The sequence below is a fragment of the Actinomyces mediterranea genome (assembly GCF_900155595.1).
GTDB lineage: Bacteria > Actinomycetota > Actinomycetes > Actinomycetales > Actinomycetaceae > Pauljensenia > Pauljensenia mediterranea.
Map to the genome: position 1 here is coordinate 230,686 of NZ_FTPB01000003.1, position 115,343 is coordinate 346,028.

97 protein-coding genes, 1 tRNA gene and 5 pseudogenes (2 of these 103 only partly in view) are annotated in these 115,343 nt (G+C 64.5%); 42 read left to right on the forward strand and 61 right to left on the reverse strand.

What is annotated here, in order from left to right:
• A pseudogene (locus BQ7471_RS11590) lies at positions 1–456 on the forward strand (metal ABC transporter ATP-binding protein); its annotated part reaches 309 nt to the left of the window's first position; the annotation flags it as partial.
• Between the two features lie 84 nt (positions 457–540).
• Positions 541–1,302, forward strand: a pseudogene (locus BQ7471_RS11595) (sugar-binding transcriptional regulator); the annotation flags it as partial.
• Between the two features lie 23 nt (positions 1,303–1,325).
• Here the strand turns inward: BQ7471_RS11595 and aroD are convergent.
• The 3 genes from aroD to BQ7471_RS02175 are packed head-to-tail and all read right to left on the reverse strand — an operon-like array spanning position 1,326 to position 4,764.
• Positions 1,326–2,111, reverse strand: a complete 786-nt coding sequence (gene aroD / locus BQ7471_RS02165) for a type I 3-dehydroquinate dehydratase (RefSeq protein WP_076464384.1) — start codon at positions 2,109–2,111, stop codon at positions 1,326–1,328.
• Position 2,112: 1 nt separating this feature from the next.
• Positions 2,113–3,327 (reverse strand): tRNA dihydrouridine synthase DusB, encoded by a 1,215-nt coding sequence (dusB, locus tag BQ7471_RS02170; RefSeq protein ID WP_076464383.1) that lies wholly within the window; start codon positions 3,325–3,327, stop codon positions 2,113–2,115.
• Positions 3,328–3,372: 45 nt separating this feature from the next.
• On the reverse strand, positions 3,373–4,764 hold the full coding sequence (locus tag BQ7471_RS02175; RefSeq protein WP_076463872.1) for a glycine--tRNA ligase: 1,392 nt from the start codon (positions 4,762–4,764) through the stop codon (positions 3,373–3,375).
• Positions 4,765–5,884: 1,120 nt separating this feature from the next.
• On the opposite strand from BQ7471_RS02175, the gene BQ7471_RS02180 reads away from it, so the two are divergent.
• Positions 5,885–8,410: a DUF6531 domain-containing protein gene (locus BQ7471_RS02180; RefSeq protein WP_268874454.1), complete on the forward strand. Its 2,526-nt coding sequence runs from the start codon at positions 5,885–5,887 to the stop codon at positions 8,408–8,410.
• 27 nt (positions 8,411–8,437) lie between these two features.
• Here the strand turns inward: BQ7471_RS02180 and BQ7471_RS02185 are convergent.
• From BQ7471_RS02185 to BQ7471_RS02205, 4 genes are all read right to left on the reverse strand, one after another.
• Positions 8,438–9,666, reverse strand: a protein-coding gene (locus tag BQ7471_RS02185; RefSeq protein WP_129583316.1) for an IS3 family transposase whose coding sequence is annotated in 2 segments (ribosomal slippage) — positions 8,438–9,375 and positions 9,375–9,666 — 1,230 coding nt in all. Because the reading frame shifts where the segments join, the coding sequence is not laid out codon by codon here.
• 612 nt (positions 9,667–10,278) lie between these two features.
• Positions 10,279–11,172 carry a sugar ABC transporter permease gene (locus BQ7471_RS02195; RefSeq protein ID WP_076463879.1) on the reverse strand — a complete coding sequence of 298 codons (894 nt, stop codon included), beginning with the start codon at positions 11,170–11,172 and terminating at the stop codon, positions 10,279–10,281.
• A complete protein-coding gene (locus BQ7471_RS02200; protein ID WP_076463881.1) occupies positions 11,172–12,767 on the reverse strand; it encodes an ABC transporter permease subunit in 1,596 nt (531 codons plus the stop codon). Before BQ7471_RS02200 ends, BQ7471_RS02195 begins: the two co-directional genes overlap by 1 nt.
• Before the next feature lie 130 nt (positions 12,768–12,897).
• A complete protein-coding gene (locus tag BQ7471_RS02205; RefSeq protein ID WP_076463883.1) occupies positions 12,898–14,139 on the reverse strand; it encodes a sugar ABC transporter substrate-binding protein in 1,242 nt (413 codons plus the stop codon).
• 174 nt (positions 14,140–14,313) lie between these two features.
• Here BQ7471_RS02205 and BQ7471_RS02210 point away from each other — a divergent pair, with 174 nt between their 5' ends.
• From BQ7471_RS02210 to BQ7471_RS02235, 6 genes are all read left to right on the forward strand, one after another.
• Positions 14,314–15,336: a LacI family DNA-binding transcriptional regulator gene (locus BQ7471_RS02210; protein WP_076463885.1), complete on the forward strand. Its 1,023-nt coding sequence runs from the start codon at positions 14,314–14,316 to the stop codon at positions 15,334–15,336.
• A 42-nt stretch (positions 15,337–15,378) separates the two neighbouring features.
• The gene (locus BQ7471_RS02215; RefSeq protein WP_076463887.1) at positions 15,379–16,425 is read left to right on the forward strand and encodes a metal ABC transporter solute-binding protein, Zn/Mn family; all 1,047 of its coding nucleotides are present in this window, start codon (positions 15,379–15,381) and stop codon (positions 16,423–16,425) included.
• Between the two features lie 59 nt (positions 16,426–16,484).
• Complete coding sequence (locus BQ7471_RS02220) at positions 16,485–17,252, forward strand: metal ABC transporter ATP-binding protein (RefSeq protein ID WP_129583317.1); 768 nt, start codon at positions 16,485–16,487, stop codon at positions 17,250–17,252.
• On the forward strand, positions 17,249–18,172 hold the full coding sequence (locus BQ7471_RS02225) for a metal ABC transporter permease (protein WP_205408234.1): 924 nt from the start codon (positions 17,249–17,251) through the stop codon (positions 18,170–18,172). The genes BQ7471_RS02220 and BQ7471_RS02225 overlap by 4 nt, the downstream gene beginning before the upstream one ends.
• Before the next feature lie 62 nt (positions 18,173–18,234).
• Positions 18,235–18,627, forward strand: coding sequence for a Fur family transcriptional regulator (locus tag BQ7471_RS02230; RefSeq protein WP_076463888.1), 393 nt, complete (start codon positions 18,235–18,237; stop codon positions 18,625–18,627).
• Positions 18,624–19,136 carry a DedA family protein gene (locus BQ7471_RS02235; protein WP_076463890.1) on the forward strand — a complete coding sequence of 171 codons (513 nt, stop codon included), beginning with the start codon at positions 18,624–18,626 and terminating at the stop codon, positions 19,134–19,136. Before BQ7471_RS02230 ends, BQ7471_RS02235 begins: the two co-directional genes overlap by 4 nt.
• Before the next feature lie 11 nt (positions 19,137–19,147).
• On the opposite strand, the gene BQ7471_RS02240 is transcribed toward BQ7471_RS02235, so the two are convergent.
• The 7 genes and pseudogenes from BQ7471_RS02240 to BQ7471_RS02265 form a co-directional block, all read right to left on the reverse strand.
• A complete protein-coding gene (locus tag BQ7471_RS02240) occupies positions 19,148–19,966 on the reverse strand; it encodes an isoprenyl transferase (RefSeq protein ID WP_076463892.1) in 819 nt (272 codons plus the stop codon).
• Positions 19,963–20,700: a DNA repair protein RecO gene (recO, locus tag BQ7471_RS02245; protein WP_076464389.1), complete on the reverse strand. Its 738-nt coding sequence runs from the start codon at positions 20,698–20,700 to the stop codon at positions 19,963–19,965. Before recO ends, BQ7471_RS02240 begins: the two co-directional genes overlap by 4 nt.
• 216 nt (positions 20,701–20,916) lie before the next feature.
• Positions 20,917–21,129, reverse strand: a pseudogene (locus tag BQ7471_RS11825) (hypothetical protein); the annotation flags it as partial.
• Positions 21,038–21,433, reverse strand: coding sequence for a hypothetical protein (locus BQ7471_RS02250; RefSeq protein ID WP_129583318.1), 396 nt, complete (start codon positions 21,431–21,433; stop codon positions 21,038–21,040). The pseudogene BQ7471_RS11825 and the gene BQ7471_RS02250, both read right to left, overlap by 92 nt.
• 13 nt (positions 21,434–21,446) lie before the next feature.
• A complete protein-coding gene (locus tag BQ7471_RS02255) occupies positions 21,447–22,607 on the reverse strand; it encodes a hypothetical protein (protein ID WP_076463895.1) in 1,161 nt (386 codons plus the stop codon).
• Positions 22,608–22,664: 57 nt separating this feature from the next.
• Positions 22,665–24,419, reverse strand: a complete 1,755-nt coding sequence (gene leuA, locus BQ7471_RS02260) for a 2-isopropylmalate synthase (protein ID WP_076463896.1) — start codon at positions 24,417–24,419, stop codon at positions 22,665–22,667.
• A gap of 183 nt (positions 24,420–24,602) precedes the next feature.
• Positions 24,603–25,013, reverse strand: a complete 411-nt coding sequence (locus tag BQ7471_RS02265; protein WP_076463898.1) for a DUF1304 domain-containing protein — start codon at positions 25,011–25,013, stop codon at positions 24,603–24,605.
• 290 nt (positions 25,014–25,303) lie between these two features.
• On the opposite strand from BQ7471_RS02265, the gene BQ7471_RS02270 reads away from it, so the two are divergent.
• The 3 genes from BQ7471_RS02270 to BQ7471_RS02280 are packed head-to-tail and all read left to right on the forward strand — an operon-like array spanning position 25,304 to position 28,373.
• Positions 25,304–26,107 carry a (Fe-S)-binding protein gene (locus tag BQ7471_RS02270; protein ID WP_076463899.1) on the forward strand — a complete coding sequence of 268 codons (804 nt, stop codon included), beginning with the start codon at positions 25,304–25,306 and terminating at the stop codon, positions 26,105–26,107.
• On the forward strand, positions 26,104–27,717 hold the full coding sequence (locus tag BQ7471_RS02275; protein WP_076463901.1) for a LutB/LldF family L-lactate oxidation iron-sulfur protein: 1,614 nt from the start codon (positions 26,104–26,106) through the stop codon (positions 27,715–27,717). Before BQ7471_RS02270 ends, BQ7471_RS02275 begins: the two co-directional genes overlap by 4 nt.
• Positions 27,714–28,373 carry a LutC/YkgG family protein gene (locus BQ7471_RS02280; protein ID WP_076463902.1) on the forward strand — a complete coding sequence of 220 codons (660 nt, stop codon included), beginning with the start codon at positions 27,714–27,716 and terminating at the stop codon, positions 28,371–28,373. The genes BQ7471_RS02275 and BQ7471_RS02280 overlap by 4 nt, the downstream gene beginning before the upstream one ends.
• 25 nt (positions 28,374–28,398) lie before the next feature.
• Here the strand turns inward: BQ7471_RS02280 and BQ7471_RS02285 are convergent.
• Positions 28,399–28,491: pseudogene (locus BQ7471_RS02285) on the reverse strand (DapH/DapD/GlmU-related protein); the annotation flags it as partial.
• A 167-nt stretch (positions 28,492–28,658) separates the two neighbouring features.
• Here BQ7471_RS02285 and BQ7471_RS02290 point away from each other — a divergent pair.
• Positions 28,659–29,741 (forward strand): annotated as a pseudogene (locus BQ7471_RS02290) (mannitol dehydrogenase family protein); the annotation flags it as partial.
• On the opposite strand, the gene BQ7471_RS02295 reads toward BQ7471_RS02290, so the two are convergent.
• From BQ7471_RS02295 to BQ7471_RS02325, 6 genes are all read right to left on the reverse strand, one after another.
• The gene (locus BQ7471_RS02295; RefSeq protein WP_076463904.1) at positions 29,738–32,239 is read right to left on the reverse strand and encodes an excinuclease ABC subunit UvrA; all 2,502 of its coding nucleotides are present in this window, start codon (positions 32,237–32,239) and stop codon (positions 29,738–29,740) included. The pseudogene BQ7471_RS02290 and the gene BQ7471_RS02295 overlap by 4 nt on opposite strands.
• 423 nt (positions 32,240–32,662) lie before the next feature.
• Positions 32,663–32,968 carry an alpha-amylase family glycosyl hydrolase gene (locus BQ7471_RS02305; RefSeq protein ID WP_076463905.1) on the reverse strand — a complete coding sequence of 102 codons (306 nt, stop codon included), beginning with the start codon at positions 32,966–32,968 and terminating at the stop codon, positions 32,663–32,665.
• A gap of 122 nt (positions 32,969–33,090) precedes the next feature.
• Positions 33,091–34,233 carry a GTPase Era gene (gene era / locus BQ7471_RS02310; RefSeq protein ID WP_076463907.1) on the reverse strand — a complete coding sequence of 381 codons (1,143 nt, stop codon included), beginning with the start codon at positions 34,231–34,233 and terminating at the stop codon, positions 33,091–33,093.
• A gap of 5 nt (positions 34,234–34,238) precedes the next feature.
• Positions 34,239–35,549, reverse strand: coding sequence for a hemolysin family protein (locus BQ7471_RS02315; protein ID WP_076463908.1), 1,311 nt, complete (start codon positions 35,547–35,549; stop codon positions 34,239–34,241).
• Positions 35,546–35,995, reverse strand: coding sequence for an rRNA maturation RNase YbeY (gene ybeY, locus BQ7471_RS02320; protein WP_076463910.1), 450 nt, complete (start codon positions 35,993–35,995; stop codon positions 35,546–35,548). The genes BQ7471_RS02315 and ybeY overlap by 4 nt, the downstream gene beginning before the upstream one ends.
• Positions 35,992–37,068, reverse strand: coding sequence for a PhoH family protein (locus tag BQ7471_RS02325; RefSeq protein ID WP_076464390.1), 1,077 nt, complete (start codon positions 37,066–37,068; stop codon positions 35,992–35,994). Before BQ7471_RS02325 ends, ybeY begins: the two co-directional genes overlap by 4 nt.
• 135 nt (positions 37,069–37,203) lie before the next feature.
• On the opposite strand from BQ7471_RS02325, the gene BQ7471_RS02330 reads away from it, so the two are divergent.
• Entirely contained in the window at positions 37,204–38,655 is a 1,452-nt protein-coding gene (locus BQ7471_RS02330) for a L,D-transpeptidase family protein (RefSeq protein ID WP_083663198.1), read from the forward strand.
• Here the strand turns inward: BQ7471_RS02330 and BQ7471_RS02335 are convergent.
• Together BQ7471_RS02335 and BQ7471_RS11465 are read right to left on the reverse strand one after the other, a co-directional pair.
• Complete coding sequence (locus BQ7471_RS02335) at positions 38,579–39,010, reverse strand: ABC transporter permease (protein ID WP_076463911.1); 432 nt, start codon at positions 39,008–39,010, stop codon at positions 38,579–38,581. The two genes, BQ7471_RS02330 and BQ7471_RS02335, sit on opposite strands and share 77 nt — an antisense overlap.
• A complete protein-coding gene (locus tag BQ7471_RS11465; RefSeq protein ID WP_205408245.1) occupies positions 38,956–39,228 on the reverse strand; it encodes a hypothetical protein in 273 nt (90 codons plus the stop codon). Before BQ7471_RS11465 ends, BQ7471_RS02335 begins: the two co-directional genes overlap by 55 nt.
• A gap of 103 nt (positions 39,229–39,331) precedes the next feature.
• Here BQ7471_RS11465 and hrpB point away from each other — a divergent pair, with 103 nt between their 5' ends.
• Positions 39,332–41,875 (forward strand): ATP-dependent helicase HrpB, encoded by a 2,544-nt coding sequence (hrpB, locus tag BQ7471_RS02340; RefSeq protein ID WP_076463913.1) that lies wholly within the window; start codon positions 39,332–39,334, stop codon positions 41,873–41,875.
• Positions 41,876–42,002: 127 nt separating this feature from the next.
• A complete protein-coding gene (locus BQ7471_RS02345; RefSeq protein WP_076463914.1) occupies positions 42,003–42,692 on the forward strand; it encodes an endonuclease III domain-containing protein in 690 nt (229 codons plus the stop codon).
• A 70-nt stretch (positions 42,693–42,762) separates the two neighbouring features.
• On the opposite strand, the gene BQ7471_RS02350 is transcribed toward BQ7471_RS02345, so the two are convergent.
• The 4 genes from BQ7471_RS02350 to argS all read right to left on the reverse strand — a co-directional run bounded on the left by BQ7471_RS02350 (position 42,763) and on the right by argS (position 48,644).
• Entirely contained in the window at positions 42,763–43,752 is a 990-nt protein-coding gene (locus BQ7471_RS02350) for a cation diffusion facilitator family transporter (RefSeq protein WP_083663199.1), read from the reverse strand.
• 93 nt (positions 43,753–43,845) lie between these two features.
• Positions 43,846–45,522, reverse strand: coding sequence for a hypothetical protein (locus BQ7471_RS02355; RefSeq protein WP_129583319.1), 1,677 nt, complete (start codon positions 45,520–45,522; stop codon positions 43,846–43,848).
• Complete coding sequence (gene lysA, locus BQ7471_RS02360; RefSeq protein WP_076463917.1) at positions 45,522–46,961, reverse strand: diaminopimelate decarboxylase; 1,440 nt, start codon at positions 46,959–46,961, stop codon at positions 45,522–45,524. The genes BQ7471_RS02355 and lysA overlap by 1 nt, the downstream gene beginning before the upstream one ends.
• 3 nt (positions 46,962–46,964) lie before the next feature.
• Positions 46,965–48,644, reverse strand: a complete 1,680-nt coding sequence (gene argS / locus BQ7471_RS02365; protein WP_076463919.1) for an arginine--tRNA ligase — start codon at positions 48,642–48,644, stop codon at positions 46,965–46,967.
• A gap of 365 nt (positions 48,645–49,009) precedes the next feature.
• On the opposite strand from argS, the gene BQ7471_RS02370 reads away from it, so the two are divergent.
• The 5 genes from BQ7471_RS02370 (at position 49,010) to BQ7471_RS02390 (ending at position 53,974) form a co-directional block, all read left to right on the forward strand.
• The gene (locus BQ7471_RS02370; protein ID WP_205408235.1) at positions 49,010–50,341 is read left to right on the forward strand and encodes an ABC transporter substrate-binding protein; all 1,332 of its coding nucleotides are present in this window, start codon (positions 49,010–49,012) and stop codon (positions 50,339–50,341) included.
• 87 nt (positions 50,342–50,428) lie between these two features.
• Complete coding sequence (locus tag BQ7471_RS02375) at positions 50,429–51,274, forward strand: carbohydrate ABC transporter permease (protein ID WP_076463920.1); 846 nt, start codon at positions 50,429–50,431, stop codon at positions 51,272–51,274.
• Positions 51,271–52,152: a carbohydrate ABC transporter permease gene (locus BQ7471_RS02380; protein WP_076463922.1), complete on the forward strand. Its 882-nt coding sequence runs from the start codon at positions 51,271–51,273 to the stop codon at positions 52,150–52,152. Before BQ7471_RS02375 ends, BQ7471_RS02380 begins: the two co-directional genes overlap by 4 nt.
• Before the next feature lie 47 nt (positions 52,153–52,199).
• Positions 52,200–53,249, forward strand: a complete 1,050-nt coding sequence (locus tag BQ7471_RS02385; RefSeq protein ID WP_076464397.1) for a LacI family DNA-binding transcriptional regulator — start codon at positions 52,200–52,202, stop codon at positions 53,247–53,249.
• Between the two features lie 47 nt (positions 53,250–53,296).
• Positions 53,297–53,974 (forward strand): YesL family protein, encoded by a 678-nt coding sequence (locus tag BQ7471_RS02390; protein WP_076463923.1) that lies wholly within the window; start codon positions 53,297–53,299, stop codon positions 53,972–53,974.
• Between the two features lie 197 nt (positions 53,975–54,171).
• Here BQ7471_RS02390 and BQ7471_RS02400 read toward each other — a convergent pair whose 3' ends face one another.
• Positions 54,172–54,627 (reverse strand): ribose-5-phosphate isomerase, encoded by a 456-nt coding sequence (locus BQ7471_RS02400; protein WP_076463926.1) that lies wholly within the window; start codon positions 54,625–54,627, stop codon positions 54,172–54,174.
• Between the two features lie 144 nt (positions 54,628–54,771).
• On the opposite strand from BQ7471_RS02400, the gene BQ7471_RS02405 reads away from it, so the two are divergent.
• Positions 54,772–54,847: transfer RNA gene (locus BQ7471_RS02405), tRNA-Arg, on the forward strand.
• A 180-nt stretch (positions 54,848–55,027) separates the two neighbouring features.
• Positions 55,028–56,431, forward strand: a complete 1,404-nt coding sequence (locus tag BQ7471_RS02410) for a sodium:proton antiporter (protein ID WP_076463928.1) — start codon at positions 55,028–55,030, stop codon at positions 56,429–56,431.
• Positions 56,432–56,445: 14 nt separating this feature from the next.
• Here the strand turns inward: BQ7471_RS02410 and BQ7471_RS02415 are convergent, their stop codons facing one another.
• The 4 genes from BQ7471_RS02415 to BQ7471_RS02430 all read right to left on the reverse strand — a co-directional run bounded on the left by BQ7471_RS02415 (position 56,446) and on the right by BQ7471_RS02430 (position 60,655).
• The gene (locus BQ7471_RS02415) at positions 56,446–57,267 is read right to left on the reverse strand and encodes a glycerophosphodiester phosphodiesterase family protein (protein WP_076463929.1); all 822 of its coding nucleotides are present in this window, start codon (positions 57,265–57,267) and stop codon (positions 56,446–56,448) included.
• Complete coding sequence (locus BQ7471_RS02420) at positions 57,264–58,118, reverse strand: M23 family metallopeptidase (RefSeq protein WP_205408236.1); 855 nt, start codon at positions 58,116–58,118, stop codon at positions 57,264–57,266. The genes BQ7471_RS02415 and BQ7471_RS02420 overlap by 4 nt, the downstream gene beginning before the upstream one ends.
• 129 nt (positions 58,119–58,247) lie before the next feature.
• On the reverse strand, positions 58,248–59,327 hold the full coding sequence (locus BQ7471_RS02425) for a hemolysin family protein (protein ID WP_076463931.1): 1,080 nt from the start codon (positions 59,325–59,327) through the stop codon (positions 58,248–58,250).
• Complete coding sequence (locus tag BQ7471_RS02430) at positions 59,324–60,655, reverse strand: hemolysin family protein (RefSeq protein WP_076463933.1); 1,332 nt, start codon at positions 60,653–60,655, stop codon at positions 59,324–59,326. The genes BQ7471_RS02425 and BQ7471_RS02430 overlap by 4 nt, the downstream gene beginning before the upstream one ends.
• 49 nt (positions 60,656–60,704) lie before the next feature.
• Here BQ7471_RS02430 and BQ7471_RS11775 point away from each other — a divergent pair, with 49 nt between their 5' ends.
• Positions 60,705–60,827, forward strand: a complete 123-nt coding sequence (locus tag BQ7471_RS11775; protein WP_268874455.1) for a hypothetical protein — start codon at positions 60,705–60,707, stop codon at positions 60,825–60,827.
• A gap of 47 nt (positions 60,828–60,874) precedes the next feature.
• Positions 60,875–61,474, forward strand: a complete 600-nt coding sequence (locus tag BQ7471_RS02435; protein WP_076463935.1) for a GDSL-type esterase/lipase family protein — start codon at positions 60,875–60,877, stop codon at positions 61,472–61,474.
• A 38-nt stretch (positions 61,475–61,512) separates the two neighbouring features.
• On the opposite strand, the gene rsgA is transcribed toward BQ7471_RS02435, so the two are convergent.
• From rsgA to BQ7471_RS02450, 3 genes are read right to left on the reverse strand one after another with little or no spacing between them, the layout of a single operon-like run.
• Positions 61,513–62,571: a ribosome small subunit-dependent GTPase A gene (gene rsgA / locus BQ7471_RS02440; RefSeq protein WP_076463937.1), complete on the reverse strand. Its 1,059-nt coding sequence runs from the start codon at positions 62,569–62,571 to the stop codon at positions 61,513–61,515.
• Entirely contained in the window at positions 62,568–63,878 is a 1,311-nt protein-coding gene (gene aroA, locus BQ7471_RS02445; RefSeq protein WP_076463939.1) for a 3-phosphoshikimate 1-carboxyvinyltransferase, read from the reverse strand. Before aroA ends, rsgA begins: the two co-directional genes overlap by 4 nt.
• Positions 63,875–64,390 (reverse strand): DoxX family membrane protein, encoded by a 516-nt coding sequence (locus BQ7471_RS02450; protein WP_076463941.1) that lies wholly within the window; start codon positions 64,388–64,390, stop codon positions 63,875–63,877. The genes aroA and BQ7471_RS02450 overlap by 4 nt, the downstream gene beginning before the upstream one ends.
• Positions 64,391–64,591: 201 nt before the next feature.
• Here BQ7471_RS02450 and BQ7471_RS02455 point away from each other — a divergent pair, with 201 nt between their 5' ends.
• The 6 genes from BQ7471_RS02455 (at position 64,592) to BQ7471_RS02475 (ending at position 70,934) form a co-directional block, all read left to right on the forward strand.
• On the forward strand, positions 64,592–65,209 hold the full coding sequence (locus BQ7471_RS02455; RefSeq protein ID WP_076463942.1) for a sigma-70 family RNA polymerase sigma factor: 618 nt from the start codon (positions 64,592–64,594) through the stop codon (positions 65,207–65,209).
• The gene (locus BQ7471_RS02460; protein WP_076463944.1) at positions 65,199–65,501 is read left to right on the forward strand and encodes an anti-sigma factor; all 303 of its coding nucleotides are present in this window, start codon (positions 65,199–65,201) and stop codon (positions 65,499–65,501) included. Before BQ7471_RS02455 ends, BQ7471_RS02460 begins: the two co-directional genes overlap by 11 nt.
• Before the next feature lie 72 nt (positions 65,502–65,573).
• A complete protein-coding gene (locus tag BQ7471_RS11875; protein ID WP_129583347.1) occupies positions 65,574–65,648 on the forward strand; it encodes a 50S ribosomal protein bL37 in 75 nt (24 codons plus the stop codon).
• Positions 65,649–65,760: 112 nt separating this feature from the next.
• Complete coding sequence (gene hisN, locus BQ7471_RS02465) at positions 65,761–66,576, forward strand: histidinol-phosphatase (protein WP_076463945.1); 816 nt, start codon at positions 65,761–65,763, stop codon at positions 66,574–66,576.
• A 72-nt stretch (positions 66,577–66,648) separates the two neighbouring features.
• Positions 66,649–67,860, forward strand: coding sequence for an exonuclease SbcCD subunit D (locus BQ7471_RS02470; protein WP_076463947.1), 1,212 nt, complete (start codon positions 66,649–66,651; stop codon positions 67,858–67,860).
• A complete protein-coding gene (locus tag BQ7471_RS02475; protein WP_076463948.1) occupies positions 67,857–70,934 on the forward strand; it encodes an AAA family ATPase in 3,078 nt (1,025 codons plus the stop codon). Before BQ7471_RS02470 ends, BQ7471_RS02475 begins: the two co-directional genes overlap by 4 nt.
• A 26-nt stretch (positions 70,935–70,960) precedes the next feature.
• Here BQ7471_RS02475 and BQ7471_RS02480 read toward each other — a convergent pair whose 3' ends face one another.
• The 5 genes from BQ7471_RS02480 to BQ7471_RS02495 form a co-directional block, all read right to left on the reverse strand.
• A complete protein-coding gene (locus BQ7471_RS02480) occupies positions 70,961–72,112 on the reverse strand; it encodes a hypothetical protein (protein ID WP_076463950.1) in 1,152 nt (383 codons plus the stop codon).
• Between the two features lie 174 nt (positions 72,113–72,286).
• Positions 72,287–72,739 (reverse strand): hypothetical protein, encoded by a 453-nt coding sequence (locus BQ7471_RS11025; protein ID WP_129583320.1) that lies wholly within the window; start codon positions 72,737–72,739, stop codon positions 72,287–72,289.
• A gap of 461 nt (positions 72,740–73,200) precedes the next feature.
• Positions 73,201–73,698 carry a DUF6912 family protein gene (locus BQ7471_RS02485; protein ID WP_076463952.1) on the reverse strand — a complete coding sequence of 166 codons (498 nt, stop codon included), beginning with the start codon at positions 73,696–73,698 and terminating at the stop codon, positions 73,201–73,203.
• 4 nt (positions 73,699–73,702) lie between these two features.
• The gene (locus BQ7471_RS02490; RefSeq protein WP_076463953.1) at positions 73,703–75,016 is read right to left on the reverse strand and encodes a CpaE/TadZ family protein; all 1,314 of its coding nucleotides are present in this window, start codon (positions 75,014–75,016) and stop codon (positions 73,703–73,705) included.
• Positions 75,013–75,642 (reverse strand): hypothetical protein, encoded by a 630-nt coding sequence (locus BQ7471_RS02495; RefSeq protein ID WP_076463955.1) that lies wholly within the window; start codon positions 75,640–75,642, stop codon positions 75,013–75,015. Before BQ7471_RS02495 ends, BQ7471_RS02490 begins: the two co-directional genes overlap by 4 nt.
• 139 nt (positions 75,643–75,781) lie before the next feature.
• Between BQ7471_RS02495 and BQ7471_RS02500 the strand changes: the two genes are divergently transcribed.
• Positions 75,782–76,003 (forward strand): helix-turn-helix domain-containing protein, encoded by a 222-nt coding sequence (locus tag BQ7471_RS02500; protein WP_076463956.1) that lies wholly within the window; start codon positions 75,782–75,784, stop codon positions 76,001–76,003.
• On the opposite strand, the gene BQ7471_RS02505 is transcribed toward BQ7471_RS02500, so the two are convergent.
• The gene (locus BQ7471_RS02505; RefSeq protein ID WP_076463958.1) at positions 76,004–76,558 is read right to left on the reverse strand and encodes a hypothetical protein; all 555 of its coding nucleotides are present in this window, start codon (positions 76,556–76,558) and stop codon (positions 76,004–76,006) included.
• A gap of 111 nt (positions 76,559–76,669) precedes the next feature.
• On the opposite strand from BQ7471_RS02505, the gene BQ7471_RS02510 reads away from it, so the two are divergent.
• Positions 76,670–77,446, forward strand: coding sequence for a LysM peptidoglycan-binding domain-containing protein (locus tag BQ7471_RS02510; protein WP_129583321.1), 777 nt, complete (start codon positions 76,670–76,672; stop codon positions 77,444–77,446).
• A complete protein-coding gene (locus BQ7471_RS02515) occupies positions 77,443–77,901 on the forward strand; it encodes an Rv3235 family protein (protein ID WP_076463961.1) in 459 nt (152 codons plus the stop codon). The genes BQ7471_RS02510 and BQ7471_RS02515 overlap by 4 nt, the downstream gene beginning before the upstream one ends.
• A 6-nt stretch (positions 77,902–77,907) precedes the next feature.
• On the opposite strand, the gene secA is transcribed toward BQ7471_RS02515, so the two are convergent.
• The 6 genes from secA to mtrA all read right to left on the reverse strand — a co-directional run bounded on the left by secA (position 77,908) and on the right by mtrA (position 86,756).
• The gene (gene secA, locus BQ7471_RS02520) at positions 77,908–80,763 is read right to left on the reverse strand and encodes a preprotein translocase subunit SecA (RefSeq protein WP_076463962.1); all 2,856 of its coding nucleotides are present in this window, start codon (positions 80,761–80,763) and stop codon (positions 77,908–77,910) included.
• A 200-nt stretch (positions 80,764–80,963) separates the two neighbouring features.
• Positions 80,964–81,602, reverse strand: coding sequence for a ribosome hibernation-promoting factor, HPF/YfiA family (gene hpf / locus BQ7471_RS02525; RefSeq protein WP_076463964.1), 639 nt, complete (start codon positions 81,600–81,602; stop codon positions 80,964–80,966).
• A gap of 192 nt (positions 81,603–81,794) precedes the next feature.
• The gene (locus BQ7471_RS02530) at positions 81,795–82,511 is read right to left on the reverse strand and encodes a ComF family protein (protein WP_076463965.1); all 717 of its coding nucleotides are present in this window, start codon (positions 82,509–82,511) and stop codon (positions 81,795–81,797) included.
• A 123-nt stretch (positions 82,512–82,634) separates the two neighbouring features.
• Positions 82,635–84,347 carry an LpqB family beta-propeller domain-containing protein gene (locus BQ7471_RS02535; protein ID WP_076463967.1) on the reverse strand — a complete coding sequence of 571 codons (1,713 nt, stop codon included), beginning with the start codon at positions 84,345–84,347 and terminating at the stop codon, positions 82,635–82,637.
• Positions 84,347–85,933, reverse strand: a complete 1,587-nt coding sequence (gene mtrB / locus BQ7471_RS02540; protein WP_407922676.1) for an MtrAB system histidine kinase MtrB — start codon at positions 85,931–85,933, stop codon at positions 84,347–84,349. The genes BQ7471_RS02535 and mtrB overlap by 1 nt, the downstream gene beginning before the upstream one ends.
• Before the next feature lie 142 nt (positions 85,934–86,075).
• Positions 86,076–86,756: an MtrAB system response regulator MtrA gene (gene mtrA / locus BQ7471_RS02545; RefSeq protein WP_076463968.1), complete on the reverse strand. Its 681-nt coding sequence runs from the start codon at positions 86,754–86,756 to the stop codon at positions 86,076–86,078.
• A gap of 343 nt (positions 86,757–87,099) precedes the next feature.
• Between mtrA and BQ7471_RS02550 the strand changes: the two genes are divergently transcribed.
• Positions 87,100–88,218: a glycerophosphoryl diester phosphodiesterase membrane domain-containing protein gene (locus tag BQ7471_RS02550; RefSeq protein ID WP_076463970.1), complete on the forward strand. Its 1,119-nt coding sequence runs from the start codon at positions 87,100–87,102 to the stop codon at positions 88,216–88,218.
• A 49-nt stretch (positions 88,219–88,267) separates the two neighbouring features.
• On the opposite strand, the gene BQ7471_RS02555 is transcribed toward BQ7471_RS02550, so the two are convergent.
• On the reverse strand, positions 88,268–88,732 hold the full coding sequence (locus BQ7471_RS02555; RefSeq protein WP_076463972.1) for a DUF3499 domain-containing protein: 465 nt from the start codon (positions 88,730–88,732) through the stop codon (positions 88,268–88,270).
• Positions 88,733–88,803: 71 nt separating this feature from the next.
• Here BQ7471_RS02555 and BQ7471_RS02560 point away from each other — a divergent pair, with 71 nt between their 5' ends.
• The gene (locus BQ7471_RS02560; RefSeq protein WP_083663202.1) at positions 88,804–89,253 is read left to right on the forward strand and encodes a metallopeptidase family protein; all 450 of its coding nucleotides are present in this window, start codon (positions 88,804–88,806) and stop codon (positions 89,251–89,253) included.
• An 11-nt stretch (positions 89,254–89,264) separates the two neighbouring features.
• Here BQ7471_RS02560 and BQ7471_RS02565 read toward each other — a convergent pair whose 3' ends face one another.
• The 3 genes from BQ7471_RS02565 to BQ7471_RS02575 are packed head-to-tail and all read right to left on the reverse strand — an operon-like array spanning position 89,265 to position 94,185.
• On the reverse strand, positions 89,265–90,779 hold the full coding sequence (locus BQ7471_RS02565; protein WP_076463973.1) for a DUF5719 family protein: 1,515 nt from the start codon (positions 90,777–90,779) through the stop codon (positions 89,265–89,267).
• Positions 90,776–93,922, reverse strand: coding sequence for a glycosyltransferase (locus tag BQ7471_RS02570; RefSeq protein WP_076463975.1), 3,147 nt, complete (start codon positions 93,920–93,922; stop codon positions 90,776–90,778). Before BQ7471_RS02570 ends, BQ7471_RS02565 begins: the two co-directional genes overlap by 4 nt.
• Positions 93,919–94,185 (reverse strand): WhiB family transcriptional regulator, encoded by a 267-nt coding sequence (locus BQ7471_RS02575; RefSeq protein ID WP_407922677.1) that lies wholly within the window; start codon positions 94,183–94,185, stop codon positions 93,919–93,921. Before BQ7471_RS02575 ends, BQ7471_RS02570 begins: the two co-directional genes overlap by 4 nt.
• Before the next feature lie 224 nt (positions 94,186–94,409).
• On the opposite strand from BQ7471_RS02575, the gene BQ7471_RS02580 reads away from it, so the two are divergent.
• Positions 94,410–95,099, forward strand: a complete 690-nt coding sequence (locus BQ7471_RS02580) for a hypothetical protein (RefSeq protein ID WP_076463979.1) — start codon at positions 94,410–94,412, stop codon at positions 95,097–95,099.
• Positions 95,100–95,109: 10 nt separating this feature from the next.
• On the opposite strand, the gene BQ7471_RS02585 is transcribed toward BQ7471_RS02580, so the two are convergent.
• Both BQ7471_RS02585 and rfbB read right to left on the reverse strand, forming a co-directional pair.
• A complete protein-coding gene (locus BQ7471_RS02585) occupies positions 95,110–96,054 on the reverse strand; it encodes a glycosyltransferase (RefSeq protein WP_076463980.1) in 945 nt (314 codons plus the stop codon).
• A 3-nt stretch (positions 96,055–96,057) separates the two neighbouring features.
• Positions 96,058–97,065, reverse strand: a complete 1,008-nt coding sequence (rfbB, locus tag BQ7471_RS02590; RefSeq protein WP_076463982.1) for a dTDP-glucose 4,6-dehydratase — start codon at positions 97,063–97,065, stop codon at positions 96,058–96,060.
• A 213-nt stretch (positions 97,066–97,278) separates the two neighbouring features.
• Between rfbB and BQ7471_RS02595 the strand changes: the two genes are divergently transcribed.
• Positions 97,279–100,437, forward strand: a complete 3,159-nt coding sequence (locus BQ7471_RS02595; RefSeq protein WP_076463984.1) for an N-acetylmuramoyl-L-alanine amidase — start codon at positions 97,279–97,281, stop codon at positions 100,435–100,437.
• A gap of 28 nt (positions 100,438–100,465) precedes the next feature.
• Here BQ7471_RS02595 and BQ7471_RS02600 read toward each other — a convergent pair whose 3' ends face one another.
• The 4 genes from BQ7471_RS02600 to BQ7471_RS02615 form a co-directional block, all read right to left on the reverse strand.
• Entirely contained in the window at positions 100,466–101,323 is an 858-nt protein-coding gene (locus tag BQ7471_RS02600) for a LicD family protein (RefSeq protein WP_076463986.1), read from the reverse strand.
• A gap of 20 nt (positions 101,324–101,343) precedes the next feature.
• Positions 101,344–102,276, reverse strand: coding sequence for a DMT family transporter (locus BQ7471_RS02605; protein WP_076463988.1), 933 nt, complete (start codon positions 102,274–102,276; stop codon positions 101,344–101,346).
• Between the two features lie 12 nt (positions 102,277–102,288).
• On the reverse strand, positions 102,289–104,085 hold the full coding sequence (locus BQ7471_RS02610; RefSeq protein ID WP_407922673.1) for a phosphotransferase: 1,797 nt from the start codon (positions 104,083–104,085) through the stop codon (positions 102,289–102,291).
• 111 nt (positions 104,086–104,196) lie between these two features.
• Positions 104,197–105,489 carry a nucleotide sugar dehydrogenase gene (locus BQ7471_RS02615; protein ID WP_076463992.1) on the reverse strand — a complete coding sequence of 431 codons (1,293 nt, stop codon included), beginning with the start codon at positions 105,487–105,489 and terminating at the stop codon, positions 104,197–104,199.
• Positions 105,490–105,559: 70 nt separating this feature from the next.
• On the opposite strand from BQ7471_RS02615, the gene BQ7471_RS02620 reads away from it, so the two are divergent.
• Positions 105,560–106,702, forward strand: a complete 1,143-nt coding sequence (locus tag BQ7471_RS02620) for a glycosyltransferase family protein (protein ID WP_076464403.1) — start codon at positions 105,560–105,562, stop codon at positions 106,700–106,702.
• Here the strand turns inward: BQ7471_RS02620 and BQ7471_RS02625 are convergent.
• The 4 genes from BQ7471_RS02625 to BQ7471_RS02640 form a co-directional block, all read right to left on the reverse strand.
• Positions 106,691–107,512: an NTP transferase domain-containing protein gene (locus BQ7471_RS02625; RefSeq protein ID WP_083663204.1), complete on the reverse strand. Its 822-nt coding sequence runs from the start codon at positions 107,510–107,512 to the stop codon at positions 106,691–106,693. The two genes, BQ7471_RS02620 and BQ7471_RS02625, sit on opposite strands and share 12 nt — an antisense overlap.
• A 45-nt stretch (positions 107,513–107,557) precedes the next feature.
• A complete protein-coding gene (eat, locus tag BQ7471_RS02630; protein WP_076463994.1) occupies positions 107,558–108,979 on the reverse strand; it encodes an ethanolamine permease in 1,422 nt (473 codons plus the stop codon).
• A gap of 94 nt (positions 108,980–109,073) precedes the next feature.
• The gene (locus BQ7471_RS02635) at positions 109,074–110,840 is read right to left on the reverse strand and encodes a phosphotransferase (RefSeq protein ID WP_076463996.1); all 1,767 of its coding nucleotides are present in this window, start codon (positions 110,838–110,840) and stop codon (positions 109,074–109,076) included.
• 155 nt (positions 110,841–110,995) lie between these two features.
• Entirely contained in the window at positions 110,996–112,237 is a 1,242-nt protein-coding gene (locus BQ7471_RS02640; protein WP_076463998.1) for a glycosyltransferase, read from the reverse strand.
• Between the two features lie 179 nt (positions 112,238–112,416).
• Here BQ7471_RS02640 and BQ7471_RS02645 point away from each other — a divergent pair, with 179 nt between their 5' ends.
• The 3 genes from BQ7471_RS02645 to BQ7471_RS02655 form a co-directional block, all read left to right on the forward strand.
• Complete coding sequence (locus BQ7471_RS02645; protein ID WP_076464000.1) at positions 112,417–113,715, forward strand: lipopolysaccharide biosynthesis protein; 1,299 nt, start codon at positions 112,417–112,419, stop codon at positions 113,713–113,715.
• An 8-nt stretch (positions 113,716–113,723) separates the two neighbouring features.
• Positions 113,724–114,890 carry a glycosyltransferase family 4 protein gene (locus tag BQ7471_RS02650; protein WP_235821210.1) on the forward strand — a complete coding sequence of 389 codons (1,167 nt, stop codon included), beginning with the start codon at positions 113,724–113,726 and terminating at the stop codon, positions 114,888–114,890.
• Between the two features lie 192 nt (positions 114,891–115,082).
• Positions 115,083–115,343, forward strand: partial view of a LicD family protein gene (locus tag BQ7471_RS02655; RefSeq protein ID WP_076464004.1) — the 5' portion only. The gene runs 573 nt beyond the window's last position; the window shows 261 of its 834 coding nt (coding positions 1–261); it begins with the start codon at positions 115,083–115,085; its stop codon lies off the right edge, out of view.

Consider the following 115,343-nt stretch of genomic DNA (forward strand, 5'->3'; position numbering starts at 1 on the left):
CGCATCAGCCTCGGAGGCCCCATTTCGGCCAGCTCCCTCGAAGTCGTCATGTCCGGACTGCTCGGCCGCCGCAAATGGTGGAACTCTCCTGGAGACAAGGACAAAGCGATGGCCGCACTCAAAAGGGTCGGCCTCGCGCACCGAGCGAAGGACCCACTTGCGATCCTCTCAGGAGGCCAAGCTCAGCGAGTCCTCATCGCCCGGGCTCTCGTACGAGATCCAGAGCTTCTCATCATGGACGAGCCGATGGCCGGAATCGACCAGGCCTCCAGGGAAAGACTCGCCCAGATCGTCTCAGAATCGAAAAACGCCACAACCACGATCCTCGTCGTCCTCCACGAGCTCGGCGAACTCGGCCCCCTCCTGGACCGAGAGCTCCACATCGGATCGGGACACATCAGCTACGACGGCGCACCCCACGTCCTCGACGATCATGAGCAGCACGCAGACGAAGGCGTCATCACCTTCACCGTCGGCCACCCCCTCGAAAGGGCGATTGAGCTCGAAAACACTCTCGTATCCGCATTCGGATTGACCAGTGCCCGCGTATCCCTCTCCGACCCGACCGTCTCCATCCGCGAAGTCACCCGTCTGGGCGCAGATCTACTCGAAGAACTCCTCGACGACGACTCCGTCCTCGCCGTCACCAATGGCCGTACCGTTGCCGAAGTCGCCCAATCGCTGCCGCGCAGGCGGCGTCCGAATATGACCGTCGTCCAAGCACTCGGGGTCATCGCACACGACAACCACCTCATCGACTCGCACGAGATCTGCCAACAATTCGCCTCCTCCCTCGGAGCGCCCTACCACACCCTCCCCGCGCCGCTGGTCGTCTCAAGTCAGCAGATGGCCCAGGCACTGCACCGCGAGGGGAGGGTCGCCACTTCCTTGGCAATGGCGTCGCACGCCGATGTCCTCATCACGGGAATCGGAGCGACGACTGCCACCACAGACGGTGCGATCTTCAACAACTACGTCAGCGCCGACGAGCACAATGAACTCCTCCGCTCGGGCGCCGTCGGTCATATCGGCGCCCACCACATCAATGCGAGGGGCCAACACATCGATCTCGGTTTCTGTCAACGACTCATCGCCGTCCCCTTCGACAGGCTGCGCGAAATAAACAATGTTGTCGCCATCGCGTGGGGCGCAGAAAAGGTCCCGGCGATCCGCGCGGCTCTCCTGTCAGGGGTGGTCGATCACTTCGTCACCGACGCTGCCACTGCTGATCTTCTCTTCGAGCCCTCACTCACGTCCAACGCTCCTGTGCCGCGACGACGCGGCGCGGTGTCGTCAGGCTGATCGCCGAAGAAGGCTGTCCCCTTTCAGTCGCCCCTCAGTCCCCGCTCAACGAGGTCGAGGATCGTCCTCGTCTCCTCGACGGTGAACTGCCCGGGTGCCGAGGATGCGCCGATGGTTGCGAAAGTGGCGGCTGAGAAGAGAACGGACCCGCCGATGCGGGTGAGCGTCCCTGCGTCGCCCATGCCGATGCCGATGACGGGGCGGTGGTGGGCGCGGTGCGCGGCGATCTGCGCGCTAAGGACTTGCACCGCCTCCTCCGCGGTGGTGACGCGGCATGCGACTTTGAGAACATCGGCTCCCGCGTCGGCCATATCCGTGTAGAGGGCGCCGAGCGCATCATCGGGCGGAGTCTCGTTGAAATCGTGGAAGGAAGCGACCACTGCGGCCCCGGCCTCGTGGGCACGAAGGATGAGGGCGCGGGCACCCGTCCTCGCGATCTCCACGTCGACGGCGTCCGCGAAGCGCGCGAGGAGGGCGACGAGGCGGACGTAGTCGCCGTCCTCCACATCAGCGTTTCCGCCCTCGGCACTGGTGCGGATCGTCGCGAGGACGGGAACCGGCGACTGTGACACGGCCTGTTCCCACGCCGATTCAATGGCGGTGGCAGCTGTGGCGAGATCCTCCAGGGCACCGAGGAGTGGGTCGATGCGCCATTCGACGAGGTCGAGCGGGTGCGCGTCGAGCGCGGCGATCTCATCTGCGAGCGCCTGCGGCGTTCGACCCATGATGGGCGCGATGATGCGCGTCGGCCCGTCCAGAGTGCACTCCCCGCGCCGGTCGCTCCGGCCGATTCGAACGATTCGATTCATCTCATCCTCCATTCGCTCCGTTTTCGGCGAGGCGGAGCAGGTCCCGCTCGGCATCGGTGAGGACATCCGAGCAGAGCCAGCCGTCGGGCAGATGCGGGGTCTTCTCCCCGCCTGCGCGGCCGCGTTTGCCGGTGGCCGCCTGCGGGTAGGGCTGATCGAGGTCGAGACCCGCGAGCATGTCGGACAGCTCGGCGAGGCTCGACACCATGGACAGGGCGTGGCGGGTGGGCCCGCCGACAGCGAACCCTCGCAGATACCAGCCGATGTGTTTGCGCATCTCACGCATCGCACGAGCCTCATCCCCCTGGTCTACGACAACCCACCTCGCGTGCTTCTCGATGATGGCGACGATGTCGCGAAGCGGCGGGTCGGCGAAATCCGGGCCTCCCATCAGGGTCGACACGAGGTCGGTGAAAAGCCAGGGGCGCCCCTGGCAGCCCCGTCCGACGACGACGGCGTCACAGCCGGTCTGGTTCATCATGGCGGCTCCATCCGCGCCGCTGAACACGTCCCCATTGCCCAGGACCGGTACCGTCGCCTCCTCTTTGAGGCGGGCGATGGCCTCCCACCGGGCGGTCCCCGAGTAGTGCTGGGTCTGTGTGCGCGCGTGCAGCGCGATCGCGGCGACGCCGCGTCGCTCGGCCGTCCGGGCGGCGTCGAGGTAGGTGACATGGTCGTCGTCGATGCCGATGCGCATCTTGATGGTGACGGGGACATCGCGCCCGACCGTCCTGCCCGCGTGATCGGCGGCGGAGACGACCGCGTGGATGAGGTCGTCGAAGAGGTCCTTCTTCCACGGCAGTGCCGCTCCCCCGCCCTTGCGGGTCACTTTGGGGACCGGGCAACCGAAGTTGAGGTCGATGTGGTCGGCGAGCCCGCGGTCGATGAGGATACTCGTCGCCCTCGCCATCGTCTGAGGGTCGACGCCGTAGAGCTGAACGGAGCGGACTCTCTCGGCGGGGTCGGGGCGCACCATGTCGAGGGTCCGCGCATTGCCCTCCACGAGGGCGCGCGATGTCACCATCTCCATGACGTAGAGCCCGGCGAGGGCGTCGATACCCGCGACCGGTTCGACCCGGCAGTCGGGGTCGCCGGGGCGCAGCCATGACGGCAGTCCCTTTTCGCCGAGTTCACGGCACAATCTGCGGAAGGGCGCGTCGGTGACTCCCGCCATCGGCGCGAGGACGACGGGAGACCAGACGCGCAGCGGCCCGATCTCCAACGGGGAAACCGGGCCGTGCGCGAGTGACTCGGACACCACTTAGCAGGCTCCGAGATGCTCGATCAGCCAGGTCTTGACCTCAGCGAGCGGGATGCGCTCCTGAGTCATCGTGTCGCGATCGCGCACTGTGACGGCCTGATCTTCAACGGAATCGAAATCGTAGGTGACGCAGTAGGGGGTGCCGATCTCATCCTGACGGCGGTAGCGCCGTCCGACTGCTCCGGCGTCGTCGTATTCGACGTTCCAGATGCCGCGCAGCTCTTGAGCGAGCTCCTTCGCCGGTCCCGTCAGCTGCTCCTTGCGCGACAGCGGGAATACGGCAACCTTGACCGGGGACAGGCGCGGGTCGAGCGTGAGAACCGTGCGCTTGTCGACGCCGCCCTTCGTGTTCGGCGCCTCGTCCTCGTGGTAGGCCTCAATGAGGAACGCCATGAGCGACCGGGTCAGACCTGCGGAGGGCTCGATGACGTAGGGGGTCCAGCGCTCCCCCGTGGCCTGGTCGAAATAGTCGAGTTTGGCGCCCGAATGCTCCGAGTGGGTGGACAGGTCGAAGTCGGTGCGGTTCGCGATGCCCTCGAGTTCACCCCACTCGCCGCCCTGGAATCCGAAGCGGTACTCGATGTCCACGGTGCGCTTGGAGTAGTGGGACAGCTTTTCTTGCGGGTGCTCGTAGAAACGCAGGTTATCAGGATCGATGCCGAGCCCGACGTACCAGTCGCGGCGGTAGTCGATCCAGTACTGGTGCCATTCCTCATCCGTGCCGGGCGCGCAGAAGAACTCAAGCTCCATCTGCTCGAACTCGCGGGTCCGGAAGATGAAGTTGCCCGGCGTGATCTCGTTGCGGAAGGACTTGCCGATCTGACCGATGCCGAACGGCGGCTTCTTACGCGAAGCGGCGGCGACATTCGCGTAGTTGATGAAGATGCCCTGCGCGGTTTCGGGGCGCAGGTAGTGCAGGCCGGCCTCGTCATCGACGGGACCGAGGAATGTCTTGAGGAGGCCAGAGAAGGAGCGAGGCTCGGTCCACGCGCCGGGCTGACCGGTAACGGGATCGGGCACCTGGTCGAGGGTCACGGTATCCGGGTCGAGGCCCTTACGCTCAGCATAGGCCTCGATGAGTTCATCGGCGCGGTAGCGCTTGTGGGTGTGCAGCGATTCGACGAGGGGATCGGTGAAGGCTTTGACATGGCCGGAGGCGACCCAGGTTTCACGCGGCAGGATGACCGAGGAGTCCAAGCCGACGACGTCTTCGCGTCCTCGGACCATGTACTGCCACCACTGCTTCTTGATGTTCTCCTTGAGTTCGACGCCGAGCGGACCGTAGTCCCATGCTGAGCGGGTGCCGCCGTAAATGTCACCGCAGGGGAAAACGAAACCGCGGCGCTTCGCGAGACTGATGACGGACTCGAGGCGAGAAGGGCCCTGTGCCACTTGATGCTCCTTGCACATAATGGCCGCACCTGGCAGGGGCGGCATCGACCCCCTGATCCTATCGAAGATTGCACTCAGCCTTGCATCCCGCCTGTACCCGTGGGCTTTGGTGGGGTTCGGACTTCGTATCGATGCTCGTGCGCCTTACCGACGGGGAGGGGTGTCCTCCTTCACGGTCTCGTCGTGGTGTGGGTGGATATGATCGTGTGTGGTTATGTGTGTCTGAGTGTTGGGGGCTTTTGTGGGCGTTCACTCTTTGGATGATCTGAATGCTTCTGTGGATGTGGTGTGGGATTTTGGTGTGAGCGCGGATTTGGCGGCGAAGCTTGATGCGGCTGCTGGTGAGGTCGAGGGGCAGGTCGGGCGGAGGAGTTCGCGCAAGACCACGTATGGTGCGCATTTCGCTGGCTATTACGCCAGGTTGTGGGCGTATAACGTGGAGACCGCGAATCGGGATGCCGTGTTGCTGGCGGGATCCTTGCGCAACGTCGCCCAGGGTGTGCGTGATTTGGAGGCTGACGCACGGGCCGAACAGGCGCGTATTGACGCGGCCAGGGAGTGGAAGCGTCAGCGGGATGCGCGTTTGGGGTGGGAGAAGTTTGGGGAGACGATCGATGTCTTCCATTTGTTCCATGGTGATGCGGCGCCGCCCAGGGCGGACCCGATCCCGCAAATACACAAGATGTATGATCCTCCGGCACAGGAGGCTCGCAAGCCTTTTGAAGGCAGTAGCGGCGAAGATGTGAGTTCTGCTCTGCCTGATGATCTTCGATCTTTTACTTCGGACGAGCGCGGCGCGAACGACCTGATCCGCAACACGCCTTCCACCCTGTGGGGACTGCTTGAGGATTTCGCTTCGAAGTGCAAGTGGGGCAGCGTGGATGCGGGGGGCGTGATCACCGCTTTCGGGACGTACATCACGTCCAATGACGCTGACTGTGTTCGGTTGGATGCTGTTGCCTCAGCTTTTGAGGCGGCAGGCGGGGCCGGGGTTGTGTCGACGGTCGCAAACTCGGCGATTGCGGCGAGTGTGGCGGCTAGGGGGTGTCTGAGCAGCGTCAAGAGCTTGAGGTGCCGACGGTGCAGGCTATTGGCAGCCCGCCGACCTCGGGGTATTCCAATGATCCGGTCAACACTGCTACCGGCAATTTCGTGGAGAACGAGGAGGATCTGCGTTTTTTGGGGGGCGAGCAGTCTGCTGGGGTGGGCGCGTTCGTACTCCTCGCTCGGTGTGAAGGTGGGTGGGCACGGCCCCGGCTGGTCTTCTTTCGCTGATTCGTGTGTGCGAGTGTCGGACGAGGGCGCGACGTGGACGCAGGTGGATGGTCGTGAGGTTTTCTTCCCGCGCGTGGGTGAGGGTTTTGGTCGCGCCGAGCATGAGAACTACTGGCTGGAAAGTGGCGGCGCAGGGTTTGTGGTGGTGAACAATGCGGGTGCGCGTTGGGAGTTCACTCCCGGTGGGCAGCCGACCTCGTTCACTCTGAGTGAGGGCGCGACGATCTTTTTCGATTATGAGGGCGGCCGCTTGGCGCATATTCGTCACGTGCGTGGTCGTCGGATTAATGTCGAGTGGGATGGGGACCTGATTTGCGCGGTGTGCTCTGATGATGGGCGCCGCATTGAGTACGCGTACGAGGATGGCCGCCTCGTGGCTGCTGGTGGTCCGGCTGGGACGCGGCGCTATGAGTGGGGCGAGCAGGGGTTGATCTGCGCGGTCATTGATGCCGATGGTGTGGTCGAGGCCCGCAACACTTATGACAGTGAAGGCCGCGTGGTCACTCAGTTGTCGCCGTTTGGGCGCCTGACACGGTTCGCGTACCTGCCGGGGCGTGTGAGCGCCATCTCGGATGCGGATGGGTCGCGGTCGAACACGTGGGTGGCTGATGAGCGTGGTCGCCTCGTCGCTGTCACTGACACTGACACTGATGGGAACACGACGAGGCTGTCGTGGGACAGGTGGGGCAACCAGGTGATGGCCCTCGACGCCCAAGGGCGTCGCACCGTGCGCGAGTTCGATGAGCGTGGCCGAATGGTCACCGAGATGCTGCCCAGCGGCGCCATGACCCGCTTGTCGTATGACGAGTTGGATCGTTTGACCTCGACCGTGTCGGTGGAAAATGGTCGTGAGGTGTCGCGGACCACCGTGTCGTACGAGGCCGACCAGTGTCAGCCCAGTGAGATCGTTGATGGCGAGGGCGGGATTACCCGCATGGTGTGGGACGCTGGCTTGTTGGTGGAGGCCACTGACCCGACGGGCGTGCGAGTGTCCTTCGAGTACGACCGCCACGGTGACTTGATCGCCTCGACGGACGGGGCGGGCAATGTCACTCGCGTCGTGCGCGATGAGTATGGGCGGCCCGTGCAGACCGTGACGCCGTTGGGGGCTAGGACCTGCTTTGAGTACGACGAGGCTGACCAGGTGGTCGCGCGCGTGGATCCGGACGGAGGCAGGTGGGCGTACGAGTACTCTGCGGGCGGGCGCCTACGCGCGATTGTCAACCCGTTGGGGGCGCGCACAACTGTGGAGTTCGGCCCCCAGGGCGAACTGTCGGCGACGGTGGATCCGCTGGGCCGTAGGGTCACCCAGGAGTTCGACGACCTGGGTAACGTGTCGCGGGTGAGGCTTCCTGACGGCGCCGTGTGGGAGTTCACCCATGACGCGATGAGCCGCCTGACTCAGACGGTGGATCCCAGCGGTGGGGTGTGGACCCGCGCCTACGACCAGGTGGGCCGCTTGACGCAAATCGCGGACCCCGTTGGCCGACACACCACCTACCACCACGACTCAGCTGCTGGTGAGGTTGAGGTTGGTGACCTGCGTTCGACGAGCGTGGCGCGCATGGACCGGTGGGGCCGACACGTAGCCACCGTGTTACCGGATGGGTCGACGGTGAGCGTCGTCTACGACCGTGCGGGCAGGCCGATCGAATACGTGGATGCCGGAGGCGGGCGCACGACGGTGGAGCGTGATGCGGCGGGGCGTCCCACGCGAGTGCGCAGGCCCACAGGGGCGTCGGTGCGTTACGACTACGACGAGTGTGGGCGCCTGGCAGGTATCACCAACGCTCTGGGGTTCCGGACCGCTCTGGTCTATGACGAGGACTCGCGAGTGGTCGAACGCATCTGGCCCACCGCCGATCGCGAGTGGTTCCGGTACGACCAGTGCGGGCGCGTCACCGCCCATCACCAGCCGGGTGCGGGAACATGGCGGTGGGAGTACGACAAGGCCCGGCGCATCACTCAGACAAAGGACCCCCAGTGGGGGCTGCGTCGCTTCCGCTACGACGAGGCCGACCAGCTCACCGGCGTGACGGGCGGCACCGGCGGGGTCACCTCTTTCGGCTACGACGCCAACGGCCGCGCCACCACCGTCATCGACCCCATGGGGGGAGTGACCCGCCAAACCTTCGACGCGATGGACCGGTGCACATCCGTCACCGACCCCCTGGGCAACACCATGCGCGCCTCCTACGACGCAGCAGGCCGCCTGACACGCAATGTCGACGCCGACGAGCACACGATCGACATCACCTACGAAGGCGACGATTCGAAGACGATCAGCGTTGACGGGCGCCTCTTCTCACGCACCCGCCGCGATGCTGCGGCTCGCACGAGGACGATCGAAGACTTCTCCGACCCGGACTGAAGCGCCCCAGGTTTTGTTCCGCTTCTTTTAGTGGGTGGTCACCGGTGTTGGTGTCCGGCGTTGATTGTAGGTGTGGATGACCTCTTCGGGCGTCTGGTAGCCCAGTGCCTGATGGAGGCGAGCGGTGTTCCACCAGTGCACCCACGACAAGGTCGCAAATTCCACCTCGGCCAGGGACTCCCACTGCCCGGTGTAGATGAGCTCGGTCTTGTACAAGCCGTTGACGGTCTCGGCGAGCGCATTGTCGTAGGAATCCCCCACGGTCCCCGTCGACGCCTTGATCCCCAGGCCCGTGAGCGTGTCGTTGTAGACAATCGAGACGTACTGGGAGCCGTGGTCACTGTGATGCACGAGCCCTTCCAGGTTGCCCCGAGCCTGCGCGATCGCTTGATCGAGAGCTTCGAGCGGTAACGCTTCGGTCTTCATGGACGAGCGTGTCGACCAGCCGACGATCTTGCGGGAGAACACGTCGGTGACGAAGGCCGTGTACACGAACCCGACCTTCGTTCGAACGTAGGTCATGTCGGCGACCCACAGTTGGTTGGGCCGATCAGCCGTGAACTGGCGTTCGACCAGATCTGGGCGCGTGTCTGCCTGCCTGCCCTTGCGGGTGGTGATGGGGGTCCGGCCTCTGCGAACACCACAAATCCCCGCCGTCCGCATGAGCCGGGCGACCTGCTCGCGTCCGACACTCCAACCGGAGCGTTTGAGGGCATGCCACATCTTGCGCACCCCATACACCCTGTAGTTCGCCTCGAAAATCGTGGCGATCTCCCCGATGAGGACGGCATCATTGAGCGAGCGTACCGACGGGGGCCGAGTTTTCGCCGCCCGGTAGCCCCGCGAGGACAGGAACCCGCCGGCGCGTTCACGGTTCAACGTCTGACAGATGAACTCGACAGAAAAACGATCACGATAAGCGTCGATGAAGGCGATCATTTCCGACGTTGGGGGTCGAGTTCCGATGCGAAAAAAGCCGACGCCAACTTCAAGATCTCATTCGTGCGCCGCAGCTCCGCGTTCTCCTTGCGCAGCCGGCGAATCTCTTCACTCTCCGACGTTGACACTCCCGGGCGCGTTCCAGAATCCACTCGGGATTGGACCACCCAGCGCCGAAGAGATTCCCTCGATGTCCCCAGCTTCATCGCGGTATCAGCGATCACGCTCGTCTCAGACGCTCCAGGATCATCCCGAAGACGATCCTCCACAAGGCGCACAGCCCGATCCTGAAACTCTCTCGGATAGTTCCTTGGCATGCGAAATCCTCTCACAACAACCGCGGAACAAAACCTGGGGCGCTTCAAACGCTGTTCCCGGAACAACTCCTCGTTGGGAATACTGGCTGTCTCAGTACTCCTATCTCCGGCCGCGAACGTCAGGCGGCCTATTCAACTACGCCGTACCGAACACAGCAGCACTGCATCGATCTGCAGGCGCTGGAACAGTGGTGGGAATTGTCACGGAAACCGGCAATGACGCCCTCGCGACCCTGCTGCTCGGCGACCTGCGACTGTCTGTGCATATGCGCCCAGCGCTGGCCAGTTCGCAGAGTCTCAGAAGACCGCCCTCATAAAAGGCAACTAACTCCGTAGCGAGTGAGCAGTTGGCGCGCAACGATGTGCGGCTACACGCCGTCCGACACCACTCGCTTCAGTTCGACACCGACGCCTGCGAACGTGCACGCCGCAACGACTCGTCCGACTGCATCGTCCATAGAGATACTCGTCGAATCCGCCAGTGTTTCAAGTCTCTCCCGAATTCCTTTCAGCGGTGACGACCACCCGTGATGAAAGGCGAGTGAATATCGCGGTGGGCGGGCGCGCCATGCGCACCCGCCCACCCGATCACCACAGCCAGGTCTGTGGAGCTCAACCCTTGACGGCGCCCGCCGTCAAGCCGGACACGATGTACTTCTGCAAATACTGGAACAGGGCGATGACCGGGACCGCCGCGACGACCGCTCCTGCGGCGAATACGCCCCACGGCGCGGTTCTCGCGTCAGCGACCCAGTTGTACATGCCCACCGCGAGGGTGAATTGCTCGGGCTGCTGAAGGACCACCTTCGCGATGACGAAGTCGCCGAAGCTGGAGATGAAACTCAGCAGGGAGACGACGGCGAGGACGGGCAGCACTAGCGGCATGATGATCGTCCAGAAGGTCTGGGCGTGGGAGCATCCGTCGATCTCCGCAGCCTCGTCGAGTTCGCGGGGGATCGAGTTGAAGAAGCCGTACAGGAGGAAGGTATTCGACCCGAGGGCGCCACCCAGGTAGACGGCGACCAGGCCAAGCTTCGAGTTGAGCCCGATGATCGGGAAGACGTCCTGAATGCCCAAGAGTAGCAGATAGAGCGCCACGAAGGCGAGCATCTGCGGGAACATCTGGACAAGGAGGAGGAAGGTGAGGGTTCCCCGCCGCCCCTTGAAGCGGTAGCGGCTGAAGGCGTAGGCCGCCGCCGCTCCCATGAGGACCGTACCGATCGCGGTGATGGACGAGACGATGAGGGAGTTGACGATCCAACTCCAGTACGGGGTATCGGCGAGCGACGTGTAGTTGTCGAACGAGACAGTGCGGAACAGCTGATTCGACCCGGTGAGCGTCGCATTGGGCACGAGCGACACCGACAACACGTACGCGAGGGGGATCACGCAGTAGATGATGACGAGGACGCCGACGACATGGCGCCAACCGACCTCAGCGATCCACCGCCACCCGGTGAGGGAGGTGTGGAGCTTCGCTTTCTTATTCGTTGCAGGAGCAGACATCACAGTTCCTCCAATGCCTTGGTCTGACGGAAGCCGAGCCATGCGATGACGCCGACGACGATGAAGATGACGATCGACATGGCGGATGCGAGGCCGTAGTCGGGCCTACCCCCCGCGAACGCGATCTTGTACACCATCGAGATGAGGATGTCCGTCTCACCGACGGGCACCGACAGGCCCGGATAGTTGGGGCCTCCGCCCGTCAGCATGTAGATGAGGGAGAAGTTGTTGAAGTTGAACGCGAAGGAGGCGATGAGTAGGGGAACCGTCGATTGGAGGACCAGTGGCAGTTTCACCGACCAGACGGTGCGCAGCGGGCCCGCACCGTCGATCTTCGCCGCTTCCATACAGTCGCTCGGCAGCGACTGGAGCGCCCCCATGCACACGAGGAACATATAGGGGAAGCCGAGCCACAGATTGACTCCGAGGATTGCGATTTTCGCGAGGAATCCGTCGGTGAGCCATGGGATCTGCGCCCCGCCGAGGATCACCTGGTTGAGGAAGCCGTAGTCCTCGTTGAGCATGCCCCGCCACACGAGAGTCGCAAGGAAGGCCGGGAAGGCGTAGGGCAGGATGAGCAGGGACTGGTAGATCCTGCGGCCCTTGACGCGCGTGTCCGCGAAGACGAGAGCGAGGAAGAGGCCGAAGACGAAGGTCGTCAGAACGGAGAGCACCGCGAAGGCGAAGGACCACGCGAGTGCTTTGACGAAGGGGCCTGCGAGGTCGGCACTGGTTAAAATATTGGCGTAATTCGCCCCTCCGATGAACACGCGCCAGCCGGGGGCGAGTTCCTCACCCGCGTCGGAGACGAAGACTCCCTTGTCCTCCGCTGCGGTGTAGACGACGCCGGTCTCGGTGTTCGTCATCGTGTCGGCGGCCTCATCGTAGACGAGGATGGATTTTGCGGCGTATCCGCGTGATCCGTCAGGGGTCACGTAGAAGCCGTCATTGGGATCGTCTGAGATGTGGACCGCGAGTGCGGCCACTTCGCTCTGGCGTGCGACGAGCCCCGCGAAGTCGAGGATCGTCTCGCCGGGTATCTCGGTGATGGCGGTCGACGTCGCTTTCGCGCCCTTCACCTTTTCGAGAGGGGTGTCCCCATCGCCGACGAGGACGTCGCCGCTAGCGGGGTCGACGATGGCGAGGGCGAGTTCGTGTCCGCGGTCGAGGACGGCGACGGGAACGTCGACGGCTCCCTCCGCCCTCGTCTGGTTCTGCATGAGGATCGCCTCAATGGCGTCGGACTTCGTCGAATTGTGGCCCTGTCCGTAGTTCGTCATGGACACATATCCGGTGTATCCCATGACGAAGACTTGGTAGATGAGGAGGAAGACCATGCCGGGGACGAGGTACTTGGCGGGGATCATCCGCTTTGAGAAGTACACGTAGTTGACCGCGACGAGGAGGACGGCCAGGACGGCGACGCTCACCCAGGAGCGGACGAGGAGGGCAGTGACGATGCCATAGATGCCGAGGGCGTCGATGAGCATCATGAGCACGAGCTTGATGACGAAACCGGGTCGGGTGACGTCTCGCGCGTGTGATGGACGGTAGGTCGGTTGTTCATCCGCTTGGGCGGAGGATGTGGGACTCATACGATCACTTCAACAATCTTCGAGGAGGGTTCGTGCGGTGCTGCGGAACCGGTCCGCCTGATGACGACCCGGGTGTACAGAGTCCCGGACGCGTGTGGATGCGCCCGGGACGCCGACATGCAGGCTCAGATCACTTATTGATCGCCTTGTCGATATTGGACACCATGGTGGCCCAGCCTTCAGCGGGGGCCTCCTTACCGGTGACGATATTGCCCTCGGTGGCGCCCCAGAACTCCCACACGGAGCCCATCTCGGGGATCGCGGGCATCGGGACGCCTCTGCCGGCGACCTCAGCGATGCCCCGGATGGTCGGGTTGTCGATCGCTTCAGCGACCTTGGTCATCGCGGGGACGCGGCCGCCGAGCTCGTAGAGCTTCTGCTGGCCTTCTTCAGAGCCGACGTACTTCATGAACTCGTTGACGAGCAGCTGGTTCTGAGTCTTCGCGGAGGGGAAGAACGCCTGGACACCGACGAAGGGCTGAGCCTCCTGGCCGCCTGCGGAGGGGATCGGGAGGATTTCGACATCCATGCCCGCTTCTTCGAAGGCGGTGATATTCCAGGGGCCGGTCACCATGTAGGCTGCTTTGCCGTCGAGGAAGGTCTGCTTGGCGATATCAGCGGTGACGGACATGTCAAGGACGCCCGCATCCCCCTGAGCCTTGAGCCATTCCGCAAACTTGGTGCCGTTGTCGCCGCCGAGCGCGAGTTCCTTGGTGTAGGAGCCGTCCGCCTCCTGCTTGAAGACGGGTGCTCCGAAGGAGGTCTGGAAGGCGTACATGTGGTACGGGTCGAGCTGGCCGTTCTCGCCGGCCTGGACGATGAATGGGCGCTCAGCGCCCGATGCTTTGCCCGAGGCGATCATCTCGTCGAAGGTCGTCGGGGTGTCAGTGGTGAGGGCATTGTTGCGAATGAGCGCAACGGATTCGATGGCGTAGGGCATGCCGTAGGTCTGGCCGCCGTAGGTGATGCCCTGAACGGCGGACTCGGAGAGCAGACCCTTGGATGCACCCAGGTCGACGGTTCCGACGACGCCATTGGCGATGAGGCCGCCGAGGCGGTCGTGTGCGGTGATCATGACGTCAGGACCGTTGCCGGTCGGCACCTGGGTGATGAACTCCTCGTTCATGTCGGCTTCGGACTTCTGGACGACATTGAGGTCGATCTTGGTCGCCGCGGTAAAGTCCTTGGCGAGGTCCTGCATCTGGGAGTAGCGGGTGTCGTCCGCCCAGATTGTCAAGGTGCCGACCGCATCCGCAACGGCGGTATCGGTTGCGCTGGATTCTGTCTTGGTGGAGGCATTCTGGGTGCCGCCGCAGGCTGCAAGGGTGGCAGCGAGGGTCAGTGCGCCGAATGCTGCAATGCCACGTCGCATGTTCAACTCCTGGTTGTTGAGGGGACCCGTTCGCCGTCATCGGCGATCGGCTTGCCGTCACTGTAGACGGTTGCCGATAATTTCTGCAATGGGTTTCAGAGGATTTCAAAAAAGTGTTACCTTTGTGACCGTCAGCGAGCGTCTGATCTCCCACATGCTTCGGAGGTTGTTTCGGTGTCAACGCACAGGACACGAATGGCCGACATCGCGGCGCACGCAGGCGTCTCGACCGCGACTGTTTCACGGGTGTTCAACGGCGTCGGGCAGGTGTCGAAGGAGACGAAGCTGCGTGTGCTCACAGCGATCGACCAGCTCGGCTACGAGCGCCCTTCCCCCGAGATGCACGACGCCAAACCGGTCATCGGGATCATCCTTCCCGAGTTGACGAATCCCATTTTCGCCTCCTATGCGCACGCGTTCCACACGGAGATTTCGCATGCGGGCGGCGTCGCGCACATCGCCTCACAGACTCCGGGAACAGCCTCGGAGGACGCCCACATCGCAGCATTCATCAACCGCGGCGTCTCCGGCCTCGTCTTCATCTCGGGGCGCCATGCCGACTATCAGGCGGACCTCAGCCGCTACCACGAGTTGACCCGGCGCTCAGTCCCGTTCGTCACAATCAACGGCGCCCGCCCTGAGATCGCCGCCCCGGATTTCTCGACGGGGGACGACATCGGCATCCGCGTCGCCGTCAGCCACCTGCGCGCCCTCGGGCATACGCGCATCGCCCTCTTGGGGGGACAGACCCACCTCGTCCCGGCGCGCCGCAAGGCCGACGCCTTCCGGTCGGTCATGATGAGCGAGTATTCCACCGCCGCCCCCACTGTCGTCGAGACGTTCTACACCTACGAGGCGGCGGCATCGGCGGCGCGTGCACTCCTCGCGTCGGGGGCGACCGCGATCATCGCCGGTTCCGACATCCAAGCGCTCGGGGCGATCCAGACGATCTCCTTCACGGGGCTGACCGTACCCGGCGACGTCTCCGTCGTCGGCTTCGACGACTCGGTGCTCATGAGCCACCTCGCCCCCCCGCTCACAACGATCCACCAGCCCGTTCAGGCGATCACCGCCGCCGCGGTCCAGTCGCTGATGAGTTCCATCACGACGAAGGCACCACAGGAACATGTGGACTACGTGTACACGCCGGATCTCGTGGTTCGCGCCTCCACGGGGCCCGTCCATGATCAGAGTTGACGTTCGTCGACGGATTGACAATCGCCTCCCAACTATTTGAGAATGGTTCGCATGAAGACGTCACCCCTCCTCCCTGCGCTCATCGCCACTTCGACCCTGGCTCTCGCCGCTTGCACGCAGGGCGCCGCACCGGAGCAGTCGGTCTCCCAGACCGGCGGCGTGCTCCACGTCGCAGCCTCGTTCTACCCCCTCAAATACCTCACCGAGTCCATCGGCTCCGACCTCGTGGAAGTCACCTCTCTGACCCCTGATGGCGCTGAACCGCACGATCTCGAACTCTCCCCCTCCGCCGTGGCCTCCCTGGGAACGACCGACGCAGTCGTCTACCTCGCCGGCTTCCAAAAGGCCGTTGACGACGCCATCGCTCAGAACTCTCCGAAGACCGTCATCGATGTCTCCTCAGCGGTCCAGCTCGTTGACGCGCATGACGCCGGGAATCATCAGCACGACGCTCATGAAGACGGGGACGACCACGGCCACGAGACCCAGTCGGGCGCACACACGGATGAACACGCCGATAAGCACGACCACGCCGCCGAATCGGACGAGCGTGCCGACCACCACCACGATATGGCGACGGACCCCCACTTCTGGCTCGACCCCAAACGCATGGGACAGGCGGCGACCGTTATCGGCCAGGCCCTCGCCAAAGCCGATCCTGCCAATGCGCAGACCTACACCGCGAATGCCGCAGTGGTCGCGAAGTCGATGGATGATCTGTCGACCGAACTCGTCTCCGGTACTGCGACATGCGAACACACAACATTCGTCACCGCCCATGCTGCTTTCGGGTATCTCGCAGACCGCACCGGCCTCACACAGGTGGGGATCTCCGGCCTCGACCCCGACTCCTCTCCCTCTCCCGCGCGCCTCAAAGAAATCTCGGATCTCGTCAAGGCTAAAGGACTGACAACAATTTTCACCGAGGCTCTCATCGATCCGAAAGTCGAGAAGACCCTCGCTGACGACCTGGGGATCACCACGGCCGTCCTCGATCCGATCGAAAGCCAGGTCGATCCTGAGAAGGACTACGCTGCAGTCATGAGAGATAACATCGCAGCATTGCGAACGGCGCTGAACTGCAAGTGAGCAGCGCCCTCGAATACTCGGCAGCGGGTACCCCTGGGGTGGGGGTACCCGCTGCCGTCGTGCGTTTGAATGATCTGCACGTCGCCTGGGATACGACCCTCATCCTTCACGGCATCACCCTCGATATCCCCAGAGGGCAGACGGTCGCCCTCACGGGCGCCAACGGCTCCGGAAAATCAACCCTCCTCCACGCGGTCCTCGGCACTGCGCCGATCACTCGGGGCACGGCCAGCCTCTTCGGCGTCGACAACGCCGATCGGGCGCGGGTGCCCTGGTCGCGCATTGGCTATGTGCCCCAGCGCATCAGCGCCTCGGGAGCCGTCACTTCCAGTGCCCTCGAAGTCGTCCGCTCGGGGCTGCTCGGCCCGCACAAATGGTGGGCGTCCCGCTCGGACAGCTCCCGTGCCATGGCCGCCCTCGCCCGCGTCGGCCTCGCACACAGGGCGAAAGAGCCCATGTCGATCCTGTCGGGCGGGCAGCGCCAACGGGTCCTCATTGCGCGCGCGCTCGTGCGCACCCCCGATCTGCTCATCATGGATGAGCCCATGGCGGGGATTGACGCCGCCTCGCGCCGACGTCTCGCCGATATCCTCGCCGAGGCGAAGGATTCGGGAACGACGACCCTGCTCGTCCTCCACGAACTCGGGGAACTCGGCCCACACCTCGACCGCGAGCTCCACATCTCCTCCGGTCACCTCTCCTACGACGGCGCACCGCATATCGAGGACGATCACGAGCAGCATTCGGACGTCAGCGGGCACCACCACGCCCCTGCGACCCGCCAGGCGCCTCCCCTCGTCGACGACATCTTAAGAGGCGCACAATGACCACGATCCTCGACGGGCTCTTCTCCCTCGTCTCTTCGAACCTCATGCAGCGCTCGCTGCTTGCGGCCCTCCTCGTAGGCCTGTCCGCCCCGGTCGTGGGCACGTACCTCGTGCACCGCAGACTCGCAATGCTCGGAGACGGCATCGGCCACATCTCCTTGACCGGCGTCGCGCTCGGCTGGCTCGCCGGCACCTTCGCGAATGCGAGCCCGCACGACGCATGGGCCGTACCCGGAGCAATGATCGTCTCCCTCCTGGGCGCCGTGACCATCGAATTGATACGCCAATCGGGGCGCACCTCTGCGGACGTGGCGCTCGCCATGCTGTTCTACGGCGGCATCGCTGGCGGCGTCCTCCTCATCGGGATAGCGGGCGGCACTTCCGCGCAACTCAACAGCTATCTCTTCGGGTCGATCGCCACCGTCAGCTGGACCGACATCATCACGATCTCCGTGCTATCCGCACTCATCCTCCTCGTCGGCGTGGGCATCGCTCCCGCGCTCTTCTCGGTCACGAATGACGAGGACTTCGCCCGTTCGACGGGCCTTCCCGTCAATGCGCTGTCGATGGTCATCGCAGTCCTGTCGGCGCTCACCGTCGCGGTGGCGATGCGAGTCGTCGGGGCACTCCTCGTCTCCGCCCTCATGATCATCCCCGTCGCCATCGCGCAACTCGCTGCGAAGTCCTTCCGCTCCACGATGGCAGCGGCGATGGTCATCGGGGCAATCATCTGCATGATCGGATTGTCGGCGACCTATTTCATCGATTTGTCGCCCGGTGCGACCATCGTCGTCCTCGCGATCACGGTCTACGCAATCGGCTTTGTCATCCGGGGGATATGGGAAGGGCGCAGGCGGGCTTCGCGGATGCGGATCACCGCTGCCCGTGTCGAACATCCGGAACGGCTTACCACCGAGTAGGCCACTTGAGTATGCTCACCTCATCTGCACTTTTGTTGAAGGATGAAGGAATAGGCACCCCCATGCAACGTATGACGAAACAACGCCAGGCGGTCTTCGCCGAACTATCCCGCGTCGTCGACTTCCGCAGTGCGCAGCAGATTTATGAAGACCTCCACACGCAGGGAGAACGCGTGGGGCTGGCCACTGTGTACCGCAATCTTCAATCCCTCTCCGAAGACTCTCAGGTCGACGTGCTGCGCAATGGGGACGGCGAATCCCTCTACCGCCTGTGCAAGTCGAAGACCCACCACCACCACCTCGTATGCCGCAACTGCGGGCACGCCGAGGAGATCGCCAAAAACGACATCGAATCGTGGGTATCCGACGTCGCCTCTTCACATGGATTCACAGATGTGGAACACTCGATGGAGTTGTTCGGACTATGTAAGAAATGTGCAGGTAGCGATTCGTGATTCCCACCTGGGCGCAACAGGGCCCGCTGCTCATCATCTTCCTCTTCTTCGTCGTCTTCTTCCGTGCACAGGGGACGTACTGGTTGGGGCGCCTCACGGCGAAGGGTGCGCTGAGGGCCACTGATCGCCCGGGAATCATCGGCTCCATCGCACGTTGGTTCGATGGACCAATCCCCCGTAAAGGGGCTGCACTCCTCGATCACTGGGGACTCGTCATCATCCCCCTGTGCTTCCTCACCGTCGGCGTCCAGACGGCGGTCAATGCCGCCGCCGGAGTGGTGCGTCTCAAGTGGCGCACCTATACCCTCGCGATGCTGCCGGGATGCGTGTTGTGGGCGTTCATGTACGGCTTCGGGCTTCTTGCCGTGTGGATCGCGGCAGTGACCGCCGTCGCGGGCTCGCCGTGGGGCTGGTTCGGGATCGGTATCCTCCTGATTGTCGCGACCGGCTACCTGTGGTGGAGGCGCGCATCATCGAAGCGGACGGCACGGATCCGCACCTCGGACTGAGCCAGTCGCCGCTACCTGTGGACTGCGTCGATTGCTCCGCCGAATCGGCGTTCGCGCCCGGCGTATTGCAGCAGGCAATCCCACAGCGCCTCGCGGTCGAAAGCGGGCCACGGGGTATCGACGAACATCATCTCCGCGTAGGCGAGCTGCCACAGCAGATAGTTCGAGATGCGCTGCTCGCCGGATGTACGGATCATGAGGTCCACGTCAGGAACGTCAGGCAGATAGAGGTGGCGGGCGAAGGTCTTCTCGGTCACCCCTTCCGCTCGCAGTGAGCCTTCGGATACCCGCCGGGCGATATCCCGTGCGGCGTCGGTGATCTCGGCGCGCCCCCCGTAGTTGACGCACATGATGAGATCGAGGGTGGAGTTGTCCCGCGTCTGCTCGTCCGCCCGCTGCAATGCTGTGATGACGGACTTCCACAGGCGCGGTTGTCTCCCACTCCATCGCACGTGAACACCCCACTCCTTGAGTTGGCCGGTTCGCCGGGCGAGAACGTCCGTCGCATAGGACATGATGAAACGAACCTCTTGAGGGCTGCGCTTCCAATTCTCCGTGGAGAATGTGTAGACGGACAGGTAGCGCACGCCTGCGTCGATGGCGCCCGCGATCGTGTCCATGAGAGCGTATTCACCGGCCCTGTGGCCCTCTGTGCGCGCCAATCCCCGCGAGTTCGCCCACCTGCCATTGCCATCCATGACGAGGGCGACGTGGGCGGGGACCTCCCCCTTGGCGAACACCGGCGCGGGCTCATGCCATTGGCCGGGTCCGGCGAGCGGCGCGAAGGGGTCCGCGCCGGCGCGATCCATCGGGGTGAGTACATCACTCATCGTCTGCTCCTTTCGAGTACTCGGAGCGACTTGATGCGCCGTTCCAAGTGCCATTGAGCGTAAGCGGAAACCAGGCCTGCCGCCTCCTGCCGCGCATAGTCATCGCTGGTATCTGCTCCCGCCCAATCCCCCGAGAGCAAATCGCCCATGAGTGTCATCGTCGCCTGAGCGGGTGCGGCGGCTCCCGCACGACGACACTCATCGCAGACGACGCCGCCCTCGGAGATGGAGAAGGCCCTATGCGGGCCGGGTGCGCCGCAGACAGCGCAGTCGAAGCATGAGGGCGCCCAGCCTGCGATGGCGAGGGCGCGCAGGATGTACGACGTCACGGTGAGGGTCGGATCGTGGCGATGATTGGCGAGGGCGTGCAGCGCGCCCACGAGGAGCAGGTACTGCGAGTGGGCTCCTTCGTCGGAGTCAGATGTTAGTCTCTCGGCAGTCTCCACCATGACGCATGCGCGCGCATAGAGATCGAAGTCGGCGGCGAGCGCTTGGCCGTGTGAGGAGATGAGCGACACCTGGGTGATCGTGTCGAGGCTTCTGCCAACGTGCAGCTGGACGTCGATCACATTGAAGGGTTCGACGTGGAATCCGAACTTCGAGTTCGTGCGCCGCACTCCCTTGGCGATTGCCCGAACGATGCCGTGCTCCGCCGTGAGCAGCCAAATGATGCGGTCCGCCTCTGCGAGCTTATGGGTGCGCAGCACGACCGCTTCATCCCGGCAGGTTCTTATCACCCGCGTATTGTCGCACCACTGCGCCCGCAGCGGGCTCAGGCGCCCCTCTTGATGAAGAATGCGGGGATGGTGCAGGAGATGAGCAGAGCGGCGATGCCGTTCATGTAGTTCCACGAGCCCGACACCATGTACACACCGTCGACCATGCCCGTCCGTACCCATTGCCCCGACCTGGAAATCGCGGATACAGGCCTCGAGGATATTAATGGCAAGGATGGCGGGCACGAAGAACAGAGCCCACGTATTCACGGCACTCTTCGGGAGGTAGCGGATCGCCACGTATCCTCCACGGCTAGGTCCGCCGATCCTTGGATCTCTTCTCAACGCAGCCCGGCTAGCCTCTCGTGCGCAGCCAATACAGGCGCGCCGCGAAGTTCCACGTGACGAATGCAGGCACGGGGGCAGCGAATAGGAGCAGCCAGGCACCAATGGCGTGGGTCGGCGCGGTTGAGAGAGTCTGGTCCCCCAAAGCGACGGTCGCCAGAACTGTCAGGACAAGAACCGCCAGTGCGGGGACAACCGTCCAAGACGGGGGCTTCGGACGTCGTTGCTCAACGGGCGCATCGGTGTGCATCGGCACGAGGGCGAGGCGACGCCCGAAAAGAAAAGCCGAAAACATTACCCATGAAGGCAGGGACAATGCGACGCGTACAAAGGTCCCGCCTCTGCCCGCCTCGTATATGAGACCGAGAGGGCTGAAGACGACCGCCGTCGCAACGAGCACTGTCACGGGGAGAATCATCTCAACCACTGTGATGAGAGTGAAGAGTTCTCTCCTTGACGAGCGCGGCCTCCTCGAATACTCCGCTCCCGTGAGCGATATCGGTCCACACCGTCTCCCCTCTGGCCCGGGAGGGCACGAGCCTCCATCTCGCAATGGATGAGAGATCAGCCAAGCGTGCGCGGCTCGGCCTGCGCGCCCCTGCATCGTCCGGGGGCGCGAGTCCATCCGCCGACTCGACGTGCGGATGGACGATTCCCATCCGCGTGACAACGAATACCACGGCAGGCAGGAGCAATCCCGCTACACCGAGCGCCGGAAGGAAGCTCCGGTGGGCGGATACCAGGTAGAAGAAGGCTGAGCCGAGCACCGTGAAGGAGGCGACGATGATGAGGATCATCCCGACCATGAGCTGGCGCCGTGATCGGATAAGGGAGTCGCGCACCTGTTCGGGTTGGGCTTTGCCCCTGCGGATCGAGCGCATCCGAGGATTGAAGGCCGAGGCCATCACGAGGTACCCGGAACCGATGAGGAGCGCGAGTCCCATGGTCTTCCCGCCGTATTCGCCGCTATTCGTGAAGACGTCATCTCCCGCGACGATCATGGCGACGCCGATGAGCATGAAGAGGAGTCCAACCGCCCAGCGGAGTAGCACCCGACCCAGGACGATCGACATGACAGAAGCCGTCGACCAGGTGCCGCTCGGCGGTATCAAAAGGTCAGTCACTTCGACGAAGGACCAGGTTCCGTTGTTGCCCGCCTCGAGATACATGTCGTCGCCGAAGGGCACCAGAGTTGCGAGAGTCCGTTGGTGCTTCCCACCACCGGCCCTCGCTGTGGTGGTGCCGTGTTCGTGTTTCGAACGCTTCTTACGGGAGACCGCCTTGCGTTCTCGAGCCGGTTCTTCTGCGGACTCCGCCTGCTCGTCCGCCACGGCCCCGGCGAATCCCGGGTAGTCGCTGCTCGTCGGCAACTCGTCGAAAGCGGGTGTGAGGGTTAAGGCCTCAAGTCCCCCATTCCCGTAGGGATAGCGCCGGTCACGCAATACGGGCTCCACAGCCGATTCGACCGAAGTCGGCTCGGCGGGCGCATCGACGCTCCCGTCCTCGTTCGGCGCCCATTTGCTCGGTTCATTGCCCGTGCGCTGCGGCCCGTCTGGCCGTCGGCCCTTGCGCTGTGCCATCTTCTGCTTCTCCGGTGACCCGACGGCCCCCGCCGGGCGGCGGGGCTATCGGTGAGACTAGCGCAGTGCCCGGTTCACCGCCGAGATGACGGCTTTGTACGTGGCGCGGGTGATCGAGGAGTCGATGCCGACGCCCCACACGATCTGCCCGTCGACGGCCGCCTCGACATAGGACGCCGCTAGGGCGTCCCGGCCCTGACTCATCGCATGCTCGGAGTAGTCGAGGACGCGCACATCGAGGTCGAATTGGTGCAGAGCCGACACGAAGGCGTCGATCGGGCCAGAGCCCGTCGCTGACACTTCCACCGGGGCGCCATTGTCGCGAAGCATCGCATGCAGTTCGACGCGCTCATCGTCGGATGTCGACACTCGCGACGACCCGAGTTCGAAGCGGCCCCACGGTGTCAGGCCCTTCGCCGATGAGGTCGGCAGGTATTCGTCTGCGAAGATCGCCCACAGCTGATCCGCATCGATTTCTCCGCCGAAGGAGTCCGTGTGGCGCTGGACGATGCGAGAGAACTCGATCTGTAGGCGTCTGGGCAGTTCGAGATTGTGGGTCGTCGACATGATGTAGGCGACGCCGCCCTTGCCCGACTGAGAGTTGACGCGAACGACGGCCTCGTAGGAGCGTCCGACATCATGCGGGTCGATGGGTAAGTAGGGCAGTTCCCAGATGACGGCGTTCTCATCTCCGCCGGCCTCTTCGACCTTCTTTTTGCGCGCGGAAAAACCCTTCTTAATGGCATCTTGGTGGGAGCCGGAAAAGGAGGTGTAAACGAGGTCGCCCACGTAGGGCGCTCTGGGTGACGTCGGCATCTGCGTGCAGTACTCGATGGTCTGACGGATTGCGTCGACATTAGAGAAGTCGATGCCCGGGTCAATGCCCTGCGAGAAGAGGTTGAGCCCGAGCGTCACCAGGTCGACATTGCCGGTGCGCTCACCCTGCCCGAGAAGGCATCCCTCGATGCGGTCGGCTCCGGCGAGCATTGCAAGCTCCGCCGCCGCGATACCCGTGCCACGATCATTGTGGGGGTGGACGGAGATGGCGATGTGTTCGCGTCTGGACAGATTGCGCGACATGTACTCGATTTGGTCCGCGTAGACATTCGCTGTGGCGCGTTCAACGGTCGCCGGCAGGTTGAGGATGATCTCCCTGTCGTCCTCGGGCTGCCACACGTCCATGACCGCCTCACAGATTTCGAGTGCGAACTCCGGTTCAGTATCGACGAAGATCTCCGGAGAGTATTCGAAGCCGAAAATCGTGTCGTCGTCGAGGCGCTTCTCCGCCTGCGCGATGACCTCCCGCGTTCCCGACACGGCGAGTTCCACGGTCTGCGCCATGTCGTTGCCGAAAACGATGTCTCGAAACACGGGCGCCGTGGCGTTGTAGAGGTGGACGGTTGCGCGGGGGAAGCCGATGAGAGCCTCAAGAGTGCGCTCAATGATCTCCGGGCGAGACTGAGTGAGAACGGAGATGGTGACGTCCTCGGGTACGGCGCCGTCATCAATGAGGGAGCGGACGAAATCGAAGTCCGTTTGCGATGCGGCGGGGAAGCCGATCTCGATCTCCTTGTATCCGAGGGAGACGAGCAGGTCGAACATGCGGCGCTTGCGCACGGAGTCCATCGGTTCGATAAGCGCCTGGTTTCCGTCGCGCAGGTCGGTTGACATCCAGCGGGGCGCTTTCGTGATCCGCTTCGTCGGCCAGACGCGATCGGGCAGCGAGACAGGATTGGTGTCGAGGAAAGGCCGGTATTTGCGGATCGGCATCCCAGAGGTTGTGGGGGCGGGTACGCTGCCTGTGGTCTTCACTGGTCAATGTCCTTGGGTCATGGTCCGATGCGGGCCGGACATGACGTGAGCCGCGACGAGGATCCGGCCCCTTTCAGGCCCCGTCGCGGCGCATAAGCTCGAGTCGCACATTGCGCATAGGCCAACTGTACGAGGACGGGGCCGATGATGCGCCCCGCCGTACACAATGCGGACTGCGGGCACTCACGCAATGAGGGTCCAGATGAGCAGGATGACGCCGATGAGGGGGAGCGCACCCTGTTTCACGGCAGCCGACCGGTGCGCCGGGGAGGCGGCGAATAAAACGAGGGCTGCGCAGAGCATGGAGGCGGTAGAGAACAGAGCAAGCGTCGTACCGACGGTCCCGATCGTGCCGACTCCCCGTGACACTGCGACGAGTACCGCACCGATTGCGGCGCCGATTGCGAGGAAGAGATTGTAGAAGCCCTGGTTGAAGGCATAGAAGGCGTGCGCCCTGGCCTCTTCGGCGGTGCCGCCGAATATCTTCCGGGCAGTCGGCCCCTCCCAGGCAAATGCTTCGAGCCAGAAGATGAACAGGTGGAGCAGTGCGGCGCCGACAACGGCGATGAGCGCGATGATCGTAGGGAGCGTCATGCCATCAATTATCCGCTCCTCCCCCACTGCTCCCCACTCCGAGCACTGTGCCATTCGTCCCAGATAACCGAATGCGTCTGTTGCGTAAAGCACTCGACGGGCCTTCGAGAATCGTCCCCTTCCCTAAGGCGTTCATTCTGCGGACGCCTCTAGTTTTCCCCCGTCTTTCAACAGTTGAAGACAGTGACGCGGAGCAGGACACTCCATTCTCTTTCAGGACTTCGGGCCCAGTCGTACTCTATCCGTGTTCCCCGTTCTCGACGACGTTGTGCGACCGGAAAGGACCACTTGTGCGTATAGCCCTCTTCGCAACATGTCTTGCGGATGCCATGTTCCCGCAAGCAGCCCAGGCGACTGTGAAACTCCTGGAGAGACTCGGCCATGAAGTCGTCTTCCCTGAGGGACAGGTGTGCTGCGGCCAGATGCACGCCAATACCGGCTACTTCAAACAGGCTGCGGAAATCACCCGCAACCACGTGAAGACCTTCGAGCCGGTACTCGACGGCGAGTGGGATGCGATCGTCGTCCCCTCTGGATCGTGCACAGGCGCGGCCCGTCATGAGCAGGAGCTCGTCGCCAACCACGTGGGGGACACAGCGCTCGCCACGCGCGTCAAACAGGTCGCCGCTCACACCTACGACCTCACCGAGCTCCTGACCGATGTCCTCGGACTCGAGGACATCGGAGCGTACTTCCCGCACACCGTCACCTACCACCCCACCTGCCACTCGATGCGTATCGCACGGGTCGGTGACCGCCCCTACCGCCTCCTCAAAGCCGTCGAGGGGCTCACCCTCATCGACTTGCCCGATGCGGAGGTCTGCTGCGGTTTCGGCGGCACCTTCTCCCTGAAGAACTCCGACACGTCGACGGCAATGCTCGCCGATAAGGTAACCAACGTCATGTCGACGCGCGCAGAAGTACTGTGCACGGGCGATTACTCGTGCCTCATGCACATCGGCGGGGGTCTGTCGAGGCTGCGCTCCGGCGTGCGTATCATGCACCTCGCTGAGATTCTCGCCTCGACCAAGGAATCCCCCTTCATCGGCAATATCTCCTTCGCACCCAAGCACTCCCAGGTGGTGGCCAAATGAGTACGACATTCATCGGCATGCCCGATGTTCCCGATGCGCACACCGGTGGATGGCGCACCACGGTCGACATCCCTGAAGATACCCTGCGCTGGGGCACCACATTTCCCGAGGGGGCCAGCAAGACCCTCGCCAATACGCAGATGCGCCGCAACCTCGGGCACGCGACTCGCACAATCCGCGGCAAGCGGGCCATGCGCGTCGCCGAGATGCCCGACTGGCAGGACCTGCGTGACGCGGCTGAAGCGGTGAAGTTCGAGGTCGCTTCGCGGATGCCCGAACTCCTCGAGCAATTCGAGGCGAATGTCACCGCCCGGGGCGGCATCGTCCACTGGGCGCGTGATGCCCACGAAGCGAACCGCATCATCGCCGACATCATCAAGTCGAAGGGCGTTGACGACGTCGTGAAGATCAAGTCGATGGCCACCCAGGAGACGAACCTCAACGAGTTCCTCAAAGAAGAGGGCATCTACGCCCACGAAACGGACCTCGCTGAAATGATCGTCCAACTCGCAGACGATATGCCCAGCCACATCGTCGTCCCCGCGATCCACCGAAACCGCTCCGAAGTGCGCGGCATCTTCCTCGACCGCATGGACGACGCCCCCGATGACCTCTCTGATAATCCCCAGGAGCTCACCGCAGCGGCCCGCGCCCACCTGCGGCGCAAGTTCCTCCACGCGAAGGTCGCCGTGTCGGGGACGAATATGGGCATCGCAGAAACCGGAACCGTCTCGATCTTCGAATCCGAGGGCAATGGCCGCATGTGCCTCACCCTCCCCGACACTCTCATCACCCTCATGGGCATTGAGAAGCTCGTCCCCCGCTTCCAGGACGTCGAAATCTTCTCCCAGCTCCTGCCCCGCTCGGCGACGGGCGAACGCATGAACCCCTACACGTCCATGTGGACCGGTGTCACGCCCGGCGACGGGCCCCAGGAGTTCCACCTCGTTCTCATGGACAATGGGCGCACGAAGACGCTGTGCGATCCGATCGGGCGTCAGGCCCTCGCCTGCATCCGCTGCGGCTCGTGCATGAATATCTGCCCGGTGTACCAGCACACCTCGGGTCACGCCTACGGCTCGGTCTACCCCGGTCCGATCGGCGCGATCCTCACGCCCCAGCTCACACAGGGACTCGGCGAGCACGACCCCGTTCACACGCTCCCCTACGCGTCCTCCCTGTGCGGTGCGTGCGCCGATGTGTGTCCGGTGAAAATCGACATCCCGACGATTCTCATCCACCTGCGCGCACGCAGCATCGATGTGAAGAAGAACCTCATCCCGGACGTGTGGGACCTGGCGATGAATGCCTCCGCCCCGGTGATGTCGAAGCCGACGCTGTGGAAGGCAACGACTCAGGCAGCGAAGACGACGCGCCTGTTGGGCGGCAAGAAGGGACGCATCGACGCACTGCCCTTCCCCGCCTCCTTGTGGACGAGTGCCCGCGACATCCCCGTCACCCCGAAGGAGACATTCCGACAGTGGTGGAAGCGGACGCACCCCGACTCTAACGCCTCCGCCCCGAGAACGGATGCCCCCGCACGTGGCATTCCCCTGGCGAGCGGCTCCGGCATGACGACACGCACGAATGATGAGGAGCAGCAGCGATGACGATCGACGCGAAGAGCGCGATTCTCGCCCGGGCACGTGACGCTATCTCTCGTTCACAAGAGGGGCGTCCCGTGCGCGACATCCCCCGCGCCTACATCCGCAAGGGTGAACATGCCCCCGGCTCCCCCGAAGTCATCGCCGATATGGTGGAAAAGCTCGAGGACTACTCGGCGAAGGTCGTCGAGGCCGCAGATGAGGCCGCGATCTGCGACGGAATCGACGCGATGCTCGAAGGCGCAAGCAGCGTCGTCGTCCCCGTAGGCCTGCCCGAAGCCTATAAGGAGGCCGCCGCCAGGAATGGGCGAGTCGTCTACGAGGATTCGCGTGAGAACGCGATCGCCACACTCGACCTCGACACGATCGACGCGGTTGTCACCTGTTCACGCGTCGCAGTGTCCCTGTCTGGCACGATCATCCTCGACGGCGAGCCCGACCAGGGCAGACGGGCCATCACCCTGGTCCCCGACACGCACGTCGTCGTCGTCGAACGCGACGCGGTGATGCCGACCGTCGCCCAGGCGGTCGATGTCCTCGGGAAGAATCCGACCCGCCCGATGACGTGGATCGCAGGGCCCTCTGCGACCTCCGATATCGAGCTCGTGCGAGTCAACGGGGTGCATGGGCCGCGCAACCTGCGAGTCGTTATCGCGCATTGATCCCCGGGCGCGGCACGCCGTACCCGGCCCCCGCCCCGACCACGGTCTCCGCGCCAATCGTGACGCCCGGGGACACGATGACGCCGACCCCGAGCCACACGTTGTCGCCGATGAAGATGTCGGTGTCGTCGACTAGGACGGCATTGAAATTGATGAACCGCTGGCGCCGATGTGGACGTGGGCGCCGCCCGCGCGGGGACCGCCTGGGCCTGACCCGGCCTCGTCCTCCGCGTCGTCCGAGGAACCACGCCCACGAAGGACCATCCCGCCCCTCGCCCCACTCCNGTGACGGAGGGCGGCTACAACGTCGACGACGCCACCGGGCTGTTCCGTACGGAGTCGGCCGGCGCCGCCCGAGACGCCGCGGACCCGCGCCACCCGACCACCAGTTTCGGGTACATCGTCGAGGCCCTCCGCCAGCGGCGCGAGGCGGGCACCGCCCCCTTCACCGTGATGAGCTGCGACAACCTGCCGGGCAACGGCAAGGTGGCGCGCACGGCCGTCGTGTCGCAGGCGCGGATGAGCGACCCGGACTTCGCCCAGTGGATCGACCAGAACGTCGCCTTCCCCAACTGCATGGTCGACCGCATCACCCCGCAGACGACTCCCGCTGACATCGAGTCGGTGCGAGAGCGCCTCGGCGTGGAGGACGCGTGGCCCGTGGTGTGCGAACCGTTCACGCAGTGGGTCCTGGAGGACGTGTTCACCGACGGCCGCCCGCCCTTCGAGCACGTCGGCGTGCAAATGGTGTCCGACGTGGTCCCCTACGAGCTCATGAAGCTCCGCCTGCTCAACGCCTCGCACCAGAGCCTGGCCCACTGGGGGCGCCTATTGGGCATCGAGTACGCGCACGACGCGGCCGCCGACCCGGACATCGCCGCATGGGTGCGCGCCTACTTGGAGCGCGAGGCGCGCCCGACCCTGCGGCCGGTCCCCGGGATCGACTTGGACGGGTACGTGGACACCCTCTTCGAGCGCTTCACGAACGAGGCCATCGCCGACACGCTGTTCCGCCTCGCGCAGGACGCGTCGAACAGGATGCCGAAGTTCGTGCTCGGCACTGTGCGCGACAACCTGGCCAGCGGCGGGGGCATCCGCTTGGGCGCCGCGATGGTCGCGGCGTGGGCGCTGGGCGACGAGGGCGTCGACGAGGCGGGCGCGCCGATCGCGATCGACGACCCGGCGGGCGCCCGCCTGCTGGAGTTGGCCGCCGCGCAGAAGGAGGGCGACGACCGCGCCTTCGTCTCCGACGAGGCGGTGTTCGGCGACCTGTCCGCGAACGGACGCTTCGTCGAGGAGTTCGTCTCCCAGCTGAGGGCGCTGCGCGCCGAGGGGGCGCGCGCCCGGATGCGGGCGCTGGTCGGCTAGGCGTAGGAGGGCCGGGGCGCCCGCAGGTAGTGGCCCGTGAGCGAACGGGGGCAATCCGCGATGTCACTGGGCGTGCCCTGCGCGACGATGCGCCCGCCCTCAGCGCCACCGCCCGGACCCATGTCTATCACCCAGTCGGCGTTGCGGATCAGGTCCAGGTCGTGTTCGATCACCAGGACGGTCGCCCCCTGGTCGATGAGGCGTTGCAACACGTCGAGCAGCACCTGCACGTCGGCCGGGTGCAGGCCGATCGTCGGCTCGTCGAAGACGAAAAGGGTGCCGTCCTGGCGCCGTCCCATCTCCGAGGCGAGCTTGAGCCTCTGCGCCTCGCCGCCCGACAGGGCGGGCGTCGCCTCTCCCAGCGTTAGGTAGCCGAGCCCGAGCCCCGAGAGGGTGTCGAGCAGCGCACGGGCCTTCTTCAGCCCGCGCACCGCCTCGCGCGCGTCATCAACGCTCATGGCCATGATGTCCGGCAGGCTCAATCCGTCGCGCCGGATGCCGTCCGCCCCGGAACCGTACCTGCTGCCCCGGCAGTCCGTGCACTCGATGTCCACGTCGGGCAGGAACTGCACGTCCAGTGTGATCTGCCCCGTTCCGTCGCACGTCGGGCACCGCAGCGAACCCGTGTTGTACGAGAACGCGCCGGCTGTGAGCCCCGCCGCCCTCGCCTCGTCCGTGCGGGCGAACGCGCGGCGCAGCTCGTCCAAAACCCCGGAGTACGTGGCCACGGTCGAGCGCACGTTCACACCGATGGGCGTCGCGTCAATGAGGGCGGCGCGCGAAATGCCCGCCGCGTCCACCTCCCGGACCCACGCGGGCAGCGCCTCGCCGCCCAGGCGCGCTCGCAACGCGGGGATCAGCGACTCGAGGACCAGAGTTGTCTTGCCCGACCCGCTCACGCCCGTCACCGCTGTCAGCGCGCCCACCGGGAAATCGACGCTGAGCGGGCGAACCGTGTGGATCGAAGCGGTTTCCAGGTGAATCGCGCCGCGCCCGTCCGGATCCGCGCCGACCGCCCCCTCGCCCGCCGCGCGCTCAACCCGGCGGGTCCCGGCCATGTACGGGCCGACGCGGGAGGCGGGGGCGGCCATGGCCTCGTCGATGGCGCCCTGGAAGATGACGCGGCCGCCGTCAGATCCGGCGCCCGGGCCGATCTCGATCAGGTGGTCCGCCGCGGCCAGCACGCGCGTGTCGTGATCGACGACGACGACCGAGTTCCCGTCCGCCAACAGCTCCTGGATGATGTCCAGGACGCCGTCCACATTGGAGGGGTGCAGGCCGATGGTCGGCTCGTCCAGCACGTACAGGACGCCGGTCGTGCGGTTGCGGACCGCCCGGGCGAGTTGCACGCGCTGGCGCTCGCCGTTGGACAGGGTGGAGGAAGCGCGGTCCAGGGACAGGTAGGACAGGCCCAGGTCGACCAAGCGCGCCATTGGCTCGGCCATCTCGTCGACGATCACGCGGGCCATGGGGGCGACCTCGCCGGAGACGAGGCCGGGGACCCTTCCCACCCATTCGCGCAGTTCGCCCAGGGTCAGGCGCGAGGCCTGGCCCAGGTCGATGCCGTCGATCAGCGTCGAGCGGACGCGCTCCCCCAGGCGCGTCCCCCCACACGCGGGGCATTCGCGCGTAATGAGGTACTTCTCGACGCGAGCGAGGGCCTTCTCGTCCTTGGCCTTCGCAAGCGCGTTCTCGACCGTCGCGACCGCGTTGAAGTACGTGAAGTCCAGCTCCGCCCCGCCCGTCTTCGTGGCGACCACAACGTGCCTCTTCTCGGCCGGCCCCTCGTAGACAATGGCCCTCTCCTGGTCGGTGAGGTCCCGGAAGGGCACGTCGGTGCGCACGCCCATCTCGCGGGCGACATCCTTCATGAGCTTCCACATGAGTGAGCCCCACGGGGCCACGGCCCCCTGGTCGATCGTCAGAGACTCGTCGGGGACCAGCGCCGCACGGTTAACGACCCGCTGGACGCCCATCCCCTCGCACACCGGGCATGCCCCGCCGGAGTTGAACGCCATCTCCTCAGCGCCCAAGCCGTAGAAGAACACGGCGCACTGCGGGCAGGTCAAGGGCTCCTCAAGCGACACGTTGCGCGACGGGGGCACGCGGTGACCGTTGGGACACAGATAAGATCCCGCGCGCGAGAACAGAAGGCGCAGGTGGTTGAGGAGTTCGGTCGCCGTGCCGAAGGTGGAGCGTACGTCGGGCACCCCCGGCCTCTGCCGCAGCGCGAGGGCGGCCGGCACATGGAGGACCTCGTCAACGTCGGCCCTTGACGCCTGGGAGATGCGCCTGCGCGTGTAGGTGGCCAAGGACTCGACGTAGCGGCGCGATCCTTCGGCGTAGAGGACCCCGAGGGCCAGTGAGCTCTTGCCGGAGCCGGAGACCCCAGCCACCGCCACGAACTCGCCCAGGGGGACATCGACGTCAATGTTCTTGAGGTTGTGGATGCGCGCTCCGCGCACCTGGATGCTGGTGGGACGTGTGCGGTGTGGCATGGAGGTCCATTCGTGTTCGACGGGGCGGGGGTCTGGGCGCGCCGATCCCACCGTAGCGCCGTCGACCCGTGCGCGCAGCGAGGCGCGGCGTCCAATCCGCCGCCGACTGACAAGCCCTCCCCAATGCACGCCGGGGGTCCGTGAGTGCAGCCTGGTGGCGGCGGTCTGTGCGAGGTTGGGTGGCTTGGCGCCCCAATACATGCCAGGTGCTTCGCACCTCCGTGGGCGATATGGCGGCATTCACTTTGCGAAGCGAGGGCGGTGTCGCGCTCCCCCCCCTTGGAGCGCCAGAAGTTGACGACCTTGGCTGCTTCCTCGCGCACCGCGGGATTGTTCCAGTCGAGGTCGACCTGGGTGCGGTCGTACAGGTGCAGGTAGTACTTGCCGGTGTCGTCGAAGGGCGCCCAGGCGGGCCCCGAACTTCTACACCCAGTTGGTGAGCAGCGATCCGTCGGACTTAGGGTCGCGCAGGTAGTAGTAGCGCTGGTAGTGCTCGTCGTCGGCCAGCGCCTTGCGGAACCACTCGTGCTCGGTGGAGCTGTGGTTGAGGACCATGTCGAGCATGACGCCAATCCCGTGGGCACCCAGAGCGGCGACGAACTCCTCGAAGTTCTCCGTCGCGGCCATCGCGGGATCGATGGCGCAGTAGTTGGAGATGTCGTCGCCATTGGAGTCGTAGAACGACTTGAGGTAGATCTGGTAGGCAACAGAGCGGCGAAAACTCGTCATCGTGTCCTTCACTGCTTTCGCTTTCGTCAACGGCGTTGCGTTCACGAAATTTTACATTTCGAAAGACACGTCAACGAGTGGCGTTTTTACCCCACCACTGTTGCCGAATAAAACTCCGCTCCTCAGAATCCGAGGCGCCCCAACATCTTCGGGTCCGACTGCCAATCCTTCGCGGTGCGCACATGCAAGTCGAGGTAGACGCGACAGCCGAGCAGCTCTTCAATCTGAGCCCTCGACCTCGTCCCGATGTCCTTGAGGCGGGCACCCTTCTTACCGATGATGATCGCCTTTTGGGAGTCGCGCTCCACATACACATTGACGTGGACGTCAACGAGTGGCGGACGGGTGTCGCCCTCGCGCCTCGGGCGCTCAATGATCTCCTCGACCTGGACCGCCAGGGAGTGCGGCAATTCCTCGCGTATCCCTTCGAGTGCGGCTTCGCGGATGAACTCCGCGATGAGCGTATCGCGGGACTCATCGGTGACATCGCCCGCGGGATACAGGGGAGGCGACAGGGGCACCGTCTGCACGAGCACGTCGGTGAGGATGTCGATGCCGTCCCCGCTGACCGCCGACACCGGCACGATGGCCGCAAAGTCCCCCATCCGATCGATGGACAGCAAATGCTTCATGAGACGGTCGCGCGTGACGAGATCCGCTTTCGTGGCTACGGCGATGACCGGGCGGTGCACGTCTTTGAGTTCGCGGGCGATGAACTGGTCCCCCGGCCCGATGTGCTGATTCGCGGGGAGGCAGAAGACGACGCAGTCCACTTCGGCAAGGGCCTCGCGGACCATGTCGTTGAGCCTCTTGCCGAGAAGGGTGCGGGGACGATGGTATCCGGGGGTGTCGACGAGGACGACCTGTGCCTTGTCCCGATGGACGATGCCGCGGATATTGTGTCGCGTCGTCTCCGGGCGCCCCGATGTGATCGCGATCTTCTGGCCGACGAGAGCATTCGTCAACGTCGACTTGCCGACATTGGGCCGTCCGACGATGGAGACGAATCCGGCGCGGAAGTCCTCGGGATAGTCAGGCATGACGAGTCCCGCACTGGCATCAGCCTCGCGGCGCAGCGACTTGATCTCCTGGAGGCGGCCCGCGACTTCGTCCTCCGAGTCGGTATCCTCCCAATCGTCATCATCCGTTTCGACCGCATCGTCGCCCGGGGCCTCCTCTTCGAGGGCATCCTCGTCGATCTCAATCGACTGGTCGTCAAAGGCGTTCGGGCCCGCCATGAGCTCATCATCGCTGGGAAAATGCATGGTCCTCATTCCTGCCTGTTCGAAGCCCCAAGACTATCAACACGCGAACACACGATGGTGCCGACCTGGCGGCGGCGTCCCCTCGCCTCTTCGGCGACCATACGGATGCCGCTGGCCTCACCGATAGCGCCGGGCAGTGGCACCCTCCCGATCGCTTTGGCGAGCAGACCGCCCACGGAATCGACGTCCTCGTCTTCGAGTTCCATGTCGAAGAGCTCGCCGAGTTCGACAATCGAGTAGCGCGCGGGTACCCGCCAGCGGCCCTCGCTGATCTCCTCGGGCTCCATGACGAAGCGATCGTGTTCATCGGTGAGTTCACCGACGACTTCTTCAATGAGGTCTTCCAGCGTGACCAGGCCCGCGACTCCGCCGTACTCGTCGATGACGATCGCCATGTGATAGTGCTCGGCCTGCATATGGCGCAGAAGGTCATCGGCGGGCTTCATTTCAACGGTGAACTCAGCCGGGCGCATCATCTGCTCGGCGACCTGGTCCAACTCATTCCCGTAAGTCTCCAATCTCTGAACAACATCCTTGAAGTAGAGGATTCCGCGAATGTCGTCGACATCATCGCCCTCGACGGGGATGCGGGAGAAGCCCGAGCGCACGAAGAGCCGCAGTGCCTTACGCGCGGGAAGATCGAAGGGAGCGGTCACCATCTGGGTGCGCGGAACCATTACCTCGCGCACGAGGGTGTTGCCCAGGTCGAGGACGGATCGCAGCATCTCGCGATCCTCCTCTTCGAATCCCTCCGTCTCCCCGATCTCATCAACCATTTCGCGCAGGTCATCCACCAATTCGGCTCGCGCCTGCGCCTCAGTGGGCTCAGGGGCAGGTAATCTGCCCCGCAACGGTTCAATGAGGGGGTCCAAGACGCGGGTCGCGGTGACGAGGCGCTCGGTCAGGGGTCCGCCGATCAGTGCGATGCGCTCGGGCTTGCGGTTGCCCCACCGCGTTGGTAGCAGCGAGACGAGGACGAAGTGCAGCAGGCTGATCGTCACGAGGGCGATGAGTCCCGTCGCCCACCACTGCCAGCCCACGGTCTGGATGACGAGGGTGATGCACACGGCGAAGAAGACTTGGCTGAATGTGCGCATTCCGCGAAGGACGAGCTGGGTGCGCGCGCGGTGTGCGACGAGGGTGTGCACGGTGGGGGCGTTGCGGTGTCCCTCTTCGATGAGGTCATCGGCCATCGCCACCGTCGTCTGGGATAGGGCGACGTCAATGGCCTGGAGAAGGGAGGCAATGAGGAGCGCAAGGAGTGCTCCGACGATGAGCGCCGCAACGGGGATGGTGGCCGTCCAGTAGGGGTTCATCGGGTCGCGAGGAAGGTGAGGAGGAGTTTACGCTGCAGGGCGAACATCTCGTCCCGCTCGGCCTCCTCCTGGTGGTCATAGCCGAGCAGGTGGAGCATCCCGTGCGTGGCGAGCATGAGCATCTCCTCCACCGTCGTGTGCCCCGCTTCTTTCGCCTGGCCCTCGGCAACCTGTGGGCAGATGCAGATGTCCCCGAGCGTCCCGGATGGCGTGGGCCGCTCGGCGGTTCCGGGTTTGAGCTCGTCCATGGGGAAGCTCATGACATCGGTCGGCCCCGGAAGGTCGAGCCACCGGATATGAAGGTCCGTCATCGGTTCGGGGTCGATGAACAAGATATTGAGTTCGGCGTCCGTTGCGACATGCATCGCGGTGAGGACATGATCGGCCAGTGCAGCGAACTCTGCCCCGTCGATGTCGTAATCCGTCTCGTTGATGATCTCAGTCATGATCGAGCTCCTCGTTCATCGGTGGAGTGTCTGGCAGATGTTCTCGGGGTCGACCGGCGCATTCGGCGCAGATCCTCTTCGCGTTCATCCCAGCGCGCATAGGCGTCGATGATCTCCCCGACGAGTTCGTGTCGAACGACGTCTGCACTGGTGAGTCGGCAGAACTCAATGCTGTCGATACCGTCGAGGATCGTCGAGATGAGGGCGAGGCCCGACTGTCCCGCACCGGGAAGATCGACCTGAGAGGCGTCGCCAGTGACGACGATCTGCGAATTGAACCCCAGGCGCGTGAGGAACATCTTCATCTGATTGGCGGTCGTGTTCTGCGCCTCATCCAAGATAATGAAGGAATCGTTGAGCGTCCGCCCCCTCATATAAGCCAGCGGAGCGACTTCGATAGTGCCCGCAGCCATGAGTTTGGGCAGGGCCTCGGCGTCGAGCATATCCCCCAGCGCATCGTAGAGGGGCCGCAGGTAGGGGTCGATCTTGTCGGTGAGGGTACCGGGGAGGAAGCCGAGATTCTCACCCGCCTCGACTGCGGGGCGGGTGAGGACGATGCGGCGCACCCGCCCGGCGAGGAGGCTCTGCACGGCCCTCGCCATGGCGAGGTAGGTCTTGCCCGTTCCAGCGGGTCCGATCCCGAAGACGATGGTTGAACGGTCCATGGCCTCGACATAGGCTTTTTGGCCCGGCGATTTGGGACCGATCGACCGGCCCCTCACTGAGAGGATCTCCTGCGAGGGAGCAGCCAGAGCGCTTTTTGTGAGCAGACTGATCGCGTGCTCCACTGCCGTCGCGTCGAGGGGCTGTCCCCGCTTCGCGAGGGAGATGAGTTCTTCAAGGAGTTGGACGGCGACCTGTGTATCGGCATCGGTGCCGACCAGGGTGATCTCCCTGCCGATGACGTGGATGCCCACATGTGGGAATCCTCTCTCCAGGACGCGAAGCACCTGATCGGAGGTTCCGAGTACCATGACCGGGTCGACATCCGCTCCAATGGCGATGCACCGCGAAGTGGCGACGGTATCCGCCGCTCCCGCTTCGGTCACGAAGACCCGCCTTTCTTCTGTCATGCCTGCATTCACCAGTCTAGCGGTCCTTGCCAGCGGGGGAGGAGATGAATCCGGAAGGAGCTGGGCTCCCCGATCCGCGTGGAGTGAGACACGTCCGAGTTTCACGCAGACCATCGAACCCGCTACGGTGGGCCCATGACGTATTCTGCCCAGCACCGCCCGCGCCACCGCGACTCGTGGTGGCGAATACTCGTCGTCTCGCTATTCGCCGCCGTCGCATTGGGGCTCGTGGTATACACCGCGGCCTACGCGGACAGAGTACTTCCCGGACGCAGCATCGGCGGTACGAGCATTGCGGGGATGACTCGTGAACAGGTGGAACAGTTCGTCGACCAACGGATACGCACAGCGAAAATTACTGTGAGGGTCAATGGGAATGATATGACGCTCCCCTTCGCCGATGCCGGAATCATCATCGACCCGGCGGCCGTTGCGGCCAGTGCCATGAACGGGTCGGGAAACATTCTCGCATCCGTGGCCTCCCTCACCGCTCTCGTACGCTCCGACAACATCACAGTTCCTGCGTCCATCGACGATTCCCTCTTCTCCGCGGTGGCCGCCCGGGCGGACACACTCACGGGCAGCGCCCCTGTCGGGGCCCGGGTCGTCTTATCCGAGGATGAAAGCACTCATGTGGCGGTCGCCGGCCGCGACGGAATGGCGGTCGATCGACAGGCCCTGCGATCCGGTTTCATGTCCGCAGCAACAGCCCTGAGCGACTACTCCATCGAGCTGTCCGCCTCGCCCTCCTCTCCCGAGGTGACGACTGAGGAGGCGGAGCGGGCGGCCACCCAGGCCGACGACCTCGTGCGAGAGGAAATCGCCCTCGTCGGGCCGACGGAGACGTTCACCGCCGATACTGCGACCAAGGCCGGATGGGTGAACTTCGATGAGACCGACGGCTCTCTGACGCCGACGATCAACGAGGAGCAGGTGCGCAGCTGGGTCGACAGCACTGTCGCCCGGGTCAACAGGGACCCGATCAACGGGATCAACAATGTGGATTCCCGCGGCTCAGTACTCCAACTCGCGCGGCCCGCGAAAGAGGGGCGCTCAGTGACGAACGCCGATGCCTTGACGCACGGCATCCTCGACGCCCTGCGCTCGCGCACCGCCTACTCGGGGACGATCGAATGGGATCCGATCGAGGCGTCCATGGAGGACCGTGTCGTGCCGAGCGGCCCTGAGCGCTTCGCCTACCGCGCCAAGGCAGGTGAGAAATGGGTGGAGGTGAATCTCACCGATTCCACGCTCACCGCCTACCGCGGCCAAGAGGTCGTCCACGGTCCGATCCTCATCAACCACGGCGGCGTCGGCCACGAAACGGTGACCGGTACCTACCGGGTGTACCTGAAGCTGACCACACAGGACATGGGGTGCACCCCCGACTGGCCGTATTGCGAGCGCAACGTCCCGTGGGTTGCCTACTGGCACAAGGACTACGCGTTGCACGGCGCCCCATGGGTGAAAGAATTCGGCATCGGCACGGACGAGTCCTCGCACGGATGCATCAACATTCCCGTCGAGGACGCCCATTGGATCCACGATTTCGTCGATATCGGCACGGTGGTCGTCTCCCACTATTGAGCGGCATGTCGATGAGGTGTTGGAGGATCGGCCCGTAGATGGCGATGACCTCATCGTCGCTCAGCGCTGTGACCGGTTCGATTCCCACGATGTAGCGCGCCATGATGAGGCCGCCGACTTGTGAGCCGATGATGCCAACGGCTTCGACGCTGTAGGTGAGGGGAAGGATATTTACGATCCACTCGAGGATCACCGGTAGGCGGTCCACGGGGACGAGGAGTCCGCACAGGAAGACTTGAGACACGATGACGATGGGCATGAATTGAACGGCCCGGAATTCGGATCGGGCGAAGGCACTGGTCATGAGGCCGAGTGACACGCCGACGACGGCGCAGGCCGCAGCATTGAGGACCACCCATCCGGGGTTGCCCTCCGTTTAACTCCGAGGAACCCGTAGCCGACTGCGCATAGGATCGCCGCCTGGATCGCATCATGAAGACGAAGGCGGCCGAGTAGCCGAAGAGGAGGTCGGCGCGGTGCAGAGCGGAAGGCGTTCCACAGCGCCGCCCGGGTGAGCGGGTCGAGGCCGACGGTGGGTTCGTCGAGGACGAGGAGCGGCCTGACGTTCATCACGCAATGAATTAATCATATGATTAATTTTTAGCGTCTATTTCTCTTTCCCCGTCAACGGTCCGTCGCGCTTCGCCCCGCCTTCACCGCCGGTCATACTGAGAGGGTGAATCGCTTCGACGCCGCGCTCGCCTCCCCGCCCGACCTCCCGGTCGTCGATGCCCTCCCGCGCCTGCGCGATGCGATCCACCCCGGGGCCGCCCTCGTTCTCACCGCTCCCCCGGGATCGGGCAAGACGACGCTCCTGCCGCTTCTGCTCGCCTCCGCGACGGCGGGCAGGGTCATCGTGACGCAACCGCGCCGCATCGCCGTGCGCGCCGCCGCCCGCAGACTCGCGTCCCTCGTGGGCACCGGGCTCGGCGAAGACGTGGGGTACACAGTTCGCGGCGACCGAAAAGTCGGGCCGACTACGCGCATCGAGGTAATGACGCCGGGAGTGCTCGTGCGCCGCATCCAGACGGACCTCGAACTGGCGGGGTGCAGCGCCATCATGCTCGACGAGTTCCACGAGCGAGCCATCGACACCGACCTCGCACTCGCACTTCTGCTCGACATCCGAGCCGTGGTGCGCAAGAATCTCCACCTCACCCTCACCTCGGCGACCCTGGAGGCCGAGCGCACGGCCGGGCTGCTGGCCGACGCCATTGAGGATGTCAGTGTCGTATCCGTTCCCGGTTGCTTCTTCCCCCTCGACGTGCGCTATGCGCCCCCACGGGGCGCCGCCCTCGTCTCGACCCCCGCCGGTCGCGTTGTCGTCGATCGGGATTTCCTCGCGCATGTGGCCCGCACCGTCGATGAGGCGCTCATCGCAGCCAGTGGGGACGTCCTCGTCTTCGTCCCCGGGGCCAGACAGATCGACGAGGTCGCTGCCCTCCTCGGCGGATACGGGAGGCGAACACTCGGCGGGGAGGAAGTGGAGATCCTCCCCCTTCACGGCTCTCTTCCCCCGTCCGCCCACGACCGCGTCATGTCCGAGCCCGCCCCCGCCGCGCCCAGGCGCATAATCATCTCGACTGCGGTCGCCGAATCCTCCTTGACGGTTCCGGGCGTGCGAGTCGTCGTCGACGCGGGACTGTCGCGAGAGTCGAGGCTCGATGCCGCCAGGCACGCGAGCAGCCTCGTCACCGTCTCGGCCTCGAAGGCGCAACTGGAGCAGCGTGCGGGCCGCGCCGCCCGCCTCGGCCCCGGCGTCGCTTTCCGCTGCATGAGCGAGATCGATTTCGCCAGGCGCATTGCCCAACCGCTTCCTGAGATCGCGACAGCCGATCTCACCGACACCGCATTGCAGGCGGCGGTCTGGGACGCCAGGGGCCTCAACGGCCTACAGTTGCTCGATGCCGCACCGCGGGGCGCATTGGACGCAGCGACGACGACTCTGGAAATCCTCGGCCTCGTCGACGCATCGGGGGCGCCGACCCCCTTGGGGCGCCGCGTCGCCGCCCTCCCCCTCGCCCCTGCCCTCGGTGCGGCTCTCCTCGCCGCTGCACCGATGATCGGAACGGCGAGGTGTGCGCGCCTCGTCGCCCTTTTAGGGGAGGACCTGCGCGTGCGCGATGCGGATGTGGCGGCTTTCGCCCGCAGCCTGCCGCAGTCGTCCGACCGGGCGCTTACGGCGAGGATCACAGCGCAGGCGCGCAGGCTTGAGCGCCTGTGCCCGGATGCGCCAGGCTCCGGCGCTTCAGACGAGGAGGCTCTCGGCCTCGTCATCGCCATCGCCTTCCCCTGGTGGATCGCCCGCAAGCGCCAAGGGGGGCACTCCTATCAAACGATCGACGGACAGGGCGCCTCACTGCCCGCCCCCTCTCCCCTGGAGGGTGCCGAGTGGCTCGCCATCGCGGACATCGCCCGCGAAGCGGGCCGAGCGGATGGGCTCATCCGCCTCGCGGTGCCCATCTCGGAGGCGACGGCGCACACCGGCGGACGCGGATTCGCGACCGAAGACGGGCGCTGCGCCATCGAAGGGGGGCGCCTGCGTGCGACGCGCATCACACGCCTCGGGGCGATCGCCCTCGACGAGGGCACGAGCGTGAGGCCGAGCATTCAGGACGCGGCGCAAGCCCTCGATGAGCTCCTCGCCGCCCGCTCCATCTCAGCACTGCACTGGTCCGATGCCGCACAGTCGCTGAGGGAAAGACTCGCCGCTGTCCACGAGGCCTGCGGGGACCCCTGGCCCGATGTCTCCGACGCGTGGCTCGTCACCCACGCGCGCGAGTGGCTCGCCTCCGACCTGCCCCGACTCGCCGACGGCGCGCCGCTGTCCTCTCTGCACCTCGACGACGCTCTGCGCGCACTCGTCCCCTGGCCGCAGGCCGGAATGATCGACGAGTGGGCTCCCGCATCGATCAAGATCCCCACCGGGGCGCGCAGGCACATCGACTGGTCGAGCGGGAGCCCCGTCCTCACGCTGCGGGTCCAAGAAGCGTTCGGCTGGGTCGACACGCCCGTCTTCGCCGGTGGCGCGCTCGCCCTCGTCCTTCACCTCACTGACCCGGCGGGGCGGCCCGCAGCGGTGACATCGGATCTGCGCAGCTTCTGGGCGGGCCCGTACTTCGACGTGCGCTCCCAGCTGCGGGGCCGCTACCCCAAGCACCCCTGGCCGGATGATCCCCTCGCACAGGCGCCGACCTCGCGGGCCAAGCCCAGCACGTGAGCAACTGGGCGGGCCGTCAACGAAAGGCAGTCCCGCACCGGCGACCTGCGTCGGCCTGTCCAACCGTGACGGCCACTCATCGCCGGGAGTCACACGCAGCGGTATCCTCAAAGCGAGGAGGCGGAACATGGGTGCGCGACTATCGATGCGGGCCCTCTTCGCGTTGCTGTCCGATCAGGTCGATGCCGGACGCTGGTGGCCCGCCGATACGCGCTTCGAAGTCCTCGTCGGTGCGATCCTGGTGCAGAATACGACATGGACAAGTGTCAAGCGCGCCCTGGAGCACCTCTCAGCCGCTAGTCTCCTCACGCCCGAAGCAATCGCGTCCGCCGCTGTCGACGATTGTGCCGCTCTCATCCGCCCCTGCGGGTATCACCATACAAAAGCCACGTATCTCAAGGAAGCATCGACCTGGTTCCAACTCTACGACTCCGACGCGAGGAGGAGCCCGACATCTGATGTGCGCGACCGGCTCCTCTCGGTCAGAGGAATCGGCATGGAGACGGCGGATGTGTTACTGCTCTACATCTACGACCGTCCGATCTTCATCTACGACGCCTACGCGCGCCGTCTTCTCAAGGCCACCGGATTCGGCGATCATGCGACGTATGCGGCAGCAAAGGTCGCCGTCGATCCACTCGTGCATAATGCGCGATTCAGTGTCGATGAGCTCGGCACCTTCCACGGGCTCATCGTCGAATCCGGGAAGATGGCCAGGCGCTTGGGCGGATGGGACGCATGCCTCCCGCTGCTGGAGTCTGGAACGCTGCGCAAACAGTGGCAGGATCTGTGCTCACGCGATGAGGCGGATCGCTGACCTGAGCTACGAAGAGGCGACTCGGATGATGAGGGGCGTCGCAGAGTGACTATTGAGAAGCGAGGCCGCCTTAGACGTGCAGGTGCCCGCCGTCGCAAGGCTCACCCGGATCCTCGTGGCCCCCGGGCTCGATCTGAATCGTCGTATGCGACAGTTGAACGGGGAAGTGCTCAGCGGCGCAGGTCTGCAGGCGAGTGAGGATCTCTCGCGCGTGCCCATCGATGAAGCACTCCGGGCGGACCACGACGTGCGCCATCAGCACCGGAGTGTCGGAAGCGACCGACCACACGTGCAGATCGTGGACAGCTTCGACGTGTTCGACGGCTAGGAAATGGCGCCGCAACTCCTCCACATCGATCTCGCGAGGTGCGAAGCCCAGGATAATGGCACCTGCGTCGCGCAGAAGCATCACCGCCCTGGGGACGATGAGCACGACGATCGCGATGGAAACGACGGCATCCGCCCTCGTCCACCCCGTCGTCGCCACGATGAGGGCGGCGATGATGACGCCGACGGAGCCGAGAGCATCATTGAGGACTTCTAAGAATGCGGCACGCATATTGAGATTGGTGCGCCTGCCCCCGGCGAGGATCGCCAGTGAGACGGCATTGCCTACGAGACCAATGATGCCCATGGCGAGCATCCCCTCACTGCCCACCGGGGCTGGGTTGAGCAGCGCCCCGATTGCTTTGATGAACACGGTGACGCCGACTGCCGCGAGGAGGCCCGCTTGAAGGGCAGCGCCGACGACCTCAAGACGTGCGAGCCCCCAGGTCCTGCGATCCGTCGCGGGGCGAGAGGCGAGGGTCGCGACGACGAATGCCGTGACGAGTCCGAGGGAGTCGGCGGCCATGTGCCCCGCGTCGGCGAGGAGCGCCAGCGAACCCGTCACATAGGCGAGGACGACCTCGGCGATAAAGATGAGGCCGGTGACGCTGAGTGCGCCTGCAAGCCTGGCAGATGGCGCCCCTCGTCCGTGATCATGGGAGTGGTTGCTTTGATGCGTGTCGTGCCGAGAAGAGCCATCAGATTGCTGATTCGAATCCACTGATGGGGTCATCGCTTGCCTCCTGTGCAATCGTCCTTAGTTTTCAATCGGCAGTATCATCCTCGAACGCGATGAACGGGAACTCAAGGCATATAACGAATTCAATCATTGAAAACGGTGTCGTTCAGCTTCCTCTTCGACAAGAAGCGACAACGACAGACCCCCCGACTCCAGGTAGTCATCAAGCCTGGACGCTTGTGCCTTACGGGCGGATTCAATATGCCGACGCGTCCATTCGCGTATTCGAGCGAGTAGACGCCGCCGTTCGGCAAGGGAGCGGATCCGCGGTGAAGATGATGTGAGCACTGCGACGAGAAACGTTGGAGCCGCGATGATGAGAAGTAGCGCCAGACGTTCAAGCGCCTCTACGTATTCGATGCCGACTGTCAATCGCGCCGATCCGACAACGGCGCCAATGGCGCACAGGATCCGCGCAAGACGCAGAGTAACGGGCGCCCACTGCCGGTCGCGGCTCATGAGGATGGACGCAAAAATCCAGGCCGAGCAGTTGCAGGCGATCACTATCGGCATGATGCTCCATTCGAGTGCCGTCGCACCGACCAACTCGGCTGTACCCAGTACGAGGGGAGGAATCATGGGCATAAGGACGCTGAGCACGACCGCGCTCCTCGTCGCTCCGGCCCCCTCTGCCCGTTCAACGACATCGCTACGACGAGAGCCTTCCAGTGCTTGAAACCATGATACCGGGGCCTCAACGCCCCTGAATCGCCCTTCCCCGCGCAGCATCGCATTCCATAGGGTCGGGACGGGAAGGAGAAGAAGGACGAAGACGACACCGATCATTGTTGCAACGGACATGATGTCCTCACATGCAAAAGCTCCCAGAGGCAGGACAGCGAGGGGAAGGGCGAAGGCGACCCACATCGAGGCGAGGAGGAAGACCCGCACCATTGAATCGGAGCGCGACATGAACAGGCGCGCCGGTTCGCGCCATCCTGCAACGATGAGGAGAAGAGTCCATGAGGGCGCCTGAACGGCAAGGATAGCGGCTCCGCCCCGCAGTCCCTCGGCAGCGATCCATATGAGGGAGAGTCCCAAGACGCTCGCAAGGAGGAGTGCGCCGAGGAGGAAATATCGACGTTTCGAGTACACCGGCGAGATGCGAAGAGCCTCCCACTTCGACAAGAGCTCGCACCGGCGCAACGCCCGACCCAAGGTTGGAGAGGAATCGAGATCGAGTTCGGCGCGGACGGTGAGCATCGTCGCGAAGGCGCCGATGCCCAGTGCTAAGAGAGCAGAGACTGTCCGATCGTGACGTACGAGGATTCCTGTCGCAAGGTAAGCGAGAGCGGAGACGATGACGAGGCTGAAGAATGTGGGGAAGGCGAGCCGATCGTAGGCAGAGAAACGGCGCCAGTCGACGTCGCGGAACAGTTCCTGGGCGGATCGATCGGACCCGCCGTCCGAGAGGGGTTCAATGAGTCTACTCGTAATATCTCCGACCTCACCGAGGAGGACGGCGGCGGGGAACATGATGGCTGTAAGGATCCCGAGGAAACCGAGAACCCTCTCATCATCGGAGAGCCACCCGGACGCATGATTGACGACAGCCCTCATCAATGGGGCAAATCCGCCCTCCTGAGGTGTTGAGACGAAGAACACGGGAAGGGTGAGGAGAAGAACAATCATCACAGCCGCGCCCAGAGTCATCGCCAGTGAACGCCTCACCGCCCGGCTCACGTCGGAGCGTCCCCGTTTCCTTGCCTCGTCAACGGCGCGCGCTGCCTCGATTTCCTCGTCGCTGAACCGCCTTACGGTCATCAATACGACCATCCGATTCCAGGGTCGAGGGCGAGCAGGTCGTCGATCGTCTGCGGCCGCACGATCCACTCGGCATTGCCGTTCTCGACGGCGACGACTCCCGGCTTGGTCAGCATGTTGTAGTTGGAGGCCATGGAATACCCGTAGGCTCCGGTGACGGGAACGGCGAGAAGGTCTCCGGAGCGCACGTCGCCGGGCAGGTCCACGTCCCAGACGATGACGTCGCCGCTCTCGCAGTGCTTGCCGACGACGCGCGAGCGCACGAGGGGGGCGTCGCTGTTGCGGTTCGCGAGGGTCGCCGTGTACCTGGCGCCGTAGAGGGCGGGTCGGATATTGTCCGCCATTCCGCCGTCGACCGCGATATAACGCCTGCGGGCCTCATCGGAGCCGAGGATCGCGTCCTTGACAGCACCGACCCGGTACAGGGTCACCGTCGTCGGCGCGATCGTCGAGCGCCCCGGTTCGACTGAGACGCGCGGGACGGGGATCGACAGTCGTTCGCACTCGCGCTTGACGACACCCGCGATGGCGCGGGCCGCCTCGACGGGCGATGTGGGGACCGGGTCATCTGCCGTGTAGGCGACTCCCACACCCCCGCCGAGGTCGAGTTCGGGCAGTGCCTCGCCCGTGGTCGTCTCGATTTTCGCCAGCAATTCGCACATGATCTGAGCGGCTTCTTCGAAGGCTGCAGTCCCATGGATCTGGGAACCGATGTGGCTGTGGAGACCTCGCAACTCAAGGTGGGGTGATGCTGCGATCGCGGCGACGGCCTCGTCGAGCTGTCCGTCGAAGGCTCCGAGGCCGAATTTCTGGTCTTCGTGCCCGGTGGAAATATAGGCGTTGCCGCCGGCATGGACGCCGGTCTTGACGCGGATCATGACGCGCGCCGTTGTCCCGAGTGCGGCTGCGATCCCCTCGACTTGGGCGACCTCATCGAGGGAATCGATGAAGATCCTCTCAATGCCGGTACCCTGGCCCGCGGTAAGGGCCAGTTCGATCTCCGCATCAAGCTTGTTATTGCCGTGCAGGCCGATCGTGCTCAGCTCGGCTCCCGAACGCAGTGCAATGGTGAGTTCACCCAGGGAGGCGGTGTCGACGCCCATCCCCGCTCCGGTGACGATGCGCACGACGTCGGAGCACAAGAAGGCCTTTCCCGCGTAGAAGGCATTGCCTCCGGAGAGTCCGTAGCCGTCCCAGAACTGCTCGGCCATCGCGCTCGCCCACACCTGTGCGCGTCCGCGCAGGTCAGCACGGTCGAGGACGAATACAGGGGTCGCGAAGCTCTCAACAATGTCCGCCGCACTGACACCGCCGATTTCAATGACCCCATCCTCGCGGCGCGCCGCGGTCCACGGCCACAGATCGGGGCGCTGCTCGGGCTCGGGGCAGACGAGGTCGCCGAGCGGGCGGAGATCCATTGACTCGGGTGCGCCGTTCATGTCTCACATCCTCTCGGGGGCGCCCACGCCGAGGAGGGCGAGACCGGTGCGCAGCACCTGGGTAACGGCGTCGTTGAGCCACAGGCGCGCGACGTGTCCGGCGTCGACCGGGTCCTCGCCGCGGGGCGTGACGCGGCACTGGCCGTACCAGGTGTGGTAGGCGGCCGCCAGAGATTCGAGATACCTGGCGACGCGGTGGGGCTCGCGCAGCCCCGCCGCTTGGGCGACCTGGGAGGGGAACTGGGCGAGGACGCCGAGCAGGTCGGAATCGGCGGTAGTGTCAAGGGCGGCCGGGTCGAAGCCCGCGCTCCTGGACACGCCGTATTCGGCCGCATTGCGGGCGACATTGCAGGTGCGCGCGTGAGCGTACTGGACGTAGTAGACGGGGTTCTCGTTCGTGTGCTGGGTCAACAGGTCGAGATCGATGTCGAGATTGGAATCCATGGAGACGCGCACGAGGGCGTAGCGGGCCGCGTCAACGCCGACGGCATCCACGAGGTCATCAAGGGTGACGATGGTGCCCGCCCTCTTCGACATGCGCACCGGTTCGCCGTTCTTGACGAGGTTAACCATCTGCCCGATGAGGATCTGCATATTCGTGCCCGGTTTGTCGCCGAACGCTTCGCACATCGCCATCATTCGTCCGATGTAGCCGTGATGGTCGGCACCGAGCAGGTAGATGGCCGCGTCCGCACCGCGTCGGCGCTTGTCGAGGTAGTAGGCGACATCGCCGGCGAAATAGGCAGCCTGCCCATCGGACTTGATGAGCACGCGGTCCTTGTCGTCGCCGTAAGCGGTGGTGTGCAGCCAGACGGCGCCGTGGCAGTCGTAGACCTCGCCGCGCTCGCGCAACATGTCAATGGCTCGCGAGACCGCGCCGGAGGAGTGGAGGGAGTCCTCGTGGAAGAAGACGTCGAACTCGGAGCGGAAACTGGCCAGGCGCTCTTTGATCTCATCGAACATGAGCTCAACGCCGCGCGCCCTGAACGCCTCGACGGCATCGTTTTCGTCGAGGATCGTGGGGTCGACCTCCCCAGCGGCGAGCGCGTCTTCTCGCACCTGGGCGGCGATGTCGGCGATGTACTGGCCGCCGTACCCGTCTTCGGGGGCGTCCCGGCCCATTGCGCGGGCGTAGAGGGACTTCGCGAAGCGGTCGATCTGCGCACCGTGGTCATTGAAATAGTATTCGCGAGTCACTCGGGCGCCCGAGGCCGTCATGAGCCGCGCGAGCGAGTCGCCGACGGCCGCCCAGCGCGCTCCACCGAGATGGACCGGTCCAGTCGGGTTCGCCGACACGTATTCGAGGTTGATGGAGGTGCCCGCGAGCTGGTCGTTCGAGCCGTAAGTGTCGCCCGCTTCGACGATGGTCCGCGCGAGTTCCCCGGCTGAGGCCGCAGCGAGACGGATATTGATGAATCCAGGGCCTGCAACGTCAACGCCGTCAATGCCATCGTGTTCGCGCAGTTCTTCGGCGAGCAGCGCTGCGAAGTCGCGCGGATTCATGCCCGCCCTCTTCGCCAGCTGCATGGCGACATTGGTCGCCCAGTCGCCGTGCTCGCGGTTGCGTGGGCGTTCCACTGTGAGGGAATCGGGAATGGAGTCGGATGCGAGGGTGATGGCGCCGGAGTCGGACTGCGCGACGAGGATGTCGCGGATGACGATGGCAAGTTCTTCTGGAGTCACCCTCACAGCGTAATTGCTGTCCGGGCGCGTCGGCGAACCCGCTGATTTGATGTCGGCCGCCCCGTGATGCCGACCGCGGAGGCGACAGATAACGGAAACGTTTCCGACAGCTGTCCTGTTCAGAAGCGATTCAGCGCGAAAACCCCGTCCAGAATCGCATGATCACGCGAAAAGACCGTTGCCAAACCGTTATCTTCAGACCCGAGATTTCCTTGCGAGAGTTGCAGAAAACGTCCTATAGTTCTGCGTACCGGAAACGTTACCGGTGCGAGCGATCGCACGACGGGCGCAGTCCGCCACTATTACATCCCGCTCACGCACAGAAGCAGGAGCGTACAGACGAATTGTCCAAAGGAGGACACCTCATGTCGAAGTTCATGAAGGTTGCCGCAAGCACCGTTGCAGCGGCAACCGCATTGACCGCACTCGCGGCATGCTCATCCGGCACGGATACGGCCAAGGACGACACCGGCTCGGTCTACTACCTGTCCTTCAAGCCCGAGCAGGATGAAATCTGGCAGCAGGTCGCCAAGGCCTACACCGAGGAGACCGGCGTCGAGGTCAAGATCGTCACCGCTGCCTCCGGCACCTACGAGCAGACCCTCAAGTCAGAGATCGCCAAGTCCGACGCCCCCACTCTCTTCCAGATCAACGGCCCCATCGGCATGCGCAACTGGATGGACTACACCGCAGACCTGACAGACACCGACCTGTACAAGAACCTCCTCAATCCCGATCTCGCGCTCGGCGAGAACGGCAAGATCTACGGCGTCCCCTACGTCGTCGAGGGCTACGGCATCATCTACAACCAGACCATCATGGACAAGTACTTCGCCCTCGCTGGCGCGAAGGCGAAGTCCATGGACGAGATCACCAACTTCGAGACCCTCAAGGCAGTCGTCGAGGACATGCAGTCCAAGAAGGACCAGATCGGCATTGACGGCGTCTTCGCGTCGACGTCCCTCAAGCCGGGTGAGGACTGGCGGTGGCAGACCCACCTCGCCGACCTTCCCGTGTACTTCGAGTACCAGGACAATAATGTCGACGATATGGCGGAACTGAGTTTCACTCACAATGAAGAGTTCAAGAACATCTTCGACCTGTACCTCAATAACTCGACGATCGACCCGGCGCTCGCCTCCTCCAAGGCCGTCACCGACTCCATGGCGGAATTCGCCCTTGGCAAGGCCGCCATGGTACAGAACGGCAACTGGGCGTACGGCCAGGTCGCGGAGGTTTCGGGTAACACCGTCAAGGCCGAGGACGTCAAGATGCTCCCGATCTACACCGGTCGCAAGGGCGAAGAGACCCAGGGCCTCAACATCGGCACCGAGAATTACTTCTCCATCAACTCCCAGGCATCCGAGGTCGACCAGAAGGCGACAGCAGACTTCGTCAACTGGCTGATCACTTCAGAGAAGGGCAAGAAGTTCATGGTCGAGAAGCTCGGCTTCATCCCGCCCTTCTCCACCTTCACCGAAGGCGACCAGCCGACCGATCCGCTCGCCCAGGAGGTCATCAAGTCGATGTCCGACACGGAGAAGACCTCGGTTCCGTGGGTCTTCACGACCTTCCCGAGCCAGAAGTTCAAGGACGACTTCGGCGCCGCCCTCACTCAGTACGCTGCCGGTCAGATGACCTGGGATAAGGTCGTCGAGCAGTTCACCACTTCCTGGAAGGCTGAAAAGGGAGCCTGACCCTCTCCGACCCAGCCAGGCGGGTGCGCAGGACCACGCCCGCGCACCCGCCCCTCCCACATCACCACCCACCCAGGAGCCCGCATCATGCTTAAAAGTCTGCGCAAGCTCGGCGCCCTCTTCCTCGGCCCGACCCTCATCGCCTTCTTCATCGCCTTCCTCGCGCCCTTTGCGATCGGCCTGTACCTATCGCTGTGCACATTCACCACGGTGACCAATGCATCCTTCGTCGGATTGAAGAACTACTTCGACGCCTTCAGCGAGAGCCAGGGCTTCGTCCACGCCCTCGGATTCACCGCCGCAGTCACCGTCCTGTCCGTCATCACAGTCAATATCTTCGCCTTCGCCATCGCCTACGCTCTGACCCGCAAGCTCAAGGGGACGAATTTCTTCCGCACCGTCTTCTTCATGCCGAACCTCATCGGCGGCATCGTCCTGGGCTACACGTGGCAGACGATCATCAACGCCGTATTGCTCAACTGGAACACAACGCTCGTCACCAAAGCCGAATACGGCTTCGTGGGCATCATCGTCCTGTTGAACTGGCAGATGGTCGGCTACATGATGATCATCTACATCGCGGGACTCCAGTCGGTCCCGCCCGAACTTATCGAGGCCGCCGAAATCGACGGCGCCGGAAAATGGTCGATCCTGCGCAATGTCACCATTCCCATGGTGATGCCCTCGGTCACCATCTGCCTATTCCTCACGCTGAGCAACTCTTTCAAGCTCTACGACCAGAACCTGGCACTGACCAATGGCCAGCCGCTCAATATGACTGAGATGGCCGCACTCAATATCGTCAACACATTCTTCGCGCGCACCGGATTCGAAGGCGTCGGCCAAGCGAAGGCAGTGATCTTCTTCCTAATCGTCTCGATCATCGCCTTTATCCAGCTGCGCGCCACCCGAGGCAAGGAGGTCGAAGCGTGAGCACCGCACCCGCTCCCCGAAAGATCCACACGTCCGCCACTCGTACCAGCCCCGTCGGCTCTGCACTGCTCTATCTCGTGCTCACAGCCCTCACCCTCGTGTTCCTCGGACCGCTGTTCTTCATCCTCAACAACTCCTTCAAGGGCAGGTTCTTCATCTCCGACAGCCCCTTCTCCCTGTCGACCGGAGACGTTTTCGTCGGCATCGAGAACTATCTCAACGGCCTCAAGACGACGAACTTCTTCGCCGCCGCCGGATGGTCGTTCTTCATCACGATCGGCTCCCTCATCGTCATTGTGTTCTTCTGCGCCATGACGGCCTACTACATCACCCGCATCAAGACGTGGTGGACGAATGCCCTATATCTGTTGTTCGTCTTCTCGATGGTCGTCCCCTTCCAGATGGTGATGTTCCCGACCGTCAAGATCGCCGACATACTCAACCTCGACAACCCGGTCGGAATGATCCTCCTCTACCTGGGATTCGGCGCGGGACTGTCCGTCTTCATCTTCTCCGGCTTCGTCAAGTCGATCCCGATCGAAATCGAAGAAGCGTCCATGATCGACGGCTGCGGCCCTGTGCAGAACTACTTCCGCATCGTCATGCCGATGCTCAAGCCCGTCATGATCACCGTCGCAATCCTCAATGCGATGTGGGTGTGGAACGACTACCTCCTGCCCTACCTGGTCATCGGGTTGTCGACGCCGTACAAGACGATCCCCGTCGTCGTCCAGCAACTCGTCGGCTCTCACGGGTCGAATGACATGGGCGCACTCATGGCGATGCTCGTCCTCGCGATCATCCCGATCATCGTGTTCTACCTGTCGAGCCAGAAGTACATCATCGAAGGCGTCGTCGCGGGCGCTGTGAAGGGTTGAGCAGTGCCGACCGACCGCGTGAGACCAGAAAGGAGGGAGCAGTGACCATGCCACCGCCCACTGGCCGCCCCACGATCAAGGACATCGCGAAAGCCGCCGACGTCGGCGTCGTCACGGTCTCGCGCGCACTCAACGGCAAGCCCGATGTCTCTGACAAGACGCGCGCGCGGATCATCGCCCTCGCCGATGAGATGGGCTACCGTCCCAATAGGCACGCCCGTTTCCTCAAGATGTCGCACAACCCGTCGATCGCCCTCTTAATGAAGGGGATTGACAACCCCTTCTTCGCGCAGATGCTCAACACGATGGAGTCAATCGTGCGCGAGCACAACTACCTGCTGACCGTCGTCACCGTTCCCCATTGGGCGGATGAGATCGAAGAGGCGATCAAACTCGTCGACGAGGATCTCATGGCGGGGGTCGTCTTCCTGGGTGGCTCCTTCTCCCACGACGCCTCTGTCTTCGAGCAGATGAAGGTTCCCTTCGTGTTGTCGACGGTCTCGCGCCTCGACCGGGTGCCCGACGGGGTCTACTCCTCGGTATCGGTCGACGATGAATTCGAATCCGTGAGGGCGGTGCGCCACCTCATTGATCTCGGTCACCGCACCATCGCGGTGCTCGGCGTGCCGCCCTTAGATGTATCGGTCGGCACTCAGAGGGTAAGGGGTTACCGCAAGGCCCTCGTCGATGCCGGAATCGATGTTGACGAGTCCCTCATATGCTCCCAGGATCTCATCGAGACAACCCCCTACTCGCTGGAGTACGGGTACAAAGTGATGAAGAAACTCCTCGCAGAGCGCCCCGATGTGACCGCCGTGTTCGCGATCGCGGATGTTCTCGCGATCGGGGCGATGCGGGCGATCCGCAAGGCGGGGCTGCGGATCCCCGAAGATATCTCGATCATCGGATTCGACGGCATCGCCATCGGGGAATACGTCGATCCGCCGCTGACGACCCTCGCCCAGCCGCCCGCTCTCATCGCACGGCTCACCTGCGAGATCCTCTTCGATCAGATCGCTTCGGGCCCTGTCCAGCATGTTTTCGTCCCCGGTGCGATCCGCGAGGGCGGCTCGACGGGCCCGGTGCGCGATTCTTGAGATACTGGGAGTGCCGCCCCGAGGGACGGGAGTAGGAGGGAGCAGCAGTGTCGCGACTTAGTCCTGATTCGTCGATCCATCAGGTGCTGTCGTGGATTGCAGCACTTATCGTCGCGAATCTCATCGCCCTCGCATGGTCGATACCGGTGGTCACCTCCGGCATCGGGCTCCTCGTGTGCGCCGTCGTTTCAATGCGCCTGATCCGCGATGAGTCGACTGCCCTCGTCCCCGCAATGCGTCAGACCATGCGGGGCGCCGTCGCAGCGGGAGTCGCGGGGACGGCCGAGCTCATTGTCGGGGCGCTCGTCGTCTGGGAATGGGTGGCCTCCCAGTCACTGTCTTCCCCGTTCCTCATACTGGCCGTACGCTCGCTGCTCCTCTTCGTCGCGGTCATGCTCGGCATCGTCCACGTATGGCTGTGGCCGATGATGGCTTACCGCCTGGCGTACCACGGTTCGTTGCGAGTGGGGGACCTCGTGATGCTCGCCCGCAGTTCCCTCCTGGTCGGGGTCGCCAAGCTCGGTCGGACGTTCGGCGCGCTCATCGTGTCCGCGGCTCCGCTCGCAGTGGTGACGGTGTCAGTCGAGTGGGCCGTACGCATGGGATTCTGGTACCTCGTCTTCGGTATCGCATTCGCCATGTACGTGTGCGTGCTCGCGGCTCATCCCGTCCTCGCCTCCGCCCAATCCCGCGACGAGGCCGATCCCTCCTTGTCCGGGGAATGATCGTGCGGACACGCCGTCACGATCCGCACCGTCATGGGAACGCACACGGATGCACCGATCACACAATGGGCGTCCTCTCTCATCGCAGCACTCATCGGCGGCCTCAACCTCTCGCCGGAGCCCAGATGCAGAGGAACGGCGCCCGCCGGAGTCATCCAGTCGAACGCCGCCCTATACAACTATCGGGGCCCGTCACTTCACTTGCGATGGGTCTCCTCGTAGTCATCCATGAGGGTGATGCGACGCTGGTGGCGCTCGTCGCCCGAGAAGGGGGTCTCGAGGAAAGCGTCGATGAATGCGAGGCACTCCTCGACGGTGTGCTGGCGCGCTCCGATGGAGATGACATTCGCATTATTGTGCTCTCGGGCGAGGCGCGCGGTGGAGTCGTTCCACACAAGTGCCGCGCGGATGCCTTTCACGCGGTTCGCCGCCATCTGCTCGCCATTACCCGAGCCGCCGATGACGACGCCGAGGGAGCCCGGCTCGGCCACGACCGCTTCGGCCGCTTCGATGCAAAACGGCGGGTAGTCGTCGAGGGAGTCGTAGACGTGCGCACCGTGGTCGACGACGTCGTACCCCTTGTGGAGCAGGTGGGCGACTGCTGTCTCTTTCAACTCGAATCCTGCATGATCAGTTCCAACGTGAACGCGCATGGGACCCCTTCCTCAGAAGAAATTGTCAACAATGCCTACAGTATGACACCTCTCACCGTCACCGGGAGGATGAAAGACCCGACCCAGCGGCATGTGCACTATTCGTATCTTCTTCGGGCCTTTTGCTAGACTATCTGCTCGTTGGCCCCGATAGCTCAGTGGATAGAGCGTTCGCCTCCGGAGCGAAAGGTCGCAGGTTCGAATCCTGTTCGGGGCACCATCTAGGACTAAAGATATTGTTGACAGTCGAGAATCTGTGCTTTCGTGGCTCCCCTGCAACGCGAATCGGCCACGATCAGCGAACAACGCCGACGCTGGACATCAGTGCAGCGCTATGGTGAACGGGTCCCCGGGGCTCGCGGCAACGCCGCGCCCCGTCTTACTGCGAGAACGAGGAACCATGACCTATCAATGGTGGTCTCTCATCCCCTTCGCCGCGATGCTCGCGGCGATCGCCCTCCTGCCTATCATCCCGGCGACCGGTGAATGGTGGGAGAAGCGCTCCAGCCAACTCCTCGTTGCCCTCGCCCTAGGCATCCCGACCTCGGTGTGGATGTGGTTCGTCGAGGGCTCCGGATCCTTCATCGCCACCGGTGTCGAGTACTTCCAGTTCATCATGCTGCTCTTCGCCCTCTTCGCGATCTCCGGCGGAATCCACCTCGACGGCGATATCGAGGCAACGCCGCGAAATAACACGATCTTCTTGGCCATCGGCGGACTGCTGGCCTCCTTCATCGGCACGACGGGAGCCGCAATGCTCCTCATCCGCCCCCTGCTCGCCACGAACAAGGAGCGCGTGCACAGGGTTCACACAGTGCTCTTCACGATCTTCATCGTCGCGAACTGCGGGGGCCTGCTCACCCCTCTGGGCGACCCGCCCCTCTTCCTCGGTTTCCTCCACGGAGTGCCCTTCACGTGGACGCTCAGCCTGTGGAAGGAGTGGCTCTTCGTACTCGTCTTCCTGCTCGCGACCTACTACTCCATCGACCGTCTCCGCTACGCCGCCGAACCGAGGTCCGCAATCCTTCGCGATGAGACGGAGATCAAGCCCCTGCGCCTGCGCGGCGGTATGAACCTCATCCTCTTCGTTGTCGTCATCCTCGCAGTCGCGCTCGTCCCCTCCTGGGACGGCGAGGCGCTCGCAGCGGGAGAGGCCCACGGGACCGGCCTCGTGCCGTGGCGTGAGATCATCTTCCTCGCCGCAGCCCTCATCTCCTACTTCTTCGGAGACACAAAGGTCCGCTTCGAGTCGAACGCATTCACCTGGGCGCCGATTGCCGAAGTCGCCACGCTCTTCATCGGCATCTTCGCAACGATGGCTCCGGCACTGCGCTATCTCGAGCAGATCGCGCCCTCCCTCCCTCTCACTCGCATGTCCTTCTTCCTCTTCACCGGGTCACTGTCCTCGGTCCTCGACAATGCTCCGACGTACATGACCTTCTTCGATATGGCGAAGGCCCTAGGCGGAGACGGCACTCTTATCGCCGGGGTCCCAGAGGTCTACCTCGTCCCGATCTCCCTGGGAGCCGTACTCTGCGGTGCCATCACCTATATCGGCAACGGTCCGAATTTCATGGTGAAATCAGTCGCCGACGCCGATGGGGTCGCCATGCCGAGCTTCGGCGCCTACGTCGGCAAGGCCTTCATCGACCTCGTGCCGGTTCTTGCAACAATGGCGTTGATCTTCATCGCTGAAGCGGCGTGGCTGCACTATCTCGGATACGTTTGCGCGGCGGTGCTCATCGTCCTGATGGGCGTCAGAATCACGAGGGCCACGCGAATGGAGGCGGCGGGGCGAAGCTGATCGCGGCGCGCGGCTCAGTCCCTCGGGGACTGCATGCGAGCGGCCTCGTCCGGTGCGGGGGGCTGTTCCCACATTCCACGCTCCACAAGGAAGTCGCGCAGCACCCTGGGACGGTTCGTCACGAACCCGTCAACGCCGACCTCGATGAGATGCAGGACATCATCGGGTTCGTCAACGGTCCACACGTGCACCGCCAGACCGAGGGTGTGTGCAGCCGCGACGAAACGACGATCGACGACTGTGAGCGGCCCGTAGAACACGGGAACCTGTGCAGCGACAACTCCCTGCTTCGTGCCGGGGACACGCCACCAGCGCGGCCCGATCGCCGTCTTCGCGGCTCCGACGAGGCGTGCAACTGCGTCAACGCCGATCGACGTGGCGACGCGCATCTGAGTCTTCTCACGGATCCATCTCAGGCGCGATTCTGAGAAGGACGCGAGGACCACGCGATCCCACGCATCGTATCCGTCGATGACATCGAGGAGGGGACCCTCGACGCCCGCAGCCTTCGCATCGATGTTGAAGTACATATCGGGGAAGCGCTCAAGCGCCTCAGCCAGCAGAGGCATCCGCTGCCCGTCTGAGGTGCGCAATGCCGACAGGTCCCGCCACGTCGTCTCCGCGATGAGGCCGGTGCCGCTGTAGCAGCGGTCCACCGTGGGATCGTGGCTGATGACCACTTCGCCGTCGGCGCTCAAGTGCACATCTGTCTCAATATGACGGATGCCGAGGTCACGCGCGTAGGCGAATCCCTCGAGGGTGTTCTCGGATGATTCGTCCCCTCCCCCGCGATGAGCAAGAAGGATCGGGCCGACTCGCGAGGACACGGGGATCATGAACAGGCCTCCTGACCGACGTACACGGCACCGACTCCGCTCAGCCATGCCTGGGGATCGACCGGGGAATCAGACGAATCATGCACTTCAAAGTGCAGGTGGGGGCCCGTCGACCAGCCGTTGGAGCCGACAGCGCCGATGGCCTGCCCGCCCTCGACATGCTGGCCCATCGTTACGAGGATGTCCTTCATGTACTGGTGGAGGTACATCGAGTAGAAGACGGTTCCGTCCTCGCGCGTGTGCTTGATCTTCACATAGGCGCCGGAGCGGGAATTCTCTGACACCTCGACAACTTCGCCGGAGAAGATCGAGTACAGCGGGGTCCCCATGGCCGCAGACATGTCGATGCCCTCGTGCATGAGCAACTGCCCGCTGATCGGCGACACCCTGGGCCCGAAGGGCGAGGTGATCTCGAACGCGCCTTCTGCGATCGGCCACACAATGGTCTCGGTGCGCATCTGAACGCTTCTGGTGCCATTGGCGTTCTCAGCGGAGGGAAGGCATGTCGTCAGCGTGAGGGGCGCGCGGACGCGAGCGCGCGACGCTGCGGTCTGGGATCCCGTGAGCGCGTCCGATTCGCCGAGCGCGTCCTGACCGACGGCCCCCATCCACGAGGGCGAGGCTACGGCGGTGCCGACGACTCGGGCAGGAATCGCCATCGAGGAATCGGCGCCGACGAATCCGGTGAGTGGAATCGCAATTGTGATGGCAGTCAGGGCACTGAGGACGCCTACTTTGAGGATGTGGTGAGAAGCAGTCGGGGTTGCCTTAATCGCGGGTGCCTGATGTGCTCCATGCGCATGCAGCTGTCTGCGCGACGGGTAGGGACACGCCGGACGCTCGTCAGTCACACCGTCTCCTTCGCATCAAGAGTCATTGCGAATTCCACAACGCACCCAACGGTACTCCGATTCGCCGCCCGCGCGCGAGAGCATTCGAAGAAGGGGCCGAGGATCACATTCGGCGCATGCTCGCATCCCTCACTGCTGCTCCTCCCACATCGAATCGCGCTCCATCTGATAAGGGTCGCGCTGCAAGGAGTCGCGCACCTCGCCGACGAGTTCCTCCAAGATGTCCTCGAGGAAGAGGACTCCGGCAATGGTCCGTTCGGGGGTGGCGACGAGGGCGCAGTGGGTGCCCGTGTCCTGCATATGTCGAAGCGCGTCCTCGACCTCGTCCGCAGCGCAGACTCTGCCCATCCGGCGGATCCTCCAGGCGGGAACCGGCTCGTGACGCTCTTGAGCGTCGGCGTAGAGGACGTCTTTGAGGTGGAGGTAACCGATGATGGAGCCCTCAGCGCCCTTGACCGGGAAGCGGGAGAAACCGGTAATGGCGACTTCGCGTTCGATCTGTGCGGGAGTGACCTCGGGGGGGACGACGTCGAGCTCGTCGAGGGGGATCATCGCGTCGCCCGCAGTCTCATTCGAGAACTCCAGGGTTCCCGTCAACAGTCCGAGCTCGTCCTCGAGGGTGCCCTCCGCCTGGGAGAACTCGACGATGCTGGCGACCTCCTCAGCGGTGAATGTCGAGGAGATCTCGCTTCTCGGCTCAATCCCGCGCAGCCTGAGGAACCAGTTCGTCAGCGCATCCATCGCGTGGATGATGGGACTGACGACGCGGCCGACTCCCACCAGGGCGGGCGCGAGGATGATGAGAATCCTTGCCGGATTCGCGATCGAAATATTCTTCGGGACCATTTCGCCGAAGACGACGTGGAGGAACAAGACGATGACGAGGGCCGCCGCGAAGCCCACGACATGGCTCGACGCAGCGGGCATCCCGAGGGAGACGAGGGGGCGCTCCACGAGATGGGCGATCACCGGTTCTGCGACGACGCCGAGAGTCGTTGACGCAACGGTGACGCCCAGTTGGCAGATCGCGAGCATGAGGGACACGTGTTCGAGGGCGTACATCGCCTGTGCCGAGCCGCGGACCCCCTGATCGGCGAGCGGCTCCACCTGGGAGCGCCTCGCGGAGGTAGTCGCGAATTCGCCCGCGACGAAGAATGCGTTGACGAGGAGGAGGAAGACGGTGATGAACAGTCCCCATGACGTGCTCATGACTCCGCCTCCCCGGCGTCGGCTCCATCGGGGACAATGAGGGCGATCTGCGTGATCCGGCGCCCCTGCATCGCTACGACCTGCAGCGACACCCCCTCGACGTCTACTTGGTCGCCGACCCGGCCGACCCTGCCGAGTTCATTCATGACGAGTCCCGCGAGCGTGTCGTAGGCGGGGTCGGCGGGCAGGACGATGCCCGTGCGGTCCAGCAGTTCATCGGGGCGCAGCGTCCCGGGGATGAGGAGCGCCCCATCCGATCGGGTGCGGATTCCGAGCCTGCGTCCGTCATGCTCATCGGAGACCTCCCCGACGATCTCTTCAATGACGTCCTCAAGTGTGACGACGCCGGAGACGCCACCGTATTCGTCGAGGACGATTGCCATCTGCACGCCCTCGTCCCTCAGTTGCACCATGAGCGGCCCGATCGGCGCGGTCTCGGGAACCGTCGGGGCGTCGGTCATGAGGGAATTTGAGACGACGGGGACATCGGTGCGCCGCTCGAAGGGCACCCCGATCGCCCGTCGCAGCGAGACGATGCCGATGACATCATCCGAGTCGTCCCCAATGATGGGGAAGCGCGAGTGCCCGGTCTCATGCGATAGTGCGACGACATCAGCAGCGGAGGCGTCGGAGTCGAGAAAGTGGACGCGCCCCCGATCCGTCATTACGTCGACGGCCGTAAGATCGGAGATCCGGATGGAGTTCGTCAGCAGTGAGGCGGTGGATGTATCGAGTGTTCCCTCCTCCGCGCTATGGCGGACCATGGACGCCAGTTCGGAGGCGGACCGCGCCGAGGAGATCTCCTCTTGCGGAGTGATGCCCATTCGGGCCAGGACCCAGTTCGCAGAGCCGTTGAGGAGGACAATCACCGGCTTGACGAGAGCCGTAAAGGCGGTGTGGAAGGGGACAACGAGTTTCGCCGTCATCATGGGATGGGCGAGGGCGAGGTTCTTGGGGACGAGTTCACCGAAGAGCATGGAAAACGCGTTGATAATGACGGCGGCGACGATGGCAGCGATACCCGTTGCGAGGGCGAGTGCCAGTCCTGCGCTGCCCAGCGCTAGGCTCAGCAGGTCCGCGATCGTCGTCTGCGTCGTGTAGCCGAGGAGGATCGTCGTCAGCGTAATGCCGATCTGCGCGCCCGACAGCTGCGTCGATAGGTTCTTGGTGGCGCGCAGGACGCGGGCAGCCTGTACATCGCCAGACTGTGCGTGCCTCTCGACGACCGCCTGATCGAGGGCGACGAGTGAGAACTCCGCGGACACGAAGATGAAGGTGCCGAGTGTGAGGAGCACTCCGAGCAGGAGCATGAGGATGTCAACGAACATGCGCGCTCCGTCGATGCTCGGCGCGGAGGGCGTCAGAGGAGGGGGCAGTATGGCCCGCACTGTCATCGTCCATGGTGTCGCCAGTCTAGCGGGATTCACCCGCGTCACACACGTCGGCTCGTTCCCCACCCGCCGCAGGTCCAATGACTGGGCACGGGCTCGGCGCGGCTAAGATTCAGGCAGCGGCATTCGGGTGTGCCGACGAGCATAGGGGCTGGAATGAGACTGTGTGTCATCGGAGACGAGCTGGTCGCCGGTACGGGAGATCCGCGCGGCTTGGGCTGGGTCGGACGGGTTATGGCCCGTTCTCTGTTCGCCCAGCCCGCCACGATGATGCCTCTCGCCGTTCCCGGCGAGTCCACGCGCAGCCTGTCGGGACGTTGGGAGACAGAAGTCGTGCCCCGCCTCATGAACGGCGGACCCCGTGGGCTGCTCATCGGCATCGGCGTCGTCGATATCCGTTCGGGCTCTTCGTCGGCGCGGTCGCGCCTCAATCTTGCGAATATCACCGATCGGGCGACGACCCTGGGCATCCCCTGTTTCGTTGTCGGCCCTCCCCCGCTGGCAGGCGTCGATTCGGATTCAGTCAAACAGTTGTCGAAGTCCTGCTCCGAGGTGTGCTCCCGTCGCGGTCTGCCTTACGTCGACATTTACACGCCCTTGGTCGCCCACGAGCAGTGGTTCGAGGACATGGCGGCATCGAGGGCGCGCACGGACGATGGGATCACTCTGCCCGGCCAGTCGGGGTATGCGCTCATGGCGTGGCTGGTCCTGCACTGCGGCTGGTACGAGTGGACGGGCGCCGAGCCCCGCGAATGAAGCGGCGACATGTCGGCGAACGTTGGCCCGATGCTTTCTCAGCGGGCGGCTTTCGCTGCCGCATCCGCGGTGGCGACTGCTTCGAGGAGTCGCCTGGCCGACGCGGCAAGGGATGCCCTGCGCTCCTGCTCGTCCTCGTCCGCCGCGGTGAAGGGATCAGTGCCCGCCTTCCACGCATCGATCGCGCAGCTCGGCTCCCCCGCTGAGTGAGGACACAGGGGCAGACACCACGTTGTCGCGTCCTGCACCTCGGGGAACACTGCGAGCACATCGTCGACTCCGACGTGGCCGAGGCCGAAGGAGCGCACTCCCGGAGTGTCGACGATCCACCCTGAATCGGCCAATTCGAAGGCCTGCGACGAGGTCGACGTGTGACGGCCCCTTCCCGTGACCTCATTGACGCGCCCGACCGCCCGATCCGCATCCGGGATGAGTGCATTGATGAGCGTCGACTTGCCCACACCGGAATGGCCGACGAGGACGGTGAATCGCCCCTGAAGCAGTCGACGCAGTTCTTCAATGCTCGCGGGCTCGTCGAAACGGGTGACGACGCACGACAATCCGAAGGGCTCATAGGCGGCGAGGAGTTCCTCCGGGTCCGCCAGATCTGACTTCGTCAGGCACAGGATCGGCTCGAGGCCCGCCTCATATGCTGCGACGAGGCACCGGTCGATCATGCCGGTACGTGCCGGCGGATCCGCGAGCGCGACGACAATGCACATGACGTCGGCATTCGCGACGATTGCCTTTTCCCCCCTGGTGTCAGCGACGTCTTCAAGGGATCGGCGCAGAACGGTGGATCGGTCGTCGACGGCGACGATCCGCGCGAGGGTGTCGGTGCGGCCCGTCAGGTCGCCCGTGAGCCGGACCCTGTCCCCCATGATGACGGATCCGCGTTTGAGTTCCTTGGCCCGCACGGCGCTGAGGGTGATGGGCCGGTCGTCTAGGCGCACCCGGTAGCGGCCGCGGTCGATCGCGATGACCCGGCCGAGTGGTTTGACCGACCAGTCCGGTCGAACTTTCGTGCGGGGCCGTGATGATCTCGACGCCCTCACTCGCACCCTCGGGTCGTCGGTGCCGATGTCCCTTGCCATCATGCCCCGCTCGTCTGGGAGAGCATATCGTCCCACATGCGGGCGAAGCCGGGCAGGGTCTTCGACGTCGTGTCGATGTCATCGCAGGTGACGCCGTCGACTCCGAGGCCGATGATGGCGGCGAAGGTTGCCATCCGGTGGTCGTCGTAGGCGCGCAGCTCACTCGGGCGGAGAGGCGCCGGGGTGATGTCGAGGCCGTCCTCGTGTTCGACGACCCCGGCTCCAAGTCGGGTCAGCTCCGCGGCGAGGGCGGCGACGCGGTCGGTCTCGTGTCCGCGCAAGTGGGCGATGCCCGTCAGGCGCGAGGGGGAATCGGCGAGGGCGACAAGGGCGGCGACGGTAGGGGCGAGTTCGCCGATATCCGACATATCGATGTCGATGCCGCTGTAGGCGTGCGCGCCCGGCCCGCTCACCGTCAGTGATGCGCCGTCCATGCTCACCCGGGCTCCCATTCTGGCGAGGATGTCGCGGAAGGCGTCTCCCGCCTGGGTCGTGGATTGCGGCCAGCCGCAGATGGTGACGGAGCCGGAGCAGACCATGGCGGCTGCGAGGAAGGGAGCGGCGTTGGACAGGTCGGGTTCGATGATGATGTCGCCCCCGGCGGCGCGCCCGGGCTGGACGCGCCAGGAGCGGGTGGGCGTGCCGCTGTCGTCGATCGGGCGGATGTCGATGCTGCGTTGTCTCATGGACTCGCAGGTCATCTCCACATGCGGGAGTGAGACGACGGCTCCGGTGGCGCTGATCGTCACGGGTTCGCCGAGCAGTGGCGCCACGAGGAGGAGGGCCGAGAGGAATTGCGAGGAGGCAGACGCGTCGACGCGGATGACGCCGTCCTCGGGCACTCTCAGCGGGCCGCGCAGTGTGAAGGGCAGGAAGCCGACCTCGCCGTCGAATTCGATGCGGGCGCCCAGGGACTCGAGCGCGTGGAGGAGAGGTGCGAGGGGGCGCCTGCGCGCGGCCTCGTCGCCGTCGAAATGCGCGGATTCGGCGACGAGGGCCGCCAGCGGGGGGATGAATCGCATGACGGTCCCAGCCAGTCCGCAGTCAATCGACACCTCCGAGGCTCCGCCGGACAGGGGCGTCACCATAGTGACACCGTTATCGTCTGCGGTGATCCGGGCGGAGAGGAGGCGCAGAGCATCGCTGAAGAGGCGCGTATCGCGCGATTCGAGGACTCCCGACAGCGTCGTCGGGGAGTCGGCCGTCGCCGCGAGGTAGAGGGCGCGCGCGGTGAGTGATTTCGATCCAGGGATGGCGACGGTGGCGGCCAATGGGCCTGGCGAGTAGGGCGCCCGCCAGACAGGCGTCACTCGGCGGCTCCCAACGGGGCGAAGCGCGCCCTCTCGGCGGCGCGCACATCTGCGATGAGGGCGCGCTGACGGCGCCAGTTCCCCACCTTCCAGGCGGCGGAGGGGCGTCCCACCCTGTCCGCCGATGCGATGGCGAGGCCCCCGACGAGGCCGAGGCGGCTGACCAATGAGGAGAGGATCTGTGTCCGCTCCTCGCGGTCCTTCGCCATCCACACGGGGTTGTTCGTCACCGCCATCGGGACGGCGATGACGGCCAGGAGCGCGGCGGATGCGCGAGGCGCGCGGCCGGTCGCGAAGCACAGGCCGGCCGCAGTGGTGACGCCGCCGAGGACGCGGGTTATGGTCGTCAGTTCGGAGTCGGTGGGATTGAAGGAGGGGAACACCCGTTGGGCCGCAGGCAGGACGTCGTGGGCGCGTTCCACATGATCATCCGGATGGCGCAGGGCGCCGACCCCGTCAACGATGAAGGGGGCGGCCAGCAGCGGGCGGGCGACGAGGCGAAGGAGATTCATCCCCCTATTGTCCAACCACGCCCGCTGTTTCGTCGACCACAACCCGCCGCATTGTGGAATGGATCGAGGGGTTGCGCCGTTGTTATAGACATGATCGCCACTCTTCGCGTCCGCGGCGGACGCCGTGCGCCGCGGACGCGGCGCCTGAGTGCTCCACCGCGCCGGTGCGCCCGCACGGCGGGGCGTTTAGGCTGGGGGGCGATGAATGAGGACACCGCAGTCGCGCTCCGCCCGACCACGCCGGACACTGAGCGCGCATCCGATAGGCTCTTCGAGGAGGAGGCGCTGCCCCTGGCGGGCAGGCTCTTCGGCGCCGCCGTGGGGCTCACCCGCAACCGCGCGGATGCCGAGGATCTCGTTCAAGAGACCTATCTCAAGGCCTACCAGAAGTTCCACCAGTTCACTCCCGGCACCAATATCAAGGCCTGGATGTACCGGATTCTCACGAATACCTACATCTCGACGTACCGCAAGGCGAAGCGCAGCCCCATGCGGACCTCCACGGACTCCGTTGAGGACTGGCAACTCGCCGACGCGGCATCCCATGACGCCAAGGGGCTGGAATCGGCGGAGGTGGAGGCCCTCGCCGCTATGCCGAGTTCCCAGGTCCGTGACGCCGTCGACGCGTTGAAAGAGGACCAGCGCCTCGTCGTGCTCCTCTCGGATGTCGATGGATTGTCGTATAAGGAGATCGCGCAGGTGCTCGACATCCCCATTGGAACTGTCATGTCCCGCCTCCACCGAGGCCGCGCGAACCTGCGCGCCCGGCTCGCGCATGTGGCGGCTGAATACGGAATCGGAGACCGCAATGACCACTGATGGCACATCCGCGACCTGTGATGACGTCATCGATGCACTCTATGCGCTCATCGACTGCGAGGAGTGCGCGGAGCGGATGGGACTCATCGATTCGGGGGCGGCCGAAGGCCCCGGCGAGTCGGAGAGGATCGTTCTGCTCGCGCACGCCACCGGCTGCGCCCATTGCTCGGACGCCCTCGAATCGGAGCGCCACCTGCGTTCCCTCGTGCGCGGCGCTTTCGACGAGGCCGAGCCGGAGGATCTGCGCGAGCGCATCATGGCGTCACTGACACGCGCCTCCATCCGGGACTAGGACGTTGTTCGCCTCGGCACCTGAATTGTGAGAAACTGTCACGGTTGAGTCCGACGAATTGAGGAGATCATCATGTCGAAGAAGGGCCGCAAGCGTCGCGATCGTCGCAAGAGTGGCGCCAACCACGGCAAGCGCCCCAACGCCTGACGTGTTGTCGATCAGACCCGGTGACTGCAGTCACCGGGTCTTCGCATATCCGAATCGCCCACGCCGCATGGCGGTGCGCCGCAACCATGAGTGCGCGCGATACTGTGGCGCCATGGCACATCCCGCGCGCTACAACGATGATCTCCGCCTCGCCCATGTCCTCGCCGATCAGACGGATGCCATCACTCTGTCGCGTTTCGGGGCGCAAGACCTCCACGTGGAGGCGAAGCCCGATCTCACGCCCGTCACCGATGCCGATCGGGCGGCGGAGGACGTGATCCGCTCGCAGTTATCACACACCCGCTCGCGCGACTCCGTCCTCGGTGAGGAGCGTGGGACCAGTGGACACGCGTCCCGCCAGTGGGTGATCGATCCGATCGATGGGACGAAGAGCTTCGTTCGCGGCGTCCCCGTGTGGGCGACGCTCATCGGCCTCGTCGAGGACGGCGAAGTCGTTGTCGGAGTCGTGTCCGCGCCCGCACTCAAGCGCCGCTGGTGGGCGGCCAAGGGTCAGGGCGCCTGGGCGGGCACCTCGCTGTTCACGGGCCGCGAATTGCACGTGTCGCAGGTGTCGGACATTGCGGACGCCTCCCTGTCGTATTCCTCGCTCGACGGGTGGCTCCACGCCGAGCGCGGCGCCCAGTTCCTCAACCTCCAGTCGCGTTTTTGGCGCACCCGCGCTTACGGGGACTTCTGGAGTTACATGCTCGTCGCCGAGGGCGCCGTCGACGCCGCGTGCGAACCCGAATTGGAGCTCTACGACATCGCGGCGCTCGTTCCAATCGTCACCGAAGCGGGCGGGAGGCTCACCTCCCTGGTCGGTGCCGACGGCCCCTGGGGCGGCAACGCGCTCGCCTCGAATGGCCTCCTCCATGATGAGATCCTGTCGCTCCTGGACTGGCCCGCCCCGGGCGGCGGGGACGATTGATCCCGGGGATGCTACGGGCGATCTCAGGGCTGCTCGGTCGCATATGCCCATGCACTCGTGGACACTGTCACTATGCGGATTCTTCACACCTCTGATTGGCACATCGGGCGGACCCTGCACGGTGCGGACCTGTCCGAATCCGTCGACGCCTTCTTCGAGTGGCTGATCGGTCTCGTCAACGAGCGCGACATCGACTGCGTCCTCATCAGTGGGGACCTCTTCGACCGAGCAGTACCCCCTGTCGACGCGATCATGAGGGCATCAGCCTTCCTGGAGCGCCTGTGCGAGCGCACGAGAGTTGTCATCACCTCCGGCAATCATGACGGTCCCGCACGTCTTGGCCTCTTCTCGCACATGCTCGACGAGCGCCTCGTCGTCGCGACCGGCGTGGAGGGCATCGGCACTCCAGTCGAGCACGGCAGCGAAGACGGCTGCCTCATCTACCCGATCCCCTATCTGGAGCCGGACCTGGTGCGTCAAGCTCTCTCCGACCTCGATCCCGGCGAGTCCGGGTCTCCGGCCCCCCTCCCCCGCTCTCACGAGGCCGTCGTCGCGGCAGCGCTGCGCCGTGTGCGCGCCGACATCGAAACGAGACGCGCAGCCGGAGATGAGCGCCCCGCAATCGCAATGGTCCACGCCTTCATTTCAGGCGCCCTCTCCTCCGACTCCGAGCGCGATATCGAAGTGGGCGGAGCGGGCGCCATCAGCGCCGACCTCTTCGACTCGCTGGGTGGCGACGAGCCTCTTGACCACGGTCTCGACTATGTGGCGGCGGGCCACCTTCACCGTCCCCAGGTCATCGGCGGGGCACGGGTTCCGATCCGCTATTCGGGGTCTCCCATCGCCTATTCCTTCTCGGAGTCGGGCGCGGACAAGTCGGTCGTCGTCCTATCGACCTCCGGAACCGGTATCGACTCGATCGATGGCATCCCCATCCCCTGTTATCGGCCGGTCGCCGTGTTGACGGGCACCATGAGCCAGCTCCTCTCGCACCCCGACCCTGCGCTGGTCAACGCCTACTGCGCAGTGACGGTGATTGACGATGCCCGACCCCAGCAGATGGTCGCCCGCATCCGTGCGGTCTACCCCCATGCACTCGTCGTCCAGCACCAGTCCCCGCGCGTATCATCCATTCCCGCAGGCGCCCGCGATGTCGAACAGCGCTCCCCGGGCGATATCAGCGCAGATTTCTTCGAATCCGTCACCGCCGCCCCATTGACCGATGCTGAACGGCAAGTCATCGCTGACACGTGGACGGCACTGCGAACGGGGGCCGTCCAATGAGACTCCACCGCCTGGAAATCACCGCGATCGGTCCCTTCGTCGGCACAGAGATCATCGATTTCACGCGCTTCGACGACTCGGGGCTCTTCCTCCTCGAAGGCCCCACCGGGGCCGGCAAATCCACCATTATCGATGCACTCGCCTTCGCCCTTTACGGGGATGTCGCCCGCGCGAAGGACGCGTCGAAGGACCGTCTCAGATCCGATTTCGCCCCCGCGTCGCGCCATTCCAGCGTCGACCTCGTCTTCGAGGTCTCTTCCGGCATCTATCGCGTCCACCGGACCCCCTCCTATGTCCCCGAAGGTCATAAGAGCCCCCGCAATGAGCCCGCGACCCTCGTCTCCGTTGTCGAAGATCCGGCCAGCCCCGACGGATTCACCACCATCAGCGCCCTCGAGCGGGGGGCGCGTCAGGTGGATCCGCAACTCGTCCGGCTCATCGGCTTGAAGAAGGATCAGTTCCTTCAGACAGTAGTCCTCCCACAGGGCAAGTTCGCCCAATTCCTCACCGCCACCTCGCAAGAGCGCGAGATGATCCTGCGCGACATCTTCGACACCCGTATCTTCGTGGATTTTCAAAAGATGCTCTCGGCGGGAGCCCTCCGCTCTCGGACGCGGATCGCCTCCGCCAACCAGGAGCTCGACGCGGCGATCCGCGCTCTCGCAGACGAGCAGGCTCCCAATTCCGCCTCCTGTGCCGAATCCGATGCTCCCCGCCCCGATGACCCGGATGCGGGCCCCGACGCCGCTGAGCGCAACGCGAGCGCCATACGCGCCTGGGCGGCGGAGCGGGTCGATGCCGCTCAACGCGCTTTGGCCGATGCCAGGGTTCAGGAACCGGATGCGAGCGCCGAAGCCCAACGGGCCCAGCAGTCGCTGGCAGAGGCGCGCGCCCGCAATGAGGCGATCGCGGAGAGGAGCGCTCTGCTCGCCCAGCGCGACGGGCTCGACGCCCGCGCAGAAGAGATCTCCCTCGCGCGGAGCACGCACGCCAATGCCCTAGCCGTAGTGCCGCTGATCCCCCTTATTGACGGCGCCGACGAAGCCCTGCGCCGCCATCGCGACCATGAGGCTGCTCTGTTCGGTGTCCTTGAGGAGCAAAAGACGGATCCCCCGGACGGGATTCTCACCCCGGAGGCGGTCGAGGGTATGAAGAGCCTCGGCGAAGCCAGGCGCCTCGATGCCTCCAACGCCCGGGCACGTCTGGCCGATTTGCTCGCCGTTGAAGCGACGCTGCCGCTCAGACGCGAGGAGATCGACGCGGCGAGGGCTGTCATCGACTCAGATGAGGAGCGCAGGGCTCGCATCGGCTCCGACCTCGAGACGCTGCCCACTGCCCTCGCTGAGGCGAAGACCAGCCGCGAAGCGATGCGCCTCGATGTTGCGGGCCTTGCAGCGGCCCGTAATGCTCGCGACCAGACGGTTGCCCGCTTCGATGCGGCGCAGCGGGCCACTGTGCTCATCGCCGCTTTGAAAACCCGCTCGGATGAGCTCACCGATGCCACGTCCAAGGCTCGCGTCGCGGGAGCGCAGGCAGAGGTGCTGCGCGAGCAGTGGCTCTCCCACACGGGGGCGTCCCTCGCCGCTGAACTCGTTGACGGCTCCCCCTGCCCGGTGTGCGGCTCGTTGGAGCATCCGAGCCCCGCCTCACTCGTCGACTCCGATATCGTCACCCGAGAGGATGTGCGGCGCGCCGAGAAGGACAAGTCCGAGGCCGACGATGAACTCGCCCGAGCGCGCCAATCCCACTCGCAGACCGTGGCCGAGCTCACGAGCACCAATGAGCTGGCCGGCGGCGATGAGCAGTCGGTGAGGATCGCCCTCGATGAGGCTCAAGCGCGCGTCGACGCCCTCGAGCGGGTGTCCGTGGATCTTGAGCGCCTCGATGAGGATATTGCAGCTGTTGAGGCCCAGGTGGAGTCCCTTCGCGTGCAGGCGCACGAACTCGATGTGTCGATTGCCGAGCGCACCGCTCAATGGCGGGACTCCCTCATCCAGTGGGAGGCGGACCAGCAGGCATGCATTCGGGCGGCTGAGGGGGCGCAAAGCCTTGCCCTTGTCGATCAACAGTTGGCGGATGGGATCACCGCCGCCGGAATCCTCATCGACGCCGCTGCGGCATGGCTGTCCTCGCGCAACCATGCGGACCAGCAGGTCAGTCGGCGCGACCTCGCCCTTGAGGCGGCAGGGTTCGAGCGGGGAGAGGAAGGATGCCGCAGCGCCGCATCCCGGGATCTGAGCCCCGACAGGCTCGACTCCATCGCACAGATGATCTCGCTCTACGACGCCGAACGGGCGCACGTCGACCAGAGCCTCGCCTCCGCGCGACTGGAAGCGGTTGCGGATGCACAGCCTGTCGACCTCGCCCCCCTGTCCTCGTCTGCCGAGGAGGCGGCACAGGCACTCAGCCACCTCCACCAACTCCTCGGAGCCCTCTCGCACCACACAGAGCGCGTCACAGATCTCTCCGCCGCAGTGGACTCGTCGCTGTCGCGCCGCGACTCGCTCGTTGTTGAATCTGGCCCGATCCTCCGCCTCGCGGGCATCGCCGACGCGACCTCGCGCGAGAACCTCACACAGACGCCCCTCGCATCGTGGGTGCTCGTCTCCAGACTCGATGACGTGCTCGCCGCCGCGAACCCCCGGCTCCTGGCGATCTCCGGGGGACGCTATGAACTCATCTCCTCGCCCGATGACGGGACGAGTTCGCGCAAGTCGGGGCTCGGTCTGCGCATCGTTGATCATTTCACCGAGCAGACGCGCTCACCGCAGACGCTGTCGGGCGGCGAGACCTTCTACACTTCGCTCGCCCTGGCACTCGGGCTGGCGGATGTCGTCACCGCTGAAGCGGGCGGGGTGGAGCTTCGCACGGTGTTCATCGACGAGGGCTTCGGCTCACTCGATGCTGCGACCCTCGACCTTGTGATGGGTCAGCTGCACTCGCTCAAGGATTCGGGGCGCGTCGTCGGCGTCATCAGCCACGTTGATGAGATGGCACGCCAGATCCCCGATCAGATCCAGGTGCGCCTCGCCCCGGAAGGGGGTTCGACGCTGCGATGCCGCGGCGCCATGTGAGGGCGGACACCAGGGCGTGTCTATCTCTACTGCTTCATGAACTCCGGGTTGATGGCCATACCTTGGATGAGGACACCATTGTGGAAGTAGCGTGAGATGTCAGACAGCGTGATCAGGTGTTCTTCTTCGCCTGAAGGAATCTGGTACCTCAACAATGACGGCGGCGGACTATTCCCCCCGTTTCCGGCGTGCAATACGTAGACGTGCTCCTTGCCGACCCGGTAGATGCTCTGGCTTGCGTCGTCAGGTGACGGAGGGATGGTGAACTCATGGGTCGTCACCCCCGTTGACAGGTCCGCCGAGAACACCTTCCCACTGCCGGTGACAAAACGATAGGCCGTCCCTTCGAGGTGTCCTACTGACGGCCCGTGGAGCTCATCCCCTGAGACTTCGATGAAGGCGCCCTCGTCATCCACGAGGTCAAGGATCGAAGCAGTTCCTGCTTCCATGTCCCACACTCGGAACGCGACATGTCCCGATTTGGGGTCCTTACCGTCACCTTTGCGGGCATTCGGGTTGTCCAGCAGGAAGCCGGGCTGGTAAACGCTGCTTCCTACACAGCGCACCTCCCGAGAACCAGCCTGGAAAGATTCGTCTGCGCGCACAGAAATGAGAACCTCAGGATCGAGCCGGTCCTCTCCTGGATAAAGCTGAACCAAGGCATCGTGGTCTTGCTTTGCGGCACGCGGATCCTGTGACACGAGGGCTGCGGCCTCAGTGAGGTTGGACGACAGGCGGGTCGATGTGATGCCATAGATCGTGTCACCGCATTGGCCGAAACTCATGTAGACGCCGGGAACATTAATATCTCTTACACCGCTAATATCTCCAACGGTAAACTTTTGGAAGTAGGTTCCCGCTTCGGCACCAGAATTGTAAAAGGAAATAAAGCCACTCTTTTCTGACTGAGGATATCTAGCAAGTTCGAAGTGACTCTCGCTGTTGCGCGGTATTCGAGTGAGTCCTGAATCGTCAACGACGAATTCATCATTCGTTCCGCCGAAGTACAGTCCCTCATCGCGCCACAGCGGCTGTGCCCCGTGGATGAGGCCGACTTCGAGCGCTGTGCCTTTTCCTTCCGAATCAAGAAGCATAAGATATCCGCGATTCGTATCCGACGAGTATTCAAAGGCTTGGGCGCTGAGCTGAATAGCGAGTACAGAATTCTGGGTATTCATGTCCTCATCATTGACCGTTATAACACCGGATGTCGCATCGGACCAGGACACGCAGGACGTAAGAAGGGTAGTGCACACCATCAGGAGTCCGGGCAGTGCCAAGCTAGTTGCAGTCTTCAATAGTTTCTCTTCCGTCAAGGGGCGCATTAGATCGGATTTGCTTAAAGACTTCAGTTACTGCACGATCCAGTTGACGCGAGTGTATGGGGATCCCTCGATGTCGTATGGATAGACTCCGGGTCCAGCATTTCCATCGAGGTCCGCTCCAGTTGGTATACGATAGGCCAACCAAACAAGCTGCGAGCAATTGAGACCATGTACAGACGGATTCTTCTTGTTGTCCCAGAAAAACGCGTTGTAGGGATATCCCCGAAGGTAGTTGTATGCATAGTCCGCGGCGCGATTCTGAACTGCTTGACTGAAAGTTGTTTCAAGAAGTTTGCTGCCTTGAGCCACACTGATCTGATAATGCCAATACCAGTCGCTGAGATAGTCCGGACCAGATGCCTCCACGACCCAGTTCGTATCACCATAAATACCGATATGACCATGATTCGATCCTGATGTTGCCGCTGGTGTGAGATACATGTCACCCTTGTAATATGATGTTGGGAGAGTGACCATCACGTATCTGTCCGCTTGCAGAATTGAGCGCTCCGCAACTCCCTTCTCCTTAAGGTGAGGCTTCTTCTCCTTCCAGAAAGTCTCGAATCACATCCTCGGTGCTTCGAGACTCAATCTGAGCGATTTGACTTGCAGAGTCGATGATCTCTGCCCTCGACACGCCCGGGTTTAGCTCCATTAGTCTTTCGATGTCATCCTCTTCGGTTCCTTGTGCCAAAACGGCCGAAGCTCCTATGGCGAGGAAACAGGTGACCGTTGCAGTCGCTGCAAGAAACCGTCGCAGCCACATGGCGGATCCCCTTCGATCGCGTGACGACACCTGCTTTCTAAGTGTAGCACCGGAAAGGCGTGTCACAACAGACTGAGCAGGCAATGTTGATGGCGCCGTCTGGCCCACTGTGATCGTTCGGAAAGTGAGCAACCCTGAGTGTGGTGGAGAGTGCGTCGTCACACTGTGGTGGGGTTTAGGTGGTAGGTGGTGTCGATAGTAGTCGAGGGATGGTCGTTGTCGTTCCCTGCACAGCGGCCAGGAGGGAGTGCCGTTCCGTGATGTCGTACCACTCGAGGGCGTGGTCCCACAGGGCTGCGACCGCATCGTCGGCACTGTCCTGGTCGTCGGCGTCGATGACCGCTTGGACGGCGGCGCCCGCTTCGGGGGCGTCGGCGAGGATCGCGTGGACCTGCTCCCATGTGGCGCGCACCTGCTCGACTTCGACGATGCCCGGACCGCCGTGAGTTTTCCCGGGGATATCGAGGGCGAGGATGAGTCGGCAGGCAGGTTCTCCCCCGCGGTCGCGCAGCACCGTCAACGAGGCGAGGGCGGCTTCCGTCTGCGCATCATCCTCAAGGACTTCGAGTCCCTCCCGATCGGTATCGGGGAAGGGGACGGCTGTGAACGAGGTTCGCACAGGCGGATGCTCCCCGCCCAGTTCCGATCCCACTACGGGCATGTAGACGCGCATGAGCTCAGTGTTTCACACTCCGGCGCCGCCCGAATAGTCCGCGCCGGATCGGCGTCGTATTGGAACTGAGAGAGTCCGCCAGTGCGATCACCGCTGCGCCCGCGCCGCTCGCAGGAGCGTGTTCAGTGATCGGACGTCCTCGCAGCAGTGCGCGCCGGACCTGGACGTCGAAGGGGATCGTGCGGACCTGCGAACCCGGGATGATCTGGCTGAGAGCGGTTTGGAGGGCGTTGAGGGGATTCGACCCCAGTGCGGCGGAGTCGACCTGGTTGATGACGACTGTGAGCTCCTCTGCCCGTCCGAGAGTCCCCCACCATTCGATCGCGTGGGAAAGTCTGTTGACGCCGAGGATGTCGGCCCGGGACACGCAAATGACCTCATCTGCGCATCGCAGCACCGCTGCGGTCACGTCATCGCGTTCCCCGTGCTGCCTGATATCCTCCGCAACCTGTTCGAGACTCACTGAGGACACGTCGACGACGACCCATGTCGCCGCCTGCCGCGCCGCCGTGAGGATCGCCGCAATGGAGGCCGGACCTACTTCGCGCCAGCGGTGCGGGGTGACGATTCCCGTGATCATGGAGAGTCCGGGCCACAAGGGGGTTGCGGCTCGTGTGATGTCATCACCGTTGAGTGTCGAGCGCAGGGCCGTGCGCGACAGTGCCGCGAGAGCGGACGCGTCGATGGGGACGCTCATCATGTGGGCGAGGGAGGGGTTCATGATATCCGCGTCGATGATGAGGGTCTCGTCATGTGCTCCGAGCGCGTGGGCGAGTCCGAGGGCGAGGGTGGAGCGCCCAGGGGAGCCCGAGGCTCCCCACACGGCGATGACCGTACCGCGATGTGAGGGGGCGGCCTCCCCGCTCGATCCCCCTTCGACCGCCGGGGAGGGAGTGTCGGGCGGCGGAGGAGGAGCGAGCAACGGGTCGAGTGGATCATCGAGAGGCGAGGGGCTCAGCGGGGCGCTCGCCCTGATGATCGCCAACAGCGATTCCACGATCCCCTCGGGGTATCCGCGGGTGGCGATCGCGTCGGCGCCGAGCGCCTCAAGCGCGCCTGCCCGTCCTTGGGGAGCGACGAGGACGACGCGCATGTTGTTGCGGTGGAGGTCTTCGATGATGCGGGCATCGAGGTCGAGGTCCGTCGCGTCGAGGACTGCGAGATCTGCGACCCTGCCCCGGGCAGCGGCTCGCACTTCGGTGAGGTCGGCGGCGCGGCGCACGACTTGAAGATCATTGGGGCGGGCGTTGATGGCGAGGACGATATCGCCCTCATCGGCCGGATCTGCGAGGACGACGACGCCGTGGCGGATGCTCATGCGCTGCCCACCGGTACTGCGGCCAGGTCGGTGCCGCCGGACATGGCGTCGAGGATGGCGCTGAGGTCGCTGGCTCGGACGAGGATCTCGATGCGCGTGCCCGAGCGGGCGAGCCCCGAGGTCTCCTTGACGATCGAGATGAGGGTGACTTCGGAGGCGATGAGGGAGGAGTGGGCGGGGGCGCCGGAACCGAGATTCTGGCCGGGGAGCGCCCACAGTTCGAGGACGGTGCCCGGCCCGACCGTTGCGGGGAGCCCATCGGCTGCGGTGACGACGATCCGGCGCATTTGTTCGTCCTCGTTGGTCGTGACCGACGACTTCGCGACGAGCTCGCCCTCGGCGATGGAGCGCCCCGCGACGGCGCCCGACTGCAAGGATCCCTCGGTGACATAGGCGTCGGACTCGGGACGCGCATTGATGATCGTCGTATTTGAGGAGTCGAGGGGCTCCCCGACGGCAATGTCGCGGCTCGCCTGGTAGACGGCGATGCCCGAACGCGCTGCGTGGACGAGCCACGTGCAGGCGAGGACGGAGACTGAAATGAGGGCGAGGCCGCCGATGAAGCGGGGATCGCGCCAGATCGGCCGTTTGGACGGGATGGCGAGGGGGCGTCGTTGAGAACTCACCCAGTCATCATGCAAGAAAAGAAGGGCGCGTGGAAGTTATCCACAGGTTGTCCGCCTCACGCTGCTGTATCACCCGACTGTATCCACAGGGGACTGCGAACAGATGGCATTAAGAGATACAAAGTGGCATTATTAGTGCATGGCCCCGCGATTCCTCACCCTGACCGACGTAGCTGAGACTCTCAACCTCACGATGTCCGCTGCGCGTTCCCTCGTGACCAGCGGCGAACTCCCCGCCATCCAAGTGGGCGGCAAGAAGGTCTGGCGCATCGAAGAGTCCGTCCTCGAGCGCTATATCCAGGACCAGTACGCCGCCGCCCGCGAACGCCAAGCAGAACTCGCCCGCCCAGAGGGGCTCTGATCAGTAGCGCCCACCCAGGAAGCGGATCCTCACGATCCCCGCTGTGACGAGGCTGACGACGGCGCTAGAGCGGCGGTCCCGCGAATCCATGCCCGACACGACGGGGGCGTCAATATCGAAGTGATCCGCATAAACTCCCCGCACTCGCCCCTTGTGTTGTCCCGCGTCATGGTCGATGACGACCGTGTAGCCACGCTCTTGTAGTTCTCTGAGTATCCGCCCGATCCCCACCGTCCGCGTGATGCGCTCCGTCTCCGGGCTCGCATTGGACAGCGGACTGGCCGCAACAACGGCCGACAAGGGGATGAGGCTGTCGTCGGCTCCTTCACGGACGACGCACCATGTGGTCCCCGCATCGACGAGCACTCCATCGATGCGCACCCCTCCCCTCAATACGAGTGAGATCCGGACATCCTCGTTAGCCACGAGGCGCTGCGCCAGGTTCACCGATATGCGCTCCGCATCGGCGAGTTCCGTGACGAGGGCATCCGCCTCTTGGCGACGCAGCTCATCGAATGCCGATTCAAGACTGTTGAGGAACACATCGAAATCCATACACATAGTGTTCCACAGACTCGCACGAACTGAGACAACTTGACATCTTCATGCTTTTGCCTTCAGACTCGATCCATAACGAACTGATACGAAGTGAAGGGAACATTGTCGATGCTCATGAGAGATGACCCGACTCGCACCCGCGATGCCTTCGCCAACTGTGCGCTGATACTGCTCGGTGCCCCCACAACTGCGATCCTCACCCTCTTGGCCGTGCGGCTCTCACCCCTGCTTTCAGTGTCAAGACCCGAAATGGCTCTGAGCGTCGTCCTGGCGTACGCCGCGGCGCTCCTGCTCGCCTGGAACATCCTCAGCCTCCTCCTCGCCCGCCTCGCCTCACTCGCGTCGGCGCCCTCTGCGGTTCGACGCGGCGCCGCCCGACTCGTCGCACGTTTCGGCACCGACCGGGCCAGGCGCCTCCTCATGCGCACCTCGACGAGCGCCCTGATCAGCGTCGGGATCGTCGGAGTCTCTGGTACCGCCTCCTTCGCACAGCCAGGAGACGATGCCGCCCCATCGGATGATGCGACCATCGCTTCATCCGTCCTGTGGACTGCGAGCCCGCCCGATGCCGACACTCCGTCAATGCTCTGGTCCCCGACTGGCGCGCTCGCCCCGCCCGAGGACGGTACGAGCGCCGCAGAGACGGCTGAAGCGGCGAGCAGTGAGGTATCCGCCCCGCCCGTGGTGCCCGCAGCCGCACACACCGTCACTGTCGGCGAATCCCTGTGGACGATCGCAGCGGATTCCCTGGGACCCGACGCCTCACCCCTCGAGATCACCAACTCCTGGCAGAGCATCTATCGCGCCAATGAAGACCTCATCGGCGCCGACCCTGATCTCATCCACACCGGGCTCGTCCTCACAATCCCCGAGGAGGCACGATGAACACCGCACTCGCACCGGTCGCCCCGCACAAATCCAGGCGCTGCTTCCGCTGGGACATGACCCTCGACGCCCCCGTGAAACAGGCCGCCGAAACGAAGATCTGGCTCTCCTCCGACACCCCCGGAGGCTCTGCTCCCCCAGATCCCGCGACCTGGTCCGCGGGCTTTGCCCGGGCGATCATCGAGGCCCTCCTCGGAGCTCGGCCCCTGCGCCAACTCCAGCGGTGGATGGTGCCCTCCCTATATGCGGCAGTGAGCCGCCTCAGTTTCAACGCCGCCCGCTCGTCCCGCTCGGGGCCCTCGTGCGCGCCCACGACGTGGCGCACCTGCGAGGTCCTCCCCGGCGTCGTCGAGTCCTCCGTCATCATCCGCGGACCCGAGCGCTCCTACGCCGTCGCACTGCGCCTGGAAGCATTTCGAGGGCGGTGGATCGCCACCGCCCTCGAAGTCGTCTGATACCCGTCAGCGACGACGGGCCTTCTTCGCAGCCTTGCGCCTTTGCGCCCGATTCGTCGACCCCGCAGAGGGCGCCGCGGAATCGGAGCCGGAGTAGTTGAGCGAGCGCCATGCCCGCTCGCGGCCGACGTCGCCCATAACGGATGCCGCGCGGGCGGCCGCGGCGCGCTGAGCAGCCGATCGCTTCGCCTTCTCCTCAGCCGCCGCTTGCGCCGCGGCCATCTCATCGATGGTCGGCGCCGCGCTCGTGGCCGCTGGGGCCTGTTCCCTGCTCGAATCCGCATCGGCAGCGTCGAGCATCCCCTGCTCCTGCGCCTGCTCGAGTGCCTTGGCGAATTGGCGGGCGTATCCGAAGACCTGCTGGACGGACTCTTCACGGATCCGTTCCATCATGGCCTGGAACATCTGCGCTCCTTCGTCCTTGTACTCGACGAGCGGGTCGCGCTGACCCATGGCGCGCAAGCCGATGCCCTCCTTGAGATAGTCCATCTCATAGAGGTGCTCACGCCACAGGCGGTCGACGGTGGCGATGACGACGCGGCGCTCGAGGGCGCGCATCGGCTCCTCGCCCAATTGGGCGAGGGCGAGAGGATTGTTATTGAGCGCCTCTTCGGTGTCCGCATAGACGGCGTGGATATCGCCGACGACCTCGGTGACGAGGTCCTCCCTCACAAGAGAACCCGCGCCACCGTGTTCAGCCTGTACTTCCTTCCATGTGACCGACGGCGGATAGTAGCCGCGCAGCATGTCCCAGATGACGTCCAGATCCCAGTCCCTGGGGGCCACTCCCGCGATCTTCTCATCGATGATGCCCGTGACGAGGGTATCCATGAAGGACTTCATCTGGGGCTCGAGGTCTTCGCCCTCAAGGACGCGACGGCGCTCGGAGTAGATGAGTTCACGCTGACCCGTCATGACGTCGTCGTACTTGAGGACGTTCTTGCGAATCTCGAAGTTGCGCGCCTCGACCTGGTGCTGAGCAGATGCAATCGAGCGGGAGACGATCCTGTTCTCCAGGGGCATATCCTCCGGGTAGGCGCCCGAGGACATGATGCGCTGCGCCATGCCCGAGTTGAACAGGCGCATGAGGTCATCCTCCATCGACAGGTAGAAGCGAGACTCGCCCGGGTCCCCCTGACGCCCGCTTCGACCGCGCAGCTGATTGTCGATGCGCCTCGATTCGTGGCGCTCCGAGCCCAACACGTACAGGCCGCCCAGTTCACGGACCTCCTCGCGCTCGGACTCCACGGCGGCCTCGGCATCTGCGAGTGCCTTCGGCCACGCCTCGCGGTATTCCTCAGCATTCTCCTTCGGATCGAGCCCCTGGGCGGCGAGATTCGCCTGGGCGATGAACTCGGAGTTGCCGCCGAGCATGATGTCGGTTCCGCGGCCCGCCATATTCGTGGCGACGGTGACGGCTCCCTTGCGGCCCGCCATGGCGACGACCGCCGCTTCGCGCTCGTGCTGCTTCGCATTGAGCACCTGATGCGGGATATGCGCCTTCTTGAGCAGCTGGGAGAGCAGTTCGGACTTCTCCACGGACGCCGTGCCGACGAGGACCGGCTGTCCTGCGGCGTGGCGCTCGCTGATGTCATCAATGATCGCGCCGAGTTTTCCGGCCTCGGTCGGGAAGACGAGGTCGGCCTGGTCCTTGCGGATCATCGGACGATTCGTCGGGATGGGGATGACCCCGATCTTGTACGTCGAGGAGAACTCGGCGGCCTCGGTCTCCGCCGTGCCCGTCATACCGGCGCGCGAGCCCTCGGGGTAGAGGCGGAAGTAGTTCTGCAGGGTAATGGTGGCCAGAGTCTGGTTCTCCGCCTTGATCTCGACGCCCTCTTTCGCCTCGATCGCCTGGTGCATGCCGTCGTTGTAGCGCCGCCCCGGCAGGACGCGCCCCGTGTGTTCGTCGACGATGAGGACTTCACCATGGTCGATGATGTAGTCCTTGTCGCGGTGGAACAGCTCCTTCGCCTTGATGGCGTTGTTGAGGAAGCCGATGAGGGGCGTATTCGCTGCTTCGTAGAGGTTCTCCACGCCGAGTTCATCCTCGACTCGATCAATGCCGCTTTCGAGGACGCCGACGGTCTTCTTCTTCTCATCGACCTCGTAGTCGACGTCGCGCTCGAGGAGGCGCACAATGCGGGCGAATTCCACATACCAGCGGTTGACGTCGCCCGATGCGGGGCCGGAGATGATGAGCGGCGTGCGGGCCTCGTCGATGAGGATGGAGTCGACCTCGTCGACGATGACGTAGTGGTGCCCCCGCTGGACCATGTCCTCGACCCGCTGCGCCATATTGTCGCGCAGGTAGTCGAAGCCGAATTCGTTATTGGTCCCGTAAGTGATGTCCGCCTCGTACTGTTTGCGCCGCTCGGCGGGGGTCTGCCCGACGAGGACGCATCCGGTGGTGAGTCCGAGGAAAGAGTAGACTCGGGCCATGATGTCGGACTGGTACTTCGCGAGGTAGTCGTTGACCGTGACGACGTGGACGCCCTCGCCGGTCAGCGCCCGCAGATAGGCGGGCATAGTCGCGACGAGCGTCTTACCCTCACCGGTCTTCATCTCGGCGATATTGCCCTTGTGCAGGGCGATGCCGCCCATCACCTGGACGTGGAAGGGACGCAGGCGCAGGATCCGCCACGCCGCCTCTCGCACGGTGGCGAAGGCTTCGACGAGGATGTCGTCAAGGGTCTCCCCCTCGTCGAGACGCTGCTTGAACTCTGCCGTCTTCGCCTGCAGTTCCTCATCACTGAGGGCTTTGAAATCCTCCTCGAGCGCGTCGACTTGATCGGCCATGTGGTCGAGTCTCTTGAGGGTGCGGCCTTCGCCGGCACGGAGGATCTTGTCAATGAGGGACACCGGTGCTCCTGACGTGTGGGCCGGAGAGTTTACTCCGGGTGCGCAATCGCGCTCGGATCATAGTTTACGAATAACGGGCCGATGCTTCGACTCCACTTCCCCGATCTCACATAAATCCCCTTCAATCCGACCCCGGGCTGTCCGCACAACAAGCGGTCCGCAGCGCTCGAGCGCTGCGGACCGCTTGAAGGTGATTCGACTCAGACCGTCGTGTTGAGCCGGAGCACGCCGTAGGTCCATCCATGGCGGTGATAGACAACGCACGGCTGGCGGGTATCCTTATCGACGAAGAGGAAGAAGGGGTGGCCCACCATTTCCATCTGGTCGAGCGCCTCATCGACTGTCATCGGCACGGCCTCGTGCACTTTCTGACGGACGATGATCGGAGAATCGCCGAGCTGCTCTTCGCGCGCCTCGCCGACCTTGAGGTCTTCGGCTGAGCGCAGCGGCTTCGCAGCCGGTTCTTCAGCGGCCTCGTCGACGGACGCCGGAACGTCGAGCGGCGCAACATCCTCGAATTCGCGTCGATACCTGCGATGGTCTTTCGCCCTGTCGCGCAATCTGCGGAGACGCTCGAAGAGTTTGCCCGCCGCGATGTCTACCGCGGCATATCGATCGGCGGATTGGGCTTCTGCGCGGATGATGGGGCCCTTCCCGTAGACGGTGAGTTCGATCCTTTCCGCAGTATCCGCCTGTCTGGGGTTGCGCTCGTGGGTGAGTTCCACATCGACGCGCTGGGCGCGCGGGTAGAACTGGGTGACCTTCGAGATCTTCTCTTCGACGTAAGCGCGGAAGTTCGGATGGATTTCCGCATTTCGCGCGACGACGGTGATGTCCATGTTTCCTCCAGAGGAAGTCGGCGAGCTTCGTCGCTCGCTTAACCGGATGCCCGAACGCCTCATCGCTCCGGGCCGTGATCTGAGCTATCACCTCCGTCCGAGCACGTCACCGGCGATTTTCATACGGCATTGTCGGCCCGTGCCTTGTGTGACATCCTAGCCCACCGCGTGATGCGCGTCATAAGGAACGGCTCAGACTCGTGCGGCGACTCCGATCGCCGCACACCCGCCTATGACACGCACGGCCTCCCTCATCGTCGCACCCGTCGTCATGACGTCATCGACGAGGACGACGCCCGCCCCGACGGGCGGCTCCACGAGGGCGACCATCGACCCCACCCTCCTTCGGCGCCGTGCTGCCCCTCCCCTGCCCGCCTGCGATGCGACGCCGATCCTCAGACGCACGGCATCAACGACCACAGCAGTACTACCGCTCGCCGCGACGAGCCCCGAAGCCGCTCCCGATGCGAGCGGAGCAGTGACGGATCTGCCCCACAGGCGCCGCTTCCAGCTCGCAGGGGCAGGAATCACCCACCACCGCTCCACGCCCGCATCCTCGCCCTCGTCGTGGAGTCTGTGTGCGATCGCCTCCCCGAGAGTGCGCCCCGCATCCTCAAGGAAGGACGAGGCGTCGAAGCGCTCAGAGTGCTTCGCGGCGATGATGATGCGGCGCAGGGCCGCATCATAGGCGCCCAGGCTCGCAACGCGAGGGGCATTCTCGCTCTCGTCGAATCCGTGATTCGTCGCCTCCTCACCGCCGAGGAAGGACCATGCGGGCACCGAGTGGGCGATCTCGCGGCATGAGGAGCACAGTACCTCGTCCCATGTTCCGCATCCGGGGCACTGGACGGGCAGGACGATCCCCGTGAGTTCACCGACGAGGCCGCCGATCGTGCTCAAAGCCCTCATGGGGTGATAATGGGGTACTCGCGCACATCGGGCAATAGCCGGGCACTCGGATTGTGGACCGACCGCGAGCGCTCCGGCTGCCTGTGGGCGGACGGGTCGTGTGAATGACATCCGCAGCGGGACTCAACCCGCGAAATGCAGGTCCCTGATCCCCTTAGGGAGCATTTGCCACAGGGCGCCCGAGCGGCACTGCACCGTTTCCGCCGCAGTGCGCACGCACACGCTCGACGTCGAAGCCCCCGCGGTGACTGAGACTGTCCCCGCTGGTGCTGGAGAGGACGTGGACAGACCCCCCAGGGTGATCGACGCGAGCGAGACTGCTCCCGCAGCCTCCGATTCCCCAGTGCGCGCGGCGATGACACTCGTCGACGCGACCCACGACACGTCGATGACACCGGACTCGAGGCCCGCAATGGTCTCGCCGTGCGTGAGCGACAACGGGACTCCCGCTTCATTGCGCTCGACGGCGAAAAGCATCGCACTGGCGGAATCCCCCGAGCCCTTGATGACGAGGGCGCGGGCCCCGTCGGGGGAGATCGCGACGCGCGTGGCGGTGTCGAGGGGCTCACCCACGACGGCAACGGGAACGGATTCCCCCGTCGCTGACAGGATGATGATCGGGGCCTGCGGATCCTTCGACGCCGACCACACCCATCCGAAGCGGTCGATTGACGGGGCGCCCACGTCGCCCACGGACACCGAGCCCAGCGCCCCATCCGATCCGATCGTCGCAGCGATGAGATCCTCCCCGTCCCTCCACGCGACGAGTTCGCGGGAGATCGGCGATACGGCGGCGTCCTGTGCTCGAGCGCCGGGGGATGCGCGCACCGCCAGTGGCACGACTTTGAGGCCCTCCATGATCCCGATGGACTCGCCCTCCAATGCGATCCGGGTGTCGATGGAGTACGAGGGGTCGTGGGGCAGGTCATCGGTGGGCAGCTTCTGCCCCGAAACGGTGAGTTCCACGGTCGACACCGCCGGGTCCTGGGTGAGGGTCTTCGCGATCTCCCATGCCAGCAGCCTCGATGCGCGCCGGTCCTCCCCCAGCGCCGCATTGAGCTCCACTTTTGCCACCCGGTCGCTCGTCTCGATCCCCTGGGAGGGGATCGACGTCCCGCCGGGGATCGCGTTCGTCACCGTGCCCTCCAGGGACTCCCGTGGCCCATTGACGAGCCCTTCGAGGAGATGACCGGTGAGTCGGCGCGAGGGGTACCACCTCGGGTCCGCGATGAGGACGTCGCCCAGAGTCGAGGGGAAGTACAGATTCGCCAGCTGATAGGACGCTGCAAAGGAGGCGCGCGACACGATGAATGCATTATCGGGCGCATCGATGCGCCACTGCCCGTTCTCCTTGACGAGGGAGAAGCTCGCGTCGATCTCAGAATTCGGGGACGCAGTGAGGATGCCTGAGAAGTCGACGGATGCGACGGCGGGGGCGGTGACGTGCACCGTCGTCGCCGAATCATTCCCTTCGTCGCTCACGTTGATGACGGGAGTCGACGCCGTGTCGTAGATGAGGATCTGTTCGTCGGGATCCCACGTCTGAGCGGAACGGGCGGAGAGGAATAGGCGTGCCGTCGCAAAGTCGTCATTCGGTCCTGCGGCGCAGGCGAGCAGGAAGTCTGCAACGAGGCTGAGCGGGTCAGAATCCGCGGTCGGCCCATCGGCGGACAGCTCGACGGGGTCGGAGTCCGGGACTGACACGTCGAAAGGAGCGGGCGGGGATGACAACGGCAGCGCCGTGCACGCGCTCATCGTCGCTGCGAGTGCGACAGCTGCGACGAGAGCGGGGACGCGCCCACGGGGGGATGCGGGTCGTCGGCGGATGCGGGCCATCACTCCTCCTCCCATAGTTCGAGGGGTCGCGAGGATACTGAGGTCGATTCCGCGCGGGGAAGGATCATGAGGAAGGATGCTCCCCGCCCGATGACGCCTGTGGCCTCCAGGGTGCCGTGGTGGAGAGCGACGTCCTCGGCGGCGATCGACAGCCCGAGTCCGGTGCCGCCGGTCGTGCGTTGACGCGAGGGGTCGGCGCGGTAGAAGCGGTCGAAGACTCTCGCGGCGGTCTCATCACTCATCCCCGCGCCGTGGTCTCGCACTCTGACGGCGACATCGGTGTCAGTTGCCGCAATAGTGATGTCGACGCGTGTGCGCTCGGCGAATTCAAGGGCGTTGATGAGGAGGTTGCGCAGAACCCTCTCGATCCTCCTCACATCGATTGGCGCCGCGCACCTGTCCTGGGGGGAGTTCACTGAGACCGTGACCCCCAATCGCGACGCGAGTCCCGCATTCGCTTCAACGACGCGGGCGACGATAAGCCGCAGATCCGTCATCTCCGCTTCGAGATCAGCGGATTGAGCGTCGTAGCGGGAGATCTCGAGGAGGTCGGCGAAGAGGGAATCCATGCGGTCGGTCTGCTCGTGGAGCAGTTCGGCGGAGCGCTTCGCTCCGGGAGGGAGGGAGTCGCGGTTGTCCCAGATGATCGAATCCGCCATGCGGATAGTGGTCAATGGGGTCCTCAGTTCGTGCGACACATCGGAGACGAAGCGCTGCTGGAGCTGCGAGAGCTCATCGTATTCGGCGATCTTCACCTGCAGCGACGACGCCATTTCGTTGAACGCCCTCGACAGGTCCGCCATCTCATCACTGCCGTGAACGTCGACGCGCGCCTCGAGGTCGCCCGCCGCAATGTGCTTGACCGCGTCGGCGGTCCTTCTCACGGGGCGCAGCAATTGGTAGAGCACGGAGAACACCCCGATGGGCAGACCGAGGATGATAGGCAACGCCGCATAGAAGAGCACACTCATGACCATGTTGATCTGGCGCTGATCCGATGCGAGGGAGTAGACGATGTAGAGTTCGTGGGTTCCCGCCCGTGGCAGTTCCACATCCATTCCGACGAGGATCCCGGGCGCCGAGCGGTCAGTCCCCGCTCCGATTTGAACGGACTGCCACTGTGCACCACCCGATGAGTGGATTGCCTGACGCATGGCAGCGGTGATGAGCTCGTCATTGTCAGTGTCGACGATCTGGTTGATGCGGATCGACGAGGACGCATCGGGAGAGCGTAAAAGCATGACGGATACTGCCCCGGCGCCCGCGGCAGATGAGCGGATCCCCTCGACCGTCTGTCGAGCAGCCTCTTGAATCTGGTCAGGGGTCGACGCCGTCGACAGGTCGAAGACCGATTGAGCGGAGGAGAAGCGCACGGCTGCGTCGTCGAGAATCTGATCCCGCCGTGCTTCGAAGGTTGATGCGCGCAGTTGCGAGGCGACGAGAAGAGCGAAGAGTGTGATGACGACGAGGGCGGCAGCAGTGATGATGAGCGCCGAACGCAGCGAGAGTGAGGAGCGCACCGCGGTAGCGAATCGCGTCCCGTTAATGCGTTCAACGATCCGGGATCGTCTCAGCAGCCTGCCCAGCGCTCCACCCGACAGAATGCGCCGAGCGCGGGAGGAACGGGGATTCGTGAGCGGTTCGCTCCGGTCGCGGGCATTGCCGCCCTTCGGCGACGCAGCAGCCGCCGTGGGCGCGACGAGGCCGTCTCGGTGGGCCTGCTCGACGTCAGGAGCCTGTTCCCGCACGGTATCCGACTCCTCGGACGGTGATGACGATCTCGGGGCGTTCGGGATCGCGTTCGATCTTCGAGCGAAGACGCTGGACGTGGACGTTCACGAGTCGGGTATCTGCTGCGTGGCGGTAGCCCCAGACCTTTTCGAGGAGTTCCTCGCGGCTGAAGACCTTCCACGGCGAACGGCCGAGGGCGACGAGCAGGTCGAATTCCAGCGGGGTGAGGGAGATCTCCTGGTCGCCGCGGTGGACACTGTGGCCGGGCACATCAACGATGACATCGCCGAGGATAAGGCGCTCGTCCCCCAGTTCTTCGCGCCCCCTCAAACGGGCGCGGACGCGGGCGATGAGTTCCTTCGGCTTGAACGGCTTGGGGACATAATCATCGGCGCCCGCCTCCAATCCCGCGACGACATCGGCGGTATCCGTGCGCGCCGTGAGCATGACAATGGGCACATCCGATTCACGTCGGATCCGTCGGCACACTTCGATGCCGTCAAGGCCGGGGAGCATGAGATCGAGGAGGATGAGATCAGGATTGACAGCGCGGAAGACCTCGACCGCTTCGCCGCCGTCTGCGCAGGTGGAGATGGTGAACCCCTCGGATTCGAGGACGATTCCGATCATTTCTGCAAGGGCGACGTCGTCGTCGACGACGAGAATGCGCGAACTCATATCACGATCGTTCCACGATTTGCGGCCGCGCGTGAAAAGACGCGCCAACGACTCTCGTGAAACACCAGTTCAGGGGATTGCCGGATGAGATCCGTCAAGCATCCGTGACACACTGTTCCCGTCCGCATCCCGTGATTGAAGGAGTCTTCGTGACTGACCCGCACCGGCCCGACGCCGAGCACACCATCCCTCCCCACCGAGTCGGGGCAACGGGATCGCCCTCGTCCTGGGGGACCCAGCCGACACCGCCCTCGCAGTGGCGGCCCGAAGTGCAAGCGCCCTCCATTCCCGAGTCGCCCGTCCCGCCCACCCAGCCGACGTGGAATCCTCAGGGCGCCTCCACATGGCAGGATCAGGCGCATCAGCAGTGGGCGGCCGCCGCTCAGCCCTCCTCCAGGCGCATCAGCAGTGGGCGGCCGCCGCTCAGCCCTCCTCCTCACCCCTTCCCCCCGGGGCGCCCCCGAGCGCCGGATACCCGGGTGCGGCCCCGTTCACGGCTCCGCAGGCCGGAATCATCCCCTTCCGCCCTCTCGCGATCAGCGATCTGTTCGAGGGGACTTTCAAGATCCTCAGGCACAATCCGCTCATCATGTTCGGCATTTCGGTCGTGGTGATGGCGGTCGTCTCCATTGCGATGGCGCTCATCACCTGGTGGACCTATGTGCCCTACGACAATGTGTTGTACAGGTCCTCGGGGATGGACTCGGGCGCCCTCGCCGATCTCCTCACCCGCACCGGCATCACCTCCGTCGCGTCCCTCTTCATGTATCTGCTCATCGGCTTCGCCTCCATGCTGCTGAGCGCTGCTCTCACTATCGTCGCGGCAGACGCCGTCATCGGACGGTCCCCCACTCTGTCAGAGGTGATGCGCCGATTTGCGCGCCGCATCCTTCCTCTCATCGGGCTCGCCGTGCTCACGTGGCTTATCATCACTGCCATCATCATCGTCATCTCGATCGTCGGCTTCGTCGTCGGTGCTGCGCTTGTCCAGGCGTGGTCCACTCCTGATGACTACGGGCTCAGTGGGCTCGGGGCGATCCTCCTCGTGTTCATTGTCGGCCTTGCGCTCTTCGGCGTCATCGTTGGCTTCATCGGCACGAGGCTCATCTATTCGATGATTGTGTGCATCCTCGAAGAGACCGGCCCCGTCGAATCGATGAAGCGCTCATGGCAGCTCACCTCCGGCAGTTTCTGGAAAACTGTCGGCCGTTACCTGCTCATCTCGATACTCGTATCGTCGGCCGCGGGGATCGTCGGTGCTGTCATCACCACCATTCCTTCAGTGATCGTGTCGAGCACGCAGTCATTTGGCGCCCTGCAGGTCGTCATCACATTCTCCAGCACCCTGATCACGGGGCTGACCATTCCTGTCATGCTGTCCTACCTCGTCCTCATGTACACCGACGAGCGGATCCGCCGCGAGAACTTCGCCGATGTCCTCACACAGGCGGCGCAGCACTGACGCACTGCCATACGGTGTGCCCCCGGAGGATGATCTGGGGGCACAGGTGTCAGTCGGCGTCGGAGATGACCGTGAATTGTGCGCGCCGTCGCGCGTACGCGGACTTCGGGTCGAGCGGGCTCGACGTGTCGGGGGCCGTGGGCGTCGCAGAGGCAAAGGGGCCGAGTTCGGGCTCCGGGGGGGCTGCGTCGGCGCGTCCCGCTCGGCTGTCCATTCGCGGTGCGGTCTCGATGCGGGGGGCTGCGTCGGCTGCCCGCCTCACCGCGTCGACGAGGGCGAGAAGGTCATCCCCACTGGGCGGCGCGGGTTCGAAGTTCGTCGCCAGCCTCACGATCTGCCAGCCGCGCGGAGCCGTAAGCGTGTGCGCATGCTCATCGCACAGGTCGTAGGCGTTGGGCTCCGAAACTGTGGCGAGGGGGCCGAGCACGACGGTCGAGTCGGGATAGTCGTAGGTCAGAGTCGCCACCGCTGGCCGCTGGCAACCGGGTTTGGAACAGTGTCTGGCCGCATTCACCCCACAAGGGTACGGCACCGGTCGCGAACACGATACCCACCAACCCGGCGAGGCACGGCGAGGCGGAACGAATGCCGGGGGAACGCCGCTACTCTGATGGGGTGTTCGAAGCCCTGCGCCGCCCGTCCCGGGACCGCCACGGTCGCGGTTCCCGCGGTCCCCTCTTCTTCCCTGGGACGCCCGCGTGGAGAACCCGGCGCGAGGCCTTCGATGAGTTGGTGGCGTCCCTCATCGTCGAGTTGACGCGGCGCTGGCCCGCCGTCTCGACGATCGAATTCGGCACGGAAGATGTTCCCCCATCGGACCCCGCTCCGTGGGAGTCGCACTCCGAGGTGCTCGCGAGGGTCTTCCCCGCTGATCGTCACCGGGGCCTTCCCGACAGGATCGTGCTCTATCGGCTCCCCATTGTCTTACGCTCCGATGCGGCTGATATTCCCGATGTGACGCGCAGGATCCTCGTCGAGAGGATCTCCCGCATCCTCGCGATCCCCCCGGATGAACTCGATGACGCCATGAGGTGAGGCGTCGGCGATCAGTCGATGACGCTGATCGTCGCCTCTTGGGTTGCGACGCCGACCGTTCCGATGGGCCACACCGACTTCACGGGCCCCGCCGGGGTCTGCGCCGTGATGAGCACCGCCATGCGCACCGGTGCGGTTGAGGAGACTCGAGTCGGGCCCGTCGGCAGGTCGAGGGTGATCGTCGAGCCGACTGCGGCGCTGACGACCCTGTCGCCGACTCTGATGGAGATCTCCTCGGCGACGGGATCGAGGGCGCCCGAAGCGGCCGATTGCGGGCCGTCCTCGAGTGGCGTCGTCATCTCCGGTCCCGCGGACTCGGACGATTCACCGCCGGATTGGGGTTCGTCCTCAACGGGGGCGGCATCGATCCCCTGGTTGGTGGGGGCGAGGATCATGAGAGAGGCGCTCACCCCGGTGACGCCGGAGTCCGTGGCAATGGAGGTGGCGCGCAGGGGTCGGGCCGACAGCTGGCGCTTCACGAGTGCAGTGAGTTCGTCGGTTCCGGGAAGGTCGATCCGTGTGACGGGCATTGCCGGTGTGATGACGGACCGGGACGTCCATGTCGTCGAGGACTCGGGCCATTCGGCGCCGGGCGTCGATTGTGCGATGGATGCGACGATCGGCTGATCGGAGGCGACGACGATGGCCGCGCTGGTTCCCGATGCTCCGGTCACGGGCACGTCGAGGACTGTTCCGCCGTCGACCGTCACCGATCCGGGGGGCAGCGGGGCCTCCCCCTCGTCGGTGGACACGGTGATCGCAACGGAGGCGGCCTCGTCGCCGGGCACCGCGATGCGCAGCGAGGACGAGTCGGTCACTCCGAGGAAGACCGTCGAGGTCGTTGGTTTCACGGCGCTCGCCCACGTGCTCCCCCGGGGCACTTCGCCGTCCATGCCGGAGACCTGTGCCCAAACTGCGACGCCCGTACCGTCCGCGCGAATGCGCAGCGCGAGCCTCTCCTGATCGCTCAAGAAGCCCGCAGGAAGCACCGTCACAGCCGACTCTGCGGGGACGGTCACCCTCTGGGGAGTCGTATCGAGCAGTCCCGCGCCGCCATATCCGCTGATCTCAGCGACGGACGCCACCTTCGAGGGGTTCGCGAGGACGAGGACGATATCCTCGCCCAGGGTCGTCGATCCTGCGGCGATCCACTGATCGGTCTGCGGGACCGCACAACCGGTCGCCGACAGCCCGATGAGTTCGCCGCCCCCCTGTCCCGCGACGATCACAGCCGTGGGGACGGTATCGGCTCCTTCGGCGCTCACAGTGGAGGGCGCCGCATCGGATGCGCCCAATCCGGTGGTCGACCAGATGGAGGCGGGAGCGCTCCTGGAGGTGTTGAAGGAATCGGTGACGCCGGGAGGGCATGCCAGCGTGACGGATGAGGGGGAGGCGGACGTGGTCGGAGCCTCCAGCACTACAGGCCTGGCGCTGGGCGCCCATCGATCGGCGGATGCCGCGGCGCCGAGCAGCGCGAGGGAGGCGATAACGGCGACGAGCGCGCCGCGGCGAACGGATAGGCTCATTGCTTCCTCCTCCATGGGATCGCTGCGAGTGCGGTGAGGGCAAGGACTGTGAGCGAGGCGAATCGCCAGGGGCGGGTCCACCATCGCATGTGAGTAATGGCGAGTTCCCCGCCGCCCGTCGCGGCGAATGCCTGCGCCCACCCGTTGTCGGCGGTCAACCCCTCGAGGGGCGCGCCGTCGAGGGTGGCCCTCCACCCGGGGTCTGCCCGCTCTGCGAGGACGATGAGCCCCGCGGCCTCGTCGAGCCGCCCCCGCGCGCTGATCGCCGCAGCATCGAGTGGAACCCACGTGTCGGCTGTGATGACGCGGGCGCGGGCCGTTTGCAATCCGTCCGGCCGTACCCTCCACACGTGCCCCGCATCCGTTGCGCCTACTCGTTCCAATCCGGCGGCGCGGTCGAAGGCCTCCGACAGGGCGCTTGCCCCCGCGGATGCCTCGGGCACGAGAATCGAGTCGATACCGTGGTCGGTGAGGGCCTTCACGCTCTCCTCATCGGGGTAGGAGGCGAGGGTGAGGACGAGGGAGGCGAGTTCCGCGGTTGCATCGTCGGGCGCGCCGCCCGCGTTGAGTGCTTCGAGCCTGGTGATCGCCGAGGAGTCGGTGAGGGCGGGGCCCGCGTGGCGCCACCGCCTCACGGTGAGGTTCGTCAGATCATCGGCGGCGAGGACGACGAGGACGCGGCCCGCGCGCGGGGAATTCTCTCCCTGCTCGGATACTGCGGCGATCAGCGGTAAGGAGGGGGATGAGACATGGTCCGTGGAGAGCAACTCATAGGCGGACAGGCCCTCGTCCGCGCTGCGCGCATCGATGCGCCCCCCGACGGCTCCCGCGCCTGCGATGAGGGCGATGAGGATGACAGCCATGGCGGATCGGGACCACATGCTCATGGCGGGAGCATCCCACGGTTGCGCCGATGGGATTTGGACGAGGATCGCACTGATGAGGCTCACTGCGGCGAGCGACAGCATTGGCGATGTCCACGCCGTTGTCGGCACCCCGGCGTCAACGCCGACGGTCATGCGCGATGTGGCTACCGCCGCCGTGATCGCAGCGGCACCGAGGGCGAAGGCGGGTGCGGCGGAGTGTTCCCGCGCGGCGAAGGCGCTGCGCAGCGCTGCAATGAGGGCGCCGATGAGGAGCAGTCCGCCCACGGTGAGTGAGGCAGCGAGCCAGGGGGTCCATACGGGAACGGCCGGGACTCCCAGGGCGATGACCCCTGCGGGGGCACCCACATCCGCGTAGGAGCCCGCACCCGATGCGAGCAGGGCCTTCCAACCGTTGAGAGTCGCAATGGCGCGTGCTGTGAAGGGGGCGATGACGACGGCGGAGGGGATCACGATGAGTGCGGCGGCGATGGAGCGCTGACGGTATGCACGGGTGAGAGAGGCCGCCGCTGCGACGACGATGAACCACGGAATACACGCCGTTGCGATCGCTGAGGCAAGGGCAGCTCGGGCGTGGGAGCCCCTACGCGCCTGGCGCTCAACGCCGACGGCGCCCTTGGCGGCGTTGACGACCAGTGGTGGCGCGGGCGACGCCAGGCGCATCCAGGAGGCTGCGGCGAGCGGAAGGACGACGTGGAAGAGGACGGCTCCGATCCTCCCTTGAGTCTGCGAGATCGTGAGTGCGGGCAGAAAGGCCCACACCAGGCTCGCGGCCGCAGTGACGGCGACATTGCGGGTCGTCTCTCGGGCGAATACCCACGCGCTGAGTGCGGCGAGCGGTGTCGCCGCGACCATGAGCCAAGTGGCGGCCGTCGTCGGCGAGACGCCGACGACGTGCAGTGGCCATGTCGCTCCAGCGAGGGTGATAAGGAGCGGATCCGCGACGGACGCTGTCCCATCGCCCCCGGGGATCCACGATGCCCAGGCCGCCTCCCATAGGTCGTTCCACGATGCGGGGAGCTGTTTCCACGCCGCCCCGACGAGGTTCGAGGCACTCCCCCACCACCAGACGACGGATATGAGGGCGGTGAGGGCGAGGACCGTTGCAAGGGCGACGGTGCTGCGGTGCTTGTATCGACTCACCGAGTCGGTGATAAGCGAATCGATATGCCCGTCGGGAACGGTGAGGCCCTGTGCGACGAGTCGCTTGCCCTCCGCGAGTTCCCTCCGACTCGTGTAGAGGCCTGCGAGTGAGCGCATGGGGACGACTGCGCTGCGCGAGGCGGCGAAACGGGCGGAGATGAGATGCGGGGTCGCAGCGATGAGTCTGCTCCAGGCGGTGATCTCCGGAAGCGCCAGATGCGATGCCCCGGTGACGAGGCGCGCCGCCATACGAATGGGGGTCCATACGAGGAGCCAGACCATGAGTAGTGGGAGCGCCCACGCGGGAACCGCTTTCGCCCAGTTATATAGCTGGGCGAAGCGCCTAGCGGCGAAGCTCGCATCTTCAGGCTTTACCGTTGCGCGCTTGACGTCAGTGCTGCTATCCGCTGTGCCGGTATCGACTCCGGCGGATGCGTCGGGGAACCCGGGGGTGAGGGACCGTCGGGCGTGGCGCAGTCTCGCCCTGGGGGCGACGACGACCCGGCGTCCTGCGAGGTGGAGTCTGCGCCCCAGGTCGAGACCGTCACCGAAGGGCCCGAGGACGGGGTCTGTGCCGCCGAGCGTCTTCCAAGCCTCGGGGTCGATGAGCATACCCGCGGTACCGACGGCGAGTACATCGCTGGTGGAGTCGTATTGCCCCTGGTCGATCTCTCCGGGTGCGATGCGTTCGAGTCTGCGCGCCGAGGCCGTGGCGAAGATTCCGACTTCGAGCAGCACGGTGCCGTCCTCGCTCACCTGCTTGGGTCCGACTGCTGCGATCGTCCTGCCGCGGTCGGCGACTTCCCATAATTCTTCGAGGCAGGTCGCCTCGGGGATGGAGTCGTCGTGGAGGATCCACCACCAGCGCGCTGAGTCCATGGAGTCGTCGTTGAGGCGTTGCGCGGATCGTATGGCGTCGCCGAGGGTCCGGGCGCCGCAGGTGTTGATGATGCGACAGGAGTCTGCGCGGGCGGTCCCGTCGCCGAGGCAGTCGAGGAGGAGGATCTCGTCGGGGCGCACACTCTGAGCTGCCGCAGCTTCAACGACTTCGGCGACTCGTACGTCACCGCGCGAGACGACGAGGGCGACGACCCCGGATTCCACTGGAGAGGTCACACCGCCATGCGGCGCAGGCGGCGCCGTTCGCGTTCCGATAGCCCGCCCCAGATGCCGAATCGCTCGTCGTGTGCGAGCGCGTATTCGAGGCATTCTTCACGGACGTCGCAGGACTGGCATATGGCTTTCGCCTCTCGGGTCGATCCGCCCTTTTCGGGGAAGAAGGCCTCGGGGTCCGTCTGGGCGCACAGCGCATGCTGCTGCCAGGCCAGTGGGCCGTCTGCTGCGTAGAGGCCGGCATCTAACGCGTCGGACCATGTGATCGGCCCTTCACCCAGAATGTTCCACACGTTGGTGTCTCCTCATGCGCTCCGTATCAATACATGAATTACACGCGTGTCATCCCCATAAGTCAAGCCGTTTGGAGTACATGAGATCTTCTGGCAGACGGACCGATCCGTGGCATAATCGACGGTTTTGGCCGATCATCCCAATCTCTGCTCGATGGTTACTGAGAAAAGGTGCGCATCCTCATTAGGATTTGTGCATGACCTCCCTCCCCCGACTCATCGACGACCTTGCCGCCAACCGCTCTCCGGCGCTCACCGTCTACTCCGCCGAGCGCGTAGAGCTCAACGGGCCGGTCCTCGCCCGGTGGCTCGCAAAAACCGCGAATCTGCTCCGAAATGAGTTCGATCCCGATCTCTTCGGCCCCACAGATGCCCCCGCCCGTATTCATGTGCGCGTTGGACTGTGGCAGGACCTCATCTGGATGCTCGCCGCCCGTGCCATGGGCTGGCTGAGCGCCAACGATGCTGCGGACTTGAGCGTCGGCGATCTCCTCGTCATATCCGAGATCGACGAGGACGCGGCGTCCGCCGCCGAGCGGGGCGTCGTCATTCTCGCCCAACAACAGGATTTCCTCGCATTCTCATGGGCGGGCGGAGAACTCGGGGGCGGAATCGACGATGCGCTGACGGCGCTCATGGCGCAGTCCGATTCGCTCGAGGTCTGCGTCCCCGCGGATGCGCCGTCGATCGAGCAGATCGCGCCCCATCCCGTCCGCGCCGCATCGTCGCAGCGTTGGTGCGCCTCGACGCGCACGGATACTCTGTCGGCGGCAGTCGGCGCCTGGTGTGCGGGGGCGGGGCTCGTCCTCGTCGATCACATGGTCTATTCGAGTGACGACATCCGCCGGATCGCGCACTTCGAGGGCGCCCTTCTCATCGACGGGTAGACTCGGGCGCTCACCAGACGCCGAGGAGTCGTGCGCACGCCAATTGGATGCCCTCGCGACGGTTCCTCCGGATCTGGCACGCCCGGCACACGAAGGATAGCCGGGAGAATATGGAGGGATTCTCGAGCTGGGCGATGAGTCGGTCCAAGTCCCGATTGCGCGCATCGGAATAGCTATTCACCTCTCGAACCGCTGTAGCGGTCAGGATGAACTGGCGCAGGTAGAAGCCGGAGCGCAGTTTCGCGAGTCGCGCCCGGTAGGCGATACGCCCCGAGTTCGCCCCCTGCACATTGTCGTCGTGCTGGCGGTAGTCGACCGTCGGTTGGGCGCTGATCGCCCAATGGGCGCCGACCGCACGGGCGAGGGCGTACAGGTACCAGTCGTGGACGCCGATCTGGGAGAAGTCGAGGTTCGCGAGCAGATCGACGAGCCGGGCGTGCATCTGTGGGGAGAAGACGTAGGTGGATCCGGGACCTGCCGCCTCGAAAATATGGTCCCACCTGCGCTGGGGGGAGTTCTTCTCGATGAGGCGCTCGCGTCCGCGCGAGTCGAAACTCGTGACATTGGAGGAGACGACATCCGCATGCTCGTCCTTCATGTAGGCGAGTTGGGACTCGAGCTTGTCATCGCGCCAGATGTCGTCCTGATCGCTGAAGGCGACATAGGAGCCGTCGAACGCATGAGAGACGAAGAGGTGCAGGAAGTTCGTCGTGACGCCGGGCGGGCCATTGCGGCGGGGCAGGACCCGGATCCGCGAATCGCGTAAGGAACGCTCCATGAGGTGCTCGCGCGTACCATCCGATGACCCATCGTCTGAGACGACGAGTGTGACGGCGACGCCGCGCTGGCGGAGGATGGAGTCCACCTGCTCATCGATCCACCGGCGCCCGTTGTAGGTCGCCATGAGGACGGTGACGCGGGGGGCGTCGCCCGGAGCGGAGGCGAGTCCTGGCACCTGTCAGTGCCCTTCCGCAGCGTATTTCGCTTCGACGGCTTCCTTGAGCGGGGCCCACCAGGCCTCGTTATTCGTGTACCACTCAATGGTGTCGGCGAGGCCCGAACGGAAATCGGTGAAGTGTGGTTCCCATCCGAGTTCTTCGCGCAGCTTCGTGTTGTCGATCGCATAGCGCAGGTCGTGGCCGGGACGGTCGGTGACGTGGTCGAAGTCGTCGGCGGGGTATCCCATGAGCTCGTTGAGGATGGCGACGACATCGCGGTTGTTCGTCTCACCATCGGCGCCGATGAGGTAGGTCTCACCGATGCTGCCCCTCATGAGGATGTCCCAGACGGCGGTGTTGTGGTCGCGCACGTGGATCCAGTCGCGGACATTGAGCCCGTCGCCGTACAGGCGCGGCCGCACCCCGCGCAGGCGATTGGTGATCATGCGGGGGATGAACTTCTCGATGTGCTGGTAGGGGCCGTAGTTGTTCGAGCAGTTCGAAATGGTGGCCTCGACACCGAAAGAACGCACCCAGGCGCGGACGAGGAGGTCGGAGCCCGCCTTCGATGATGAGTACGGGGAGGAGGGGTTGTACGGCGTGGCGGGGGTGAACTTCGCGGGATCGTCGAGTTCAAGATCGCCGTAGACCTCGTCTGTGGAGATGTGATGGAAACGAACCTTGTGACGGCGCACCGCTTCAAGCAGCGTGTAGGTGCCGACGAGGTTCGTCTGGATGAAGGGCGAGGGGTCGTTGAGGGAATTGTCATTGTGGGATTCGGCGGCGAAGTGGACGACGGCATCGGAATCCTTGACGAGGGAGTCGACGAGGTCGGCGTCCACGATATCGCCCTCGACGATCGTGAGGCGCTCGGCCAGATCATCGGTGATATCGGTGAGGGATCCTCTGTTTCCGGCGTAGGTGAACTTGTCGAGGACGACAACATCCGTATCCGTGTGGTCCTCGAGAAGGGTGTGAACGAAGTTCGCACCAATAAAACCTGCTCCACCAGTGACGATGATCTTCACGGTATCTCCTTCATAGTGACCGTTGACTCTCTGACATTATGCCGTACGACTGGCGGAGAAACCGAGTCCACAGTCATTGCGCCGCACAGTCGACGATCGTTATTGAGGAGTCTGTCTGCTGCCATATTTCAAGCGAAGGCTAGATTATGATTTCAGTTCATGCTAGTTTTTGGGATGTTTCACCACTAATCCCACCATTCACTGGAGTCACAGATGTCTTTTCTGCGCGCCGGGGCATTCGTCTCCTCCGCCGTCATGGCGTTCGGCGCTCTCAGCGCTGCCCCCTCATTCGCTCAGGAGAGCACGGGGTCGACTGGCCCCATTCTCACTCTCGCTCTCACAACTTCTTCGAGCACCCCGACGGAGGTGGCGACTGCCGGCATCGACGCCGTCGCAACCGGTTCGGGCCGGGCTGGCGGAAAGCCCCTCATGCGGGGAGTCCTCTCCGCAAGCGGAGACGAGGACGTCCTCGACCCCTCTCAGGACGCCGTGATCCTCACTCAGCCGCTCGCCGTCAATGACTTCATGGTAACCGGACTGACCTGGGAGGACTCCGGCGAGCTCGCCGAGTCCACACAGATGTTCATCCGTGTGAGGGAAAATGGTGCGTGGAGCGAGTGGTATCTGGTCGAGGCCGAGAACGGATCGGGACGCGATGACGGAGTCGGCAAGGTGGGGACGGAGCCGTTCATCACGGGCGGCGCCGATGCGATTCAGGTGCGCGTCACAGGCGACGAAGAAGACCTTCCCGCGGGATTGGAACTCTCCTTGCTGCCCGCCAACCCCGAAGGGGAGAAGGAGCTCACCGAAGCGGATATCGATGTCGCCGCCGCGCAGGGCACACCGGTGAACGAGGACTCCCTCGCCTCCTCCCAGATGGAGGATCCGCTCCTGCTCCAGAGCGCCTCCACTGATCCAGAGAGCACCGTCAATGATCCTGATCCCGACGAGGGCGACGCGGCTGTCGGCTCGGGCCAGTCCGATGCATCGGGAGCCTTGATGGCGCGCGGCTCCAGTGCGGGCGCTCGACTCCTCCCCCAGTTGTTCCCCGCCGCCACCGTATCGACGACGATGCCCGTCGCCGTGACGTCACGCGCACAATGGGGGGCGGATGAATCCATCATGGATTGGGATGTCGAGTACTTCGATGCCCCCTTCGTGATCATCCACCACACTGCGGGGACGAATAACTACACGAAGGCGCAATCCGAATCGATTGTGAGGGGCATATACAGCTACCACGCGCGCACCCTCGGATGGGGCGATGTGGGCTACAACTTCCTCGTCGACAAGTGGGGCAGGGTCTTCGAGGGGCGCTCGGGCTCATTGAGCGCACCGAAGGGCAAAATGACCGAGGGCGGGCATGCCTACGGGTACAACGAGGGAACCATGGGCATCGCGATGCTCGGGACCTACACGTCGGTGGCCCCCTCCGCCGATACCCTCGCATCGGTCGGCAAACTCGCCGGGTGGCAACTCGCTCGCGCGGGGGTCACCGACGCCTCTTCCAGCGGCTACTACGCGCACAAGGCGAAGACTCTGCCGCGAATCCTCGGACACCGCGATGTGAACTCCACCGAATGCCCGGGGAACATCGGATACACCCGACTCCCCCAGGTACGCAGGATCGCGACATCCACCATCACCGACGAGTCCGCCCCGGCAGTCGGGCCGCAGGAGCCACCCTCGACAATCCCGGACCTGTCAAACTCGGGGCACTGGCAGCAGACAATGGGGCTGTGGCAGTGGATCACGTCGAACGGCTCCGCCGCAACAGCCAAGTGGGCGCGCATCAATGGCGCCATCTACTATTTCGACGGCTCCGGTTACATGGTGACCGGGTGGCTCGCAGTGGGATCCACCTGGTACTACTTCCTCCCCTCCGGGGCGAGGGCATCAGGCTGGATCCGGGACTCGGGCTCCTGGTACTACCTCACCCCCTCGACGGACCTCATGACCACGGGTCAGGCGCGCATCAGCGGGCACACCTACATGTTCGCCCCCACCGGAGAATTGCGCACCGGCTGGGTCTACTTCCCCGACGGATGGCGCCACGTCAACGCCTCGGGAAACAACACAACCGGATGGCTCAAGGACTCCGACTCCTGGTACTACCTGGATCCAGCGACGGACCTCATGACCACGGGTCAGGCGCGCATCAGCGGGCACACCTACATGTTCGCCCCCACCGGAGAATTGCGCACCGGCTGGGTCTACTTCCCCGACGGATGGCGCCACGTCAACGCCTCGGGAAACAACACAACCGGATGGCTCAAGGACTCCGACTCCTGGTACTACCTGGATCCAGCGACGGACCTCATGACCACGGGTCAGGCGCGCATCAGCGGGCACACCTACATGTTCGCCCCCACCGGAGAATTGCGCACCGGCTGGGTCTACTTCCCCGACGGATGGCGCCACGTCAACGCCTCGGGAAACAACACAACCGGATGGCTCAAGGACTCCGACTCCTGGTACTACCTCACCCCCTCGACGGACCTCATGACCACGGGTCAGGCGCGCATCAGCGGGCACACCTACATGTTCGCCCCCACCGGAGAATTGCGCACCGGCTGGGTCTACTTCCCCGACGGATGGCGCCACGTCAACGCCTCGGGAAACAACACAACCGGATGGCTCAAGGACTCCGACTCCTGGTACTACCTGGATCCAGCGACGGACCTCATGACGACCGGCTGGCTCAACGACCACGGCACCTGGTACTGGTTCAATGGGTCAGGCGTCATGGCGACGGGTACGGTGACGATCGATGGGAGGGCCAATCAATTCGATGCCTCCGGGGCCTGGATCGGCTACGTCGATCAGCATCCGGTCATGGCCACACCGACAGCCTCCCGGATGTCCCTCATCTCGACGATGACGAGCACCTATCGGAGGCAGGGACGACCCTACCCCGCATCTGTCATGCGCAGTGGGGGCGCCGGTGACATCACAACCTTCGTCACGATCCTCTACGACGAGGCAGTCGCCGAGGGCATCAGCCCCGAACTCTTGTTCTGCCAGGTCATGAAAGAGACCGGATGGCTTCGATTCGGCGGCGACGTCAAAGCGACGCAGTTCAACTTCGGCGGCATCGGCGCAGTCGGCGGCGGAGCGGGCGGAGCCTCATTCTCCTCGGTGAGGATCGGGCTGCGCGCCCAGGTCCAACACCTGCGCGCCTACGCGGATCCTCGAGTGACTGCCGACAAACTTGCGTATCCGCTGGTCGATCCGCGTTTCAACTACGTGCGCAAGGGATCGGCACCCCACGTCGAATACCTCGGCGTCCAAGAGAACCCCTCCCGTGCGGGATGGGCAATGGCGAAGAACTACGGCTACGACCTCGTCGCGATGATGCAGATGCACTTCTGATCCGCGACGGGCGCGCATACCAGCCGTCTTATCCGGGGTAATTCGGCCCCAGGACCACTCGGGCCGGATCGTGATTGACCCGCTCGTCTTCGGGGGGCAGCCGCATGTAGTCCCCATACCCCCGAGTGAGCACTGCGTCATAATCCGCGGGGAGGAGAACGGTGATGTCGTCGAAGGCAACACGGCGTGCGGGGAAGAGTTCGTCAATCGACGCCGACCACCTCTTCGGATCCCGGGTGGAGTAATCCCCGAGCAGACGGGACGAGGATCCCTCATACATGCGCGCCGCCGCCTCCCACTTCTCCACGAGGAAGCGCGGCTTCACGCGCAGCAGGTGCAGCGCTGCATGCACGCCGTGCATGATGGCCGAGGCAGCGACATTAAGCGGAACGGGCAGTGATACATCCGGCGTCGCAGTCCCATGGAGGAAGAGCATCCTCCCCCACAGCCATGTCCTTCGCGCCTGCTTGACGTAGAGCGCGTCGTCCTCGGGAATCGGATCGAGCGGGAACAGGTCCACTCCAATAGGCATCGTGTAGGGCCGATTCTTGGCGACTCTCGGTGTGAACTCCGATCCGGCCAGACCGAGTATCCCGAAGGACTTCGGATAGGCGGGATCCGTTTCGGAGGCGATGAGGACGAAACCGTCGTGCAGGATCGTCGGCCCCTCGCTCAGGAGGCGCTCGTAGTCGGAACGAGGCATGCACACGTCGACATCGTCGTCCCACGGGATGAACCCCCCGTGGCGGACCGCACCGATCGCGGTGCCCCCGTAGACCACATACCGCAGGCCGAGTTCCTCGCAGACACGGTCGAGTTCAGCGAGGGCGTATCGGGTCGCCTTCTGGACAGCGCGCAACTGGTCTGAGTCGCGGGGGGCAGTCACGATTGGAGTCCTTTCGGTCGTTATGCCGCGTCGTTGCTCAGCGAGAACTCACGCCAGTTCGGCGTCGCCGCGAGCACCGTCCCAATCAGGATAACCACGCAGCAGACGATCTGCAGCGGCGTCGGCACCGTTCCGATGAGGATGAGGGCGAAGAGCACCGCCCACGCAGAATAGGAGATGTTGAGCGCCATGCCGCGCGATGCGCCGACCGAGGCAATGGCCTTGTAGTAGAAGAGATAGGAGGCGGTTCCCGCCAGTGCGGCCAGGACGACGATCCCTGTCCCCAGGGTCGGGGCCGCGCGCAGTGTGAAGCCGACAACTCCGCCGATGGGGGCGACTGCAAGGACATAGACGAGGGCGGAGGTCGTCTCGCGGATCTGCAGAGCCGTTTCATTGTCGACATCGTCGTCGCGCATGCCCCATGCGAGGATCACCGCTTCCGAACCCCAGCCGAAGACGCAGGCCAGGGCCGCGATGACGCCGAGGACGGGGTTGCCCGAGGTTTCACTGCCAGTCGAGGAGTATCCGATGAGGATGATCGCGCCGAGGGCGACCAGCAGTGCGACGATCTGGCGGGGCTTCATGCGTTCTTTGAGGAAGATGAACGCCAGGAGAGTGCCGACTGCGGGGTAGAAGGTGGAGATGATCGCCGTGTAGCCCGGGCCGATATTATTGATCGCAATGAGGTAGCCGGTCATGCCGAAGGGCCCGCCGAGGAGGGCGCCGAGCATGATCGCCTTCCCGGACTTCGTGCGGATCGCTGCGAGAGTGTCCCTCAGTCGCCCTCGCACTCCCATGTAGACGAGGAGGATGAGAGCGGTGAGGACGTCGTGGAGGATCGCGCTGGCCAATGAGGCCTCGCCCGCTCCGAGGAAGGGAGCCATGGCGAGGGCGATTCCCAGAACGACGGTGTCCAAGCCCCACAGGGCTCCGGAGAAGATTCCCCATTTCATTGTTCTTACTCCTCAGTGGTCGTGATGGGAAGCGGATTCATAGTCGGCGAGAAGCCGGTTGACGTAATCGGCCGCATGACGGTAGTAGATAAGCAGCCACTCCCCCACGTCATCGCCCTCGGCCTCCTTGACGAGCGCCCACAGGTACCAGCACCACCCGGCGAAGACGACATACGCCCAGAAGTGGCGCCTCTCCATATCGGTGGGTGTGCGCCCGAAGTAGTCGCACAGGGCCTGCTCAGCCCGTTCCTCGGACAGTTCGGGGGTGCAGACCACCATGGTCCCGAAGTCGGCGGCGACATCCGACATCCCTGCGTACTCCCAGTCGATGAGATCGATCCTGCCGTCCGCGTCGACGAGAAAGTTCGGCGGGAAGAAGTCATTGTGACTGGGGACGAGTTCGAAGCCATCGGCGTCGGCGTATTCCTTCAGGCGCAGCACCTTGGCCTTGAGCTCGTCGTATCCGGGCAGCTCGATGTCCCCGTGCTGGCGCAGGATTCCCTCGTATCGCAGTCCCTCGGCGATGAAGTCGAACGACCGTCCGAGAGTGCGCCCGGAGTCGTGGAGTTCACGGTTCATCACCATGGCGCGGCGCAGCTCCTCCGGGTTGGTGACGTCGAGGTTGCGCACATTGGGAACGAAGCGGGAGATCTTCCATCCGCGCGCGGGGTCGCCCGTGATGAAGGTGTGATCGATGCCGATCTCCCCGGCGAGGGTGAGGGCGTCGAGTTCTGCTTGGCGGTCGACGATCTGGTCGGTTCCGGCGCCGGGGTGGCGGTAGACGTATTCATCATCGCCGACGCGGAAGTGGCATGACAGGTTCGTGATCCCCTGCTTGAGGGGGTAGAAGTCCGTGATGTCGGTCGTCGAGCACCCCAGGGCTCTCTCAATATTGTCAAAGACCTCTGAGTCGATGTTCTCCATGAAATGGGGGTCGAAGCTGCGCAGCTCGTCCACGGAGTCGAACTCGTAGATGACGCCCTCGGGGTATTCGCGGATGACCATATCGAGTTCTTTGACGTGGTCGAGGAAGATTCTCTCCCACAGCTTCGACGCGGTCTCGGGCCGGTGGTAGACCCGCTCGAGGATGGAGCGGAAAGAGGCGGAGAATGCACGATCGAAGTAGACATGTCCGAGCATGGTCCACGCGTTGTCACCTCCGACGGTGGCGCCGATGATTCTCCCATTCGCCCCCGTGGTGATGCACCACTCGTCGGTGGGGCCCTCGACGTAGTTCGCAGAGTAGTAGGCCTTGTAGACGTGGGATTCGAAGGGGTTCTTCGTGAAGTAGTCGTCGGAGGAGCATACGTAGGTGTTGGCGAGGATGTCTTTGACCAGCCACAGGGACCCGTTGTTATTGCGGATGGCGTAGTCCCTGTTGACGACGATCTTCACGTCGTACTTGTCGATGAGGTAGAAGAAGTACTCCTTCTTGTATCCGACGACGACGGTGATGTCGGTGATGCCCGCCTCGTGGAGCTGGCGGATCTGCCGTTCGATGAGCACTTCTCCGAGGACCTTGAGCGTTCCCTTGGGGCGCTCGTATGAGATCGGCGCGAAACGGGAGGATAGGCCCGCTGCCATGATGACGGCGTTGTTGACGGCATAGGGGTCAAGAGCTGCTCGTCCGGCGTCCGTCAGGGCGCGCTCTTCGATGAGACCCCTGGCTTCGCATTCGCGCACAGCAGTGTTGACGCGCCCCAGAGACATGCCCGTGGTCGCCTGAAGCTCTCGCTGTGTCAATGGCCCGTCGGCGGTATTGAGGGCGTTGAGGACTTCGAATTGAGGGCGTGTGAGTACGTCGGCCACGACACATCCGTTCACTAGGAAAAGATCTGACATTACGTTCAAACATACGTCACAATAATACTTCTCTGAACATTTAACGTGTCGTGTTGCTCACACGAGCAGCGCTGAGTGTCACCTCCCCTGACCGATGACGAGGCGCGGCACCCCCGCCCACAACTCTGCAGCCGTTATCCGCCGCCCGTCAACGAGCAGCCGCACACCGGGCACATCCTGTGGAGCGAGCGAGGCGTATTCGCGGTGATCAGCCTGGATGATCGCAGCATCGGCGGCCCGACCGAGGCGGAAGGGCTCCCACCCGAAAGCCCTCAACTCATCATCGGTGTACATCGGGTCGTGGACGAGGACGCGGGCGCCGCGGGCGACCAGAGCATTGACGAGGGGAAAGACCCCGGAGAACGCGGTCTCCTTCACACCGCCGCGATAGGAGGCGCCGAAGACAACGACCCTCAGCCCGCCGAGCGGGCCGAGAATCCCGCTCAGGCGGTCCACCGCATAGCCGGGCATCGTCTCATTGAACTCCCGGGCTTTCCGAACAATCGTGGCATCCGGATCAGTCGACAGGTAGAGCCTGGGGTAGACGGGGATGCAGTGGCCGCCGACTGCGATACCGGGCCGGTGGATATGCGAATAGGGCTGAGAATTGCAGGCATCGATGACCCGTTCGATGTCAATGCCGACGCGGTCGGCGAACACGGCGAATTGATTCGCCAATCCGATATTGACATCGCGGTACGTCGTCTCCGCAAGTTTCGCCAATTCTGCGGCCTCGGCGCTGCCCATATCCCACACTCCATTGCCCCCGGGCAGGTCGGCGCGCTCATCGAAGTCGAGGACCTGCTGATAGAAGGAGATTCCCGCCCTCGTCCCCGCCTCGGACAGTCCGCCGATGAGTTTGGGGTACCTGCGCAGGTCGGCGAAGACCCTGCCGGTGAGGACCCGTTCGGGGCTGAAGACGAGGTGGAAGTCGTGCCCCTCCTCAAGGCCGGAAACGGCTTCGATGAGGGGCCGGAAGCGCTCTCGGGTCGTCCCCACGGGAAGCGTCGTTTCATAGGAGATGAGGGTTTCCGGCGTGAGGGAAGCGGCGAGGGCACGAGTCGCCGCATCCAACGGCGCGAAGTCCGGGACGCCCTCCTCGTCGACGACAAGCGGGACGACGAGGACGACGGCATCGGCGCGCGGGATCGCCTCGGCGTAGTCGGTCGTCGCCCGTAAGGTGCCCCGGGCGACGACGCGGGCGAGGAGGCCGTCGAGGTGCGCCTCCCCGGGGAAGGGCGACCGCCCCTCATTGACGAGGGCGACTGTACGCGCATCGACGTCGACGCCGACGACATCGTGGCCCTTCGTCGCGTACTGGACGGCGAGGGGCAGTCCGATCTTCCCGAGGGCGACGACTGCGATGCGCATATGAGTCCTTCCTCTTATCCCGCATACCCCCACAGTATGCCCGATGCCCGTCGCCGCCTACCATGTGGATATGACCCGTCCGCAGATCCTCGACCTGTCCTTTTCCCCGCTCGTTCGCGACGCGAGGGTCTTGAGGCAGCTGTCCGTCGTCTACGACTTCGGCGAGGTCACGACCTGCGGTTACGGCCCCGCAACGCCCTATTCGGCGCATCATGTGCAGATCCCCTCCGATGCCCCCTCCCTGCCGCAGACCCTCGGGGGCGTTGCGAATCTCGCGCTGCACCGCCACCTCGCCGCCGATCTGCAGGCGCCCGGGGCGACGGCGGTCCGCGGGGATCTCATGTCACGGGACTTCGACCTCGTCATCGCCAATGATGCGCGCGCCCTGCCCCTCGCCTTCGCAGCGGCGAAGGGGGCGCCCGTGTGGGTGGATCTTCACGAGTGGGCTCCCGAGGAGCGCACCCACATCGCCTCCTGGCGACTCCTCGTCGCCCCGTGGATCGACTCCGTGTGCCGCCGCTACCTTCCGCGCGTCTGCGCGGCGACGACCGTCGGCGCGCGAATCGCGGACCTGTATGACAGGCGCTACGGGGTGCGTCCGCAGCTCATGCGCAATGCCGCGCCCTACGCGGACCTCACCCCCTCTCCCCTGCTCTCCACGGGGGTGCTGCGCCTCGCGCACTCGGGGGCGGCGATCCCCGGCAGGGCGCTGGAGACGATGATTGAAGCGATCCTCGAAGCGGGAGAGGGATTCACCCTCGACCTCTACCTCGTCCCGGGAGGCGATGGCGGCGCCTATCTGCGAGATCTGCATGCACTGGCATCCGCAGACGCGAGAATCCGCTTCCGCGATCCGGTGGCGCCCGCCGACCTGCCCCGCGTCCTCAACGCCTATGACATCGGGGTCTTCTGGATCCCGCCGTTCAATACGAACGCGAGGCTCACCCTTCCGAACAAGTTCTTCGACTTCATCCAGGCGCGCCTCGCCGTCGCCGTCGGCCCGAGCGTCGAAATGGAGGACCTCGTCCGCGGGTACGGGCTCGGCGCAGTCTCCTCGGGCTTCACCGTCTGCGAGATCGTCGACTCCCTGCATTCGCTGACGCCCGCTGCCGTCAGGACGTTCAAGGAGGCGACGCACGCGGCGGCCCGGCCCTTGAGCTTCGATTCCGAGGCCGACGTCGCCCGCGCAATACTCAGCGGTCTATTGCGCTGAGGAACCGGCTGGGGACCCATCGATCCGATACCGAGGATCGATCTGCTGCAACTCGGCAAAAGAGTCGATCTCATCGATATCGCTGAACGCGCACTCCTTGATGTGCAACTCGTAGCGATCGCGGCGGATCACGCACGGCACGTCGTCCCAGAAGCGCTGCTTCGTCTCGTCATCCTCGTCGAAACAGGCGGGCAGATCCTCTGCGAGCCTCGCACCGTCCTCACGCGACCAATAGCTGATGCCGAACATGTGATAGCAATTCACGCCGCCCTTGTGCAGGTCGGTGATGACGCCGTCCTCCGTATCGAAGCACCAGTCGGGTGTCTGTTCCACGGGAACGCCGAAATAGTGCGACTCATAGTTGTACGCGGTGAGCACCGACGGATTCGTCAGATACAGATCCGATTCGAAGACGTAGGCGTTGGAGAAGTGCTCGGCGGCGACGCATGCCGACGACAGGTTGTTCGTCGTGGCGTAGATCGGATTCTCGAGGATCGTCACCATCGGATACCGATCTTTGAGGAGGGTGAACTGCTCCTTGAGATATCCGGTGACAATGTAGATCTCCGTGACGCCGATGCCGAGCAGGGCGTCGAGGATCGTTTCAATGATGCGCGTCCCATTGACGTTGACGAGGGGCTTGGGCGTATTGAGGGTGATCGGGACCATCCGCGAGCCGAACCCGCTCGCCAGAAGGATCGCGCGCTTCACGCGGTAGGGCTCGAGGGCGGAGAGATCATCCGCCGTCGCCGTTCCGGCCTCGTATCGCGCAACGCGCTCATCGAACTCCCCGCGACTCAGTTCAGACACTGCTTCCTCCCTTTCGCACGCAACGCCCTCATCGACTCGCCCAGGTTAGCGCAACTCGGATTGCGCGCCGACGAGCGCGGCGAACTCCTCTTCGGGAGCATTGGACACGAGACGCTTCTTCGAATAGACGATGAAGTAGGCGATCCCCACGATGTAGAAGCCGAGGACACAGAAGGCCGCAACGATATCGACGAAGAAGGTGGAGACGATGGCGACGCAGCTCAGGGCGAAGCCCATCCCCGTTGTGATGACGCCACCGGGTGTGCGATAGGCGCGCGGCATCTGGGGGCTCTTCACGCGCAGGAGGATGTGCGACATGCTCATGAGCGCATAGGAGACGCATGCTCCGAATACGGCGATATTGAGGATGAGGTCCCCACTGCCCATGACGACGACGAGGCAGATCCCGATGAGCGCTTGAAGGACGAGGGCGATCGTCGGAGTCTTCCTCGAACCGGTGACCGACAGGGCGCTCGGCAGGTATCCCGCCCTCGAAAGGGCGAAGATCTGACGACTGCCGGCGTACATGAGACTGAAGAAACTGGCGATGAGACCGGCCAGTGCCGCCCAGTTGACGAAGACGGCGAGGCCGGGGCGCCCGACGGCGGTGAGCGCGTCGACGAGGGGCGCATCCGAACCGGCGATGGCCGCGGCTCCTGCGGATCCTGCTGCGAAGACGAGCGACGCCGCGCCCGTGAGGGCGAGTATCGCGAGAGCGCCGATGAGACCGCGGGGCATGTCTCGGCGGGGATCCTGAGACTCCTCGGCGGCCAGCGGAACGCCCTCGACGCCGAGGAAGAACCAGATCCCGAAGGGCAGAGCGCCCAAGACGCCGGAGAATCCCATGGGCAGAGCAGCTGTGGAACCAGCAGCCGGTGTGATGTCGAAGAGCCTCGTCGCGTCGAAGGAGCCGATTGTCCCGGCGACGAATCCCACGAGGGCGACGATCGCGATCGCCGAGATCACGAACATGAGTTTGAGCGCCTCGCCGACACCGATGATATGGATTGCTGTGAACACGAGATACGCGACGACGACGATCGTCACTGGGGTCACCCAGTCGGGGAGTATTCCAAGAGCGAGGATGTAGTTGGCGATGAAGAGCGCGATCGCCGCAGGAGCGCAGACGTATTCGATGATGAGCGCTAGCCCCGTCGCGAACCCTCCCGTGCGGCCCATGGCCGAGCGCGCGAAACCATAGCCGGCTCCGGCGGTCGGGATCGCGCTCGACAGCTCCGCGAGGCCGAAGACGATGCACAGGTACATGATCCCCATGACGAGCCAGGCGATGGCGAGTCCGAGCCAGCCCCCCTGTTCCATGCCGTAGTTCCATCCGGAGAAGTCTCCGCTGATGGTGTAGGAGACGCCGAGGCCGATGAGGAGAAGCCAGCCGACGGCCCCTCCCTGGAGGGATCTCTTCTCAAAGTACTCGTCCGTTTCTGCGGTCTCTGTGATGCACGTAGTCATGAATGCGCCTTTCTGGGGGGTTCCGCGGAAAATCCCGCGTCGGCGGGCTGGGCGGTAGTGGGATCGTCGGCCGGGCACCGACGGGGTCGCACCGTCATCGGGCGGTGGCGCGCAGGCGTACCGCTTCCGAATACTCTTTGGCAGCGCGGTACCAGATGTAGAGCCAATCCCCCACCGGGTTGCCCATCGCTGCCTTGTACATCGCCCATACGTACCAGTACCAGCCGACGAGTGCGACGGCTGCAAGACAATGACCCTTCTCGGCCTCGGTCGCCTCACGACCGAAGTACAGCGGGAGGATGTCGAGCGTCTCCTCGACCAGGTATCCCGATCCCTGGGCGATGAAGTTGCCGATGTCGCACATCGGGTCGCCCATCGCCGCATACTCCCAGTCGATGAGGCGCATCTCGTCCCCCCGCACGAGGAGGTTGGGGCCGTAGAAGTCGTTGTGGCACAGAACGGGCTCCCCGGCGCTCGTGCGCATCTGCGCAGCGATGGAGCCGATCTGGTCGGCGAGGGAGTCGAAGTCCCGCGGGAGCGGGTAGTGGATGTCCGCGAGGGTTTTGGCGATCTTCATCCCCTCGTCGAAGAAGTCGAAACTCCATGGCGAGGTCGCACCGCTCGTATGCAGAGTACGGACCATCTGAAGCGCTCGGGCGACTTGAGCGCGATCGGAGTAGTCGAGTTCCGAACAGCCGTCGATGAAGCGGGAGATCTTCCACCCCTCGTCGGGATCCTCGTGAACGAAGGTGTCGTCGAGTCCGAGTTCAGCGGCGACCTTCAGCGCGTGGGCCTCGGCCCGACGGTTGATGATCTCATTCGTGCCATTGCCCGGGTGACGGTAGATGTATTTGACGCCTTTCGCGGTGAAGAATGTCGACAGGTTCGTCAGCCCCGCTTTGATGGGTGTGACATCTGAGATCTCCTCGCGCGCGCAGTCGAGGGTCTCGCAGATGTTGTCGAGGATCCGCGAGTCGACGTTGGCGAAGAAGTCCGAATCGAAGGCGACGAGGTCGGTGAGGTAGTCGAATTCTCGGATCGTATCGGCCTCACGGGCCCTCATGACCATGTGCAGTTCCGTCGCATGGTCGCCGAAGATCTGCTCCCACAGTTTGCCGACGGTTTCCGGACGGTCGTACTCCTCCTCCAGGATCTTCAGGTAGCGCCGCGCGAATTCTCGATCGATGTAGGCGGGGCCTCGCAGTTGATAGGCGTCGACTCCGCCCGCCCCGATGCCGAGGATACGGTTCTTGCCGTCAACGTCGAGGACCATCTTCTTCGTCGCATCGACGAGGACCGCCGATGCGTAGGACTCGAAGTTGTACAACGAGAAGACGTTCTTCGTGTAATACTCGTCTGAGCAGAGGATGTAGGTGTTGCCCAGCAGTTCTTTCGCGCACCACAGGGACGAGTGATTGTTGCGCGTCGCATAGGCGGGGTTGACGATGATTTTCACGCCGAATTCATCTTCGAGGTAGAAGAAGGCCTCCTTCATATAGCCGACGACGACGGAGACGTCGTCGATGCCGGCCTCCCTGAGCTGACGGATCTGTCGCTCGATGAGGATCTCGCCGCGAACCTCGAACATCGCCTTGGGCCGTTCGAAGGACAAAGGGGCGAATCTGGTGGCGGCCCCTGCGGCGAGGATCACGGCGTTGTCGACCCGGTACGGGGCGAGTGCACTCGTCCCCTTGGCGGTCAGCACACGATCCTCGTCGAGGTAGCCGAGTGTGAGGAGCTCGTTAAAGGCCTTGTTCACAGATCCGAGGGAGATGCCCGCATTCATGGCCATGTCCCTCTGAGTGAGGGCGCCTCCCGCAGAGCAGGACTTGAGCACCTCGAACTGGTATCGGTTGAGCATGACACCACCTGTTCACATGTTTACATATTCTATCTGTTCGCGAACAGAGTACAACGTCAACACAATGAACGCGAGTATGTCGCCGCGACGTGCCTCACAGTGATTCGATGTTCCCTCGCCTGCGGGGGAGCGTCCGCACGCGAGGAGCCGCGGGTTCACAACCGAGGGCATCTCATGGCGTCGAAGACGATGCGGGCCGCCTCGGCGGAGCTCGCGCGAGCCGACCGGTGCTCGTCGACCCAGCGGCGCAGTCGGGCGCGATCCCGGCGGGGATCCTCCGCGGGACATGCGGCAGCGGAGCGCATGGCAGCTGCGATCTGGTCGGCGTCGACATCGACCGCCCAGCCGAGATGCGCATCGAGCACATCCTCACGGGCCGCGCCGCGCCCCGCATAGATGACGGGAGTCCCGCAGGCGAGGGAGGAGAGGATCTTCGTCGGGTAGGCGTAGTCGTACGCTCCGTGGCGGATCGAGGCGAGTGAGGCGGTCGCCGAGGCGTACCAGTAGCGCGCTTCCTCGGCGCTCACGGGGTCGTGAAAGATGATGTCACGGACCCCGCGCGCGCGCCTTTTGAGGGACCGCCAGGCCCCGCCCTGTCCGAGGAAGACGAGGCGAGCGCCCGCAAGATCGGAGCGCACCCGCTCGAAGGCGCTAATGAAGACCTCGGGGGCGAGCCAGTCGGCGACGGTGCCGGCATAGAGGAAGACCGGGCCCCGCGTCGCTGGGAATCCCCTGGGAGTCGCCCCGGCCCCGTCCTCGTTGATCGGGGCGGAGGCGTCGACGCCGTTGAGGACGACATCGGCGCCGCGCCCCGACAGGGCGCGCACCCGTTCGGCGACGCCCTCGGAGACGGCGATGACGCGGGACGCGCCGCGCATCGATGCACTCTCCATCCACCGCACCGCGTCGACGACGCAGGGAGGAGTGCCCTGCGCCCTCGCAGCATCGGAAAGGATGTCGGCGGCGTAGTAGACGTAAGGGGTGCGCCGGATCGCGCAGGCGAGACGAGTCATGAGGCCCGTCGTCGGCGGCGGCTCATTGACAACGACATCCGCCTTCGACGCCGTCAGGAGTCGGACGAGGAGCGGGAGGTCGAACGACAGGTAGGGCAGATAGCCGCGCACGGCGCCCGTCGTATCGCGCAGCACTGGACGTCTGTACACATGGATCGAACCGCCCGCCGCAGTCGTTTCCGCCGCCAGTTCGTCGAACTCATCGGCCTGTTCTCGAAGGCACCGGGGAGGCACCGAGGTGAGGACCACCACCTCGCAGCCCTCGTCCGCCAATGCCCGTGCCAGGGCCGCCAGTCTCAGCGCAGCCGCGGCCCCTTCGGGGGCGAAGATCCGCGTCGCGATGAGGACACGAGGACGGCGGAGCGCAGGAGTGAACGTGGACATGTATCCCAGTGTCGCAGAGTCGTGGCCGGTGCCGCACCCGCCGGGCGGCGCCGGCCCCTAGGAGGACGCGTGCGCGAGGGGCATCGGGCATCGGGCATCGGGCATCCAAGTCTGACTCCGTGTCTGGGGCTTCTGTGCGCCCGCGTGCGCGAGGGACATCGGATCGGCACAATGAGGGGGTGGATCTTCGACAGCGCGCATGCGGCCTCGTCGGGCGCCATCCGGCGCTCGCGCATGTGTCGACGCTGCTGACGGGCACTGTCCTCGCCCAGGTCGTAGTTCTCGTGACGACGCCCGTCATTGGACGGCTCTACTCCCCCGCCGAAGTCGGCTCCTTCGCGTCTATGCTCGCCATCGCACAGATGGTGGGCACCATCGCCGCACTGCGCTACGACATGGCGATCGTCCTGCCCGAACGAGATGACGAGGCCCGACGTCTCCTGCGCCTCGCCCTAGCGGTGGCGGCCCTCGTCTGCGGCCTCGCCGCGCTCATCTGCATCCTCGCCGCGGAACGCATCGCCGTCTGGCTCCACCATCCCGGCATCGCCCCCTACCTAGGATGGACGGGGATCCTCGCCCTCGCCACCGCCACCGTGAACTCCTGCGCCTATTGGTTGACCCGGACGACGGACTACCGGGGAATCGCCCGCAACCGCGTCCACCAAACGCTCGCCATTGAGGGAACGCGCATCGCCCTGCCCTTCGCGGGCCTCTCCGGCATCCTCGGCCAACTCGGCTCACAGCTCGTGGGCACCATCCTGTCGGCGCTGCTCCTCGCCTCCCGGGCGCGCTCGGGCCTGCGCCGCCCGGGGACCGGGGGCTCCCCCACCCGGGAACTCGCCCGACGCTACCGGCGAATGCCGCTGCTCAACCTGCCCAACGCCCTCGTCGACGCGGTGCGCATCAATGGGATCACACTCCTCATCGGCGTGTACTTCTCCGCAGACCCGCAGGGGCAGTTCGCCAAGGCGTGGCTGCTCATGCAGGCGCCCGTCGCCCTCGTGACGAGTGCCGTCTCGCAGGTGTTCTACCAGAGGTTCGCACGCGCCACCCGCGGCGGCCTCCTCCCCCTCGTCACACGCTCCATCGTTTTCTCCCTCGCCGCGGGCGTCCCCGCCTTCCTTCTCCTCCTCATCATCGCCCCCTCCGTTTTCCCCTGGTATCTCGGCGCCGAATGGGGCCTGTCGGGCCTCATCGCCCGTGCACTCGTCCCCTGGCTCCTCCTCACCGTCGTCACCTCCCCGATCTCCACAGTCTTCATCGTGACGGACCGCCAGGCCCTCATGCTCTGCTTCTCCCTCGTCTATGCGGCGGCCCCCCTCGCTCTCATCTCCTGGCTCGGCGCCTCCGGAGCATCGATCGTCTCGACCGTATGGGCGGTGTCGGGAACAATGACGCTACTCCTCGTGCTTCTCACGTGGTTGACGCTGCGGGTCGCCGCCTCATGGGACCGCGCCATCGGCAGAGGGCAAGCATGAGAGTCGCCGTGACGAAGGGCACGCTGTGGGTGCCGCCGACCTACTTCGCCCTCCAGCACGCCCTCGCAATGCCCGAGATCGACTGGCGGGTCTTCACCCTGTGCGCGCGCGTGAGCGACCCGGCGGCGCGTCTCGACATCGACGAGGCCGTTCCCGGAGCGGAGATCGTTCCGATGCGGCTGCGCACCGTCCTCAAATGGGGGAGGATCCGGGCGATGGCGCGTCGGATCGCAGCATGGGAACCGGATCTCATCCATCAGCATCAGGCGACATGGTCGCTGGGGGCCGTCGAGGCGGCGAGACGCACGGGCGCTCCACTCGTGACGACCCTGCACGGCTTCGACGCGCATCTCGGCCCCCGGGAAGCGAAAAGGACCCTCTTCGGGCCGACAGGCGCGTGGAACGCCGTGAATCGGACGGCTGCCTTCGCAGAGTCGGATCTGCTGCTCGCAGTGTCGCGCCACCTCGCCGATACGGCGATACAGGCAGGAGCGGATCCGACAAGGCTCGAGGTCCACTACCAGGGGGTCGACACCGACTGGTGGACGCCGACGGGGATACGGGGCGACAACGGCGCCGGGGCTCTTGGGAGCACCGGGCCGCGGGGAACGGGCGGCGATGCGCCCATCGTCTTGTTCGTCGGGGCGCTCTCACGCCTCAAAGGCGTTCCCGAGCTCCTCACCGCCCACGCCGCGCTGTCGGACACACCGCACAGACTCGTCCTCGTCGGCGACGGCCCCCTGCGGCGCGACGCGAAGGCCGCGGCGACGGCGGATCCGTCGATCAGCGTTGTCGGAGGGCTCGAGCGGACGGATGTGCGCGAGTGGATGCGCGCCGCGAGCGCTCTCGTCCTTCCGACTCGCACGACGCTCGGCCGAGCGGAGGCTGCGGGGCTCGTCCTCCTCGAGGCCCAGGCCTGTGGCCTGCCCGTCATCGCGAATGCGGTCGGCGGCGCACCGGAGATGGTCGCGCCCGCCTGCCGGGGCCTCCTCGCCGATGAGACTGACTCGGCCTCCCTGCTCGGAGCGCTCAGGCGAGTACTGTCGATGAGTGAGGAGGAGCGCACCGAGATGGGGGCGCGCGGACGCGACTGGGTCGTCGCGCAGCGCTCCCTCACCGGGGCGATCGGGCAACTGCGCGACTACTACGACCGGGTGCTCGTGCGCGGAGCCTGAGCACCGGGGCGCGTGCCGTGCGGCGTAAGATCCGTCGTCCCCTGGGCGCGGAGGAGAACAGCCGCGCGACCCCGGCGCCTGACTCGCGTCGCGACGCTCAAGACTCACGCCGAATCGCCGGTAGAATGGCATTCATCGCCCGTCCTCGTTCGAGGGGGTGCGCCGCATGAAGACCCGCATAGAGGAACCCGCATGACGTCTCTTTCCACTGAGGAGATCAAGTCTGTCGAACTTGACGTCCTCAAGGAGCTCGATCGCATCTGCACTCAGCATCATCTGACATACTTCCTCGCCTTCGGCACCCTCCTGGGGGCACTCCGCCATCAGGGATTCATTCCGTGGGACGACGACATCGATGTCCAGATGCCCCGGGAGGATTATGAGAAGTTCTACGCGCTGTGCACGACGAGCGGCGTCCTCTCCGATCGTTTCCGCGTTGTCACTCACCGGGAC

What these genes read in the sequence shown, in the direction of transcription:
- BQ7471_RS02480 (WP_076463950.1), bottom strand. Translation starts at nt 72,112, where the DNA reads ATGAATACCCAGAATTCTGTACTCGCTATTCAGCTCAGCGCCCAAGCC.
- BQ7471_RS02200 (WP_076463881.1), bottom strand. Translation starts at nt 12,767, where the DNA reads ATGAGTCCCACATCCTCCGCCCAAGCGGATGAACAACCGACCTACCGT.
- BQ7471_RS02500 (WP_076463956.1), top strand. Translation starts at nt 75,782, where the DNA reads ATGGCCCCGCGATTCCTCACCCTGACCGACGTAGCTGAGACTCTCAAC.
- BQ7471_RS02470 (WP_076463947.1), top strand. Translation starts at nt 66,649, where the DNA reads ATGCGGATTCTTCACACCTCTGATTGGCACATCGGGCGGACCCTGCAC.
- hpf (WP_076463964.1), bottom strand. Translation starts at nt 81,602, where the DNA reads ATGGACATCACCGTCGTCGCGCGAAATGCGGAAATCCATCCGAACTTC.
- lysA (WP_076463917.1), bottom strand. Translation starts at nt 46,961, where the DNA reads ATGAACGGCGCACCCGAGTCAATGGATCTCCGCCCGCTCGGCGACCTC.
- BQ7471_RS02255 (WP_076463895.1), bottom strand. Translation starts at nt 22,607, where the DNA reads ATGGCACAGCGCAAGGGCCGACGGCCAGACGGGCCGCAGCGCACGGGC.
- BQ7471_RS02350 (WP_083663199.1), bottom strand. Translation starts at nt 43,752, where the DNA reads ATGACCCCATCAGTGGATTCGAATCAGCAATCTGATGGCTCTTCTCGG.
- BQ7471_RS02595 (WP_076463984.1), top strand. Translation starts at nt 97,279, where the DNA reads ATGTCTTTTCTGCGCGCCGGGGCATTCGTCTCCTCCGCCGTCATGGCG.
- rsgA (WP_076463937.1), bottom strand. Translation starts at nt 62,571, where the DNA reads ATGATGGCAAGGGACATCGGCACCGACGACCCGAGGGTGCGAGTGAGG.
- BQ7471_RS02560 (WP_083663202.1), top strand. Translation starts at nt 88,804, where the DNA reads ATGCCGGGGGAACGCCGCTACTCTGATGGGGTGTTCGAAGCCCTGCGC.
- ybeY (WP_076463910.1), bottom strand. Translation starts at nt 35,995, where the DNA reads ATGACTGAGATCATCAACGAGACGGATTACGACATCGACGGGGCAGAG.
- BQ7471_RS02490 (WP_076463953.1), bottom strand. Translation starts at nt 75,016, where the DNA reads ATGAGCATCCGCCACGGCGTCGTCGTCCTCGCAGATCCGGCCGATGAG.
- BQ7471_RS02410 (WP_076463928.1), top strand. Translation starts at nt 55,028, where the DNA reads ATGACCTATCAATGGTGGTCTCTCATCCCCTTCGCCGCGATGCTCGCG.
- BQ7471_RS02530 (WP_076463965.1), bottom strand. Translation starts at nt 82,511, where the DNA reads ATGAGGGCTTTGAGCACGATCGGCGGCCTCGTCGGTGAACTCACGGGG.
- BQ7471_RS02305 (WP_076463905.1), bottom strand. Translation starts at nt 32,968, where the DNA reads ATGACGAGTTTTCGCCGCTCTGTTGCCTACCAGATCTACCTCAAGTCG.
- BQ7471_RS02275 (WP_076463901.1), top strand. Translation starts at nt 26,104, where the DNA reads ATGAGTACGACATTCATCGGCATGCCCGATGTTCCCGATGCGCACACC.
- BQ7471_RS02505 (WP_076463958.1), bottom strand. Translation starts at nt 76,558, where the DNA reads ATGGATTTCGATGTGTTCCTCAACAGTCTTGAATCGGCATTCGATGAG.
- aroD (WP_076464384.1), bottom strand. Translation starts at nt 2,111, where the DNA reads ATGAATCGAATCGTTCGAATCGGCCGGAGCGACCGGCGCGGGGAGTGC.
- BQ7471_RS02315 (WP_076463908.1), bottom strand. Translation starts at nt 35,549, where the DNA reads ATGAACCCCTACTGGACGGCCACCATCCCCGTTGCGGCGCTCATCGTC.
- BQ7471_RS02455 (WP_076463942.1), top strand. Translation starts at nt 64,592, where the DNA reads ATGAATGAGGACACCGCAGTCGCGCTCCGCCCGACCACGCCGGACACT.
- BQ7471_RS02280 (WP_076463902.1), top strand. Translation starts at nt 27,714, where the DNA reads ATGACGATCGACGCGAAGAGCGCGATTCTCGCCCGGGCACGTGACGCT.
- BQ7471_RS02230 (WP_076463888.1), top strand. Translation starts at nt 18,235, where the DNA reads ATGCAACGTATGACGAAACAACGCCAGGCGGTCTTCGCCGAACTATCC.
- BQ7471_RS02605 (WP_076463988.1), bottom strand. Translation starts at nt 102,276, where the DNA reads ATGAAATGGGGAATCTTCTCCGGAGCCCTGTGGGGCTTGGACACCGTC.
- BQ7471_RS02385 (WP_076464397.1), top strand. Translation starts at nt 52,200, where the DNA reads ATGCCACCGCCCACTGGCCGCCCCACGATCAAGGACATCGCGAAAGCC.
- BQ7471_RS02620 (WP_076464403.1), top strand. Translation starts at nt 105,560, where the DNA reads ATGACCCGTCCGCAGATCCTCGACCTGTCCTTTTCCCCGCTCGTTCGC.
- BQ7471_RS02635 (WP_076463996.1), bottom strand. Translation starts at nt 110,840, where the DNA reads ATGCTCAACCGATACCAGTTCGAGGTGCTCAAGTCCTGCTCTGCGGGA.
- BQ7471_RS02240 (WP_076463892.1), bottom strand. Translation starts at nt 19,966, where the DNA reads ATGAGTGATGTACTCACCCCGATGGATCGCGCCGGCGCGGACCCCTTC.
- BQ7471_RS02510 (WP_129583321.1), top strand. Translation starts at nt 76,670, where the DNA reads ATGCTCATGAGAGATGACCCGACTCGCACCCGCGATGCCTTCGCCAAC.
- BQ7471_RS02450 (WP_076463941.1), bottom strand. Translation starts at nt 64,390, where the DNA reads ATGAATCTCCTTCGCCTCGTCGCCCGCCCGCTGCTGGCCGCCCCCTTC.
- BQ7471_RS02370 (WP_205408235.1), top strand. Translation starts at nt 49,010, where the DNA reads ATGTCGAAGTTCATGAAGGTTGCCGCAAGCACCGTTGCAGCGGCAACC.
- BQ7471_RS02400 (WP_076463926.1), bottom strand. Translation starts at nt 54,627, where the DNA reads ATGCGCGTTCACGTTGGAACTGATCATGCAGGATTCGAGTTGAAAGAG.
- BQ7471_RS02435 (WP_076463935.1), top strand. Translation starts at nt 60,875, where the DNA reads ATGAGACTGTGTGTCATCGGAGACGAGCTGGTCGCCGGTACGGGAGAT.
- mtrA (WP_076463968.1), bottom strand. Translation starts at nt 86,756, where the DNA reads ATGAGTTCGCGCATTCTCGTCGTCGACGACGACGTCGCCCTTGCAGAA.
- BQ7471_RS02580 (WP_076463979.1), top strand. Translation starts at nt 94,410, where the DNA reads ATGACCTCCCTCCCCCGACTCATCGACGACCTTGCCGCCAACCGCTCT.
- BQ7471_RS02640 (WP_076463998.1), bottom strand. Translation starts at nt 112,237, where the DNA reads ATGTCCACGTTCACTCCTGCGCTCCGCCGTCCTCGTGTCCTCATCGCG.
- BQ7471_RS02345 (WP_076463914.1), top strand. Translation starts at nt 42,003, where the DNA reads ATGGGTGCGCGACTATCGATGCGGGCCCTCTTCGCGTTGCTGTCCGAT.
- BQ7471_RS02415 (WP_076463929.1), bottom strand. Translation starts at nt 57,267, where the DNA reads ATGATCCCCGTGTCCTCGCGAGTCGGCCCGATCCTTCTTGCTCATCGC.
- BQ7471_RS02205 (WP_076463883.1), bottom strand. Translation starts at nt 14,139, where the DNA reads ATGCGACGTGGCATTGCAGCATTCGGCGCACTGACCCTCGCTGCCACC.
- BQ7471_RS02460 (WP_076463944.1), top strand. Translation starts at nt 65,199, where the DNA reads ATGACCACTGATGGCACATCCGCGACCTGTGATGACGTCATCGATGCA.
- BQ7471_RS02265 (WP_076463898.1), bottom strand. Translation starts at nt 25,013, where the DNA reads ATGACGCTCCCTACGATCATCGCGCTCATCGCCGTTGTCGGCGCCGCA.
- eat (WP_076463994.1), bottom strand. Translation starts at nt 108,979, where the DNA reads ATGACTACGTGCATCACAGAGACCGCAGAAACGGACGAGTACTTTGAG.
- BQ7471_RS02535 (WP_076463967.1), bottom strand. Translation starts at nt 84,347, where the DNA reads ATGGCCCGCATCCGCCGACGACCCGCATCCCCCCGTGGGCGCGTCCCC.
- BQ7471_RS02180 (WP_268874454.1), top strand. Translation starts at nt 5,885, where the DNA reads ATGATCCGGTCAACACTGCTACCGGCAATTTCGTGGAGAACGAGGAGG.
- BQ7471_RS02375 (WP_076463920.1), top strand. Translation starts at nt 50,429, where the DNA reads ATGCTTAAAAGTCTGCGCAAGCTCGGCGCCCTCTTCCTCGGCCCGACC.
- BQ7471_RS02515 (WP_076463961.1), top strand. Translation starts at nt 77,443, where the DNA reads ATGAACACCGCACTCGCACCGGTCGCCCCGCACAAATCCAGGCGCTGC.
- BQ7471_RS02195 (WP_076463879.1), bottom strand. Translation starts at nt 11,172, where the DNA reads ATGTCTGCTCCTGCAACGAATAAGAAAGCGAAGCTCCACACCTCCCTC.
- BQ7471_RS02565 (WP_076463973.1), bottom strand. Translation starts at nt 90,779, where the DNA reads ATGAGCCTATCCGTTCGCCGCGGCGCGCTCGTCGCCGTTATCGCCTCC.
- BQ7471_RS02485 (WP_076463952.1), bottom strand. Translation starts at nt 73,698, where the DNA reads ATGCGCGTCTACATGCCCGTAGTGGGATCGGAACTGGGCGGGGAGCAT.
- BQ7471_RS11775 (WP_268874455.1), top strand. Translation starts at nt 60,705, where the DNA reads ATGGCCCGCACTGTCATCGTCCATGGTGTCGCCAGTCTAGCGGGATTC.
- BQ7471_RS02550 (WP_076463970.1), top strand. Translation starts at nt 87,100, where the DNA reads ATGGCAGGATCAGGCGCATCAGCAGTGGGCGGCCGCCGCTCAGCCCTC.
- BQ7471_RS02355 (WP_129583319.1), bottom strand. Translation starts at nt 45,522, where the DNA reads ATGACCGTAAGGCGGTTCAGCGACGAGGAAATCGAGGCAGCGCGCGCC.
- BQ7471_RS02430 (WP_076463933.1), bottom strand. Translation starts at nt 60,655, where the DNA reads ATGTTCGTTGACATCCTCATGCTCCTGCTCGGAGTGCTCCTCACACTC.
- BQ7471_RS02225 (WP_205408234.1), top strand. Translation starts at nt 17,249, where the DNA reads ATGACCACGATCCTCGACGGGCTCTTCTCCCTCGTCTCTTCGAACCTC.
- era (WP_076463907.1), bottom strand. Translation starts at nt 34,233, where the DNA reads ATGCATTTTCCCAGCGATGATGAGCTCATGGCGGGCCCGAACGCCTTT.
- hisN (WP_076463945.1), top strand. Translation starts at nt 65,761, where the DNA reads ATGGCACATCCCGCGCGCTACAACGATGATCTCCGCCTCGCCCATGTC.
- BQ7471_RS02295 (WP_076463904.1), bottom strand. Translation starts at nt 32,239, where the DNA reads ATGCCACACCGCACACGTCCCACCAGCATCCAGGTGCGCGGAGCGCGC.
- BQ7471_RS02475 (WP_076463948.1), top strand. Translation starts at nt 67,857, where the DNA reads ATGAGACTCCACCGCCTGGAAATCACCGCGATCGGTCCCTTCGTCGGC.
- BQ7471_RS02615 (WP_076463992.1), bottom strand. Translation starts at nt 105,489, where the DNA reads ATGCGCATCGCAGTCGTCGCCCTCGGGAAGATCGGACTGCCCCTCGCC.
- BQ7471_RS02425 (WP_076463931.1), bottom strand. Translation starts at nt 59,327, where the DNA reads ATGAGCACGTCATGGGGACTGTTCATCACCGTCTTCCTCCTCCTCGTC.
- BQ7471_RS02330 (WP_083663198.1), top strand. Translation starts at nt 37,204, where the DNA reads ATGACGTATTCTGCCCAGCACCGCCCGCGCCACCGCGACTCGTGGTGG.
- BQ7471_RS02325 (WP_076464390.1), bottom strand. Translation starts at nt 37,068, where the DNA reads ATGACAGAAGAAAGGCGGGTCTTCGTGACCGAAGCGGGAGCGGCGGAT.
- BQ7471_RS02215 (WP_076463887.1), top strand. Translation starts at nt 15,379, where the DNA reads ATGGTTCGCATGAAGACGTCACCCCTCCTCCCTGCGCTCATCGCCACT.